The 115,343-nt window shown below is 44.5% G+C and carries 99 protein-coding genes and 2 pseudogenes (2 of these 101 running past the window's edge); 29 read left to right on the top strand and 72 right to left on the bottom strand.

Annotated features, from left to right (window positions below):
• The 3 genes in view from ACM1ND_RS03430 to ACM1ND_RS03420 are tightly spaced (at most 24 nt apart) and all read left to right on the top strand, a layout consistent with a single transcriptional unit that may run on beyond the window.
• On the top strand, positions 1 to 840 hold the 3' portion of the coding sequence (locus ACM1ND_RS03430; RefSeq protein ID WP_418027069.1) for a spore germination protein. It extends 840 nt beyond the left edge of the window; 840 of the gene's 1,680 nt are visible here — the last part of the coding sequence; the start codon falls outside the window, past its left edge; the stop codon is at positions 838 to 840.
• A 24-nt stretch (positions 841 to 864) separates the two neighbouring features.
• Entirely contained in the window at positions 865 to 1,968 is a 1,104-nt protein-coding gene (locus ACM1ND_RS03425; RefSeq protein ID WP_068941337.1) for a GerAB/ArcD/ProY family transporter, read from the top strand.
• On the top strand, positions 1,961 to 3,154 hold the full coding sequence (locus ACM1ND_RS03420; RefSeq protein ID WP_023986889.1) for a Ger(x)C family spore germination protein: 1,194 nt from the start codon (positions 1,961 to 1,963) through the stop codon (positions 3,152 to 3,154). Before ACM1ND_RS03425 ends, ACM1ND_RS03420 begins: the two co-directional genes overlap by 8 nt.
• Positions 3,155 to 3,267: 113 nt before the next feature.
• On the opposite strand, the gene ACM1ND_RS03415 is transcribed toward ACM1ND_RS03420, so the two are convergent.
• The 7 genes from ACM1ND_RS03415 to ACM1ND_RS03385 all read right to left on the bottom strand — a co-directional run bounded on the left by ACM1ND_RS03415 (position 3,268) and on the right by ACM1ND_RS03385 (position 13,155).
• Positions 3,268 to 5,307 (bottom strand): serine hydrolase, encoded by a 2,040-nt coding sequence (locus ACM1ND_RS03415; RefSeq protein WP_316243273.1) that lies wholly within the window; start codon positions 5,305 to 5,307, stop codon positions 3,268 to 3,270.
• Positions 5,308 to 5,428: 121 nt separating this feature from the next.
• Positions 5,429 to 6,730 carry a sensor histidine kinase gene (locus ACM1ND_RS03410; RefSeq protein ID WP_071559340.1) on the bottom strand — a complete coding sequence of 434 codons (1,302 nt, stop codon included), beginning with the start codon at positions 6,728 to 6,730 and terminating at the stop codon, positions 5,429 to 5,431.
• 1 nt (position 6,731) lies between these two features.
• On the bottom strand, positions 6,732 to 7,472 hold the full coding sequence (locus ACM1ND_RS03405) for a LytR/AlgR family response regulator transcription factor (RefSeq protein ID WP_069079786.1): 741 nt from the start codon (positions 7,470 to 7,472) through the stop codon (positions 6,732 to 6,734).
• 201 nt (positions 7,473 to 7,673) lie between these two features.
• Positions 7,674 to 8,432, bottom strand: coding sequence for a trehalose operon repressor (gene treR, locus ACM1ND_RS03400; RefSeq protein ID WP_069079787.1), 759 nt, complete (start codon positions 8,430 to 8,432; stop codon positions 7,674 to 7,676).
• Between the two features lie 73 nt (positions 8,433 to 8,505).
• Positions 8,506 to 10,464 carry a PTS system trehalose-specific EIIBC component gene (gene treP, locus ACM1ND_RS03395; RefSeq protein WP_069079788.1) on the bottom strand — a complete coding sequence of 653 codons (1,959 nt, stop codon included), beginning with the start codon at positions 10,462 to 10,464 and terminating at the stop codon, positions 8,506 to 8,508.
• Between the two features lie 97 nt (positions 10,465 to 10,561).
• Positions 10,562 to 12,301: an alpha,alpha-phosphotrehalase gene (gene treC / locus ACM1ND_RS03390; RefSeq protein WP_076265241.1), complete on the bottom strand. Its 1,740-nt coding sequence runs from the start codon at positions 12,299 to 12,301 to the stop codon at positions 10,562 to 10,564.
• 272 nt (positions 12,302 to 12,573) lie between these two features.
• The gene (locus ACM1ND_RS03385) at positions 12,574 to 13,155 is read right to left on the bottom strand and encodes a LysE family transporter (protein ID WP_023986882.1); all 582 of its coding nucleotides are present in this window, start codon (positions 13,153 to 13,155) and stop codon (positions 12,574 to 12,576) included.
• 113 nt (positions 13,156 to 13,268) lie between these two features.
• Between ACM1ND_RS03385 and ACM1ND_RS03380 the strand changes: the two genes are divergently transcribed.
• Positions 13,269 to 13,820, top strand: a complete 552-nt coding sequence (locus ACM1ND_RS03380; RefSeq protein WP_023986881.1) for a helix-turn-helix domain-containing protein — start codon at positions 13,269 to 13,271, stop codon at positions 13,818 to 13,820.
• 61 nt (positions 13,821 to 13,881) lie between these two features.
• Here the strand turns inward: ACM1ND_RS03380 and ACM1ND_RS03375 are convergent, their stop codons facing one another.
• The 5 genes and pseudogenes from ACM1ND_RS03375 to ACM1ND_RS03355 all read right to left on the bottom strand — a co-directional run bounded on the left by ACM1ND_RS03375 (position 13,882) and on the right by ACM1ND_RS03355 (position 19,832).
• A complete protein-coding gene (locus tag ACM1ND_RS03375; protein WP_076160523.1) occupies positions 13,882 to 14,451 on the bottom strand; it encodes a sugar O-acetyltransferase in 570 nt (189 codons plus the stop codon).
• Positions 14,452 to 14,464: 13 nt separating this feature from the next.
• Positions 14,465 to 15,660 (bottom strand): annotated as a pseudogene (locus ACM1ND_RS03370) (MFS transporter).
• Positions 15,661 to 15,891: 231 nt separating this feature from the next.
• Positions 15,892 to 18,270 carry a glycoside hydrolase family 2 TIM barrel-domain containing protein gene (locus ACM1ND_RS03365; protein ID WP_418027980.1) on the bottom strand — a complete coding sequence of 793 codons (2,379 nt, stop codon included), beginning with the start codon at positions 18,268 to 18,270 and terminating at the stop codon, positions 15,892 to 15,894.
• A 79-nt stretch (positions 18,271 to 18,349) separates the two neighbouring features.
• Positions 18,350 to 19,144, bottom strand: a complete 795-nt coding sequence (locus ACM1ND_RS03360; protein ID WP_068941327.1) for a Nif3-like dinuclear metal center hexameric protein — start codon at positions 19,142 to 19,144, stop codon at positions 18,350 to 18,352.
• Between the two features lie 121 nt (positions 19,145 to 19,265).
• Positions 19,266 to 19,832, bottom strand: coding sequence for a 5' nucleotidase, NT5C type (locus tag ACM1ND_RS03355; protein ID WP_023986876.1), 567 nt, complete (start codon positions 19,830 to 19,832; stop codon positions 19,266 to 19,268).
• A gap of 474 nt (positions 19,833 to 20,306) precedes the next feature.
• On the opposite strand from ACM1ND_RS03355, the gene ACM1ND_RS03350 reads away from it, so the two are divergent.
• Entirely contained in the window at positions 20,307 to 21,290 is a 984-nt protein-coding gene (locus ACM1ND_RS03350) for a glycoside hydrolase family 5 protein (RefSeq protein ID WP_418027068.1), read from the top strand.
• A gap of 96 nt (positions 21,291 to 21,386) precedes the next feature.
• Here the strand turns inward: ACM1ND_RS03350 and ACM1ND_RS03345 are convergent, their stop codons facing one another.
• Genes ACM1ND_RS03345 through ACM1ND_RS03335 form a run of 3 tightly spaced genes read right to left on the bottom strand, consistent with a single transcriptional unit; the run spans position 21,387 to position 28,401 of the window.
• Positions 21,387 to 23,744 (bottom strand): beta-galactosidase, encoded by a 2,358-nt coding sequence (locus tag ACM1ND_RS03345; protein ID WP_418027067.1) that lies wholly within the window; start codon positions 23,742 to 23,744, stop codon positions 21,387 to 21,389.
• Between the two features lie 21 nt (positions 23,745 to 23,765).
• Positions 23,766 to 25,052 carry a cellulase-like family protein gene (locus ACM1ND_RS03340; RefSeq protein WP_418027066.1) on the bottom strand — a complete coding sequence of 429 codons (1,287 nt, stop codon included), beginning with the start codon at positions 25,050 to 25,052 and terminating at the stop codon, positions 23,766 to 23,768.
• Complete coding sequence (locus ACM1ND_RS03335) at positions 25,045 to 28,401, bottom strand: DUF5107 domain-containing protein (RefSeq protein WP_418027065.1); 3,357 nt, start codon at positions 28,399 to 28,401, stop codon at positions 25,045 to 25,047. The genes ACM1ND_RS03340 and ACM1ND_RS03335 overlap by 8 nt, the downstream gene beginning before the upstream one ends.
• 136 nt (positions 28,402 to 28,537) lie before the next feature.
• Between ACM1ND_RS03335 and ACM1ND_RS03330 the strand changes: the two genes are divergently transcribed.
• Both ACM1ND_RS03330 and ACM1ND_RS03325 read left to right on the top strand, forming a co-directional pair.
• A complete protein-coding gene (locus tag ACM1ND_RS03330) occupies positions 28,538 to 29,419 on the top strand; it encodes an AraC family transcriptional regulator (RefSeq protein WP_053324575.1) in 882 nt (293 codons plus the stop codon).
• 115 nt (positions 29,420 to 29,534) lie between these two features.
• Positions 29,535 to 30,509, top strand: a complete 975-nt coding sequence (locus ACM1ND_RS03325) for a bile acid:sodium symporter family protein (RefSeq protein WP_023986870.1) — start codon at positions 29,535 to 29,537, stop codon at positions 30,507 to 30,509.
• Between the two features lie 266 nt (positions 30,510 to 30,775).
• Here the strand turns inward: ACM1ND_RS03325 and ACM1ND_RS03320 are convergent, their stop codons facing one another.
• The 23 genes from ACM1ND_RS03320 to ACM1ND_RS03210 all read right to left on the bottom strand — a co-directional run bounded on the left by ACM1ND_RS03320 (position 30,776) and on the right by ACM1ND_RS03210 (position 57,458).
• A complete protein-coding gene (locus tag ACM1ND_RS03320; RefSeq protein WP_023986869.1) occupies positions 30,776 to 31,201 on the bottom strand; it encodes a MarR family winged helix-turn-helix transcriptional regulator in 426 nt (141 codons plus the stop codon).
• A 356-nt stretch (positions 31,202 to 31,557) separates the two neighbouring features.
• On the bottom strand, positions 31,558 to 32,391 hold the full coding sequence (locus ACM1ND_RS03315) for a hypothetical protein (protein WP_418027064.1): 834 nt from the start codon (positions 32,389 to 32,391) through the stop codon (positions 31,558 to 31,560).
• A 504-nt stretch (positions 32,392 to 32,895) separates the two neighbouring features.
• A complete protein-coding gene (locus ACM1ND_RS03310) occupies positions 32,896 to 33,024 on the bottom strand; it encodes a hypothetical protein (RefSeq protein WP_256703683.1) in 129 nt (42 codons plus the stop codon).
• Positions 33,025 to 33,560: 536 nt separating this feature from the next.
• Positions 33,561 to 33,890, bottom strand: a complete 330-nt coding sequence (locus tag ACM1ND_RS03305; RefSeq protein WP_418027063.1) for a hypothetical protein — start codon at positions 33,888 to 33,890, stop codon at positions 33,561 to 33,563.
• A 2-nt stretch (positions 33,891 to 33,892) separates the two neighbouring features.
• Entirely contained in the window at positions 33,893 to 36,991 is a 3,099-nt protein-coding gene (locus tag ACM1ND_RS03300) for a phage baseplate assembly protein V (RefSeq protein WP_418027062.1), read from the bottom strand.
• A gap of 11 nt (positions 36,992 to 37,002) precedes the next feature.
• Complete coding sequence (locus ACM1ND_RS03295; RefSeq protein WP_068941311.1) at positions 37,003 to 37,437, bottom strand: DUF4280 domain-containing protein; 435 nt, start codon at positions 37,435 to 37,437, stop codon at positions 37,003 to 37,005.
• A 27-nt stretch (positions 37,438 to 37,464) separates the two neighbouring features.
• Positions 37,465 to 38,889: a phage baseplate assembly protein V gene (locus ACM1ND_RS03290; protein ID WP_071559354.1), complete on the bottom strand. Its 1,425-nt coding sequence runs from the start codon at positions 38,887 to 38,889 to the stop codon at positions 37,465 to 37,467.
• Positions 38,886 to 39,545, bottom strand: coding sequence for a hypothetical protein (locus ACM1ND_RS03285; RefSeq protein ID WP_071559355.1), 660 nt, complete (start codon positions 39,543 to 39,545; stop codon positions 38,886 to 38,888). The genes ACM1ND_RS03290 and ACM1ND_RS03285 overlap by 4 nt, the downstream gene beginning before the upstream one ends.
• A gap of 20 nt (positions 39,546 to 39,565) precedes the next feature.
• Positions 39,566 to 40,123, bottom strand: coding sequence for a hypothetical protein (locus tag ACM1ND_RS03280; protein ID WP_418027061.1), 558 nt, complete (start codon positions 40,121 to 40,123; stop codon positions 39,566 to 39,568).
• 6 nt (positions 40,124 to 40,129) lie between these two features.
• Positions 40,130 to 41,278, bottom strand: coding sequence for a pentapeptide repeat-containing protein (locus ACM1ND_RS03275; protein ID WP_418027060.1), 1,149 nt, complete (start codon positions 41,276 to 41,278; stop codon positions 40,130 to 40,132).
• A 462-nt stretch (positions 41,279 to 41,740) separates the two neighbouring features.
• Positions 41,741 to 43,075 (bottom strand): DUF418 domain-containing protein, encoded by a 1,335-nt coding sequence (locus ACM1ND_RS03270; protein WP_418027059.1) that lies wholly within the window; start codon positions 43,073 to 43,075, stop codon positions 41,741 to 41,743.
• A gap of 222 nt (positions 43,076 to 43,297) precedes the next feature.
• On the bottom strand, positions 43,298 to 46,111 hold the full coding sequence (locus ACM1ND_RS03265) for a M14 family metallopeptidase (RefSeq protein ID WP_418027058.1): 2,814 nt from the start codon (positions 46,109 to 46,111) through the stop codon (positions 43,298 to 43,300).
• A 129-nt stretch (positions 46,112 to 46,240) separates the two neighbouring features.
• The gene (locus tag ACM1ND_RS03260) at positions 46,241 to 47,233 is read right to left on the bottom strand and encodes an LCP family protein (RefSeq protein WP_028541103.1); all 993 of its coding nucleotides are present in this window, start codon (positions 47,231 to 47,233) and stop codon (positions 46,241 to 46,243) included.
• Positions 47,234 to 47,280: 47 nt separating this feature from the next.
• Positions 47,281 to 47,979, bottom strand: coding sequence for a hypothetical protein (locus ACM1ND_RS03255; RefSeq protein ID WP_028541104.1), 699 nt, complete (start codon positions 47,977 to 47,979; stop codon positions 47,281 to 47,283).
• Positions 47,980 to 48,006: 27 nt separating this feature from the next.
• Positions 48,007 to 49,809 (bottom strand): acyltransferase family protein, encoded by a 1,803-nt coding sequence (locus tag ACM1ND_RS03250; RefSeq protein ID WP_028541105.1) that lies wholly within the window; start codon positions 49,807 to 49,809, stop codon positions 48,007 to 48,009.
• Positions 49,810 to 49,993: 184 nt separating this feature from the next.
• Positions 49,994 to 51,139, bottom strand: a complete 1,146-nt coding sequence (locus ACM1ND_RS03245; RefSeq protein ID WP_076295401.1) for a hypothetical protein — start codon at positions 51,137 to 51,139, stop codon at positions 49,994 to 49,996.
• Positions 51,140 to 51,142: 3 nt separating this feature from the next.
• Positions 51,143 to 52,603 (bottom strand): HAMP domain-containing sensor histidine kinase, encoded by a 1,461-nt coding sequence (locus ACM1ND_RS03240; protein ID WP_341063500.1) that lies wholly within the window; start codon positions 52,601 to 52,603, stop codon positions 51,143 to 51,145.
• A 2-nt stretch (positions 52,604 to 52,605) separates the two neighbouring features.
• The gene (locus ACM1ND_RS03235; RefSeq protein WP_028541108.1) at positions 52,606 to 53,304 is read right to left on the bottom strand and encodes a response regulator transcription factor; all 699 of its coding nucleotides are present in this window, start codon (positions 53,302 to 53,304) and stop codon (positions 52,606 to 52,608) included.
• A gap of 961 nt (positions 53,305 to 54,265) precedes the next feature.
• On the bottom strand, positions 54,266 to 55,003 hold the full coding sequence (locus ACM1ND_RS03230) for an ATP-grasp domain-containing protein (protein ID WP_418027978.1): 738 nt from the start codon (positions 55,001 to 55,003) through the stop codon (positions 54,266 to 54,268).
• 142 nt (positions 55,004 to 55,145) lie between these two features.
• Complete coding sequence (locus tag ACM1ND_RS03225; RefSeq protein WP_068941283.1) at positions 55,146 to 55,829, bottom strand: metal-dependent hydrolase; 684 nt, start codon at positions 55,827 to 55,829, stop codon at positions 55,146 to 55,148.
• 173 nt (positions 55,830 to 56,002) lie between these two features.
• Entirely contained in the window at positions 56,003 to 56,362 is a 360-nt protein-coding gene (locus ACM1ND_RS03220; protein ID WP_341063501.1) for a hypothetical protein, read from the bottom strand.
• A 27-nt stretch (positions 56,363 to 56,389) separates the two neighbouring features.
• Positions 56,390 to 57,025, bottom strand: a complete 636-nt coding sequence (locus ACM1ND_RS03215) for an FMN-dependent NADH-azoreductase (protein WP_023986849.1) — start codon at positions 57,023 to 57,025, stop codon at positions 56,390 to 56,392.
• A gap of 49 nt (positions 57,026 to 57,074) precedes the next feature.
• Positions 57,075 to 57,458 carry a tautomerase family protein gene (locus ACM1ND_RS03210; RefSeq protein WP_023986848.1) on the bottom strand — a complete coding sequence of 128 codons (384 nt, stop codon included), beginning with the start codon at positions 57,456 to 57,458 and terminating at the stop codon, positions 57,075 to 57,077.
• Between the two features lie 132 nt (positions 57,459 to 57,590).
• Between ACM1ND_RS03210 and ACM1ND_RS03205 the strand changes: the two genes are divergently transcribed.
• Positions 57,591 to 60,119 (top strand): helix-turn-helix domain-containing protein, encoded by a 2,529-nt coding sequence (locus ACM1ND_RS03205; protein ID WP_418027057.1) that lies wholly within the window; start codon positions 57,591 to 57,593, stop codon positions 60,117 to 60,119.
• Between the two features lie 1,290 nt (positions 60,120 to 61,409).
• Here ACM1ND_RS03205 and ACM1ND_RS03200 read toward each other — a convergent pair.
• Positions 61,410 to 62,339: a LysR family transcriptional regulator gene (locus tag ACM1ND_RS03200; protein WP_231517152.1), complete on the bottom strand. Its 930-nt coding sequence runs from the start codon at positions 62,337 to 62,339 to the stop codon at positions 61,410 to 61,412.
• A 188-nt stretch (positions 62,340 to 62,527) separates the two neighbouring features.
• Here ACM1ND_RS03200 and ACM1ND_RS03195 point away from each other — a divergent pair, with 188 nt between their 5' ends.
• Genes ACM1ND_RS03195 through ACM1ND_RS03185 form a run of 3 tightly spaced genes read left to right on the top strand, consistent with a single transcriptional unit; the run spans position 62,528 to position 65,245 of the window.
• Positions 62,528 to 63,379: an MBL fold metallo-hydrolase gene (locus ACM1ND_RS03195; RefSeq protein WP_028541113.1), complete on the top strand. Its 852-nt coding sequence runs from the start codon at positions 62,528 to 62,530 to the stop codon at positions 63,377 to 63,379.
• A gap of 55 nt (positions 63,380 to 63,434) precedes the next feature.
• Positions 63,435 to 63,914 carry a GNAT family N-acetyltransferase gene (locus tag ACM1ND_RS03190; RefSeq protein ID WP_028541114.1) on the top strand — a complete coding sequence of 160 codons (480 nt, stop codon included), beginning with the start codon at positions 63,435 to 63,437 and terminating at the stop codon, positions 63,912 to 63,914.
• 53 nt (positions 63,915 to 63,967) lie between these two features.
• Complete coding sequence (locus tag ACM1ND_RS03185; protein WP_028541115.1) at positions 63,968 to 65,245, top strand: MFS transporter; 1,278 nt, start codon at positions 63,968 to 63,970, stop codon at positions 65,243 to 65,245.
• Positions 65,246 to 65,505: 260 nt separating this feature from the next.
• Here ACM1ND_RS03185 and ACM1ND_RS03180 read toward each other — a convergent pair.
• The 6 genes and pseudogenes from ACM1ND_RS03180 to ACM1ND_RS03155 all read right to left on the bottom strand — a co-directional run.
• A pseudogene (locus ACM1ND_RS03180) lies at positions 65,506 to 65,969 on the bottom strand (recombinase family protein); the annotation flags it as partial.
• A 185-nt stretch (positions 65,970 to 66,154) separates the two neighbouring features.
• Positions 66,155 to 67,474 (bottom strand): ABC transporter permease, encoded by a 1,320-nt coding sequence (locus ACM1ND_RS03175; protein ID WP_264454227.1) that lies wholly within the window; start codon positions 67,472 to 67,474, stop codon positions 66,155 to 66,157.
• Entirely contained in the window at positions 67,467 to 68,369 is a 903-nt protein-coding gene (locus ACM1ND_RS03170; protein ID WP_023986841.1) for an ABC transporter ATP-binding protein, read from the bottom strand. The genes ACM1ND_RS03175 and ACM1ND_RS03170 overlap by 8 nt, the downstream gene beginning before the upstream one ends.
• Before the next feature lie 2 nt (positions 68,370 to 68,371).
• Positions 68,372 to 69,307 (bottom strand): ATP-binding cassette domain-containing protein, encoded by a 936-nt coding sequence (locus ACM1ND_RS03165; RefSeq protein WP_418027976.1) that lies wholly within the window; start codon positions 69,305 to 69,307, stop codon positions 68,372 to 68,374.
• Between the two features lie 41 nt (positions 69,308 to 69,348).
• A complete protein-coding gene (locus ACM1ND_RS03160) occupies positions 69,349 to 69,750 on the bottom strand; it encodes a GntR family transcriptional regulator (RefSeq protein WP_068941270.1) in 402 nt (133 codons plus the stop codon).
• 41 nt (positions 69,751 to 69,791) lie between these two features.
• Complete coding sequence (locus tag ACM1ND_RS03155) at positions 69,792 to 70,511, bottom strand: hypothetical protein (RefSeq protein WP_053324551.1); 720 nt, start codon at positions 70,509 to 70,511, stop codon at positions 69,792 to 69,794.
• Positions 70,512 to 70,746: 235 nt separating this feature from the next.
• Here ACM1ND_RS03155 and ACM1ND_RS03150 point away from each other — a divergent pair, with 235 nt between their 5' ends.
• Together ACM1ND_RS03150 and ACM1ND_RS03145 are read left to right on the top strand one after the other, a co-directional pair.
• Complete coding sequence (locus ACM1ND_RS03150) at positions 70,747 to 70,974, top strand: DUF1858 domain-containing protein (RefSeq protein WP_025719881.1); 228 nt, start codon at positions 70,747 to 70,749, stop codon at positions 70,972 to 70,974.
• Positions 70,975 to 70,988: 14 nt separating this feature from the next.
• Complete coding sequence (locus tag ACM1ND_RS03145; RefSeq protein ID WP_028541119.1) at positions 70,989 to 72,248, top strand: DUF438 domain-containing protein; 1,260 nt, start codon at positions 70,989 to 70,991, stop codon at positions 72,246 to 72,248.
• Here ACM1ND_RS03145 and ACM1ND_RS03140 read toward each other — a convergent pair.
• Complete coding sequence (locus ACM1ND_RS03140) at positions 72,237 to 72,749, bottom strand: GNAT family N-acetyltransferase (protein ID WP_028541120.1); 513 nt, start codon at positions 72,747 to 72,749, stop codon at positions 72,237 to 72,239. The two genes, ACM1ND_RS03145 and ACM1ND_RS03140, sit on opposite strands and share 12 nt — an antisense overlap.
• A gap of 144 nt (positions 72,750 to 72,893) precedes the next feature.
• On the opposite strand from ACM1ND_RS03140, the gene ACM1ND_RS03135 reads away from it, so the two are divergent.
• A complete protein-coding gene (locus ACM1ND_RS03135) occupies positions 72,894 to 74,180 on the top strand; it encodes a hypothetical protein (protein ID WP_023986834.1) in 1,287 nt (428 codons plus the stop codon).
• A gap of 66 nt (positions 74,181 to 74,246) precedes the next feature.
• Here ACM1ND_RS03135 and map read toward each other — a convergent pair whose 3' ends face one another.
• Entirely contained in the window at positions 74,247 to 75,029 is a 783-nt protein-coding gene (map, locus tag ACM1ND_RS03130; RefSeq protein WP_080751590.1) for a type I methionyl aminopeptidase, read from the bottom strand.
• 105 nt (positions 75,030 to 75,134) lie between these two features.
• Entirely contained in the window at positions 75,135 to 75,323 is a 189-nt protein-coding gene (locus tag ACM1ND_RS03125) for a hypothetical protein (RefSeq protein ID WP_007428354.1), read from the bottom strand.
• A 366-nt stretch (positions 75,324 to 75,689) separates the two neighbouring features.
• Here ACM1ND_RS03125 and ACM1ND_RS03120 point away from each other — a divergent pair, with 366 nt between their 5' ends.
• From ACM1ND_RS03120 to ACM1ND_RS03105, 4 genes are all read left to right on the top strand, one after another.
• Complete coding sequence (locus ACM1ND_RS03120) at positions 75,690 to 76,727, top strand: serine hydrolase domain-containing protein (protein WP_069079838.1); 1,038 nt, start codon at positions 75,690 to 75,692, stop codon at positions 76,725 to 76,727.
• A gap of 43 nt (positions 76,728 to 76,770) precedes the next feature.
• On the top strand, positions 76,771 to 77,922 hold the full coding sequence (locus ACM1ND_RS03115) for an MGDG synthase family glycosyltransferase (protein WP_028541123.1): 1,152 nt from the start codon (positions 76,771 to 76,773) through the stop codon (positions 77,920 to 77,922).
• A gap of 31 nt (positions 77,923 to 77,953) precedes the next feature.
• Positions 77,954 to 78,235: a hypothetical protein gene (locus tag ACM1ND_RS03110; protein ID WP_023986830.1), complete on the top strand. Its 282-nt coding sequence runs from the start codon at positions 77,954 to 77,956 to the stop codon at positions 78,233 to 78,235.
• A 348-nt stretch (positions 78,236 to 78,583) separates the two neighbouring features.
• A complete protein-coding gene (locus ACM1ND_RS03105; RefSeq protein WP_023986829.1) occupies positions 78,584 to 78,922 on the top strand; it encodes a DUF4870 domain-containing protein in 339 nt (112 codons plus the stop codon).
• A 56-nt stretch (positions 78,923 to 78,978) separates the two neighbouring features.
• On the opposite strand, the gene ACM1ND_RS03100 is transcribed toward ACM1ND_RS03105, so the two are convergent.
• Entirely contained in the window at positions 78,979 to 79,938 is a 960-nt protein-coding gene (locus ACM1ND_RS03100) for a sigma-70 family RNA polymerase sigma factor (RefSeq protein ID WP_028541124.1), read from the bottom strand.
• Between the two features lie 19 nt (positions 79,939 to 79,957).
• On the bottom strand, positions 79,958 to 80,401 hold the full coding sequence (locus tag ACM1ND_RS03095; RefSeq protein WP_023986827.1) for a carboxymuconolactone decarboxylase family protein: 444 nt from the start codon (positions 80,399 to 80,401) through the stop codon (positions 79,958 to 79,960).
• Between the two features lie 151 nt (positions 80,402 to 80,552).
• On the opposite strand from ACM1ND_RS03095, the gene mscL reads away from it, so the two are divergent.
• A complete protein-coding gene (gene mscL, locus ACM1ND_RS03090; protein WP_023986826.1) occupies positions 80,553 to 81,047 on the top strand; it encodes a large conductance mechanosensitive channel protein MscL in 495 nt (164 codons plus the stop codon).
• 85 nt (positions 81,048 to 81,132) lie between these two features.
• Here the strand turns inward: mscL and ACM1ND_RS03085 are convergent, their stop codons facing one another.
• Entirely contained in the window at positions 81,133 to 81,834 is a 702-nt protein-coding gene (locus tag ACM1ND_RS03085) for a histidine phosphatase family protein (RefSeq protein ID WP_023986825.1), read from the bottom strand.
• 72 nt (positions 81,835 to 81,906) lie between these two features.
• Positions 81,907 to 82,200 carry a hypothetical protein gene (locus ACM1ND_RS03080; RefSeq protein ID WP_023986824.1) on the bottom strand — a complete coding sequence of 98 codons (294 nt, stop codon included), beginning with the start codon at positions 82,198 to 82,200 and terminating at the stop codon, positions 81,907 to 81,909.
• A gap of 172 nt (positions 82,201 to 82,372) precedes the next feature.
• Here ACM1ND_RS03080 and ACM1ND_RS03075 point away from each other — a divergent pair, with 172 nt between their 5' ends.
• Positions 82,373 to 83,005 carry an NUDIX hydrolase gene (locus ACM1ND_RS03075; RefSeq protein WP_053324547.1) on the top strand — a complete coding sequence of 211 codons (633 nt, stop codon included), beginning with the start codon at positions 82,373 to 82,375 and terminating at the stop codon, positions 83,003 to 83,005.
• Between the two features lie 7 nt (positions 83,006 to 83,012).
• On the opposite strand, the gene ACM1ND_RS03070 is transcribed toward ACM1ND_RS03075, so the two are convergent.
• The gene (locus ACM1ND_RS03070; protein WP_023986822.1) at positions 83,013 to 83,801 is read right to left on the bottom strand and encodes a TrmB family transcriptional regulator; all 789 of its coding nucleotides are present in this window, start codon (positions 83,799 to 83,801) and stop codon (positions 83,013 to 83,015) included.
• Positions 83,802 to 83,866: 65 nt separating this feature from the next.
• Entirely contained in the window at positions 83,867 to 84,718 is an 852-nt protein-coding gene (locus tag ACM1ND_RS03065) for a zinc ribbon domain-containing protein (protein ID WP_028541128.1), read from the bottom strand.
• A 311-nt stretch (positions 84,719 to 85,029) separates the two neighbouring features.
• Between ACM1ND_RS03065 and ACM1ND_RS03060 the strand changes: the two genes are divergently transcribed.
• Positions 85,030 to 87,456: a UvrD-helicase domain-containing protein gene (locus ACM1ND_RS03060; protein ID WP_075153690.1), complete on the top strand. Its 2,427-nt coding sequence runs from the start codon at positions 85,030 to 85,032 to the stop codon at positions 87,454 to 87,456.
• A 268-nt stretch (positions 87,457 to 87,724) separates the two neighbouring features.
• Here the strand turns inward: ACM1ND_RS03060 and csaA are convergent, their stop codons facing one another.
• The gene (gene csaA / locus ACM1ND_RS03055) at positions 87,725 to 88,057 is read right to left on the bottom strand and encodes a chaperone CsaA (protein WP_023986819.1); all 333 of its coding nucleotides are present in this window, start codon (positions 88,055 to 88,057) and stop codon (positions 87,725 to 87,727) included.
• Positions 88,058 to 88,113: 56 nt separating this feature from the next.
• Positions 88,114 to 89,019 (bottom strand): DMT family transporter, encoded by a 906-nt coding sequence (locus ACM1ND_RS03050; protein ID WP_034094968.1) that lies wholly within the window; start codon positions 89,017 to 89,019, stop codon positions 88,114 to 88,116.
• Positions 89,020 to 89,176: 157 nt separating this feature from the next.
• Here ACM1ND_RS03050 and ACM1ND_RS03045 point away from each other — a divergent pair, with 157 nt between their 5' ends.
• Complete coding sequence (locus ACM1ND_RS03045; protein ID WP_028541131.1) at positions 89,177 to 90,070, top strand: AraC family transcriptional regulator; 894 nt, start codon at positions 89,177 to 89,179, stop codon at positions 90,068 to 90,070.
• A 231-nt stretch (positions 90,071 to 90,301) separates the two neighbouring features.
• Here the strand turns inward: ACM1ND_RS03045 and ACM1ND_RS03040 are convergent, their stop codons facing one another.
• Positions 90,302 to 92,485, bottom strand: a complete 2,184-nt coding sequence (locus ACM1ND_RS03040) for an alpha-galactosidase (RefSeq protein WP_075153689.1) — start codon at positions 92,483 to 92,485, stop codon at positions 90,302 to 90,304.
• A gap of 239 nt (positions 92,486 to 92,724) precedes the next feature.
• On the opposite strand from ACM1ND_RS03040, the gene ACM1ND_RS03035 reads away from it, so the two are divergent.
• Positions 92,725 to 93,567 (top strand): AraC family transcriptional regulator, encoded by an 843-nt coding sequence (locus ACM1ND_RS03035; protein ID WP_023986815.1) that lies wholly within the window; start codon positions 92,725 to 92,727, stop codon positions 93,565 to 93,567.
• 55 nt (positions 93,568 to 93,622) lie between these two features.
• Here the strand turns inward: ACM1ND_RS03035 and ACM1ND_RS03030 are convergent, their stop codons facing one another.
• Genes ACM1ND_RS03030 through ACM1ND_RS03020 form a run of 3 tightly spaced genes read right to left on the bottom strand, consistent with a single transcriptional unit; the run spans position 93,623 to position 95,770 of the window.
• Complete coding sequence (locus tag ACM1ND_RS03030; protein WP_023986814.1) at positions 93,623 to 94,507, bottom strand: MetQ/NlpA family ABC transporter substrate-binding protein; 885 nt, start codon at positions 94,505 to 94,507, stop codon at positions 93,623 to 93,625.
• Between the two features lie 25 nt (positions 94,508 to 94,532).
• Positions 94,533 to 95,303, bottom strand: a complete 771-nt coding sequence (locus ACM1ND_RS03025) for an SDR family NAD(P)-dependent oxidoreductase (RefSeq protein WP_023986813.1) — start codon at positions 95,301 to 95,303, stop codon at positions 94,533 to 94,535.
• A gap of 5 nt (positions 95,304 to 95,308) precedes the next feature.
• Entirely contained in the window at positions 95,309 to 95,770 is a 462-nt protein-coding gene (locus ACM1ND_RS03020) for an S-ribosylhomocysteine lyase (protein ID WP_007428584.1), read from the bottom strand.
• Between the two features lie 278 nt (positions 95,771 to 96,048).
• Here ACM1ND_RS03020 and ACM1ND_RS03015 point away from each other — a divergent pair, with 278 nt between their 5' ends.
• Positions 96,049 to 96,849 (top strand): GTP pyrophosphokinase, encoded by an 801-nt coding sequence (locus ACM1ND_RS03015; protein WP_023986812.1) that lies wholly within the window; start codon positions 96,049 to 96,051, stop codon positions 96,847 to 96,849.
• Between the two features lie 159 nt (positions 96,850 to 97,008).
• Here the strand turns inward: ACM1ND_RS03015 and thrS are convergent, their stop codons facing one another.
• A complete protein-coding gene (thrS, locus tag ACM1ND_RS03010) occupies positions 97,009 to 98,922 on the bottom strand; it encodes a threonine--tRNA ligase (protein ID WP_023986811.1) in 1,914 nt (637 codons plus the stop codon).
• A gap of 549 nt (positions 98,923 to 99,471) precedes the next feature.
• On the opposite strand from thrS, the gene ACM1ND_RS03005 reads away from it, so the two are divergent.
• Both ACM1ND_RS03005 and ACM1ND_RS03000 read left to right on the top strand, forming a co-directional pair.
• On the top strand, positions 99,472 to 100,026 hold the full coding sequence (locus ACM1ND_RS03005) for a TetR/AcrR family transcriptional regulator (RefSeq protein WP_028541134.1): 555 nt from the start codon (positions 99,472 to 99,474) through the stop codon (positions 100,024 to 100,026).
• Positions 100,027 to 100,101: 75 nt separating this feature from the next.
• Positions 100,102 to 100,476 (top strand): DUF3995 domain-containing protein, encoded by a 375-nt coding sequence (locus ACM1ND_RS03000; RefSeq protein WP_418027056.1) that lies wholly within the window; start codon positions 100,102 to 100,104, stop codon positions 100,474 to 100,476.
• Between the two features lie 17 nt (positions 100,477 to 100,493).
• Here the strand turns inward: ACM1ND_RS03000 and ACM1ND_RS02995 are convergent, their stop codons facing one another.
• Entirely contained in the window at positions 100,494 to 101,717 is a 1,224-nt protein-coding gene (locus ACM1ND_RS02995; protein WP_023986807.1) for an MFS transporter, read from the bottom strand.
• Between the two features lie 188 nt (positions 101,718 to 101,905).
• Here ACM1ND_RS02995 and ACM1ND_RS02990 point away from each other — a divergent pair, with 188 nt between their 5' ends.
• Positions 101,906 to 102,484: a TetR/AcrR family transcriptional regulator gene (locus ACM1ND_RS02990; RefSeq protein WP_023986806.1), complete on the top strand. Its 579-nt coding sequence runs from the start codon at positions 101,906 to 101,908 to the stop codon at positions 102,482 to 102,484.
• Between the two features lie 94 nt (positions 102,485 to 102,578).
• On the opposite strand, the gene ACM1ND_RS02985 is transcribed toward ACM1ND_RS02990, so the two are convergent.
• Entirely contained in the window at positions 102,579 to 103,004 is a 426-nt protein-coding gene (locus ACM1ND_RS02985) for a MarR family winged helix-turn-helix transcriptional regulator (RefSeq protein ID WP_023986805.1), read from the bottom strand.
• A 164-nt stretch (positions 103,005 to 103,168) separates the two neighbouring features.
• On the opposite strand from ACM1ND_RS02985, the gene ACM1ND_RS02980 reads away from it, so the two are divergent.
• Complete coding sequence (locus ACM1ND_RS02980; RefSeq protein ID WP_023986804.1) at positions 103,169 to 104,638, top strand: MFS transporter; 1,470 nt, start codon at positions 103,169 to 103,171, stop codon at positions 104,636 to 104,638.
• 135 nt (positions 104,639 to 104,773) lie between these two features.
• On the top strand, positions 104,774 to 105,274 hold the full coding sequence (locus tag ACM1ND_RS02975; RefSeq protein WP_071559382.1) for an NAD(+) diphosphatase: 501 nt from the start codon (positions 104,774 to 104,776) through the stop codon (positions 105,272 to 105,274).
• Between the two features lie 158 nt (positions 105,275 to 105,432).
• Here the strand turns inward: ACM1ND_RS02975 and ACM1ND_RS02970 are convergent, their stop codons facing one another.
• The 9 genes from ACM1ND_RS02970 to ACM1ND_RS02930 form a co-directional block, all read right to left on the bottom strand.
• The gene (locus ACM1ND_RS02970) at positions 105,433 to 106,509 is read right to left on the bottom strand and encodes a Gfo/Idh/MocA family protein (RefSeq protein ID WP_053324535.1); all 1,077 of its coding nucleotides are present in this window, start codon (positions 106,507 to 106,509) and stop codon (positions 105,433 to 105,435) included.
• 227 nt (positions 106,510 to 106,736) lie between these two features.
• A complete protein-coding gene (locus ACM1ND_RS02965) occupies positions 106,737 to 107,150 on the bottom strand; it encodes a DUF350 domain-containing protein (protein WP_023986801.1) in 414 nt (137 codons plus the stop codon).
• 94 nt (positions 107,151 to 107,244) lie between these two features.
• Positions 107,245 to 108,678: a glutathionylspermidine synthase family protein gene (locus tag ACM1ND_RS02960; RefSeq protein ID WP_254348748.1), complete on the bottom strand. Its 1,434-nt coding sequence runs from the start codon at positions 108,676 to 108,678 to the stop codon at positions 107,245 to 107,247.
• Position 108,679: 1 nt separating this feature from the next.
• Complete coding sequence (locus ACM1ND_RS02955; protein WP_254348782.1) at positions 108,680 to 109,018, bottom strand: hypothetical protein; 339 nt, start codon at positions 109,016 to 109,018, stop codon at positions 108,680 to 108,682.
• On the bottom strand, positions 109,018 to 109,575 hold the full coding sequence (locus ACM1ND_RS02950) for a hypothetical protein (RefSeq protein ID WP_023986798.1): 558 nt from the start codon (positions 109,573 to 109,575) through the stop codon (positions 109,018 to 109,020). Before ACM1ND_RS02950 ends, ACM1ND_RS02955 begins: the two co-directional genes overlap by 1 nt.
• A 90-nt stretch (positions 109,576 to 109,665) precedes the next feature.
• Positions 109,666 to 110,571 (bottom strand): M15 family metallopeptidase, encoded by a 906-nt coding sequence (locus tag ACM1ND_RS02945; protein WP_071559386.1) that lies wholly within the window; start codon positions 110,569 to 110,571, stop codon positions 109,666 to 109,668.
• A gap of 151 nt (positions 110,572 to 110,722) precedes the next feature.
• Complete coding sequence (locus tag ACM1ND_RS02940; RefSeq protein WP_418027055.1) at positions 110,723 to 111,448, bottom strand: phosphoribosylglycinamide synthetase; 726 nt, start codon at positions 111,446 to 111,448, stop codon at positions 110,723 to 110,725.
• Positions 111,449 to 111,468: 20 nt separating this feature from the next.
• Positions 111,469 to 114,594: a DEAD/DEAH box helicase gene (locus tag ACM1ND_RS02935; protein ID WP_069079827.1), complete on the bottom strand. Its 3,126-nt coding sequence runs from the start codon at positions 114,592 to 114,594 to the stop codon at positions 111,469 to 111,471.
• 157 nt (positions 114,595 to 114,751) lie between these two features.
• Positions 114,752 to 115,343, bottom strand: the 3' portion of a protein-coding gene (locus tag ACM1ND_RS02930; protein WP_069079826.1) for a helix-turn-helix transcriptional regulator. Its footprint extends 362 nt past the window's final position; 592 of the gene's 954 nt are visible here — the last part of the coding sequence; its start codon lies off the right edge, out of view; its stop codon occupies positions 114,752 to 114,754.

Genomic DNA, 115,343 nt, shown 5'->3' with positions numbered 1-115,343 from the left:
TTAGCTGAATCCGGTTATGTGGAGCAACTTATTGAAGACAATTATTTAAGTCCGTTCCAGCAGGCCCACAACACTGAGCGCCCCGACCGTGTCATGAGTGCCTTGTTGGAAGGAAGAGTAGCGATTCTGCTGGATGGTACTCCCTTTGCACTTATTGTTCCGGTGACCTTCAGTATGCTACTCCAATCTCCCGAGGACTATTATGAGCGCTGGATTCCAGGGACACTTTTACGCGTGTTACGATTTTGCGGAGCTTTTATAGCGCTTATGGGTCCTGCTTTATATATCTCTTTCATATCGTTTCATCCCGGTTTGATTCCAACCAAGCTGATTATTAGCATCATCGAGACCCGTCAAGGCGTTCCTTTTCCATCTGTCATAGAAGTTATGATTCTGGAAATCTCTATCGAAATCCTGCGGGAAGCCGGCATACGATTGCCCAAACCTATCGGTCCTGCCATGGGCATTGTGGGAGGCTTAGTCATCGGCGATGCTGCTGTCAATGCGGGCATTGTTAGCCCGTTCCTGGTGATTGTGGTTTCGGTTACTGCCATCTCTTCGTTTTCGATACCGACATATAGTGCGGGCATTACCTTGCGTCTTTTGCGTTTCGTTGGCATGCTATTTGCAGCAATCCTGGGCATGTTTGGAACCGTATTGTTCTTTCTGTTAATTTGTATCCATCTGACGAAATTAAAAAGCTTTGGCGTACCGTATGTGACTCCCTTCTCCCCTATGCGTCCAAGCGACTGGAAGGATGTGTACATTCGAGCCCCTATATCTCTGATGAAACGAAGACCCGTTATGATGAAAACTCAGCAAAGCAAGCGCAAATCATAGCACCCGGAGGAAGGAGGAAGGATTGTGTTTAGACGTTCTGATGATAAGATTACATCCAAACAGGCGGCAGTATTCCTGACCAATACGGTATTGGGCGCAGGGATTTTGACACTGCCAAGAGGTGTAACTGAAACGGTAAAGACTCCGGATGCATGGCTCTCTGTCCTGCTTGGCGGATGTATTGTCATATTAGTGGTGTTGCTCATGGTAAAATTAAGCCAACAATTTCCCGGAAACACTGTGTATCAATACTCCAGGAGAATCGTCGGTATCATTCCAGGAGGATTTTTAAGTCTATTATTAATCATATACTTTATCATCATCGCTGGCTTTGAGATTCGTGTTTTAGCTGAAGTGACGATTTATTTTTTGCTTGAAGGGACACCCATATGGGCGATTGTGATTCCATTCATCTGGGTGGGAAGTTATCTGGTTTTTGGAGGTATTAATCCCATTGCGCGGTTATACCAGATTGTACTCCCGATCAGTCTCTTCTTTTTACTCATCTGTTTTGTCCTTAGCCTAAGGATCTTTGAAATTGACCATCTTCGTCCTGTATTGAGTAGCGGTATTCTTCCAGTAGTTAAGGGGCTAAAGTCGACTGTCCTTGTTTTCACTGGATGTGAAGTCATCATGACACTGGTCGCTTTCTTACAGTACCCTGAAAAAGCCATAAAGGCCATGGTAGTGGGAATCAGCATCCCTTGGGTATTATACTTTTTGACAGTAGTTATGGTAGTCGGCGGGTTATCGGTGGACTCTACTATGACAAGTACCTGGCCCACCATTAATTTAATGCGCAGCTTTGAAATCTCCGGATTTCTTTTTGAACGTCTTGAGTTTCCGTTGCTGGTAATCTGGATGATGCAAATGTTTTGTAATTTCTGCAGTTTTTTCTTCAATGCATCCTTAGGTGTCTCACAGGTATTTGGCCTTAAATATCGTTATGCGATTTTTGGCTTAATCCCAATTATCTTTATCTCCACAATGACTCCTGTTCGTATGATGGAAGTGTTTAGCCTAGGCGATGCGATCGGATACATGGGAATCATTTTATTTTTTCTGGTTCCGGTACTTCTCTCCATCGTTTTCATGATCAGGAAGAAGGGAATGAAGCAAAATGTATAGGCAACAAATCCTATCTTTGCTGCTTGCCTTCATTCTCCTGGTAACTCAAGCCGGTTGCTGGAGCAGCAGAGAAATAGAAGAACTAAGCATGTATACAGGACTGGCTCTGGATAAGGGTGAGCCCAGCACAGTGGAAAAGGACCTGGAAAAGGAAGGCAGCCGTTACTTCAAGAAAAATAAAATTACTGCCACTGTGCAAATCGTCCCCAAAAAGACTTTTGGAAACACGGCAAAACAAGGTGGTGGACAAGGGCCAAACTATATTAATATAGCTGCCACCGGGGATTCTTTACTTGAAATCTTCCGGCAATTATCCCTTCGTCTGGATCGCCCGATTATTGGTCACCATCTAAAGGTCATGGTGGTTTCCACCAAATTGGCAGAACAACAGACGATGCAGCAATTGATGGATTTTGTGCTTCGTGATAATGATATTCGTCCGAGTTGTTTTGTTTTCTTAAGTAAGGAACGTGCAGCTGATACCTTAGTTACCAAATATAAGGACGAGGTCCCATCCATTCATATTCTATATATGCTTCGTAATCATTTCAGAACCAGCAAGGTGATGAGGGGAGTCAATTTGTCTGAATTGGATGGGTTGATGCACTCCAAAAAAAGCTATATATTGCAAAACATTTCTGAATCCGATGGGGAATTAGAATTTTCGGGTGCTGGTGTTATTAAAGGAGACACCGGTCACTGGATCGGTAGTTTGGGACAACAAGACGTAGAGAGCATTGCATGGATTAAAGGTGATGTTGAGGGCGGAGCTGTCAAAACGTATGACAAGCGGAATGAAGCTATAACTTATGAGATCAAATCGGTAAAAAGCAAAATAACAGCGAAGGTGACCGAGGGTAACGATATCTCGTTTCACGTAAAAATTGAATCCAAAGGACGTTTAATCGAAAACTGGGATGAGAAAGTGAACCCGACAGAGACACGAAACATGAAAGAGGCTGAGAAAGAATTTGAAAAAGAAGTGACTAGAAGGATTAAGTCTCTTATGCACAAATTACAATCAGAATATAAAGTCGATGTCGCCAGTTTTGGCGAACGTTTAAATATTGAGCAGCCTCAAGTGTGGAAAAAAGTAAAGGATGATTGGGATTACAAATTCAGCAAAATACCCGTAACCTTCGATATAAAATTATCTATTACGGATTTAGGCTCATCTGCCGAATGAAAGAGTCGAATTGGCCTTATATAAAAGCCAATTCGACTTAAGATTCGCGGTTGTCTTCATAACCATCCAACACTGCAACGGTCGCTCCTGAATTTCCAGAAGCGGCTACACGCTTAATTCAAATTGATTTTAAATACATCCCCTGCATGGCCACCTAAAACGATCAAGCCACCTTTGGGCAGTACAACCGAGTTATTGCTAGCAGTTGAAAATTGTACAACCGCACCGTTTTCATCATAGACAGCGAAGCCTCCGCTTTTTGGAAAATCAACGGTCATCGTTTTATTGGCTGAGTTTTTATCTATTTTATACCATGTGGCTTGGCCATTAGATGGTATGGTGTACACTGATTTTCCTCCCAAGATAGGTTTAACAGCATCTTCACTGATATAGGATTGTCCATCTATGGTTAAATACTCCGAACCATCCTTGGTATAAAAATTCAGATCAAATGCATCTCTTCCACTCATAACAGGAATCTCAACGGCATTTACTGCTTTATTCTCATCCACAATTTTAGTACCACTTGCGTATCCATCATGATCAACGGATATTTTTTTTGTTATAAATGAGGGGGCCAGATAAAATATGGAAGATATCTTTTCATCCAAAGCATAATAATTTTTCCCGTTTCTATTTTCCCATGCCTTTTTAACTGTAGTATTTAGAGGATTGGCATCAAGCTTTTGATATTCATAAATCACCATAACCATTTGGCCTAATCCCGGAAAGTTTAAATAAATGTTAGCCTTAATATACGTTTTCCCGTTTTTTTGTTTGTCAAAGCTTACGGCTACACTGCCATCACTGCTTTTGAATTGTCCATCACCTGTATACACATATTTTTGCGCCGGGACGAATCCATCCAAAAAAGCAGGTAAATCAAACTCACCGTTTTTAATCTCTACATTGATGGTTGTACCCACAGAACCGTATAATCCCGAATAAGAAAGTAAATCAGATGGCATTTCCACTTTTACAGGAGCCTCAAATGTTTTATCTGGTATGATGTCTTTAATGATGCCCTTATCTTTTAAAACTTCCAATAAAACGTTAGAAGCAAAAATACTATCTAAGATGGAAGACCCTCCAGATGAAAGCACAGCCATAGAAATTTGATGCTCTGGTATGGTGATCAAAGTAGAGTGATACAAAACAGTATCCCCACCCTTGGATAGCGCAGTTATTCCGTAATCACTAAACGGTGCCAACTGAACCGCATCCCAGCCAAGCCCATAATTAAAGCTGTTTGTCTCTTCAGGTACCCATATTCCTTTTCGATATTCATGACTTTGCATGGACTTCGCCGATTGTGCAGATAAAATATCGGGTCTGTTCCCCATTAATACTTCTGAAAACATAGCCACCTCTTCTGCGGTAGAGTATAAGCCCCCTGTCCCGATGACATTGGCATTTTCAACGGGTAAGGCCCCCTCAATCGCAGGAAAATAAGTTTTGGACAGCTTTTGTCTGTCAAACTGATCGAGTGGTGTTTTCGTAGAGTTCAAACCCAAAGGGGCACTAATATGCTTTGCCAGAAATTCGGTATAACTTAGACCACTCACCCGTTCAACCAATATTTCAAGCAATTGAAAACTATCATTACTATATACAGAATATTCGCCGGGGTTGGATTTTAAAGTTTCTGATCGTAATCTCAGCAATAGCTCATCATGATTTTCTGTATCATTGTCATTAAATAACATACTATTTTTATAGTGGGCACCGTAAAGACCCGACGAATGATTTAACAGCATACGCGGTGTAATTTGTTTGTATCTTTCATCAGCCATTGTAAAGTCCTTAATGTATGTTGTTAGCGGCTGATCAATATCTACCTTATGGGCATCCACCAGCATCATCGTTGCAGCAGATACATACATTTTGCTTGTAGAGCCTATACCGAACATCGTATCCTTGGTGATTGGCTCGTTGGTTGCTTTATTCTTTACACCCACGCTATCCGATAATACGATGTTTCCATGGTCCCTAATGGCATACTGCACACCGCTAGCACCGTATTTGGATACCAGCTCCGAGGCCAGATTGCGAGCCTTTTCCTTAATGGGTTCAGGATTGTCTTGAGCAAAAGCATTCGTCATCGGCAGTACAAAAAGCATAGCCGAAATGAACACAGCTATTATTTTCTTCATTCCATATTTCCTCCTCTTATGGGTTCCCAGATTATTACTGGACTGATCATACTATGAACGAGGATTCTATATAAAAAAGTCACCCTGAAACGAAAAAAACAATCCCTAAACAGCAAGATGTCTAAGAATTGTCCTTATAAAATGGCAATAAAGCCATATTATCGAATACTTTATTTTTTGTTTCAATGGTCATATTCCCACCGTATTTGTCACATATTCTGGATATATTGGTCAAGCCAATGCCATGTACATCCGGGTTTGATTTTTGACTATGCAAATGAGCCACTTCATTCTCCACATGATTCAGGATGTGAATGAAAAGCGCGGACTCATTGGAATGTATTTTAATAAGAATGTACCTATCATCCGCAATCTTGACCTTTTTAGATGCTTCTATGGCATTATCCAGCATATTGCCCAGAGCGACACACAAGTCATAACGTTCAATATTTACTTTTTGTGAATACAAGTTAAGCTGAGTATCTACCTTGATGCCATTGGCCTGAGCAATATTAAGACTATTTGTGACAAGAGCATCTATAACCAGATTACCGGTATTAACCCTTTGATAGGCTCCTTCGATTTTATTTAATGTAACCTTAATATGTTCACTCGCCTCAGCCAATTCATTTCTCTTGATACATTCTTCAATATACAAAAACTGTTGGTGTGTATCATGAATGATTCTTTTCATATTTTTGAAGCTGTAAACCGTTTTTTCGTAGTTAGCATCTTGGTAGTCCATCTGATGTTGTAATTGAGCATTTTCATGCATTAATTGAAATTTTTCAATGATATTATCGAAAATATATATGATAAAAACATTTAAAAAAATAAAGCTAATAATAGAACCAAAATAATACATATTCTTTTCACTATAAACAGATAAAACATTGACCTGGTATAAACTTATGATGGGAACGATTAAAAATAAAATATAGTAACGATGCTGCAAAGGGAAGGTTCTGCGTTTGGCAAATAGCCGTATAATCTGAATGACAGCAAACATGATAATGCAGCTGAGTAACATAACCTTAGAGGATATCAAGTGATCTTGCCCACCCAAATGGCTAAAGTTGCTAATTTTAACGGAGCCTACAGCATATAAAATATAAAGAGATATAAAATTAACGATGGTTATCAATACAGCATAAAGGATAGAAAAAATGATCTTTGTCTTTATTTCCACTGTATAAGATTGCGCTAAACTAAATATGACAAGTAATGCCAAAATCGAGGATAGCGTAGGAGACAGATAAACACTTAAATATAAGATGTTCAGCAACCCGAAAATAATGAAATATATGAATCTATTTGGCTTTCGATTGGACTTATCAAAAACCGAGTTAAAGTAAAAATTCACTTGAAAGCACATCACCAGTACAACACATAGGTTAAGAAGCAGGTAGCTATATTCCATCATATTAATGCATCTTCATGATCATAAATTTGGTATATAGATCTTTAACTTCTTTTATTTTAGAACGCCCAATAGGTAACTTCACATCATTTGACATCAAAACATCACCGCCAGCAAATTTTTTCACATGAATTAAGTTTATAATAATCGAACGATGAATTTGTAGAAAATTATGTTCTTTTAATGCTGAAGCATAGTCCGAAAGAATCCCTTTGCTATCATAGGTTTGAGTAGAGGTTACAAAATGCAGTTTGTTTTTTATGGTTAAGCTTTTGGCCACTTCAATACTAATGATATCATCATATTTTAAAAGCACTTCCTCATAAGCTGACTTGATGATAACGAATTTTTTATCGAGAGATTGAAAATATTGACACAGCTTTATCATTTTTTCCTCAAAGATATGGGGAGCAATCGGTTTTATTAAATACTGAAATGTGACTACGTCAAAACTTTCCACCATATATTCAGGGTAGCTCGTTAAAAAAACAATCTGTTCATCCAGGTGATTTAAATTCCTTATTTTTTGGGCGGTTTGAATTCCGTTTATGCCATTCATTTCAACATCCAATATTAAGATATGGAATGGAGATTCATGGTTTTGATAATGAGATACCAGCTGTTCTCCTGAGTCGAATAATTCAACTTTAAATTCTATATTGGTCTTTATCGACAAAGTGATCAGCATATTTTTAACAAGTTCTCTGTGCTTGTGCTCATCATCGCAGATAGCCACTCTATACATAAATAACATACACCTCATTCCCATTGCATTGATCATGGAATTGTATTCTAAACAGTATATAACCTTTTAATATTCTATAAACAGCTTTTGGATAAAACGCAAATTCAAATCCCTCAAATGCCAGTATACAAGCTGCTCAGCAGTTGCATCCAAGGCAAAAAAGAAACCCTCGTCTTCAAAAGACGGGGTTTCTTAACTGTTTTATTGATCGTTATTAAAAAAATCAGTTCTTTTCTCTTCACCGTGGGAACGTCTGGCAAAGTCGACAAATTGGAATTTGTCCAGCCGATGCCTTGACTCGGTATACTGGAACAAGGTGGTGTCCTCCAGATAAACATAGTTACGTACTACGACCACATGAGTGTAGTTCTGAAGGTCCATCAGCTTATGATCTTCTTCGTCTGCATTTTCTACGGAAACCACTTTTTTGGCATAACTGATTTGAAGATGGAGTTCTCCCTCCAAATATTCGTAGATGGACCCACGACTAATTTCCTCGGTAAGCACAGGTACAATGTCTGATCGAAAGTAATCTTTATCCAGTATGACGCATTCACCCTCAATCTCACGCGCACGAATAACTTTCCAGACCAAATACTTGTCTTTGTTAATCTCAAGATGATTGGCTATGTCATCTGGAACTGGAATTAAATGATTTTCATGTACAATTGTTCGTGATGTACGCCCAATCCGTTCAGACATTTCCTTGAAACTGACCAAGCCTCCTATAGGGAAATCCATCCGTCCAATATCCAGAACAAAAGATCCTTTAGCTTTTATTTTATGGATATACCCATTTTGTGCAAGCAAGTGAAGTGCCTTACGTACGGTTTCGCGAGAAGTGTTATACTCTCGGGCCAGTTCATTTTCAGATGGCATTTTCGTGCCTGGAGCCAATTCGCCTGTCTGGATTCGTCCCGAGTACTCCTGATAAATTTGCAAAAATATATTCTTTGTCAATTTTCATCACCACGTTCATTGTAGCATCCTTTCACTTCCTGTTCACTAAAATAGGCTGTACGATGAATCTGACTTAATTCGTATTGTCTGATGAAGAATTCAAATGAATTCTCATTAAGGTATACTGCAAATCTTCTGCCTCACCTGGCAGTTCCTCAACCGATTCAATCATGCTCTGACCATCCGGGACAATGACTGGTGTAATAATGGGGTATCCCGATTTCTGAATCAGCTCACGGTCAAATTCCATCAATAGTTGTCCTTGCTTTACGGTTTGACCTGTCTCCACATGCATGGTGAATCCTTCCCCCTTCAGGGACACCGTGTTAATTCCCACATGTACCAGAATCTGTACACCTGTCGGATGCTCTAAGATCAAGGCATGCTTGCTTTTCACCATGATGTGAATGACTTGCCCACTGAAAGGGGCAAGAATTTTGCCATCCTTCGGTTCCACTGCTATACCTTGACCCATCTGCCGTTCGGCAAAAGCCGGGTCAGGAACTTGTTCTAACGGTACAACACGTCCTCGTACGGGAGTCCTCACTTCAAGCACATCTAGTGCGGTATTTTGCGGAAGCGAGTCTTTCCTTACGGAATCATTGGCTGGTGCAGCCTGACGGCGCTTAGTTAACAACTTGCCATACATTAAAGTTAAAGCAAACGGCACAATTAACACGATCGCCATCCCGATGAAGAATACACCCCAGTTGTTTGGGAAAATAGACAAGAAGCCTGGAATCCCGCCCACACCAATGGAAGAAGCCATCACATGATTTACGGTGAGCAATATACCTGCAATACCGGAACCGATCATTGCGAATACAAACGGATATTTATATCGGATATTCACTCCGAATATGGCAGGCTCGGTTACACCCAGAAATGCAGACACTGAAGAGGTAAGAGCCAATCCTTTTCCCTTTTGCTCCTTCAATACCAGCATCATTGCCAGTGCTCCGGCACCCTGAGCGATATTGGACAGCGCCAGCATCGGCCAAAGGAATGTCCCACCTTGCGTACCAATTAATTGCACGTCCACCGCCAGGAAAGTATGGTGCATTCCCGTAATCACGAGCAAGGAGTACAAGCCTCCATAAATCAGGCCTCCCAGCGCAGGAGCCAAATCGAAAACGTATACAAGACCAGACGTAATGGCATTACCAATCATAAAAGTAACCGGACCGATCACTGTAAAAGCCAGAAATCCCGTTATTAATAATGTAATCGGTGCTACGAGTAACAGCTTAAATGAATCCGCTATCTTCTTATTTAGGAATTTCTCAATGTGGGCGAGCACGTAAGCGGATACTAAAACGGGTAAAACCTGTCCTTGATAACCAATCTTGTTCACTTCCCACCCAAACAAATTCCAAACCGGAACGGTGCCCTTTGTAACCGCATCCGCATAACCGTATGCACTTAGCAGATCCGGATGAACCAGAATCAGACCCAGTACGATCCCGAGTAAAGGACTGCCGCCAAACCTGACAACGGCCGACCATCCAATTAAGGCAGGTAGAAATGTAAATGCGGTGCTGGCAATGGTGTTAATGATAGCAGCAAAGTCGGTCCATTGAGGATAGACCTGAACCAAAGCCATTCCTTCGAAGAAGATTCCCTTACCAGTCAAAATATTATTTATTCCAAGCAATAAGCCTGCAGTCACGATTGCGGGCAAGATGGGGATAAAAATATCTGCCAGCGTCTTGATGGCACGCTGAATTGGATTTTGTTTTTTGCTTGCCGCATTTTTGACATCGTCTTTAGAAGCCCGACTACCTCCTGTAATGGAGATCATTTCGTCATATACCTTATCCACCAGACCTGGGCCAATCACGACCTGATACTGTCCTTGTGAAGAGAATTGGCCTTTGACCAGATCATTTTGTTCGAGTGCATCTTTGTCTACCAGCTTATCATCATAAAGGGCAAATCGCAGACGAGTTACGCAATGCGTAGAGGCCTCTATGTTGTCTTTGCCACCAACGGCTTTTATAATGTCTTCTACCTGTGATCTTTCAATCGCCATTTAGCCCACTCCCTTAACGTTCGCTCATTTTAAAGCAGCAACCCCGGTTATCAAAGATAACGTGCCCGTGCCCGGGGTGCTACTAGATGTCTCCATACTATTCACTAAGTCTACAAACAATCCACATATATGAAGCATATGGGGTCAAAGAGATCACTTGTTTTAGCTCCGGGGCGTGCTGAGTATTACCAATTAAGAACTCAGCCGCATCCAACGCTTGATTTTCTAAACATGAATAAAATGAATCCGGTATACGGAATTGCGTATCCTGTCCGCTAAAATTGGAGATGACGATCAAAGTCTCCTCTTCATTGCTGCGTTGATAGGCATAGACCTGAGGATGAGCTTCGTCCAGGCGTAGATAATTCCCATCGGTAATGACTTGCACCGTCTTACGCAGATGAATTAGCTTACGGTAATGGTGATAGATAGAGTTCGGGTCCTCTAACTGAGCCTGAACATTAATCTGTGGATATCGTTCATCTACCTTAATCCAGGGAGTACCTGAAGTGAAGCCCGCATTGCGAGTGCCATCCCACTGCATCGGTGTTCTCGAATTATCACGAGACCGCTCTCGAATGATATTCAATGCTTCTTCTGCACTTTTGCCTTGCTCCTGTAAGATACGATACATATTCAGAGATTCAACATCCCGAAACTCTTCAATGTCTGCCCACTGCGGGTTGGCCATCCCAATCTCTTCACCCTGAAATATATAAGGCGTTCCTTGAAGACCATGTAGCGTGGTTGCCAGCAGCTTAGCGCTTTCCGCTTGGTATTCGCCATCATCCAAAAAGCGAGAGATTGCCCTTGGCTGATCATGATTATTAAAAAACAATGCACTCCAGCCGCCACCCTGTTGCATGCCCGTTTGCCAATCCGAAAATAGCTTTTTCAGCATTTCAAAATCATATGGCATCAATTCCCACTTTTGTCCATTTGGGTAATCCACCTTCAAATGATGAAAATTAAAGGTCATGGACAATTCTTTTCTCTCTGGATTGGAATAACGGATGCAGTGATCCAGTGAGGTGGAGGACATCTCACCCACAGTGACGCTATTCTGTTTGGCAAATACTTTCTCATGTAACTCATGGATGTATTCATGCACATGTGGACCGTCCGTATAATACTTACGTCCGTCGCCAGGAGCCGTGCTTCTATCATCGTCCGAGAATTGCTGATCCTTGGAAATCAAATTAATGACATCCAGTCGGAAACCACTAACTCCCTTCTCAGCCCAAAATTCCAGCAGATTGACAACTTCTTGACGGACTTTGGGATTTTCCCAGTTTAGATCCGCCTGAGTCTTATCAAACAGTGTCAGGAAATATTGGCCTGTTGCCTCGTCATATTGCCAAGCTGGTCCACCAAATTTGGAAACCCAATTGTTTGGAGGTCCACCATCGGGTGCTGGATCACGCCAGATATAGTAGTCCCTATACTCACTATCCTTAGAAAGCCGTGCCTCCTGGAACCAGGCATGTTCTGTGGAAGAATGGTTAACCACGATGTCGATCATTAGGTACATCCCACGCGCCCGGATTCCCTCGCTCAATTCTTCAAAATCCTGCATTGTTCCATAATCGGGATTAATCTGGCAATAATCGGCTACATCATACCCGTTATCACGTTGTGGTGAGACATATACAGGCTGCAACCAGACAATATCCACACCCAGTTTTTTTAAATAATCCAGCTTTTGCGTCAGTCCTCTTATATCACCGGTTCCTTTGCCCGTTGTATCGTTAAAACTTTTGGGATAAACCTGATAGACCACTGATTTGCGCCACCAGTCCTTATCTTGAGGAATTAAAGTCTTGTTCATTGCTTCCATTCATGCTCATTCCTTTCTTGCGAAATGAAGTAGCGTAAAAAATAATATAACGCTTTCAACATCTTGTATATACAAGATTAAGTCATGTATATACAAGTTGTCAACAGCTTTATCTATTAAGGTAATACCCGTTTTGCAGCTAAATGATCAGGAGACTCATCCATTCTGTCCGATTGTATGTTATGACTCGTAGAATAAGCTCAATTCACACGAAAAAAGGCTCCTGCCTATAGTCAGGAACCTTTCTTTTCTATGATGAATAAGGTACTCATTTACATCCATATCGATAGTGCACTATAAAGGAGCAATAAGGACATTATGATATTGAAGGAACGCTCATGCTTATTCAAGAAACGTTGAAACACTGCGCCAAAAATCGCCCAGCTCACTACAGCTACAAAACCAATACAAGTCAGGAGTAATGAAATCGTAATAAGCTCTATATACGATACATCATAAGGCATTACAAACGTTGAAATGACCGTAATACCATACAAAATGATTTTTAAATTGATAAATTGTAGCAACAGTCCTGATTTGAAGGAATATCCCTCATTGTGATCATTATCCTCCGTAGAGGATTTGCTCTTTGCAATTTTCACCGCCAGATAAAGCATATACAGACTGCCGAGAACATTCATCCAGATCTTAACCCGTGGCAAAAAATGATACAAAGCAAGATTAAAATAGCAGGCTAACAGCATAATGGCGAAACAACCTGCTGTTACTCCCAGCAAGAATGGGAATGCTTTTTTCAAACCCAACCGCCTGGCACTGTCTAAAGACATAATATTGTTGGGACCTGGCGTAAAGCTGCTAACAAGTGCATAAGAAAGGAACGGAATAAACGGCATGCAACAATCAACTCCCGTATGTTATAATTGAATGAAATGTACGTTGAGACGTACATTTGTACTTTATGATTGTACAATATGTTCTTTATAAAGCACAATAGGAGCGAAGAATTATGGAGAATATTAATCTGATTTTAAGTAAAAATTTGAAACATCTAAGAAATGAAAGAAAATTAAGTTTAGATAAATTAGCTGATCTGACGGGGATCAGTAAAACGATGCTCGGTCAGATTGAGCGCGGAGAATCTAATCCCTCGATTACAACCGTATGGAAAATTGCGAACGGCTTGAAAATCTCTTTCACTGCTCTGATTAATGAACCACCTTCAGATGCAGTAGTCGTTCCTAAAAGCAAAGTACAAGTGCTTGAAGAAAATAATCAATATCGGTTGTATCCATTTTTCCCCTATGAAGGAAGTAGAAATTTTGAGGTTTACACCGTAGAGATTGAAGCAGGAGGAGAACTGAGTTCAGCGCCGCACCGTGAAGGTACAGAAGAATTTATTACGGTATTTGAGGGTGAGATGGTGGTAAAAGTCAGTGAGGAAATATACACGGTTAAAGCTGGAGATTCGATCCGCTTTAAAGCAGACCGCCCACACATTTACTATAATCTAGGAGAAACCCTGGTTCGGGTGAATATGATTATTTATTACTCTGTATAGTTCAATCTTGAAGACCATAAGTATACAAGTCTTTAAATTAAATGATTTGCCTGTATGCTGTTTAGGAGATTTTAATTTGCTTTATCACTCGTGCTGGATTTCCAGCTACAACCACATGATCTGGAACATCCTTGGTTACTACTGCTCCTGATGCCACTACGACATTATTACCTATCGTAACACCGGGATTAATAACTGCTCTACCGCCAATCCATACATTGTTGCCAATCGTTACAGGTTTCCCATACTCTGGGCCAGCGATTCGTTCAAACGGATCTATGGAATGAGTTGCTGTGTAAATATGGACTCCTGGAGCCATGAAACAATTATCTCCAATGCGCACTTCGCAAACATCCAAAATGGTACAGTCAAAGTTGGCGTAGAAATTTTCCCCAACATGGATATTGTATCCGTAGTCACAGCGTATGTTGGGTTCCATACCTATATTTTCACCAGTTGACCCGAAAAGCTCCTTAAGTAACTTTTCACGGTACTCACGATCCGTCTCTGCCGTCTGATTAAAGAGACGTACACATCTTCTCGCATACTCTCTTTCATTTGTTAATTGAGGATCAGCAGCTACATAAAGTTCTCCATTCATCATCTTTTGTTTTTCCGTTTTCATAGTCATGGGACAATCCCCTTTATATTTTAATCTGATTTTTTTCTTTCATCCCAATAGGTTGGGCTGCGCCCGATATCAAGCCAGCAACAATAACGCCAGCAAGCACTACAATCAAGGCATGCAGAAGTCCAACATGTTCACCTAAAAACCCTAATCCTGGGGGGCCTACTAAAAAGGCAATGTAACCGATCGTGGCTACGGCTCCAACCCGGATAGCTGCACCACGAGGATCGTCTCCGGCAGCAGATAAGCCCACAGGAAAACCAAGTGAGGCTCCAAACCCCATAATACGACGCCCAGTCCGGCCATGAGGTAATGCTGTCCCCAGATCACTAGAATGATACCGATAGCAGCCAGGACAGCACTCCCTTTCAACACAGGGACACGGCCGTATTTATCCAGTATGAATCCGCCAGTAAAACGTCCAATGGTCATCGCTGCCACAAATAGTCCATACATATAGGAACCTGTTAAAGAATCCACGCCATAACCATCTACCATCGTTAGCGGCAGCCAGTCATTCGCAGACCCTTCTGCAAACGCCATACCTAACACGATGATACCGATCAATAAAATCCGTCTTTCTTTCCATACAGCAAGCTGCGCCTTGAGATTAGATCCGACCTTTTGAGTAGGAACTTCTTTCTCTATACCTGTATTGCGGGGCAGAAAACGATAAAAATAGAAAGTTACCGCTGCAATCATGACAGCCATTGCTCCAAAATGGACCACAACAGGTATGTGTAGTGCCGCTGCTCCAGAGCCAATAACCGCACCTACAAGTGTCCCCATACTAAATGAACCGTGAAAAGCAGGCAAAAGCGTTTTTTGCAATTGATTTTCTACCGCAGAACCTTCGACATTAAGAGCTACTTCCGCTGTCCCATAGCCACCTCCAAAGATGACCAAACCAGCAAATACGATGCTCGTGAGCGAAAATGCAGTTCCCAACCCTACAATGACAAAACCGATCACAATCAATATCGCACTTACCAAAATGACCGCCCGTCCACCTATACGAGAAATCATATTGCCTGCACTAAGTAGTCCCACTAAAGAACCTGCGGCTAATCCAAAAATAATGATTCCCATTTCGGCAGTCGAGACATGTAAAATATCCCGGATAATAGGCGTTCGAGACACCCAGGAAGCAAAAGCTACACCCGGTAAAGCGAATAACAAAAATAAAATGTTACGAATTACCCTGGGATTCATGGAGGGTTCTACTGGCATTTACTTATCTCCTTATCACCACTTTTTATTAATCTTTTAATAAGTTATATTATAATTAGTCATTCTATTCGTATCCAAACTATTTGTCAAAAAGAGAATTATAGTCATAGATGGCTATTGACTGTCAGTTGTAAACATATTAAAAAGGGCCTGAGCAGGTAGAGCATGAGCACTCGTCACCTATTCAGACCTTTTAATTAAACTATACAAGCTCTATACTGAATCAGCCTTGAATTGTCTTTTGGATTCTTCTTCTATTTTCAGTCTGGTTTCTCCCAGCAACCCTCCATCTGCTGACGCCTGAAGCAACAACTCACCAGCCACATAACCGGATTGTATAACAACGAGACACCTTCCCCTGTGTGTTCGTCTCTCATTCCCCTTGAAGGATTCATCGCTGGTGAGATTACCATTGTCTATTCCAAGGATACGACCATCTCCCTGCAGTTTAAAGATTACATCAAAATCCTGGTTAGGTACGATGATCCCGTTTGGGTCTATGACCGTTACTTCCACATGAGATATCTCATGCCCATCAGCAGGTAGAACCGTCCGATCGGCCTCCAACTTTAGAGCATAAGGAGCCCCGGCAGTGGTCAGTTCATGCTCACAAACCTTCTCGTTTCCATTGCGACCCACAGCCCGGATTTTGCCCGGTGTATAGGGAAGCTCCCATAGGATTAAATGATTAGGGTAATCCACTAGCTTCCTCTTACCATATGATTCATCATTCACGATCAATTCCACGCTCTCACAATTGGTGAAGGTAACCAACCGTATCAATTTTCCACCGTATTCAGGAAATGTCCAGTGATCTTCCATGGTCGGAGATTTCCAGTGCATCGTCCATGTCGGATTAAATTCCGATTTCATGTGTTCGTTAAATGCGGCTATGTGCACAATAGGCTGATCAGACCATAAACTTTGTTGGAGATAAGATACTGGTTTGCGGAATCCGCAAGTATCAATCAGGCCCGAGGACCACCCTTTGGAGGGATAACTCGTTTCTCCCAAATAGTCAATTCCACTCCAAACAAATTGACCGATCACATAATCATGATTAGCGACATCAAACCAGGGATTCATAGGCAAATAACCTTTAACCCGGTTATCCTTACCCCGATAGTATGGGAATGTTTCTGTTCCAAGGATAAGCGTATCCGGCATGGCCGCTCTATAGTGCTCATACCACTGCTCCTGATAGTTTACCCCCAGAACATCCACTCGTTGTGCCAGCTGTTTGGTATGCTCCACTTTGGCCTCAATCGAACCCTCACGCAAGCTGATTGGTGTATTATGCGGCTCAAGTGCACATGTAACTGGTCGAGTCGGGTCTTTTTCATGGCAGAAACCCACAAGTTGCTCCAACATTTTGAGCATGGATGGCTGACCTTGGTTTTCCACTTCATTCCCAACGCTCCACATGAAAACACTGGGATGGTTCCTGTCCCTGAGCAACATTGCTTCCAGATCTTTTTCCCACCACTCATCATACAAATGCTCATAGAAAAGAGACTTCCATTTGTCAAAAGCTTCATCAACCACCAAGAACCCCATCTGATCACATAAATCTAATAATTCGGGCGCCATCGGGTTATGAGCAAAACGAATCGAGTTACAGCCCATTTCTTTCAGCCTCTGCAGCCTTCTCTTCATGGCTGTATCATGGTAAGCAGCCCCCAGACAGCCTAAATCATGGTGAATGCACACTCCCTTTAGCTTTAAGCTGTCCCCATTCAGCAATAAACCTTTTTGTGTATCCAGCTTCACTTCTCTTATGCCAAAAGGAGTACAATAACGATCCACCTCTGTATTGTCGCAATAGATCGTCGTCTGGGCTTCGTAGAGCACTGGGTTGTCTGGTGACCATAGTTCTGGCTCTATAACTCGCGTTTTTTGCTCTATTTCCCCCGTTTCACAGCCCGAAAGGGTTACTCGGTTTTCCACTTTTCCTTTGGTCTGTCCCTGTGGGTTCAGCATTTCAGTCATAATCGTACACTCTACGGCATGAGCGTGATGATTAGTGACCTGGATTCTGGCAGTCACCTTGGCTTCATCTGGCGAAATTTCAGGTGTGGTAATGTAAGTCCCCCATTCGGTTATATGAATATAATCTGTACAAATCAGCCAGACATTACGATAAATACCGGCCCCCGAATACCATCTATCAGGTGAAAGAATCGTATTGTCCACTTTGACGGCAAGCACATTCTCCTCATCCCACCGAATATATGGAGTCAAATCATATTGAAAGCTAACATATCCATAGGGTCGCTCGCCCACAAAATGCCCATTGATCCAAACCTCACTGTTACTGTGAATGCCATCAAATTGTATGTATACGCGCTGTTTTGGAGAGGAGGGCTTCACATTAAAATGCTTTCTGTACCATCCCACAGACCATCTCGGCAAATAAGCTTGATTGCCACCATACAGCATATGTGGATCAAAGGACTTTTCAATGCTCCAATCATGAGGGACTTGAAGGAGCCGCCAATGCTCATCGTTATAGTCCATTTTCTCAGCACCTGCATAATTACCTTCTATAAATTTCCAATTTATTTTGAATGGCATAATCACTCTGCTTCCCATCATCTTGCCTCCATTTCATAAAGTGGATGAACGGATATAACAACAGTGCGGGATGACCATCACAAAAGACGTGTTCTCATTACAATATTTGATACACCGGGCGATCTTCTATAAAGTGTACGGGGAGCATTGGAAATTGGGCGGAAAGTACATCTGCGAGATACTTCATCCCAGGTGCTTCACTTTCAGCATGTCCCAGCATGATAAGTGCTTTACTTTGCCCTTGATAGACAGCATCTTTAACATATTCTGGTGTTTCCCATTCTGGGCCCTCACCGGCAATGACTAAATCCACATTTTCATTTAGAAATAATGGAATGGCTAGTTCACCACCTCCCCTGTATCCTACTGAGATTCCCACTCGTTCACATGGCATGGAAACCTCGCCAGCCACCCGTACATAACGAATATGTAGTTTGGCTTTGATATATTCAGCGATCTCCTTAACTTCCATAGCCGGAATAGTCAAAATGGCGGCCGTCGGCTGCTGTTTCACAATGTAGTTGTGCCAGCTAAGCGCCTGAAGAAGCCCAACTATCACTCCATCCGGTTGATAACGATGTATGGCGTCATGAAACCGATAAATGCCTATACCTGCATCGGCAATGAGGCGAGATTTTTGCAAGAAAACAGGATCATGTAGTAAACATTCATGCATTCTCTGATGACTATAAAAGATGCCTTCATGCGTAATGATAAAATTTGCACCTAGAGAAATAGCTTGTTCTATCACATACTGCGAAGCGGAGAAAGCGGTTACAATTCCTTGCACCTCAGTATCTATATATCCTGGGTCCAGTAGATCTACGGTGGTGTTGGGTATGCTTATTCCCTTGGTCAGATGATTCACAATCTGACCCATAGTCATGGTCATACACGTTCCCTCCTCATGGATAATGCATATCAATTGTACCATTTTATTTCAATCATAAGTGCTATTCTTTCTAGCAAAATAGCCAGTTCCAAAGGAGCCAGCTGTTTTACGAATGGTTCTATTATTTATACAGAACTCCTAAAATGGAGTCGATTCGTTCTTTTGCTCCTTGCCAGGATGTCATGACGGGGAACTCATATTGCTCTCTTACTCTCAGATTCCATGGATGAGGAATGCAAAGCACCTTTTTCCCCTCCTCTAGCGCAGGCACTAAATTATGAGGACCATCATCAATCAGGAGATCATAGTTAATCAGGTTCTTTCGTTTACATGGGAAAAAGTTCTCAATCGGAATGAATGGCATATGTCTTTGAAGCCAGTTCCATTTCTCTACGACGGTCTTGGGTTCTGCCGCTGTCACAATAATGACATCAAAAGCATTGCAAAGCTTCTCCATCTCTTCTACAACATACTCGTCATACAGTTCAAGTTCCTCAAACAAACCCGGTCGCCCATAAAATACATCATGCGTGCTCTTGGGATGACGTAGATGATCAGTGTTCCAATCTAACATTTCTTCATACCGAAGCGTATGAGTGGGAAATTCACTATTGTTATGGTATATGGCTCGTTTGACGAGATGACAGATGGTATCGTCCATATCAACTGCAATGATTGGTTTTCTCATCAGCTTGCCCCTATTCACTCTGGTAAAATTTTTCACAAGAATATCATACTATAATTTAATATCGCGGTGAAGCTTAGGTATTGCTGTCCGATTAGATCTCGCCTTTGTTCAAGATAATTAGCCAAGTACAACGTTAGGTTTATCTACATAAATCAGATATATTAAAGCAAAAAAGTTAGGTTAGTTTTATTTAAATAAACTAAATTTCAAACAAATATAAGCAATAAATACAATGATACCATAGAAAATCTCACTTAAATAATAAATCTATGTGTTTATGATTAGAAAACACAAAAAATAACTAAAAAAAATTAATTGAATAACAAAAATTCAAATGATAGAATAACAAAAATAACTTTTCTCCAAATTGAAAACGATTAATTTGTGTTTAGCTTACTGCTATTTACACACTTACATACCTACCTCATCTCTGTATAGCAGGAAGTTGAATAATATATTTAGGGAGGAATAAAAATGAAGGTATTGTTAAGAAAAGCATTATTGTCTGGACTGGTCGGCTTGCTCATCATGATTGGTTTAGGAGGAGTTTTCTCAAAGGTAGAAGCTGCTTCAGGATTTTATGTAAGCGGTGCCAAATTGTATGATTCTACAGGCAAGCCATTTGTTATGAGAGGCGTCAATCATGCTCACACATGGTACAAAAATGATCTTTATACAGCTATCCCGGCAATTGCCCAGACAGGTGCTAATACCGTCCGAATTGTCCTTTCTAACGGAAACCAGTACACCAAGGATGACATTAATTCCGTGAAAAATATTATCTCTCTAGTCACGAGTTACAAAATGATTGCTGTGCTTGAAGTTCATGACGCTACAGGCAAAGACGACTATGCGTCTTTGGATGCAGCTGTGAACTACTGGATTAGCATAAAGGATGCTCTGATCGGCAAGGAAGACCGGGTTATCGTAAACATTGCGAACGAATGGTATGGTTCTTGGAATGGAAGTGGTTGGGCTGATGGATACAAGCAAGCGATTCCCAAGTTGAGAAACGCAGGTATCAAAAATACGCTCATCGTCGATTGTGCCGGATGGGGACAATATCCTCAGTCTATCAATGACTTTGGTAAATCTGTATTTGCAGCTGACTCTTTGAAGAATACGGTATTCTCCATCCATATGTATGAGTTCGCGGGTAAAGATGTTCAAACTGTTCGAACCAATATTGATAACGTTCTGAATCAAGGACTTCCTCTGATTATTGGTGAATTTGGCGGTTACCACCAGGGAGCAGACGTCGACGAGACAGAAATCATGAGATATGGCCAATCCAAAGGAGTAGGCTGGTTAGCCTGGTCCTGGTATGGTAATAGTTCCAACCTTTCCTACCTTGATCTTGTAACAGGACCTAATGGCAATCTGACGGATTGGGGAAAAACTGTAGTTAACGGAAGCAACGGGATCAAACAAACATCGAAAAAAGCCGGTATCTACTAAAAACACATTAAGAAAATAAAAAATACTCATGTATTCACTGGCCCCTTACTTTATGTGAAATTAGTCTGGAAAGGAATCACCATGTAACCTTCTGGGTTATATGGTGATTTTGATTTCATATACAGGCACAAGGCTAACCGAACCGATATCTACAATACTTTCCTTTGTCGTCTCTTTCCAGCCAGCCATGGTCGTATTGCTATTGAGAACCTTACCTTTTCGAATGGAAGAAACATATACGTACAACCCTTGCTCGATGAGCCGATGCTCAAATGCTTTCAAACCTATTTCCCAGGTCGTATGGTTGCAGAAATTATCGTTGATCAGTTCGCCATCAATAAAAGCATAACCGATATCTCCAGTATAATGGATACGCAGCAGAGCTTCCTTGATTCCGTGAAAGGCATCTAATTCGAAATCAAGGGTAAATTTATCGTTATTTATCCTTTTCAAATTGAAATGAATTTCTTTCTTAGGAGCCTTTAAACGATATGTTTTGAATACATTGTTTTCTGTTATTTCAAGCAGTTCTCCACCGGAAATCGATGTGAATGAGGCGTCAAAATCCGGGAATACACTCAGGGTTACCATTTCTTGGTCCGTTGATTCCAGCCTTAGATTGCCCTCAGATACAAGTAGATTGGCATTTGTCAAAATGACTCTGTCCCGGCCTTGCATGTTTACCTTCCAAAATGTAAGACTTTGCTCATCAGTCATCGTGTAGATGGCAACTTTTTGACCACTTTCAGATACCAGATGGATGAGACTATCCTCCTCTTCAGCAACCTTAATGTTCGTGTTCCCATCTAATTGCTCTATCGAACCTTTGTCGATTGTGGCACTGATTATATCTTTTGACTCCATTACATACGTTCCTTTCATACCCTCTGGTACAAAGAAAAAATAATATGCTTCTCCATCCTCTTCTATCCTTGTTATCAGCTGTGCCGTAGCATATTTGAGCTTCATTCCATCTAAATTGAAGTTAAATGGCAATATGGCAAAACTATCACGTGCTAACGTCAGTTCACCTTGACTAGGGATTACAATCGTTTCCTCGGGTAGCTCAATACTCACATTAAAATCGCACAGGTCGTAATTTTCGGCATGGTCTTGGAAATTATTTAGAAACAGGTAACCCGATCCGGCACTGGATCGCACTGCATATCGCAACGTATCCACATCATAAGGGTCCATCTGGGACGTATCCCCTGGCAGAATAGTCTTTGTTAGTGAGAATTGCTTTTGGAACGTTGAAAAAAAGTAATGCTGCAGCTTTGTTCTTTGGTATGATTCCCTTACTTGACCGAATTCGCCGATCATGGCGTTGAAATCATAGGTTATTTTAGGGGTAGCTAGATCATTTGTGAACGGGTTAACCTTACCTCGAGGATTGGAACCCCCATGATACATGTAGTATCCGATCAGGTTACAGCCTTCTGCAACCTTCATGACAGTCATCGCTGGAACACTGCGGTAGGGAAATGCGAATCGATATTTATAAAACTGAACCATGCCGCCACCCATTTCACAGCAAGCGTACGGATAGTCTTCAGGCGCGTATTGAGGCTCAAAATTGTAGCTCTTTGGAATCTTGTTATTATGCTTGTCTCGGAAAATGTATTCCGGTGTCGCAGGATGCTCGTTCATCCCCTCCAACCGTCCCTCTTCGTAGTATATCCATGGCCAATAGGCATACCCGCCCCATAATGGCAGCATATCAGGTACAGGAGTTGTCGCTCCTCCCCATCCTGTGCACGTATAGATCGGAGTATCAATCCCTGCTTCCAGAGCTATTTCTTTAAGTTTTAACATATGCGAGTTACCGTCACTTCCACTGTTTAACCACATATCATTAATTCCTACAGTCAAGGCCCACTGGGCAGATGAATGATTATGCTCGTTTTCGATTTGGGTGCCGATAATTGGCCCCCCCTCCTTATATAACAACCCTTTAACCTGGGTACCGATTTCGTTATACATTCTTCTTGTATAGAACAGATACCCCTCATCATTAGAACGAACCTCAAATGGTCGACCAAATAACCAATCTGGCATACCGCCGTTTCGAATTTCCCCATGATCAAAGGGGCCGATCCGAATCATGGAGTATACCTGATGCTTGCCGCACAACTCGATGAAACGACGAAGATTTTTGTTCCCACTCCAATCAAAAATACCTTCAACTTCTTCATGTAGGTTCCAAAAAATATAAGTGGCAATGATGTTTACGCCGCCCATTTTTATTTTAATAATTTCGTCTTCCCAATAGCGTTCATCATAACGGGCATAATGGAATTCACCACAAATACCGAAAAAGGGCTCTCCGTCCTTCTCCATAAAATAGTTGGTGAATCCGATTTCCTCTCCTTTGGGATTGGTGCCGCCAAGTTTGATATGTCCTTTAACAATATGCTTTTGATCGTCTTTGACTGTAACCCGATAGTTTCTCATGGAGTTCACTCCCCTCACTCGTTAATCTGAATTCAAGATAAATTGATTCCATTTGCGCTGCCAAGCGATATCATTCCAGAATGGATGATGGGGAGCACAGTTAGAGCAGAGGGTCATTCCCCAGAACCCAAGTGCCATTCCTTTTCGCAACACATATTCAGCGATAAATTTGCCGACTGGGCCTTCTTCAAATTGGGCATACAGCGGCGTGTAGCCTACATAACCTTCTCCTATGACAATTGGAATACCGGAATGACGAGTCCATTCATGAATTTCTTCTAAACGGGTGTCGGCCTTCTGCAACATGGCAATTTTATGGTCTCCATACCGATCGTACAAAAATAAATCCCATTGGTCGGGATCTACCCAGTCGTGTAAATAAATAAGCCTCATGCCGACTGGATTGCCTTCCATCCGCCAATTCTGCTCCGGAGGCAGGGTCCACTTTGCAAATGGAGGAGCATCTTCTCTTAATAGGGATTGTACGAATGGATTGGGGAACGGCGCCAACTCATCATAAAGACCTGCCGCTTCCATAAGCTCATTGAGCACTCCTTTAATATAAAGATGAAAATGGGCAACCTGCATATTGCGCGCGACGTAAGCTTTAGGGTAGGCTTCATTTAACGTATAGCTTGCCGTCATCATAATATCGGGATGACATTGGCGAAGATATTCAATCGCTTCTTCTACGTAGGGCTGCATGGCTTCAATAAGCGCTGGTACATTCGTTTCGGCTATGCCTTCAGACGTCCCAACAGCGTTTAACTGCCCAAATTCCACTTCGTTATGCAACTCTGTATAGATGATCTGGTTCCTATAGCCTTCTGCTGTGACGAAACGGATCAACTGATCCATTGATTTTGCAATGGCCATGAATCTCTCCTTAGGAGGTATTGCATCTAATTCATCTCTAAGCTCAGCATGAGCCAGAAAGCTGGGACTCTGCTGATATTCCCAAGAGGATAACATAATGTAACAGTTATGAGCCTTTGCTTGTCTAAACAGTTCAAGTAAATGAGCATGCCCGTCCAGCACTGCGCCGCCACGACAGTTATACCAACGCGTACGCTGGCCTACTTCCCCAAGGTTAGCAAACTCCAAGGGTCCAGGACGTTTGCCATCCGCTGTAAACAACATGAATGGCATAGCACATATTCGGATCGTATTGTAGCCTCTTTCGACCGCTTCTTTAAAACGGGCTTCAAGATCGCTGTAGGGCTCACCTTCCTGCGTCATTGTATACCAAGAAAAGTCCCACATGGTGATCGTCAATTTGCGCGGTACATTTCTCATGAGATTACTCATTTGATTTCCCCTCCCAGCTCCAGTCCATATGGTTCAATGCTCCTTGATGATTAGCTTCCAGCTTAAGCACCGATTCAAAATGCAAGATAGCTTCGTCCTGTCGACCTAATCCAAGCAAACCAAGTGCTTTCATATAAGTACAATGAACCTGATTACGATTATTCAGGTCATCTTCAAAGATGAGAAAGTCGGGTAACGAAACCGCAAAATAATCCATTTTCACGGGTTCGAACAAGTGCCTTTCGGCGTAATCAATGAGCTTGTTGAATCGACGATTGCCTTCCTTCGCATAACCAAGTTTCTGCCAGGCCAATCCTTGGTAAAATATCATATCCGGCTGTTGATCGTTATAATACATGGCGTTAATGGGTTCTCCCAGTCCTTGAGAGGCCGTGGAAAAAGCCTGCCTTGCCTCATCTGTTAATTTCAATAGCTCATACGCGCAGCCCAAATAATAGTAGATATCGTTATCTCGGGAACCCTCTAGCTTACCTTCGCCAAGATTCTCTGGATACACTAAAGCCTCCTGCAGCCCTTTTACAGCCTGTTCAATCTGCCCAGACCTCAGGTCGGACTTCGCGAGCTCTACCTTGGCAAGCCTATACTGTCCAGTTACCTTCCCCTCTCCGCCTTCCCATGGATGAAATATTCTCCCTGTCAGCAAGGACAACGCTATTTTATGCTGCTTCATCGTATTGTGAACGGTTATATATTCCAAAAACAGATCATCGCGAAGCTTTATGATTCCCAGATAACTCTCCATTAGGTTCAATCTGTCGTTGGGCTTGATGTTCAGCTTCTTATACAACTGGTCAAGCTCATAAAGAACACGTGCGTCTGAAGTATTGCACGCAAAGGCCTGCTCTAACGAATGGCGAGCCTTCTTTACTTGGCCTTGTTTGTTAAAATATCCAAGAGCAAGATTACGGTGAACAACGGGGTAAGTATCGTCAATGGAACGAGACGTTTCCCAGCTGGAAATGGCATCCCAATGCCGTTTCTTGTCATAGAGTAAATTACCTAAGTAATAATGCGCCTTTCCATCCCCCGGTCTCGTTCGAATTGCAAATTGTAACACATCCAACTCCAACAGACTGTTAGGAAAGCAGTAGTCGGGAACTGCAACTGCGGCCTGCGCGAGAGCATTATTCGCCTGCTCATACTTGCCGATTTTAGCATAGCAGAAGGCCTGAACGTAATACAGCATAGGGTATGTTTTCGCCTGCTCTGGAGCTTCTTCCAACACACATACTGCATCCTCATAGAGTCCCGCCGCTGCATAGTCCGATGCTACTGCTATATAATTATGCACATCTCCACGCATCCATTTTTCCAGCTCTTCGAAGACCGTTTTAGCATCATCTCGTAACCCGAGAGCCTCTAATGATAATGCTTGCTCACGGTAAGCTCCAAAATCGGCGATATCGAGCTTAATTGTTTCCTTGGAATAGGCTATTGCCGCTTCGTAGCTGCCAAGCTTACGAAGAATAGCCGACTTCAGGTTGCGTGCTTTGTAGTTGCGAGCATTTCGGATTATCGAACGCTCCACCAGCTCCAACGCTTCTTCATAGTTCCCTTTTTCTGTCGCAATCTGTGCCAGTGAGAAATACCCGCTGTCTTGCCATGCTGCACTCCATACTGATTTATAAAATGCAGCGAACGCCTCATCCATCCGCTCTTGGTATTTTAGCGACAAGCCAAGCTGGTAGTAGGCCTCACCGTCATAGGGATTAGAGTTACGCCAGGTTACCCGCGAGATAGCTTTACGAAAGCACTCTTCACTTTCTGAATACAACCCTCTACGAAGAAGCAACGTACCATATGCCACATTTATGCGGCTGTCATTTTTATCTCTTTTCAGGCCCTCAAGATAATACGCCTCGGGTTCAAAGGTAGCATGACGGTATTGCTCCAAGTGTTGTCCTGCTAAATATAATTCTTCGTTCGTTCTTAATTCCTCCGGTTCTGGCAGGGGGGCGGCAGCAGCCGGCATCTGTTCAACTTCCTTTTTCTTCGGCTGATAGCTAATCAACTCCCTTCCGGTCGCGTCTTTGACGGTTAAGCATAGTTCATAATCCTCATCCTCAGCCAAAATAACTGTCTTCTGCATAAAGGCCTTATTAGGTGTCAGATCTAAGGTTTCTTGGATATAAACTTTCCGCTGACTACTTAATTCCACAACAGCGTCACGAAATGACGAAGTTACATAGACTCCAATCTGTGCTGTCCCTTCGCTGCGATTTAATTCCAAATTAACGGCTGCGTCAATTGAAGCGTTTTTGACAATACCAATATGTTTGTAAGGCATAAAATACTGCGAGAACGATTTTTCTTCATACGGCTGAAGCCAAGTGAAATCTGGTTGGTTATCGGTATATACCCCCGTCATCAACTCGATGTAGGGGCCGTCTTCGTCTGTTAGATTCCGGTCCCATGCTTGGCCGAATTCGCCATTTCCCCATGTCCATTGCTTTTTTCCGGGAGAGATGTGATGGTTAGCCACATGCAAAAGCCCGGCTTGTTTCATATGGTCGTAACCACCTATGAAATTGTAATCCGATTTATAGGCCATATATGAAGTGGGGATAGGAATATTTTTGTATCGGGAGATATCTACGCCTTCAGAATAATCCATTTTATAATAAGTGCCTGTAGCGATCGGGAAACGGGATACATCTCGCTTTCCATGGTCGAACACGGCTGATACGTCTGGAGGAAAAACAGATTGTGTGTGCTCATGTACCGCTACGGCTGGATTGGCCCACCATAGAAACGTTTGAGGCTCGGCAGTCCGGTTGTATAGCTGGGCCCCAACTTTAAGGTATGCTTTATCCGGTTGGAGTGTAAATCCAGCTGTTACTTTCGTGCCGAACATACGATCAATTTCGCTCACCCATACCGTTGCGCTTCCGTCCTCATGTTCTTCCAACTTGTATTCAACGGGTCCGTAAGTGTTGGGACGGTGATGCTGAGGCCAGTTGAACTCAATGCCTCCAGATATCCACGGCCCCAATAAGCCCACAAGCGCTGGTTTGATGACCCTGTTATAATAAACAAAATCGTAACCGTTGGTCTTGTCGACCGCACGATAAATGCGGCCTCCCAGCTCTGGCATGATCTCAATGCGCAAGTATTTATTTTCCAGAAAAACAATTTGGTAATTTTCAAGTTTCTTCTCATCCTCAATTTTATCAATTACCGGATGCGGGTACACTCGACCGGAACTTCCCTGGTAGACACGTTTCTCCAGAAACATTGGATTTTTGTCGGGTTTGCCAATTCCATACGTGGGGATCTGCACGGTTTCCTCCCACACGCGTGCCTTAGCGTCGAAGATGCTCAATTCCATCACTCCCTCATAGTCGCTCTTATATTCAGAGCTTACAAGTAAGTGACAGTACAGACAATTGACAATCCACTGTTTATGATGGACTATATACGTGTTTCATCATTAGAGCCGCCTAAGGCTAGGAGATGGATAGATTATGAATAAGAAAGCTGATGGATTTGAGGGTGAAAAGTTATATGTCCTTCCACCCTATATGCTGGATAAATTAAATATGAATCCGCTTACAAAAAATCTATATATTACGGACATAGGCTGCTTCAGCCATGCCCGCCATCATTTTCGTGAAAGAATGCACGGATGTGACTCTCATATATTCATCTACTGTGCCAGCGGAAAAGGTTGGATACGAACAAAGGATGGCCTAACGATTGACATGACGGAGCGAAGCTTTGCGTACATTCCCAGGGACATGCCACATGCTTATGGGGCTGACGATGGAGATCCTTGGACGATTTACTGGTTTCATCTTAAAGGGGACCAAGCTGATGATTTTATGGCATTATTTGAGCCTTTTAAAACGTATATTTCAATGGCCGCCAGTGATGAAGTCAAACTACTGGAGCTATTTCATCAGTGTTACGACCTTTTACTGAACAAATCATACTCCATCATACATTTAGTTCAAGTATCGCAAACGGTCCGTTATCTGCTGAGTTTTGTTGTATCGGTTGCATTTCGCAAGGAAGACAGTACGTACCAGAGTCATGTGGATAAGGCAACACGCTATATGAGTGAACAATTGGAATCCACCCTTTCGCTTGAGGAGCTTAGTCGGCATGTTCAGGTATCCAAGCAGCATCTGAACTTGATATTCAAACAATCCACCGGCTACTCTCCTGTCGATTACTATTTAAGAATGAAGATACAGAGGGCCAGTCAGCTTTTGGATTTGACGAATGCTTCTATTAAAGAAATTAGCATACAACTCGGTTTTAGGGACCCTTACTACTTCTCCAGGCTATTCAAAAAAATAATGGGTTGCTCTCCTTTGGAGTATCGAAATAATTTGAAGGGTTGATCTATGTTCATCAGGAGCGTTCAAATTTGCTTCTATCGGGCTACCGCAAGGTCACAGATCATTTACGAATCAGGGGTGCAAGGTCTATACTTAAGGTTAAAAAAGGAAGTTTTGTATGCTCCTCACGTTGAATCGAAGACTAAATGCAGCTATGCCGCTAATTACACCAATCAGCATTCTAATTGGCGTCCTGATCGGTACGCCGTTGTCACAATATACCGAACTCTCTCCCTGGCTGTTTGCATTCATGACCTTCGCGGGCAGCATCAGTATGGGGTTTAAGGATTTTGTCCATGTGATAAAGCATCCTGGTCCGCTCATCGCCTGTCTGTTTATTCTTCACCTGGCCATGCCGCTTCTCGCCATGATGCTGGGGCATCTGGCCTTCAGTAATGATCCTTATACGATCACTGGACTTATTCTTGGTGCAGCTATCCCTACAGGTATTTCCAGCTTCGTGTGGGTCAACATCTATAAAGGCAACACGGCGCTGACATTGGCGATCATTCTAATTGATACGATTTTGGCCCCATTCGCCGTGCCGGGCATCATGTCCCTGCTGATCGGAGCGGATGTGCATCTCGATACCTGGGCGATGATGCAGAGTCTGTTCTGGATGATTGTCGTTCCTTCGCTAATCGGCATGGTATTGAACGAATGGACTAAAGGGAAGATCAAGCAGGTATGGGGACCTCGGCTAGGCCCGTTCTCCAAGCTGGCTATGGCTCTTGTCGTCATGATTAACGGATCTGTCATCGCGCCTTATCTGGTCGATTTTAATCTCAAGCTTGTTGGAGTATGCCTATCCATAGTCGTCCTTGCTTCCACTGGATATGCGATCGGTTATCTGATATCAGGGCTGATGCGGTGGAATAATGCAGACCGTACGGCGCTTGTCTTTAACGGCGGCATGCGTAATATTAGCGCGGGAGCTGTGCTGGCCATCACCTATTTCCCGGCCCCGGTAGCACTGCCTGTTGTACTCGGGATGATTTTCCAGCAATCCACGGCATCTCTGGTCGGATTTCTGCTAAGTCGTCGCGACCGCGGAAACGCCAAGGAAAAGCGCAATACGGCCTCAGTTTCTTAAGCAAAGGGGGCTGGCGGCGGTTCCAGACGATAAAACTCCTCCTTATGAGGAGGAGTTTCGGAAGGGCGTTTCTATGCGCACATGGTTGGGAGCTTAATTAAAACATGCATGCACAATCATGTAAATGTTCACTTTCCAATCATAACATTTCTATTGAATCGTCTAGGGTAATAAACTAAGCCCCTGTAAAGAGCCTTTCGTGGCACAACGTTCAAGCCACATATTACCCTAAGGAAACTAAGAACGATATACACAGGTTGCAAAGTCTAAAATAGCTTTTGCGTAAGATTTTGAAATTGTGACTTCACTCCATCTTTCTGAAGTTCTGATTGTAACACCTGATTAAAGGTTTGAAGTGCACGCTGGAATTTATTTTCACCTAATTCCGTAATCCGAGTATACACACCTCGTCGATCATCCTCGCATGTATATCTTTGTAAAGCCCCGCAGTTTTTGGCTTCCATTCTCACTACGAGTCTCGATGTCGCACTTTGACTTAATCCCACCAATTCTTGAAGTTGCTGCAGTCGTAATTTTTTTTCCTCGGAATTGGATATAAAACCCAAAACATAAAACTCCTTCAAGGATAAATCATAATTTTGTAGTAGAGCTTGTTCTAACTTATCATTTAAAGTGGAATGGATGTGAGACAAAGACAACCATACATCCAAGAGTTCGTTTTCATGTTGCAAGTTTAGACCACACCATTCTATGTTAAAGTATCTCCACTAAGTTTATCCTATTGTATCAAGCTTAAATGGAATGGTCAAAACTCCTACAATATTTTAAATATTACAACCCGTCATCACCGAACCAGTATGCAAATGCAGCATAATGATTCTCGTTTCAGAGTGTCCATTCTATTGACAGTAGCCCATCCTAACTATCGTCCACGGATATTACATAAGTGTTATTGGTCGTATGGTTGGGTTCATTCGAAATTAGTATTTACCACAAAACCAGCATCTTCTAAATAAGGTGGGCTAAATCCGCTTAACCACAGGAACATATCATCAAGTGGTTAGGTGAAATCATTTTACCTAATTTTCTACATCGGCAAAGTAAAGATTACTTCAAGTGGATCTTTACCTTCGAAAGAATCTTCATATAATTTTCTGACTTCCATCGAATCTAATTCTTCTTGCATGTTGATTAACCTATCCAACTGTTCTAAAATACTTACTTCCTTTGATGACAACACCTTTGACTTAATAAGCGTGTCTTTCATATTAGGAAGTAACCCTCTTGGCCAGCAATCCTCATACACACCTCTGTATGAATCATACAAGAAAGTGATCTGACTTATTCCCGCATATTTCCGAACATATGGATGCACTAATAATAAAAATTGAGCGACGATTCCAGAACGCTGGCTTATATAATAGGCTTCTTGTACTTCCTTCATTAAGTAAGATTTGTCTTCTACAGAATCAGCAAGATAATTGATGTACATTCTTGAAAGAACACTTATTAAGTGTTCTTTCTCTAAATTCTCCTCCAACTTCTTAATTATTTCTTTTTCACTAATTCCCGCTTGTATAAACCCTATTAAACAAGCTGACATCCCTTTCACATTAACAGCTTTTTCAGCTATACATAACATATATTTATCAAAAGTTTCCTTGAGGTAGTTTTCACCAAATGTGTAAATATCCAAACATTCAATGATCGTTTCTATTAGTGAAGCTTGATCATACTTATCTTCTATATGCGGGAGAAGGTCTATCATATGTTCAACAAATTCTTTTCCATAATACTCTAGCAAGCTAGGATTATATTTTATATTTTTTAATAGAGCAAAAAACGTTTGATATTCTTTTGTATCATTATTTTGTGTTAGATATTTGAACAGCTCATTAATATATTTAACTTTCTCGTCCACCAGACTTTCTCCCCTTTTATTGTTACTTAATTCAACTTTTTACACGACTTTAGATTACTGGCAATAAAAAAGCAATTCTACAATAGAAAAGCTAGTGCCATTGTACTACATGCCACTCAATTCCTTTGGGAGTTTGCTTATAAATAATTCGCATTAAACCATTGTTTCCATATTCATCTCGTATATATACAGAATTCCATCCTGCGTAATTCTGCCCATTGCGCCTATTATCAAGAACATGATCGTTTTAATGTCTCTAAACGCGCTCTAGCACTTCCGTCACCCCGAGCTTGCGCTGAAATATCATTTGCCAACTCGCATCGATTGAAATAAGCCTCTTAAGAATGCACGCATAGTACATCAAGCAGCATGCATAACTTCACCAAAAAATCAGGATGGGTTTCGATTTAAAATGTGTACCTTCTTGATTTTTTTTGCCGCCACGGTTGATAACACAAGTACAGGTGAGCCTCGTCATCCCTAATTCCAGTGGTAAACATACTCTTAATGGCGAATAACGACCTTAATATCAAACCAATCCCGAAAGGACAGGGCTAGTTGATTGTAGAAGTTCACTGCCACTCCACGATATTCAATAGCAAATTTGTCTAATGAAATTTGTACGTCATTCATGCGTTCCCCCACAGGCAAAACTTTTGATGGATTTTCCGCTCGTTTATAGAAAGGTGGGAGTTAGCGGCTAGCCTTACCACATGACCTACTCTTTATGTAAACTGGTCGTCACCATATTTCCTTCTTCGGAGTAACAATTGCAATAATTGTACCGTTCTGTTGCTGACAAAATCAAAAATATATTCGTTTTAGCCGCCCCCACTATTCATTGTCGGTCGATTTATCCTAGATGATACCTTCTCATCTGCCATATCGGGGGAACGTATTGTACGGTTGCGATGGATTTTGGTAAAACCGCAAGAAAACGAAGATAACAAAAAACAGGTCAATAATGGTGGTATCTGACCATAATCAACCTGTTTAATGTGACGGAATAGCGTTATTTAGGTTATAAAATTAAAGCATTAATATACGTACAATGAAATGACGAAATCTTTATATAGGTATTACAGGGGGTATATGTGTTATCGGTTGAATAATGGGTTTATTCGACACTGAGTAGGGTCTTTTAGAGCAACCGCCCTGTAAAATTCTAATCAACCAATAAAAACCACAGAATCTTCTCGTTGAAATGCAGTAGGAAGCTTAGTTTCAAGAAGGTCAATTCTTAATAATATTTGTTCTTGAACATTATCCTGTAAGTTTCTTTGTGCCCAATCTTTAAGAAAGCCTAGTTCACGTATCAAGTGAATAGAATCTTCTTTTGTGACATCAATCCCGTATCTAATACCCACAAGCCACTCTGTATTAATTGATTCTATTGCGGGTATCCAATATTTTTCAAAAAAATTATGTGTAGCTACTGGAATACTAAAATGTTGTTCAAACTCGTTCTGTGGTTCGAGAATTATTGCTGAAACAGCCACAATCAACTTCCTCCTTTACCAAATTCAGCAGTAAAATTATAATCTGGGAATTCTTCTTTGAGTTTTTCAATAGTTTTCTGAACAGCGGCTCTTAATTCTGGTGTATCTGCATTCATTCTAAAGTTAAAGCTTCTGACATCTTTAATCTCATCCAGTGTAGGTATCTCACTGCTTCCATTCTTTGTCGGTCTAGTATGATCTACCTTTTGAAGATTTAGTATTCTTTCCTTTGTTTTTGCATAAAGTTGTTTGTTTGCCCATTTCTCTGCAGTTTGGAACGGTTTACCTGTTTTAGGGTTTATAACAGATAACCCCTCAGCACTTTTATCTTCATGAAATACTTTATTCACTAAATCTATTTCATCAAACTCTCCTAAAGGGTTTCCCGCTTTATCAGCAATTTCAACTTCTTTAGAATGTGGAATTCTTGGATTATCTTTACCCGTCCCCTCAGAAGAATGATCATCCTTCTTATGCGATCCTCCTGGTGAAGCACCGTCATCTTTAGAATGCTTCTTTCCTTTCATTCCAACAATAAAAGCAAATGCTGTATCTACTAACAAATGGGCATTTTCTTGTTTGGATCTGTTTATCGTTTTTTCATAAGCAGCATCTGGATCCGTTATGACATTAACGATGTTATCTGCTACGTCTTGCTTTGCTTGGAAGTTATCGGCCACCATTTGACGGATATCTAGATTAGGAAAATTACGTATTCGTTCCCATGTCGCTTCTACACTCTCATAAGCAGAGTTTTTGATTTCATTGAGCACAATCCGCTCAGTCTCATCCAGGTCTTTCATAAAAGGACTTTCCCTATACGGCCCATACTCTTTTCTATAATCGTCAATTGAATTCAGAAAATCAATTAGATATTTCTTCTGTTCCGTCGTATATCCTTTCATATCATCCCGATACTTGGAGCTCATCAAAGCTCTGTCACTATATCGAAAATGGTTGTCCGTCTGCCGCTGATGTTCCATTAATGCGACTATATCTGTGGAGAGATCTTGATTATTATAATAAGCATCCAGCGCATTTTCAAACTGTTGATCCATATTTCTTTGATACCATCGTTCCCGTATATCAGAAGGAATATCGCTATAGGCTTGTACTGAAGCTTGATTGACTCCCTTTACATAGTTGATGAAGTCATGTATGGATTGTACTTCTCCATACCCTCTGGCACTCGTCCATACCTTGCCGAGAAAATCCATCGTCGCATGCCGTTCACGGGCCCTCTGTTCCTCCGCGTGTGCATGTAAGGTTTGAGCAGCAACCTTGGCCGTCTTCCCCAACACCACTCCCCAAACATGGGAAGGGACGCTGGCAATCATGGACAATCCTGCTGCCGCATATTTAACTATGGATGACGGTCCAGAGGAAGCCACTTCGGAACGAATCGAAGCTATTTTTTGACTTGCTGCTTTCGGTATGGCACCCAATACAGGAATAGACGCAGCCACATCACATACTTTCTGGGCTAATCCCAATACGCCATCGAGTAGACTAGCCTTCGGTGAATTTGGAGTGTTTACGGCTGACTTAACGGCTCCCCCATCTTTCGATGTAACGCTTGAATTGGAGCTTCCCCCTGTACTGCTGTTTGCTGCACTTTTTGCCGCCTGCGCCTCCGCATAAGCTTTCATAGACATTAGTGGTGGTTCCCAAATCGGTGCTAAATCAGCAACAAAAACCGATCTTTTAACCGTGCCTTCAAGCTGTACTTTAGCGGACCGTATATCCGTTTCCCCATCCAACACCAAGCTACTGCTACCCGCTTTGAAATAAATAGCCTCGGCAGCTTGAATATTCAACTCCCCGTCCGCATGCAAGGAGAGCGTCTTGCCTGCCGACAATGACAATTCATGTTCACTGACGACCTGGATTCCTGAACCATTCATTGAAATGTGAACCTGTTCCGATTTAGCCGTCACCTTCAATTCACTGGTACTCAGCTTGATGTCCTTGCCATGAGGAGTCCCCCAATACTTGGTGGCTGGATCAGTGAGCTTGGAGGACGAGCTTCGCCCTTGTCGTATGGAACTTGCCGCATATCCATCCGCCTCCTGCTCTGTAGGGAAGCGGACAGATACTGTATCTCCTCGTTCCGGCATGACGTACCAACCGCTATGTCCTTCGGCGGTATAACTACTGGCATACGGAAACCACCACGCCTTATCCCGATCTTGTTTTTCATCCACTGTAAGATGAACACGGATTCGGCCTGATTTGGCTTCTATTACACGTCCTTCGAATGAAGCTCCTGTGAGGTGAGGGCACAAAATCTCTGTTTGCTGAATTCCCTGTTCGTGAACCAGTTCATATTCGTGTAATAGCAACCCTTTCCGCAATTCAGAAGTGACTTCTGCCACCATCCATTGCTCACCATTCCAATTCGTGAGGTCTCCGGGCCTGGCAAACGTTTCACTCTCCATCATGTAGCTGAATTCCGCTGTCCTTTTCGGATCAAAACTATGTCGAGTACGGTAAACCGGATGCCTCATCTCAACGTACTGCCCCTCAGGCATACCAAACCAGAATTTAGGTCCATTCAATGAGATCTCTGGGATCAACACCGTTCCAAACCGGGAAGCCATCCGTTTGAGAAAGGCCCAATCCGTCTCTCGATATTGTAAAGTAAATTCATGTAAGATAGTACTATCTGTTATGTTATCAATAACATCGGCCTGATTGTGCTTCTGAATGATTTGCTTGATCAAATTTCCGTAGGGCATTAAGGTATCCTGATAAGACCGCGTTACAGGTGTGATATCCAACTGAATCGTATGAGAAACGGCTTCAAGCTCCACATAATAGATGCCACGCACCATCCGTGTTTCTGCATGGACCAGTAAACCATGGAACAAAATGCGTTCAGGCTGACCATTCTCTGTTTTGGTACGGATAATGACCGGTTCGTTATCCTGATCCTGTTCTATGTAATGATCTCTCTGCTCTTCATCTAACCATCCACTGATCTTTAACCGGGCATGGTCATTTAATTTTCGTTCAATACGCAGTTCGCTTATTGTTTGAAGAGGATATGGACCTGTACATTCCAACTCCGTATACGTTAACATCGTTTGTGTGTGATTCAACTTGTACCTCCTTACTCCAGCGTCTGGCCATCGTCTGTAATCCGAATCATTCCCCCGTATAGGCACGCATTCGAGCATTGATCCAGCAAGGCTGGTTCTCCCTCCACAAGCACATCACTTTTGCCGCCGATCCAGGGTCCGGTGATGACCGGAACACAGTTCGCTTTTTTCACCCCGTAGATATCCACCATGTCACTGCTTTTGACCGCTGGATTAGCTGGACAGGAGCAACGACCGAAATTGCTGATATTGGTTCCTGGCAAGTAATCTGTAACGTTCATTTGCGCTTTATCTTTTACATATACTCCGTGACTGAACGGACGTTTGAGACGTGTCGGTTGCGTACCAAAGCTGCAGCTTAAGATCGCCCCAGCAACAACATATCCTTGTTTACTTCCCCGTCCAGCTTGAATAGGTTCCTTATCGGAATGAGACTTATTTGCCATTCTTCTATTCCCCCTTTCATTCCTTTCCTAGTTCGTCTTCACTTCACTGCCAAGAACATTTGTCATTCCGCCCAGCGATACGGTGCTGCCTTTGCTAGTCATTTGAATTTCATTCCCTGCCGTGATTTTCACTTTACTGCCGGAATGAATGGAGATATTTCCTCCTGCGGAGAAATGAATCTGTTTGTCGCTTACAATATGAATACCATCTTTCTCATTTAACTGAATATACACAGCCCCCTCCTTACTGGTGATTACAATTTCATCGGGAGTTAATTTGATTTCCTTGCCGTGGGCGGTCCGAAACAATTTGATGTCGGGATTAGCAAGAGCATGCTGCTCTACACTCTGATTCTTTTGGCGCAAAGATGTACTTGCCATGCCTTCTTCTTCCCGATGGGCGGGGAAATAGAGTAGCACGGTATCTCCCAACTCAGGCATCACGTACCATCCGCTATGTCCTTCCGCAGTATAAGGAGAAACATACGTGAACCAGTGGGCTTTCGTAGGATCTTGAACGGCATCTATATTCAAATGTAATTTGATACGATCTCGCTCTACCTGGATGACTTTACCTGGTAAAGACAGACCAATAAGCTGTTCGTTAAAAACTTCCTTATGCCTCAATCCCTTGTGAGAAGTTAAGGTATATACGTGCTGCATCACACCCTTTTGCATGTGAGTATCTACCTTGTACACGTACAAGCTTTTACCTTTAAAAGTAACGGTGCTGCCTAACTCCAAAACTTGCTCCGCCTCAACCAGATAATCAATAAAATCATGCTCGTTTACATGTGCTGTATCATTGCCGTTAAAATAACGATAATCAGCGACTCGTTTACTGATGGTGTAATGATAATTCGTTAAATCAAGTCCTGACTGGGTCTCCTCAACACCAAAATAACACTTCGGCACATCAAACACCGAGGCAGGCGTGAGTGAAGTATGATAACGCGAAGCGATCCGCTTGAGGAACTCCCAATCTGTTTCACGATATTGGACCGCTATGCGACCTAAAGCTGCTCCCCCTGTAGCCGAATCAATAATGTCAAAACCGGGATAATCCCTACCTACAGCCCGCAGCAATTCCTCTACCTTCATATTTTTATCCTGAAAGGACCTGTCTTTTTTGCGAATATCCAGTTTATACGTGTGTGATATAGCCTCGACCTCCAAGTAATACACATCTCGGACAGCTTTGACTTCCATATGAAGTATCGTTCCGTTAAATAGCGGTGTTGGTGTTCCTGCCTCATCCAATTGTGATACACAAACCGGGGAATCGGCTTCGATCAATTGAACATAACTGTCCTGTAATTCTTCAGGTAAAATAGCTGTAAAAGAGAGCCGGGTATGCTCATTCAACCGCTTGGTCATACGCAATTCCTGAATACTCACCAATTCAAATGGTGTAATTTGCAGCCGATCATATGTAATGTTAGTTAATGTCATAAGGGTTTATTTTCCTTTCGAACAGACTCGATTTTCAACGTTAGCAGCATACTGCGGGCAACGGGCTTCCAGGTCACCATTTCTTCTTCCGTACAGTTAAACGCGCACATTAGCGCCCGTCCTTCCAATACTATGAAAAAGGATAAATTATACATACGTGCATTCCAGACAGGCGTCATGAATTCGCAGTATCCTATTCGAGTCTCTCCTATCTCCAACACTTCATGGCCAAACCATTCGGTCAACTTCTGGGTTTGTTTTACCACCAGAGCCATCTCATCCGTAAAGTCCTCCAACTCTTCTGTTTGCAACGGGCTTTCGGTATGCTTGAAGGTTAAGTTAATCGTGCCTGCCTCATTAGTGAAAATAAAATCTGGGCGATGATGAGAAGGATATTTTAATAGTTGCTCATCAATTGGCATATCCCGAAAGCTCTTTGGCATTGTTATACTGATACGTTCATCCACTAAATACCGCTGAGCAAAAACCAAACCTTCCCCTGCAAGCTGCATGAATGTTTGTAATGTTTGCCCAAACGGCTCCTTCTCGTGTGCGTGACTTAAAGCTTCATCCTCAGTTAAGGATGGATTATTTTCGGCATTTTCTGATCTTACCGTATGTAGCAAAGAAACAATTTTCTTATCCACATGTTCCACAAATATCTCCTCCCATTTCGTTACTGCATATCGACTTCCTGAAAGGAGATACCACTCGTTCCCCTCCGCAACAGACTTTCTGCTAATGCCAAATTTACTAATGTACAGGTTTCACGCAAACCTTGAACTTGCAATAAGGGCCTTCCCTCGGTGCGCTCTCGATCTACTACCAACTTCATCAATGTTCCTCCGGGATGAAATGTACTTAGCTCACCTACACAGTTCACTAAAGGGGGCTGAATCATCCAGTACAACTTTTGCTGAGAACGTTCCATATCCCGAAACAAAGCCATACGACTGAAGAGGCTCGGCGTATAGACCTGTAACAACTCATGTACAGAATCAAATACCATCATCCTCGAACCCATCAGAATATCAGGATAAACCGTATAATCGTGACCCTTGACCTTAAACTGTGCGGCATAAGAAGGGGGCCATTCCGTCCAATCATTTATACTTACCATCTCTGCATTGGCTTCTTCGTCCCATACGGGAACAGCAGAATACAACATCCGATCATCATGTTGACAAAGAAAATACTCCACTATGCCACGTCCCTTCCATTGCGTCTGTCCCACATGGTTTCATCCAAATGAAGTTAGATCCCGGGCAACTGGATGCATCCCTAAACTAAATCGGGTTCCATCCAGCACCGCCCCTTTGAAACAGGCCCCCTCTATAGCTGCACCAATGAAGTCGGCCCCCTGCAATATAGCCCCGGTGAAATCAGCATTCTGTAAGTAAGCGCCCTGAAATTTGGCTCCTGTAAGATCTGCTCCTGCAAAACTTACGGGTTGAAAACCAGGTCTTTCCCATCGTTCAGACTGGTATATTCCAGGTACAGCTACTGCATCTCGAAAAGACGTTCCTCTTAAGTTGGCTTTTTCAAAACGAGCTTCTTGAATCAAACAACCGCTAAAATCCGCTTCTTGTAAACAGGCTTTATTCCAACAGGAGCCGATCAAATTTCCTCCTGTAAAAATACTATTGTTAAAGGAACTTTCACTCAAATCGGCATATTGCAGACGTATTCCCTCATAATCTCCTTGAGACCCGTCAATCCCCCGAAAAACTTCATGTATGTAGTCATATGGTTTCTTTTCCTCAAGCCAATCTTTCATCACACTAGAATCTTTGATACGCACATCTCGTTTATAGACGACTTCACTTTGGTCTAAATACTCTCCGATTCTCAGTTCAAACACATCTTCCAACTGAATTTCATGGGCAAATTGAATTTCATCCAGCCATTCTTCCGTTATACTAAAACGTGCCAAGGCAATGATATATTGATGAATATATACTGCCCCTTGTAATTTCATCCTCTGAATATCATCTGGTCCGATTCTTCCACCATATTTCTTAGCGTGCTTACTTAATTCCATCTCCCACTCGTTCAAATAGCGAAATGCCCAATCTGCATTATAGGTATCTCGACAAGTATGGAGATCCATAAACCATCTTTTATCCATCGCCTCCACCAAATAGGTCGCCCTTCCGTTTGCTAATTCGGTACGAAGCATGGAATAAGATATATATCCCAAGGCGTGTTTATCACCTTCTTGCTGCATCAACTTGACTTTCTCAAATATCTGCTCCAGTGAATTGCAAAATGTCTTGGCTAAAGCATGCTTACGATTTTGAAAAGAGGCTTCCAACGCGAATAACATTCGATGTTTTAGGGGTTCATAGATCTCATTTTTAAAATGTCGAAAAACCTCTTCACGATTCACGCTCAATCTCCTTTCTAGTCGTCACATTTACATAGGCTGCACGCCTCAAGTAGTTGGTTATCTTAAACCGAAGTCTAATTTTAATGATATGTGAAATCATAATTTTCAAGGGTATATTTAACAGTAAATCATCCTTATGTATGTATCGGACAAATTAGTGATTTTGTTTACAGAAAGAACCATAACTGTACTCAATGAAAAAGGGGTGGGTTCACAATTGAACCCACCCCTTCCGAGAAATTAAATATTAATATTTTCTATTATTTTCATGATTAGTTTCTCTTTTTCAATTCTGTTCATTGATCATCTTATAGCTCAGTTTATTTAGGCACCATGATCAGAGCCGATGAATACCGAAAATCGGACTGTATTCTCTTTATCTGGTATCCTGTTTGATCAGTCCGTTTTAATTATAACCCGGCACTTTCTATGACTATAAATATAGAGTATCAAGAAGGCTATCTACTTTACTGTTTGTGAGACTGGTTGGGTAGGACTGAATACTCGGTCAAAACGGCGCATCAGTCCTTCAAGCGGGCCGACAGGAAGCCGCGCAATCAGCCAGCCCAGCAGTAGTGCCGCCACTGCGATAATCAGGTCGCCGAACGGAACGCCTTCGAGACTATGCCCGATTCCTATCAGATCAAGAATCCAGACCACCACAAACTGAATGGCATACATGGTCAGCGCCACGCGCCCGACTGCCGCAAAAGGCATTAATACAGCGGAAAATTTCTTCGCCACGAAGCATGCTAGTCCCAATACCAGAAACGAGATTCCCAGGCCTATAATCGTCTGGAATGACGAAGCGGTGTGCGGAGCCGACTGCAAAAGCATATGCCACATCGGTGGTTCCGTGTTAAGCGGCCAAATTGCGTATTCATCCGGCTGCATAGGAGCAATTCCCTGTGCGCTGATCAGCCATTGTTCAAAACGAAGGCTCCAACCTGGAAGCACAAAAGTGGCCAGCGTTTTGCCTATCACAAGCATAACAATACCGCTGCCTGCGAGTATGAGAGCTGTGCGTATCCTGGTGAGGTCAAAGCGGCCAATGGCCATGCCGGCAACAAATGCAGGAGTCAAGGCGAGAGCTGACATCGGACCTCCCGCGATATCACTAAGAAGATAAGCTTTCGAGAAAATGCTTGATCCAAGAATCATTAGTGGCGGGGCCGTCACGAGCAAAACTGCTGCTGTTGTAACAATTGTGCGGGTCGAACGGCGAAATAACATTAGTGCCAACACAAACATAGCTGCATAGGCAGGCAAAATGACACCATATGGAGTGTTCAGCATAATAAGCAAATACCCGATAATATCAACAAATACGGCGCGTGCCAGCATTCGCGCACGGAAAGCGGCCGTATCCGCTCCCCGATCCATCATGCGCTGTGCCATAATGGAATAAGATATACCCCCGCACAATACGAATAATAGTGTCGTGTTTCCGGAAACAATTGCAGAAACGTTTGGGTTCGATCCGAAGTGCTGCAAGTACATTCCCAGCACCGCCAGTCCTCGTACTGCATCAAGTGCTACAAGACGCCCGGTGCCCCGCCTTCTCCTCGACTCTTCTACAGAGCTTCGAGAAGGAATATCGCTTTGTGTACCGTCGTAGGATGTATTGGATATACCTGCTGTATCTACTGCTTTTTCATCCAATTTATTAGCAACCGTCTTTTCATCTACTTGATTTTCATTCAACTGGCTGTTTACGGAAGAAGCTCGTTTTTTAATATTTTCCTCTCCCTCATACTCTCTAACGAATCTGCTCATCAGCTTTATACTGCTTAGCAACTTGCATTCCTCCCTGAAAATACTGAATTCACATTTTTATCAACCTGGTTATGCAGAGGATTGATGTCACGCTATAGTCCAATATATCCTGCAGATGTCGCTAAAGTTTGATCAAGTTGTAAACAAAATGTCACAGTAGGCGAAACCGTTTTATCGCAAAAAACAACCTTATTCGCAGTTGATCACTGGAATAAGGTTGTTTGCAATATTATTAAAAGTCACTCAGTATTTTTCGGCGACGGCATTAAAAATTGAATTGGCCAGTAGTCGGAATTGCTGCTGTGAATGAGCGCCATTGGTTAGATCATTGGAGAAAACAGTAAGATTCTTTTTGTTTTCCTTATAGGTGAAGGCCATGATCTTTCCTCTTGCAGCATCGTGACCTGGCCACCAGCCCGCTTTGAAGAAGTTTTCTTTATTACTTATGGTCGCAAGAACTTTTGCTGCTTTAGGTAGTTTTGTAATGTAAGAACCTGTAACGGTATAGAAGTATTCTTCGTTAGCGTAAGGGGCTGTAATCACATGATCCTGTTTGACATTCGCTAGGAACACCCCTTCGTATCTTTCCCATGTCGGTCCAGCAAATGCAAATTGAGGAATTGAGTTTTTCACGTTATCCATTCCCATATTTCCATAAGCAATGTAAGGCTTTCCTTTCTCGACAAGTTTATCGGAATCGAATGTATTCACCAGCACATCGGCATGTTGCTGATCATCGGTCACTTTAAAACCGAGATTTTTGAGCACATAAGCTGGTTCACCGAGAGCGGCTACCGTAGAAGGTTTAAGAACTTTGCCAACAGGTCTATTATTGCCGAATGCCGTTACATCAAGATAATACTTCGAGGCCAGCGGGTGCAGATCATCATAAGCCACTGCAAAGTCGCCCGCTTCATATCCTGTTCCGCTTTTGGATAGCATTGTAACCACTTTGCCGGATTTAAGCAATTCATTAACCGTTTTGATGACATCGTTATTGGTGTTTCGGATTAAAACATAGGCAGAATGATTCGGCATTTGTGTTGCCGGAATCGATACGGAAGTCACCGGAGAAGTTTTGCCCGCAAACACTCCGGCTTCTCTAATCGCATCACATTCAAATCCTCGTAGGACTGGAAAGTCCTGTACAATCTCGCCAGCTACGGAAGCATAATCTGAGACATCAATACCATCATATAAAACCATGTTTGCAATGCCGTGTGTGGCCTGATGCATATTTATGATAAATGAACCTGCAGGGTAGGTCTTGCCAGCAGCACTTACAGCTTTTGTCGAGCGTTCAACCTTTACTCCATTGCGGATAAAATATTCAATCATCCGGTAGGCTTCCAGCGGATTTTTTTGAAGACTTTTATCAGTCGGCAAAACGTAATATTCAGGGAAAAAATTCTTATTACCGTGACGCGGGCGGCCAATGACTTGATTTTTTGCATTGACTAGATACCGATCTACGGCATGATCATCCATATTATTAATTCCACGTTCATATATTTTCAGCTGGTTCAAAAATAACTTTTCTTTCTTTTCCATAACATAATCGGTTGCTGCAGCGACACTATAGTACAATGCTTTGGTCGACTCCTCATTCGATTCAGGTGTTTCCAGCGTATGTCCCATTGCACCATGGTGCATGGCGAAGACAGCTGTATAGGCTGGAGATGCATCGTCCCATCCCGAAGCAGTTCCTTTGGAAACATATTTAGGATTTTCGGCCGTTTTACGATGTTCTTCATAAGGAATATGGTAGTAATCATACTTCGTGTTTGCAATACCTGCTTCACCCATCACTTTTGCCTGTTCTACCATGTTATCCATAAGCAAATCGTATTCAATATTCGGATTGTGAGGCGGTGTGGTAGGCTCAATCAGAAAATTCTTATCAAACCCATGCAGATCTAGGAAAGAAATCGGCGACCATCTGGCGATTTGCTCTGTTATACTGCGTGTTTCAGGCTGAGTTTGATATGAATTATCCCGGTTCAAGTCAAAATATTCAGCATTAGAACGTTCGGTATGAACCCTTCCATCCGGATTCTCCGTATACAGGAACAGGAAAAATACATGATCAAGCGCATCATCCAAATTCAGAGTTACCGTACTCGATTTTCCATTGGACGGGGTGGTCTTGTACGTAACATTTTTATCGAGGGCCATTGTCTTAAAATAATTGATAATCGCATCAAAGCCCGGCGCTTCATTTGGATGAATATTGTTGATCCAGATGGGCACTTGATAATCTCCGAATGCACCGGATTTAATATCGTTCTCCAGCTTTGCAGGATGATTCAGCATGTCAGGATGAGTTACATTCTGATATTTGTCAATCGTTGCTTTATCTTTGGCAAGCACAGTCATATAAATATCGCGGCCTTCCACGGATTTGCCGATCGACATCGTTTTAATGTATCTGTTGTTTTTTTGAGCTGCCTGTGCCGTAATCGCATCAATCTCCGGCTTCAGTTCGTCATACGTACGGAAGCTGTCGTACGGGACCAGTTTCATGGGAGCACGGGCAACAGTTTTTCCGTTGACTACTGCAGCCAGTTCATAGGTCCCCATCAGGGAAGCGTATAGCGGACGCTGCAGACTCGGTTCGGCAAGATTCTCCGTACCGTAAGCAAGACCGAAATTGATATTTGCAGTGACTTCTCCGTTTTCTGCTTTTATCTGAGTAACTGTGATAAAGGGGGCGCCATTATAATCGCCATTCTTGTACGATTTCCATTCCGATAATGGCTTTCCACCATATGTCCAGCGTATTTTCTTTATATTGGTCCCCTTCGGAAGTTTAAATCTAGCTTTAATTGTTCTTTTCTTCGTCATGGATGCTACATTGTTATCCAATTTCAGTGTCCGGGTATTTTCACCTTGCGTTGAAATTGTTTTTGTTGGTTGACTCTGTTTATCGTTCAATAACGTGCTTTTTGCACGCTGTGCAGCATCAGCCATAGCCATGTGCGGAGCAGTGATCTCCAGAAGCATGGCGGCGGATATGGTTAACGCCAAGCAGAACCTTACTATCGGTTTTGTACCCATTCTTTTTCCCCCTATTTATAACCGAAAGACCATGTTGTACTCTTCTTTATTCACAAAGAGCATTTAACAGACTATTGTCCGGCAAATGATGATTTTATATATTGTCCAATCCTATTCAAAATCTGTTTTCTACTTTTGTTCGGAAGGATTGTCTGTAATCGAGTTAGAAGCGTCGGAGTTTATGATACTTTGCACAAATTGCTTCAAATCCGTTCGACTTTTTACGTCCAGAACAGCCGCTCTGCCAACATAGGTTTCTTTTAACAGCTTCATTGGCGGTATTTGTTCATTTCCCTGTAATGTACTTTGATACCCTACCGAAGCCAAATTCCACATATCAGAGACTGACAAATTGGTATCGATATACGGACTGATTTCCTCTAGAATGGAAGGAAACTTCATAATGGAAGTCGTTGTTTTTACCTTCTCGGCTAATGCCGTAATCAATTGCCGCTGTCTTTTTGTTCTGGAATAATCGGACATGGCATCATGACGAAAACGGACATATTGAAGCGCCGTTTTGCCGTCGAAATGCTGCTGTCCCTGCTTTAAATTAATATCATACTCATGCTGATCGGCTTTGCTCTCATAGTACATATCCTTTTCGACATAAAAATCGAGTCCGCCTACAGCATCCACGAGTTTAATAAACCCCTGGAAATCCGTATATACATAAAAATGAACAGGCACCCCCAGCAATTCGCTGACTGCTTTCATCGCCGTATCTGGCCCATGCGTAACAGCGGTATTAATTCGATTTTTGCCGTACCCGGGAATATCCGTATAAGTGTCTCGAAGAATCGAAAATACATGAATATGCTTATTGGCAGGATTCAATGAAACGACCAACATGCTGTCGGATCTGGGTACCTCGCCCTTGTCACTTCCACGGGCATCCACACCCATCAGCAGAATGTTGACAGGCTCGGTTCCCTCCCACTCCGGAGCTTCCAGAGCTTCGGCATTATCGGTGCTTACTTTAATGAACGAGGAGTTTGCCGGTGTTTTGTTAAGTCCTTCTAATCCTTTGTAAATGGACAAGAAATAGTAAAAGACAAAGATTACAGCAGCGACCACAAGTAACAATGTTACAGTCAATATCCTCTTTTTCCTCTGTGTCATGTCATTCTTCCTTTCTGGATGATGAACGCCCCTGCCCCTTTCTGTATTTAAGATTTTTGCAAGGCTGCTACGAGAAGTGAAGTGTAGTATCGGCTACCATCTGGTTTTAAATGGACGCCATCTCTATAAAAATATTCATCTTTGCCTACACTAGCCGAATACCAGTCCACCACGCTGACGTTACTGTATTCACCAGCGACCTGTGCAATCGTGTCATTCGCCGTGTCTTGCCAGCCTTTCGGCACCCGGGTGGTAACCAAGATTACCTGTCTGGCTCCAGAAAGGGATTGCAGTACGTCGCGCAGTTGGTCTTTGCTAAACGGACCGTTGGTGCCGAGTTCGATAATGACCTGGTCTCCCAGTTTGCCTTGGGCGGACAATTCATTAATGACTTTTATAGCTTGAGACATCTGCCGGCCAACCTTGCCGTCAACCGTCATATTCGGAAGCTGCTCTTTTAAATAAGGCTCAATTCCGACCGTAACCGAATCTCCAATCATCGTGACGCCCTCGCCGTTTAAGGAAGCGGATGGTTGAGCTTGTTCTCCGCTGGTGCTGGAAGCCGCACGCTTTTGTGCAGCGGGCTGCATCGCATCAAGATTGTATAGAGAAGAATCCTTGCTGCGTGATTCGTTATCATCCGAATTTTGCTTTGCGTGCATATGGAGGCCGATGGCTCCTAAAGCGATAAGGATAACCATAAAACCCCCTAATGTTTTTACCATCCATCCATTTTTTTTGTTCATACCTAGTTCATCCTTCCCTTTAACATGCTAGTAGGTTTTATCTTGTTTGATAGCATCAATCAAAAACGAGGCATAATACTGAGCGCCTTCTGGTTTCAGATGAACACCATCGTCATAAAACAGATCGTTGCGGTTTTCGCTGGCCGAATACCAGTCGATAAGCCGGACATTTTGAAATTCACCAGCAATTTCACGTAGATTGTCATTTACGGTATTCTGCCACCCTCTCGGTACTCTGGTCGTTATCAGATAAATGTGCCGGGAATCCTGCAGTGAAGCCAGCAAGGACTTCAGTTGACTCTGGTTAAAAACGCCGTTGGTGCCGAGTTCAATAATAATTTTATGGCCAAGTTTGCCCTGTGCCCGCAGGCCATCAAGCACATCCTCGGCCTGTGACATTTGCCGTCCCACCTTGCCATCTATGATGATACCGGGAAGCTGTTTTTCCAGAAACGGGGCGGCATCCAGAATGACAGAATCTCCAATCGCCGTGACCCCCTCTCCTTCTGCGGAATGGCCTGTATTTTCAGCGGAATGATTTTCAGCGGAACAGCCGGATTGCAGCGTTTCTGTCTGGACGGATTCCCGGCTTACAGTTGCTGGCGCATCGGGTACAGGATCTGGTGAATCCGTCTTCCATGATGTCAGGACCAGAATGATGGCGATAACAATTACGACAAGACCTAGTTGGCTGCCAGCGCCTGATCTGCGGAGTGATTTTAGGCTGGTCCCAAAGGTCCCGCGGCGGATGGGCTCTTCGATGTATCTGTAGGAAAGACCCGCCATTATGAAACTGACCATTACCTGCAGAGCAATGCGCATATAGCTGGCATCTTCGGTACTTACCGCGGGACTTGATAAAATAATGACCGGATAATGCCATATATACAGACTGTAAGATCGCTTACCGATCCAGCTTAGAGGCCGGCAGCCGAGCAATCGTTCCAGTCGATTGGCCGGATGAACAAGTACAGCAATAACAACTGCAGTAATGAGTGATAAATAAAGAAAACCGCCGCGATACAGCGAATCATCAAACTGGTTGGTCTGACCGATCAGGATAAACAGCATTACAATGCCCAGCACGCCAGTCATATCCAGCATGGTCCGGGACGAAGAAGATACATTGTCGCTCAGTCTCCAGCTGGGCCAAATTACCGCCAGAGCCGCTCCGATTAAAATGGCAAACGCCCGCGTGTCCGTCCCGTAATACACCCTGCTTGGATCGGTTCCGGGTTCGTATATAACGGCCATTGCTATGGCGGATACGGCGGCGCAACCCAGAATGTATAACATCAGTCTGCCTCGTCGCGGTGCAAGGCACAGACCGATCAGTAGAACAAGCGGCCAGATTACGTAAAACTGTTCCTCAATGGAAAGCGACCAGAGGTGCCCGATTGGAGAAGGCGGGCCAAAGCTCTCAAAATAGGAAACATGATGAAAAATGAGATACCAGTTGTTTACGTAAAAAAGCGAGGATACAAAATTCCCTCTTAATTCCTGCAGTCTGGAGAAATCGGTAATTAAAAACCACAATGCCACTGCAGTCATCATAAAGATCATTGCTGGCAGTAGTCTGCGCATTCGTCTTATCCAGAATTGCACAATAGAAAAACCGCTGCGCGTCCTCCATTCAAAAAGGATCTGATCCGTAATTAGATATCCTGACAGGACGAAGAAAATCTCCACTCCCAGCAGCCCACCCTCTGCCCATCTGAAATGAAGATGATAAGCAATAACAGCAAGCACGGAGATGGCCCTTAGCCCATCCAGACCGGTCATATAACGTTTTATGGGTTGATTCAGGTGCAAATTCCGGTTTCCATTCACTATGGTCCATTCCTTGTCCTTATAGGCTAATGATCTTGCTTCATTTACTATAGAAAAAAGATGTCGCTAAAGTTTGATCAACATGTAAACAAATTGTCACAACGGTTGCAAAAAGAAAAACCTTATTCCGGCTGAACAACCGAAATAAGGTTTTTGACATATACAAATATGGCGATCCTAATCACTATTTCAATTCAATGATCAATGACTCCTTGCTAGGAGAATCTGTTGGCGCAGTCTGCGAGGAATCCAATTGCTTTTGTCCTTGAAGCAGTACACTTTTATTGTTCGGATTCCAGTACATATGCGTCGGCAAAATTCCGCGATACACCGGTTCGTTGTACATTATATTTCTTCCTTGCACCTTGCCTACGTAAGTGACATTTTGATCATACACGGTGTATGCGATATTTTTCCTGTCAGGCGAGAATTCAAAATCAAGCACTTTTTCCAGAATGACGGAGAGCTCTCCGTTTCGCTGATCATATTCGTACAATGAACTATCCGTTCCGAGAAACACAAACTGGTCGTTATTCATCCAGGCTACTGAATCTCCACCAAACTGACGCTCGTATTGAAACTCAATATTATTCCCGGAAACCTTCCCCATGGTTAACACCTTTTTCTGACCTTGTTTTGCACGAAATAACTGCAGCAGTACGCTGCGACCATCATTTGCAAGGTTAACACTCAAAAGCGTGTCTCCCTTTAGGATACCTTTTAACTGATATTTGCTGGAAGTTTGAGCCCCCATATCGTAGATGTACAGGCTATCAGCTCCATTATCAACCGGGTTTTCTACCAGGTAGCCGATATACGAACTGTTGGCAGACCAGGAAACATATTGTACATAAGAATCGTTTCTGGTACTGATCCTGTCTATTTCCTTTTCTTTGCCATCCTGCAAGGAAATAAGCTTTAAGGTTGTCTCCGAGGAAGAACGAGAAAATTCGCAAATATATTTACCATCGGGAGAAAGTATAGTATTGGAAGTTACATTGCCGATTCCGGGTATGGCCTTGCTCTGCTCATACGGATAAGTTAAACGTTCCAGCGTGCCTCGCTTCAGTATGGTCATGGCTCCGAACGAAGCGATGACAGCATCTGCAGACGACCAGCCCAGCAGCTGACCCGTATTCACAAAACGATCCGGAAGCCGATATATTCTTTGGACCTGAAACGGCCGAGAGCTTTGATCGGCACTGGAAACTTCATTGCTGTCGGCGATGACGACGGTCTCTGTTTTTGGTTCTGAACCGCATCCTGACAGCAGTAATACCACGACAGATACGACCAGCAGCATTACAAAATATTTATATTTATTGCCCATTATTCATTCTCCGTTCCCCGCGGTTTCCAGAGCTTTAAATTCCACCGTTACGATTGTTTCATTATGCTCGTTTGTAATCATGATGGAACCTGCCAATTCTTCAACGATGGATTTCACAATACTGAGCCCCAAGCCTACACTGCCTTCTTCCGCACTGTCGGAATAAGCCGGATAAAATGGTTGTAACAAGCGTGACAGATGTTCTGCCTCAATCGGATCGCTTGGATTGCTGAAGATCAAGCGGATCTTTTCTTCTGACCGCACCGCTTTTACCGATACTGCCGAAAACGGCAAACTGTATTTTATCGCATTATCTATCAAATTAATGAACAGCTGTCTAATTCTGTCCCCATCGGCCAACGTGATCAATTCCTCACTAATCTCATATTCAATGGTCTTTTTATAGCGCTGTGCCCGGATCGTCATTGATTCACACACATCCCGCAGGATCAGCCCGATATCCACCCGCTCAAGCTCATTGATCATGATATTTTTGCGTGAAACTTCCAGCAGTTTTAGCACCATCGCATGCAGGCGCCTGCTCTCCTCGATAATATGATTCATTCCTTTATCAAAAAAAGCACGATCTTTCTCACCGTTCAGCCTGATCAGCTCTGCATATCCCAGAATGGAGGTTAACGGCGTTTTCAGTTCGTGAGTGATATTGTCAAAAAAGCGCTTTTCCTGCTGGTGAAGTTGCTTTAAATGGTCCCGGTCCTTCTCAATAATATGAATCTGTCTACTAATTTGATCAATCATATCGTTAAAATTTTCAGCCAGTCGGCCAATTTCATCTCTGCGTTTAAAATGAAGGCGGATATCCAGATTCCCGTTTTTCACCTCGGTGGATGCTTGCGTCAGTCTGGTCAGCGGGATGGTAATATGCCTGGAAAGAATATAGGAAAACAGAAAGGCTGCCGCAAAAATCGCCAAGGCAATATAGAGAGTAATCTGCCGAATCTGTCCGGTTTGTTCGTAGAGTGAGCTGAAATCTTTGTAAAAACGCAGTATGCCCACCTTTGAACCGTCTATAACAACCGGATAGGAGAAAAGGACAGTCGTCTTATTACGATCATAAGTAATGCTGTACGCTGTATTGCCATCAATCGCCTGCTGTAGATCGCTTTGCATTTGCTGCTGAAATAAGGAGCTGTCCGGGGCATAAAGCAATTTGCCTTTCACCGTATATACGCCAACACTGCTGTCCGTGGTATGGTTCAGATCAGTTGCTATCTCCCTGGCAATCTCTCCAAAATACAGCTCATTGCTGCTGAAATGGTTAATCAGGAAAGCCTGGCGCACATACACATTGCTATTGTTTTTCAGTCCGACCAATTCGGAGGTAACCAAATTCTGATTGCTTGTCCGGATAAATTCCTTGACTGTCTGATTAAGCACGACAAAAGAAAACGAAAAAATCAGAAAAAAACCGATCAGAAATTTGATGCTGATTTTACGTATCATGCTTATCCACCCATTTTTTTAAATTTGTACCCGATTCCGAAGACGGTAGTAATGCATCCAGTGGCATCCAGCTTTTTGCGGAGTCTTTGGATATGCGTATCAACCGTACGGGTATCTCCGGCAAAATGATAACCCCATACCAGATCAAGCAGTTCGGAACGTGTAAAGTTTCTGCCCGGATGTTTAACCAGCATCATAAGCAGGTCAAATTCCTTGGGGGTCAATTCAACGGGACGGCCCTCTTTTTGGACAAGCCGTTCTTCTTCGATCACTTCAATATTTTCAAACCTAATGACGGCTTTCGCGGCTTCTTCCCTGTCCGGGCTGCTCGCCTGCTCCACTCTGCGCAAAATGGTTCGAATGCGTGCAACAACTTCGCGCAGATCAAAAGGCTTGGTAATATAATCATCGGCACCGAATTCAAGGCCGAGAATCTTATCGGTAATATCCGATTTGGCCGTAATCATGCAAATCGGTATGTTATAGTCCATAGTCACCTTTTTGCAAATATCTAGACCGCTCTGGTCAGGCAGCATCCAATCCAGCAGCAGCAAATCGGGCTGAAACGACTGCAACTCATGCATTCCCGCTGCTCCGCTGGCCGCTGTGCGTGTCTGGAACCCCTCCATAGAAAGCCCGTACGAAAGCAAGTCGGCAATCGGGGCATCATCTTCAATAATAAGAATCTTTGCTTTATTCATAGCAATCCTCATCTCTATTTTTAATACGGCAGGTTTATGACATTGTCCATTATATTAATCATTCAGGGGAAAACAATCAAATGTATATTGTAAATGTTTTTACGTAAAAAACCACGCGCAAATGACTGCGCATGGTTTTGATTACAGCATAGAGAGCTATGAAATATTCGGAAACAAAAGGAGGCTGCTTTAGCGATCCAATAAATTCAAGGAAATATAATCACATGTTTCCAACAAGTATGACATCTTACAAACTAGTAATTATTAAACAAACTATTTCTCCCGTTTAGACTCGGTGCATACTACAATTAATCTTAATTATAATTGCAGATAATTTTTATTCAGTAATTCCTCTTCTAATAATTACTCACATGTGTGGTGTCATAATTAATGAGAAAACAACAGCAGAATACATGCATTATTTGAGGATCATTTTCATAATTAATGAGAACTCATTGACTCGAAGTTATTAGATCTGCCCTAATTTTCATATTTCATGAGAATATCCACAACTCTAAAAATGAGTATTTATACAATCAATAATTTGTATAACTTCTTCTTTGTCAATTATGATGATTTTTCTCGTATAATCTGAAAATTTTTTCATTAAATATGACACCTCTCTTCGGACGATAAAGTTGTGTACCAGTACCCCTTGGCGTATCAACGTTTTTAGCTTATTATGTGGTTCTATATATACGATAAAGTTGTGTACTAGCGAGTCAACTAAAATTTGTGCGATAAACAATAAAATTGAGTACCAAAATCCAATATCTTTGATAAGGAATTCTCTATCTTTTTTATATATTTTTATTAATTGGTTCAGAACAAAGGACCTTTGGACCATATTTTCACAAAAAAAACCAAGCTAACGATTATAAGATGGACTTTTTCTTGTACAAAAAAAGAGTCTGCCCTTGGGCAGACCCGATACAAATGAACAGTCTCGTGCAAGTTGTGCTCAGATAGATTGAACCTGCTGGATGGAGGCTGTTTCAATTCGGATTAATGAAAGCGCATGCTCTACCGATGCCGCTGCTTCTTCGGGGGGACTCCCCCCTCCCAAAAAATATCCTATATAGTTTTTGTTGCTAGTCGCCGGGACGAGCTCCGAGTGTTCTCCTACATCTAAACTGATTCGATGGATTCCATCCATATGCTCCGCCTCGTTTACTCCATTGACGCTCATAATGACGACCTTTCCTTCCACTTGTGGCAGCAACAATTTTATGCAGCAGAACGGATATTTCACCTTCTCTTTCACATAAGGAATGTCGAGCAAATGACACACGGTAGCACGCTGCATGTTGACGCCTGTGGTTAGCCGAACCATATCCCAAATTTGATTGCCACCGTATCGTGTGTGAGACTCGATAATGTACGGTATGCCTCGCCGTAGCTTGATTTCTGTATGTGAGGGGCCTTCAAGATGTCCAATGGAAGTGAGTAAACTGCATACCGTTTCTTGAATAGCCTCTCGATCTTCCATTTTCAAAGGTGCGGGTAACAGGTGACCAGCCTCTATGAAATAAGGCATTACCACCTCTTTGGTTGTGATTGCAAGCACTTCGTGCCTTCCATTAGTCGTCAGCACCTCAACGCTGTATTCTTCCCCGTCGTCTATATACTCCTCAATCACCAGCGTACCATCCAATATATATTCATCCTGCTGTGTGCTATGACGCAACGCGTCTTCAATCTGTTCGAAAGAGCGGATAATTGAAATCCCCCCCTACCTTACTGGGCTATTCAAAAATATCTCTTGATAATCGTATAAGATGGACTTCTTTGTTTTCTTGTTTTCGGCCGATTATTTCGTGATAAAGTCAAAATGATCAGCGTTAAAGTTCAATTCCCTCACCAGCTTCAAGAACTACCCCTACCCCGGTCGGCAGTAACGAAACAAAGAAATGGGGGTCTTGCTTAATGAACGGAAACGTGTTGAAATGGATCGGTACAACCTGTTTGGCCTGAAGCCATTCTGTAGCCACTGCGGCGTCTTCTGGACCCATAGTGTGATTGTCCCCGATGGGTAGAAAAGCCAGGTCAATTGCATTGCGTTCTCCAATCACCTTCATATCGTAAAACAGGCCTGTGTCCCCGGCATGAAACAGCGTTTTACCTTCGGCGGAAAACAGTATTCCCGTGGGCATCCCCGTATAGATAATTGTTTTTGTTTCTTTGTATACATGACTTGAACTATGAAAAGCTTGTGTCAATTTTACTTTCCCAAAGTCAAATGTATACGCTCCGCCGATGCTCATTGCATGTGTACGTACGCCTTCCCATCCGAGAAGGTCCGCCAGTTCTGCCGAAGCAATAACCAGCGCGTTGTTACGTTTGGCAATCTCTACGGTATCTCCCACATGATCGCCGTGCCCATGGGTTAACAGAATCACATCCGTCTTTACCGTGGATGCATCCAGGTCCGTATTGGCGTTCCCTGTAATAAACGGATCGATCAGAATGATTTTCCCGAGGGTCTCAATTTTTACAACAGAATGTCCATGATAGGTCACCTTCATTATGCTTCCTCCTTGAATTCATTGATTGTTGCCGGGTTTTCTGCGGGTGAAGATCATATAACACGCAACTGCAACCATGTTAGATAACACAATAATTAGGCCCATGGGTATGGCCAATTTACCCCCACCGAGGCCGGTCAAAGGTGCCGCCAGTCCGCCCAGTACGAATGAGATCAGACCAGCAGTGCTGATGCGCTGCCGGCCGCTTGTCCATAGTTTTGCATCGCAAGGGAGGAACCGGTTGTGGTTACGATACCGACGCTGGAAACGGTGAAAAATAGAGGGGTGCAAACGGCATACAGTCTCCCACCACTGATCAGCACAATGAATAAGATTAAACCACTCACAGTTGCCAGCGTAATTTCGCTTATAAACAGAGTTTGCCCGCTAATGCTCACTGACAGTCGCCCTGTAATCTGACCTGGAATGATTAGTCCCAGTCCGTTCAGGGCAAACAGTATGCTGAATAGCTGCGGAGACGTACCGAACAGATTTTGAATGACAAACGTGGAGCCGGAGATGTATGCAAACATGTTTTACGATACATGCTTCATCATTGCTTAGAAGTTTTGCGCTGCTGTACGTGCTTGTCCAATGGCTTCGGCTTTGATCTGAGGCGCACGCTCTCCTGCTGAAGATATACCCTCGATGTATAGATGATCCACGTCAGTAATTCCCACAAAATTCAGTACGGTTTTCAGGTGACGGCTGCCGTTCTCCCGATCAGCGACAGGACCTGCGGAGTACACGCCGCCACTAGCTTGGATGTGGAACGCTTTTTTGTTTTTGAGCAGGCCGACCGGGCCGTTTTCGGTGTATTTGAATGTTTTAGCTCTGACACAGAAGGAATCAATGTATGCTTTCATCACCGGAGGATATGAGAAATTCCACATCGGTGTCACGAACACATATTTGTCTGCGGTCACGAACTCCTCCAGAAGTTCATTTAACTGAGTTACTTTTTGCTGCTGTTCCACTGTCAGTTGATTGAACGTACCGCCCGTTTGCAGCTTGCCCCACGCTTCCAATACGTCAGCATCAATGTACGGAATGTTGCGTCGATACAGATCCACATGAATAACCTCATCCTGTGGGTGGCTTTCGCGATAAGCTTGTACAAATTGTTCGCCGGCAGCAAGGCTGTAGGATGCTTCCGGGTTACCAGGGTGAGCAGTAATATATAATAATGTTGACATGGTTATGACTTCCTTTCTTATATAAACGAAATTTATGATGGGTAATGAGTTAGGCGAGGAATGGACCAAGACCATTGCCATACGACCAGTTTTCTTTCGTAACCTCAATAAGATTGATGAATACATCCTCTTTACGAATACCAATCTTCTGATGCAACTGCTCGGCAAGTGCCGCGTAAAAATCTTTTTTCACTTCATCAGAACGACCGATGTTCAAAGTAATTTGAATGATAAGAAATCCATCACTTCTTTCAATGTCGAGACACGTTGGATCAAAACTCAAATTTTCGCGATCCAGTTCTTCAATAATCAAAAACCGATCGTTTGCAGGTACATGCAGTTTATCCACGACAGTTTGCAAGACAACTTCCCCGATCTGCGTTTTCTCTTTACTCGGACGACCCTTCAGTGTAACAATGCGAGTTAAAGGCATCAGTGTTACCTCCTTGTTTTGTTTATGTTGATATGGATTATTTTATCTGCTACAATCCAGAGCACGAATGTACATAAGTTCGTGTTTGTTCGTGTGTTCAAGTTGCTCAAACTATGAAATTCAGGTGATTGAATGGATGACAGTAAATACGCAAAAGATTGGCCCCATGAATGGATCAAAAAAATTCGTACGAGACCTTCCAGACAAGAGACGTCAAAAAAGATGCGGCAAGTGGATCTGGCGAAGCGGGTTGGTGTTGATCCAAGGACGGTACAGCAATGGGAAAGTGGAGATCGTCTACCCAGCATCGGAAACCTCAAGCAGATTATTCAGGTTTTTTGGGAAGAAGGGTTGTTTCTGAAGGGAGATCCTCGCCAGGAAGCTGAACAGCTTTGGATGGCTGTAAAGCGTTTATCGGAAGCGCGTTCAGCCACGAGACGCGAGTTTGAGGATTTTGATAAAGCCTGGTTTGATACGCTGATGACAACCAAAGCTATACAGCCGGAGACAGGCAAAGAAAAGCGAGGTACCGCGGTCACGGCACCAGCCCGATTACGGAAGATGCCATCCACCTTTGTTGGACGACATCAATCCAGAGATGCCTTGGCGGAGCAGTTAACTCACCACGCGCTAGTTTCCATCATTGGATCTGGTGGAATCGGCAAAACGTCCCTTGCTGTCGAACTGGCTTCGACGCTTACGGAACGTTTTCCGCAAGGCATCTGGATGTTTGAATTTGGTGCAATCAGTGAAGCGCATGACGTGGGTCCGTTTCTTTTATCCACGCTGGGGCTGTCAAACCAAGGGAGCCAGCCCGATGTACAAGTTGTACTGGAAACGGCAATCAACCGTAATATGCTATTTATTTTCGATAATTGTGAGCATCTCATTGATGTCATCGCCACGGTGGCCGAGTCTCTTCTGGCAGAGGCACCAGAGTTATCCATTTTGGCGACCAGTCGAGAGCCACTTAACATTGCAGAAGAGTATGTTTACCGAATCCCTCCGCTTTCTTTTCCCGTGGATGAAGTCACACTGGATGAACTTTCCGAAACGGAATTGATAAACTATGAATCCGTACAACTGTTCCTGGAACGAGCCAGCATTCAGGCTCCCCATTTTGCGGTCTCCCTTCCCCATCTGAAACGGATTGCTTCGATATGCAAGAAAATTGGGGGCATCCCGTTAGCGATTGAGCTTGCTGTGGCACGAATGAATATGCTGACCCTGGAACAGATTGAAGAACGTCTGACGAATCAGCTGACCCTGCTGACCGTAGGCAAACGAACAGCCACGCCCCGGCACCAAACGTTACGTTCAACAATTGACTGGAGCTATAATCTACTTACGGGCAGGGAACGTCTTTTATTAAGACGGCTTAGTGTATTCGAAGGAGGTTTCACACTGGAGGCGGTGGAAGGAATCTGCATCTGTGAACCAGACATACCCGATCGGAAAGACCGCATAACTGTGGTAGACGTGGTTGATCTCTTGTCGAGCCTAGTTAACAAGTCTCTAGTCTCCACACAAATCAGCTCGCACTATGGCTCCATTCGCTATTTTCTGCTGGAGGCCATCAAGGAATATGCGAGTGACAAGTTCCGTGAAGAATCCGATGATCGCAAGCGAGATGCTCTCTATGAGCGTCATGTGAGGTATTACATGAAGTACCTTCTACAGGCTGAATCCCAATTTCGGAGCATTGAACGTGAGTCCTGCATCGAGGCGGTAAGACGGGAATATGCCAATCTGCGTTCTGCACTTCAATGGTCTTATTCAAGTGTTCAGGTCCGTCCTAGTGGTCTTCATATGGCGGCGCATCTGTATTGGTTCTGGCTTCACGAAGGCAGGTTGAAAGATGGGTTGTTTTGGTTGGAGAGATTTCTGTACACGGAAGAAGAAAACCATGCCTTTCGTACGGATTCAGCCAAAGCGTGGCATGGATTGAGTATTATTCAATTTATACAGGGCCATACAAAAACAGCTATGGAAGCAGCGACACGAAGTGTGGAAATTGCCCGTGAACAACAAGAGATTTCCCTGTTAGCCTCATCCCTGCGTTTGCTCGCTTTTCTCCACATTAAGCAGAATTGTATCGAGGAAGCGGAAACGGTTGTACAGCAGAGTGCAGACTTGGCGAGAAGCGCTCATGACTCATGGAATCTTGCCTCTTCTCTGCATGCATACGGCAAAATACGGCTGGAACAGCACCGATACAATGATGCTTCCGTATTGCTGAGAGAAAGTGTACATCTCTTTGAAACGGTACAGGATCAGTGGGAAGTGTCCGGTCCCTATGAATGTCTTGGGTATACCGCTTTGAAACTCGGGAAGCTGGATCAATCAATCGAATATTTCAAGAAATGCATTGCCGCAAGCCAAATATATCGAGGGTCCTGGGTTCTCTCCCGAGGAATTGAGGGGTTAGGGATTACCTTATGCGCTCAGGGAGCGCTGACCGATGCAGCGATCCTTCTTGGAGCAGCCGAGAAAGGTCGTCAAGCCTATGATGAGGGTAGCATACCCAATTTTCCTGACGAACATCGTAAGAGTGTAAGCGCCATTCAGCAGGGTTTGCAGGAACAGGAATGGTATAGATGGTGGAACAAAGGGAAAGAGATGACCCAAGCTCAAGCGCTTGCCTACGCTTTGGAGATATAGAGGGTTGCCAATCGAATGAATAGATAAACTAGACGAACCATACGCTGTCCCCCTTGAACTACAAAGTGATGAAATTCATTTGCTTGTGGCCAAAGGGATTTTTTGATAACAACAAAAGTCGCCATAACACAACATTAAGCAAAACGAGCATACCTATGTTGTGTTGAAAAAGATTCTGTTTCCGCAAGTCAGGTAACCAGAACTGATCCAGGTCGGAATCACTGAAGGTGCACCCTCGCTAACAGTTTTTTCAGAAGTACAGACGGGTCATTACCTCGCACTAAAATTGTTAATAATCCTGATTCACTGGAAAATAAAGCATTAAAGATATAAACTTCGAATAATCTTTTTTCTTGAGCCCTCTCATATGATGAAAGTAATTCAATTTGCGCCTTGGAAACCACGTTGAACCAGAATAACGAGTGCACAGCAGAACTATGGTTACGATACCAACAAAAACCGGACTTTTCACTGGTTTACTTTACGGGCTGTGACAGCTTCGCTGGTACTACCCCGACCTACAATATACGCCTCCTCAGCCAGAGAGCAAGAAGCAGCTTGTCGCCAAGCTGGAGGAAGCAAGGCGCCACATGCATGAGATTGGGGCGTCGCTGCAGAACATAGACCCAGGGCGGCTGGACGCTCTCTTACAAACTGCAGTGTTATTTGGCTAACGGGACACGATGTTGAATGTTGACCACAACAGCGGCCAGTCTAGGATTTTATTTTCGCTTCCTTATCTGCCGCTGTTGCATTTGTCGGATCAGTCGAAAAACATATTTCTCAAAAGCTGACGACCTTTGAAATGGACAATCGCGTAAAATCAGCAACTCCAGTCTACAACTTTATTTTCTTCGAACATCAATTATGATAATTTTCTCGTTTAATCTAAAAATTTTCTTATTTAATATGACACCACTTTCTTCGAACAATAAAGTTGTGTACTAGCGAGTCAACTACAATTATTTCCCCCTGTGCGGTATACAATAAAGTTGTGTGCCCGTCTTTACCTTTTCTAATATTTCTTTACGGGGTAACGTCAGGAAAATGCGGAATTACAACGTTAAGGAAATCCTCATATTAAAAGCCTGATTTTTCAATAAATGCTGGGAAATAAGACTTTTTTCGTTACTCCATTACAGCGCCCGTTTCAAGAAAAACCGTTTATGGTTTAGCTATAGGTATTAAGATTTCAAAATGAGGGTCGCTTGAGTCTGAATCATTTGCCTATTTTTCATGCTTTAAGCTGCTATTATGGAGGAGAAAATGTAACTAAGGCCTCCGGTTGCCTTAACAAATAATTTCCTCTCGTGACCAGTCTCTTGTGTGTTTCAATGTAATATCGATAAACTTTGATAGAGCGGGGGAAATCCACTTGTTTTTATGATAAACAACTTGGGCTGAGATCTGTTTAAGATCACCTTTGCAAGGAATAACCTTTAACCTTCCATCCTTGATTTCATTATTTACAGTTATTAATGGTAAACAAGCAATACCCAGCCCACTCATTACGCAACGTTTTATCGCCTCAATACTCCAAAGTTCCATCGTGTTGGAAAGTAAGATTCCTCTTTCTCGAAGATATTCTTCAAACATGGTTCGATAACTGCATTCTTTCTCATTCGTGATCAAACACTCGTTTAACTTTTGGTTTTCATAGCTTTGATCTAAAACATTCAGCGGGTTGTCATGACTTCCAACAAGGACAATAGGCTCGTCCAATAAAGAATGTACGATTAAATCTGAATCCTGAAACGTTGGCATCATAAGAAATGCAATATCTGCACTACCATTAAGTATTGCTCTCTTGTTATCTCCGCAAGTAGCGTTACTTAGAATGATGCTTACATGGGGAAACTTATTTCTATATTCTCTTAATATAGGTTCAAGTCGATAAACCGTTAAAGATTCAGGAGCAGCAATCCTTAACTCGCCTCTTATTTCATCACCATCATTTACAATGCTTTCGATTTTCCCGTAAGTATCCAAAATTTCTTGAGTATAGTGCAATAATTTCTTGCCTATATCAGTCAATCTTACCTTTCGACCCATCCGATCAAATAGAGGTGCACCCAAATGTTCTTCAAGTGCTTGAATATGAGAAGTGACCGTGGATTGAGTGTAACCTAAATGTTCTGCTGCTTGTGTAAAGCTACCAAATTGAATAACTTTTTTAAATGTAATAAAATGACGTATTTCCATCAGTTCACCAACTTTCAATTTAATCTCACTTCTATAGTATCAAAAAAATCAATGGATAACTTCTCGAATTTCAATTTTACTAACAATTAGTTCCGGGTTAATCTTAAGGAAATTTGAAAACAGAAGGATATTATGTGAAAACCATTCTGGACGTACCTTTTAATTAAGGTATTTACAACGCTAAATAGTCAGGGAGGAGAAATGACATGACGGAAGTTAAAATCAAAAAAAATCCCCTAAACTGGGATGTGTTAGTGTCAAAGCGTCAAGGTCTCAGTAGAGATTTACCAGAAGGACAAGAATTGCTGAAGTGGGTGGCAAATACGGTCACGCTTATCTATGGTGAACAAGACGCAGTCCTCATTGATACATTTCTTACTATTAAAGAAAATCAAGCATTGGTAGATTGGGTTGTCAAAAGTGGTAAAAACTTAACCACAATCTATATCACTCATGGTCATGGTGATCATTTCTTTGGTATAAAGATGCTTTTAGATCGTTTCCCTGATGCAAGAGCGATAGCAACTCCAGGTGCTGTCAAAGCCATGCAAGAACAAATATCTCTTGAATCTTTCTGGCATAAACTCTTTCCTGGTGAGATACCTGAGGATCTAGTCGTCGCTCAGGAACTTGAAGGAAGTGAGTTCGAGCTAGAAGGACAAAAACTTATCGTGGTGAATACTGGGTTTACTGATACTGGAGATACAACGTCTCTACACGTCCCATCAATTGATTTAATCGTTTCAGGGGATGCAACTTATAACGACATTCATCTTTACTTGGCTGAAACCACTAACGAAACTCGAATTGAGTGGATAGCTGTGCTCGACAAACTTGAGGTACTAAAACCACGTGCAGTGGTTGCTGGACATAAGAAACCCGAAAATGAAGATAATCCCAAAATTATCGCCGAGACACAAAATTACATCCGAGATTTTAACCGATTGAATGAAATAACGGAAACAGCACAGGAGCTCTACCATAAGATGTTAGAACTCTATCCAAATAGAGCTAATCCAGGTGCACTTTGGGGAGCAGCAAAAGCAGCGAAATCTTAATAAAAGGTATATATAATAGCATTCTTTTAATAAACACGGTTGGAGGAGTTAATAAATGATTACGGTTTACGATGATAGTTATAAAGAAGAAGTCATTAAATTAATATTGCATGTACAGAATGTCGAATATGAAGTGGGTATTAGTCTTAAAGAACAACCGGACATTCTGGACATTCATTCAAATTATATAAATGATGGCGGTAATTTTTGGATAGCGTTAAATGATAACGGAGAGGTCGTAGGTTCAATTGGTTTGCAAAAGAAAAATAAGGAGGTTGCTGTATTAAAGAAATTTTTTGTTTATAAAGACTACCGTGGTAAAGAATTTGGGACAGGAAAAAAGCTTTATGAAGCACTGCTTGATTTTGCTAAGAAACAAGGTTTTTCTAAGATAATTTTAGATACCCCATCTAAAGCCACTAGGTCACACGGTTTCTATAAAAAGGCTGGATTTAAAGAGATTGATAAAGAAGATTTGCCAATTAAATATGATTATCCTGACCGCAATTCAATTATATTTCTATTAGAACTATAACAAAAGGAAAGAAGGTCTTATTTTTATGGAATAGTTAAACGGAGGGTTTGTCTTTGAAGAATAAGATTATATTGTTTTGTTTACTAAGTACTGTATTACTCGGAGTAATGAATAGTTTCTTTTTTAATTTAGCTCTCGTACCAATTGCTAAAGACTTAAATATTTCTATATCTTTTAGCAGTTGGTTTATCTTAGGGTATTCAATTATGGTTACAGTAGGTTCAATAATATACAGTAAGCTTGCTGAAAGCATTCAATTAAAAAAACTATATCTATTTGCTTTAGTTATCTTTGTTCTTTTCTCTATCTTGGGCTTTTTTATGGATCATTTTTATTTACTTGTATTATCTAGAATGGCACAAGGAGTCGGAGGGGCAGCCTTTATTTCACTGACAATGGTTGCAATTATAGATGTACTTGATCGAGCATTATTACCGATAGGTCTTGCTTTTATAAGCTTTGCTATGGCTTTAGGATCAGGTTTAGGACCTTTACTGAGTGGTATTATTCTATCCATAACGGATTGGCACATGTTATTTTTATTTATGAGTTGTGCAATAATTTTTATACCAATTTTATATTTTACTTTTCCAGAAAATAAGGTAGAAAATAAGACTCCATTTGATTGGTTAGGGACGTTTTATTTATTATTATGTATTCTCTTTTTATTATGTGCCTTGAACATTAATTTTCTTTTTATTGTTTTTTGTAGTTTATTTTCCCTAGTATTCATTCGCCATATCAATACCGTTTCTTACCCAATTATTGATAAAAAAATATTTAATAATACAATTTTTGTTAGAATAACTAGTCTTAGTTTTTTGTTATTTTTTTTGCTAGGAGCAAATGTTTTTCTTCTCTCTTATATTTTTTCTTATACTTTTAATCCCATACAGTCTGGAATCCTATTTTTTATAAGTGCTTTAATAGGAGGGTTTGCAAGTATAGGGATTGGGAAGAATATGACTAATAAAAATGTGAAAAAATTCTATAGAATAGGATTATATATTTTTTTCATAGGTTATTTAATTAGTATTTTTAACTCAAAAATAGGCATAGTATACATTTTAACAAGTGTTTGTTGCTTCATTGCCTTTTCTGTTGTACAAGTTGCTTTAAATAATTTATTAGATTTGGAACTGAAAGAATCCAAGAAAATAAGTATTGGTGTTTATAATTTATGCAATTTTATCGGTATGAGTATTGGTGTAGCATTATTTAGTAAATTAGTTATTATATTTAATATAAATATTTGTTTTATTTTTTTATTAGCGACTGTGATTACAAAAGGATTCATGTCAAACAATATTAATACAGCAAAAGGAAACTAGTACTGAGTGAAACTGAAGGGATTTTTCAGAAAGATCGGTCATTGGCTGGTTAGTTAATCAGCTTTCCAACATACCCATTTATATTATTCCTTTGGATAGTAAAATAATATTTAACAATGGTAAGGAGATAACTGGATATGAAATATATTCGTTCAATACCTGTAGTTAGTTCCTAAGAGGGGTACGGAAACGATTCGGGGATTGAGAGGCCACATATAAAATAATCCCCAGTTATTATACCCCTTTTTCCTCTATTTCCTTTAAAACGCTGCCTGACTAACCCCTGTAATAGTACAAATTTCCTTTACAGTTTTATCTGTTGTTTTTCGTAATTCAATTGCATGGTTCATTCCTGGGTGTTTATCTGTATTTTTTTTACCCTTCCTCGATATTTTCCCTTTTGCTTAGCCAATTTTATCCCCGAACGTTGCTTTTCTTTAATCATTTCTCGATCTAGCTCACTGAATACTGCCATAACAGTTAAAAAGAATTTACCAGTAGGTGTTCTTGTATCAATTCCTAAGTTTTAGATAATAAAATGTATGTTTCTTTCACGAAGTTGTTCAACCAGCTGCAACAACTGTCAGTATTTCGATCAAGACCTTCCATTCTAGTCACAACTAAGGTATCATCGGCAGCTATCTTGGAAAGAAGTTCACCCAATTGATGCTTCTGTTTAGAAACACCACTAATTTTCTCCTTTTACAATTTCGTTCACTCCAAATTATTAATCATCACCATTTAAAGTAGAAATGCCTTGATCCATCGGTACTTCTGATGAGTCAAGGCCCCCACTCTGTCCAAAACATATATTAAATAAAATTTCATTTATTAATTACATTTCTCACTAATTATGAAAAAAATTCTCATTAATTATGACACCACACATCACACATCGACAACAGCTTCTTAAATCTTGTAAGCCTTCATAGCTTTTCTTAACTCTTTGAATGAAGGACGTTTACCATACATTAAGACACCCGTACGGTAGATCTTGGCAGCCAGCCAACCGAACAACAAAATGGAGGCGACCAGAATACCAAGGGACAGCCAGATTTCCAGCAGGCTCGCCCGCTCCAGACCAATCCGCAGCAGCATGACAGTCGGCGAGAAAAATGGGATGTACCCGGCCACCTTAACGAAAATCGTATCAGGTGCGGCGATATTGAAGATACCGATATAAAAGGCTGCTAGTGACAGCACGGTAATCGGCATGATCGCCTGTCCCAACTCCTCGGTACGGCTAACGATGGAGCCCACCGCAGCGAACAATACTGCGTACAGAAAGTAGCCGAGGATGTAGAATACCAGACCATAACCCAACACCGCGATATTCAGTTGCGACAGATCCAGCCCGGCTGAGCTAAGAATGACATTATTATGCGGCAGCATAAGGTTGGCACATACAACGGCTGCAAAAACAGCAATTTGCAGTAGACCGACCAGGAAGATGCCGATAATTTTTCCGAACATCTGGGTCAACGGCGATACGCTTGTGATGAGAATCTCCATGATACGTGAGCTTTTTTCCGATGTCACCTCTGCAGCAATCATATTCCCCGTCATCATGGAGGAGGTGAAGAATAAAATCATCAGTACATAGACCAAACCATAGTTAATCATAGAGGTCTCTTTTTCCTCTGTCCCCACAGCTCCTCCTGCCTCAGATGGACCGTCTACTTCCCTGCTATCCACCATTACAGGTGTGCTAATTTCACGAATTTGATCGCTGGTCAATGCATTGCCGCCCATAATGGCTTTGACCTTAGCTTCCTGAAGTCCCGTCTGCAACAATGTAATTACAGCAGGAGATGGCTCTTTTTCTACAGAGACGTACTCCACTTTAGGAAACGTGTCCCCCTTAGTGGCAGGCTCCGTGAACTGCACGTAACCTTGCAGCTCCCCGTTTTTCAAGGCTTGCTGCATGGCCAGCGTTTGTACGTTGTCATAACGCACCCAGATGGCTGCCGGGTTGGATTGCTTCTTTGTAAATTGCTCCAGCTGATTCGCCACTTCTATCCGGCTCCCAGCAATCAGTCCCAAGCGATGATGCTCGGCTGCCGTTGTGCCCGAACCTCCTGCCCCATCTCCTTTAAACAAAGAAATCATATACGGCAGATTCATACCAATTGTAATGAGCAAGGCCAGTACCAGCGTTGTAATGATAAAAGATTTGGTTCTCGCCTTCTGACGAAACGTAAAACCGATCACCGTACCCAGTCTATTCATGGGAATCACCCACCTCTCTTATGAAAATCTCGTTCAGCGTAGGTTCCTTGATCTCAAAATGCTCCACATCCGTTTGCTCCAACGCCGTTTGTAAAATCAACTTCGCCGCATCCGGCTGCTCAATATGCAGCATCCAGCCGCGATCCATAGGCTCTGCACGGCGCACGCCGGGCAGCTGCTCCAGTCCGTTCACTTCACCTGTAGTAATGAGACGAACTTTTTCACGTGGGTAACGGCCCTTAATCTCCTGCACACTTCCCTGCACAACTGTATTTGAGCGATGCAAAATCGTAATATGGCGGCATAGTTCCTCCACATGCTCCATGCGGTGGGTCGAGAATAAAATCGCAGCCCCATCATCCCGCAGCTCTTTCACCGTATCCTTAAGCAATTCAACGTTCACCGGATCAAGCCCACTGAAGGCCTCATCCAAAATAAGCAGCGTCGGGCGATGCACTACAGCAGCAATAAAACCCATTTTCTGCTGATTCCCCTTGGATAGCTCCTCAATCCGCTTGTCGTAATATTCCGGCACCCCAAAGCGCTCCAGCCAGTAGCGTAGACTTTTGTCCGCCTCCTTGGCCGACATGCCGCGCAGCCTGCCCAAATAGTTAATTTGCTCGCTCACCTTCACCTTGGGGTACAACCCTCGCTCCTCAGGCAAATAACCCATCGTCCGTTGGAGCTCCTTGCTGTAGGGCTTGCCCTCATATTGAATGTTTCCTCCATCAGGGTAAATCAGGCCGAGCACCATGCGCATCGTTGTCGTTTTGCCTGCTCCATTGCCTCCCAGTAGTCCGTAAATCTCCCCGCCGTTCACATTCAGCGAAATTCCGTTCACCGCCGTGTGGTTCCCATATTGCTTCACGACCTCTTTCAATTGCAGCATGCTCATGATTACTCCGCTCCTTTTTTCTGCGTATATATCTCCACATCTTCTGATAGTTGTCCCGCAGACCAATGTACTAAAATATCATCCAGTTCCAAACGCCGCACACGGATGGGGCGAATGCCCGCTTGTTCCAATATGGCGCTGGTCTCTTCGGCTGCCAACGTTACAATTCGTTGCAATCCGCCTTCGCTCTCCGTCTCTACCACTCCCGGAAGCTCCGATGCCTCCTCTGGCGTGCCTTCAAACCACATTTCCTTGCTATTTTCGAGCAAATGGTCTTTTTCCAGCTTGCCGAGCAGCCTGCCATCATGCATCAGAACAATATAATCCGCCAAACGCTTAATCTCGTCTATAATATGAGTAGCAATAATGACCGTCGTTTTGCCGTTCTCCATACAATCCCGCAGTTCTTCCAGCATGATTTTCCAGGCAAAAGGGTCTAAACCCGACGAAGGCTCATCCAGCAGCAACAAACGGGGGTGAGGCGCCAAGGCTGCAGCCAGCTCAAACTTACGGCGCTCTCCCTTGGACATACGCGATAATTTCGTATGCTGAGGAACCTGAAATCGTTCCATCAGACGCTGAAAACGTGTTTCATCCCAGCCGGGATACCACAAGGCTCGAAAAGCCGCTGCTGCTTCTGCTGTGAGTCGATCTTCCTCACGGGTTGGCTGCTCTGACACATACCCAACCCATTGTCGTGTATCTGCCGGCATGCCGTCTGGATACGCTTGACCGAACCAACGGATTTCACCGGAATCCGGGTGGATAAGCTGAGTCAGCAGGTGAATCAATGTACTTTTGCCCGATCCGTTATGTCCAGCCAAAGCGACTACATATCCCGGTTCAATGGTTAGATTAATCGGTCCAATTTCCCGGTTACCCCGGGTTTTATAGACCTCGCTCATCTCAATAATGGGTGTTTTTATCTGTATCCCCATAGGAACTTCCACATGATGATTTACATCGTTCTTCACGGGCCTCACTCCTTCACTTGGACTTCATACCTTCTCTTCACCATTTCTGCGAAAAGCTCCCACAATTCCTGTTCTGTCATCTGCACAGCGATGCCTGTGTCAATCGCCGTTTCCAACGCCTCAGTCACTGCTTTAAGGCGGTAACCTGAGCGCTTATCGTCCTCGACCATAGCTACGAAGGTGCCCGTCCCCTGCCGGGTACGAAGCAAGCCCTCGTTCTCCAAATCCTGATAGACCCGCCGGACGGTGATGACGCTGCAGCGGAGCGTCCCTGCAAACTCCCGAATGGAGGGAAGCAGCGTTCCCGCTGCAATCTGTCCGGTTACGATGAGTGAACGAAGTTGCTTTTCAATCTGCGCATACAGCGGTTCCGCGCTATTCTCATCAATTTGCACTGGTATATTCACCTGCTTCTCCCCCCTTTTTATCTATCTTTGTACACATACCGCTAAGTTAAGTCCCGTTTCATAAGCCTACGCTGTGTCACCCTATAGGACACGCACATACCCAGAACTCCTGCCAGCAGCGCTCCCCACATTACCGGAGACAACAGCTGCCATTCCTTGCTATAAAATGCCGTTATCGATACCAGATTGGCCCCACATACTCGAACTATAATCGTAACTATCCCACAAATAAGCATGATGACAATGGATATCCAAAAGTAGGATTTTCCTTTTTTAAGAAATTCTAAATGAATATAAATGGCTTGAATCAGCATTCCGTAGCCTATCCAGGTAAGTGCAAACGATACAAAGAAACCTGTACTGGCATATACCCGAAACGTAGCTGACAACGTAAAAAAGAGAGTGAAAAATATTACACTATTCATAACAAACGCCAAAAGCGCCTGTTGAATTCGACTCATAATCACCGCATTCATCGGTATAGGCAAGGTGCGGAAAAAGGCTAGCATATGCGTATAGGAATCTTCCTGAAGATATTTAAATGCACGACGGTTATAAATGAATCCGAGAAACGGAATCAGCACCAGCATGATAAAATCGGCTACTGGACTCAAGTTTCCACGCTCATCCCAATGCACACTTACAGCAAAACTCATGGTAAATCCCAAATACGCAATAAACAGCAATGTCCACAGCATGACATATGGATTGTTGCGAAAATCGTGCCGGGTAATCTTCCATGCCTGCTTGATGATTGTCATTTTCTTATCCTGATCCCTTCTGCACTGCCTGTAATGACGACCTCATTCTCTCTTCATACGAAGTTGTTATTACAGTAATCAGTGTTATTACTGTATATATCCTTATACACAGTATATAAACCATGAATTACAACTGTCAACACCTGAATGCAAATTGTGCGTACAATCACAAAAGCTCGTCATGACCTATGCTACTCTGTAAATGATAAACGTTCTCAATCAAGGGGATGAATAAATGGATAAGATACTGCACTGGGATGAGCCGATATTTAACCTTGTTAACCGTCACCCCGAAGTGAAGGACATTATGGTAGAGCTGGGTTTTCACGATATCGCCAAGCCTGGCATGTTACAAACCGCAGGTCGTTTTATGACACTGTCCAAAGGTATTGCATTAAAAAAAGTAGCTATGGAAACCGTGGAACGCACGTTTTTGCAACATGGTTTTACCATTCAAAAATAAAGGAGCTAACGATCATGAGCGAGCTAATTAACAACCGTGAACATACAGCACAGGAATTAACGGAACGCCAACAAACGCTAAAGGAAATTATAAAAGAATTACATGCCGGGAAAAGCGTGGAGGAAGTCAAAGCGCGTTTCGCAGAGGCTGTTGGCGGAGTAAGCGTAGCCGAAATTTCGGCTATGGAGCATGCATTGATGACTGAGGAAGGAATTCCCGTATCGGAAGTGCAGCGTCTTTGTTCCGTGCATACATCGATATTCAAGGGTTCCATTGAGGATATCCACCGTCCTTCAGGACCAGAAGAACAACCGGGACATCCCGTTCATACCTTCAAGCTGGAAAATCGGGAGATCGAACAATTGGTCAACTTCAAGTTGTCATTGCACGCAGACCAATTTCAAAAGGACGACAGCCCCAAAATCATCTACAAGCTACTGGAAGATTTAAGTCTGCTGCTCGATCTCGACAAGCACTATAGCCGCAAAGAAAATCTGGTCTTTCCTTATCTAGAACGCTATGGGATTTTTGGTCCAACTAAAGTTATGTGGGGTGTGGACGACAGCATTCGTGCTGCGATTAAGGAGGCAAAGAGTCTGCTCACCGAATATAACGGAGATCGTGAACAGATTGGGAAGGCACTTGCCCATATCATGAGCGAAGTGAATGAAATGATATTCAAGGAAGAGAATATTTTGCTGCCGATGGCACTCAGTAAGCTGACAGAGGATGAGTGGCTGAAAATAGCCCGGGAAAGCGAGGAAATCGGGTTCTGCCTGACCGCTCCCGAACGTGAATGGATACCCGAACGGGCAGAGGAACCTGCAGAAGCCCTTGAGCAAACGGAAGGCACATCCGGAACACCGCAAGGCTTCGTGAGATTCGAGACGGGGATTATATCCGTACAACAATTGGAATTGCTGTTGAATCATCTACCCGTTGACCTGACTTTTATCGATGAAAATGATGTTGTTCGCTATTTTTCCCATGGTAAGGAACGAATCTTCGCGCGCACGAAAGCCGTCATTGGTCGTACCGTACAGAATTGCCATCCGCCCCAAAGCGTGCATGTCGTTGAGAAGCTACTGGAAGATTTTAAAGCAGGCCGCAAGGATGTTGAAGATTTTTGGATTCCAATCAAGGACAAATTTGTCTACATCCGTTATTTTGCCATCCGTGATGCTGAGGGCCACTATCTGGGAACGTTGGAATTTACGCAAAATATTGCACCAATTCGTGCCTTGGAAGGACAAAAGCGTATTCTATCCGAATAGTATCCAACCGTAAGCCACCATGTTCAGGTTTTTGCCACCCAAACTTATAATATGTTGTTCTACTATAAGTTTGGCCCCCAGCTTTTCATAAAAAGTACATGCTGGATTATCTGCTAGCACCCATACGATTACAGAGTGAATATCCATACTATTAAAATGTTGAAGCAGACGTAAAAATAGTCTCTTTCCCAAGCCTAAACTATGGTATTCACTCAAAACGTAAATAGCCGTTATTTCTCCCCCATACGGGGGATATTCACCTGACTTTTCCGGACCCCCACTCACAAATCCGATGATTTCCCCCTTCTCATTTTCAGCAACGTATACCCGATGGCCGTCTTCACTGGATAGATTCGCATTCCACAGTTCTGTTCTTTGCTCATAGGAAAGCTGTTCCAGAACCTGGGCAGGCATTATATCTTTGTACGTCGTCCTCCAGCAATCTACGTGCACCTTGGCGATGCCCTCGGCATCTGATATCGTTGCTTCCCTGATGTTCATGTGAGTTCCACTCCTAGTTTCCAATATTATGCACTCTATTATATCGACGATCCAAATCTTGATCTATAATAGGAATATTCATTGTTTAGTGAAGTTGGATAGGATAACCGTTCACTACACTACTCGTTTACTGGGGGATTCGACTTGAATAAAATTGTTTCATTTTATGTGCCGCTTGGCATTTCGTCATTAATTGCTGCACTAACGCATGTCATCGTCAATGCCGTGCTTGCTCGTTCGGAACATCCTTCGTTTACATTAAGCAGCTATGCGGTCGCCGTCAGCCTGTGCCTACTGTTGGAAACTCCGTTAACCGCTGTACGGCAAATGACCACGAAATTCGGTTATGATCGCAAGTCCGTTCATTCTATCGGTATTTTATGTACGTTCGTCGCTGTGGCTGTATTGATCATAGGCTGGAGCATCGGGTTGACGCCCGTAGGCAATCTGGTCTTTCAATATGTATTTGGTGTGTCCCCAGTATTGATCGAACCCACCAAGAACGTATTTCAGGTTCTTACTTTACTATACATATTGGTAGCTGTCCGTAACATATATCAGGGACTTATTATTAACAAGCACCGAACGGCATGGATGACATTCAGCTCGTCCATACGTATTATCGTGATGCTAATTGCTTCCTGGTTTTTGATCCGTGCTGGCTGGACGAATGACGGACGAGTCGGTGCCGCCATTTTTATTGCAGGTATTCTCATAGAGCTGGTCGTTACTTTTTTAGAAGGCCGGGTTCTCAAAAGAAAGCTGCCTCCTGACAACGCGGAGCAAACCATCCATCATGCGAAGCATCTCCTACCTTTTTATCTTCCTTTGCTATATTCGGCGCTGGTGCTGGTTATCCTGAATCCTTCCATCCAAGCTGCGCTGAACAATACAACTGATCCACTTTTGGCCGTGGCATCCTTTTCTGTAGCACTGCAAATCCTAAATCTATTGGTCTGGTTTTGCAGCTCTTTGCATCAAATTGTGATTCAATTTTATACGTCCAAGCGCAGGGAAGTGCTGATATTTTTGAGCTTTTTGTCTATCCTGTCGCCGCTGCTACTACTGTTACTTTCCTTCGGATTTGCTGGCGATCCTGTGTTACGGAATGTATTGGGATTGGAAGGAAAATTGTTGCTAGAAACCAGAGGATTGCTTCGCATACTGGCTGTCTATGTCGCATTTTATCCTTGGGTGGAATATTTTATTGGGCGTTCGATATTGATCGGCAATACCAAACCTATCTTTATCGGCAGGCTGTTTTCTGTAAGCTTTGCGATTCTCGCGCTTATTCTGTGTATCTGCTTTTTTTCAGGACTGGACGGCAAAGTGGCGGGAATTGTGATGGCTGTTTCCTCCCCTGTCGAGCTGGGTATTTATCTGTTGCTTTACCGAAAAATCTCTACAACCACGATGAATGTGTCATCCTGAAAAAACTTACCTAGAGAGCCTTATGCAAACGCCCCGCACATTGACTCCCTATGGCACAACTCTCTTTTATGAGGTCAAAATATAAGGGCCGTTCTTTGTAATCGCAATCGTGTGCTCGTATTGAGCCCCCCAACTGCCATCTGCTGTGCTGATGGTCCAGCCATCGTCCCCCCAGAGCACGGCCCCCTCGGTTCCGAGGGTAAATACCGGCTCAATGGTAATCACCATCCCTTCGCGCAGTGGTAATCCCGTTTTGGGACGACCGTAGTGCAGAACCTCTGGCGGCTCATGCATTTGGCGGCCAATGCCATGCCCGATCAGAGGCTTGACGTTGCCGAACCGCCGCCAGCCTGCTGTTTTTTCCACAGCATGCCCGATATCCCCCAACGTCCTCCCCGGGCGGGCAACCTCGATACCCCGTACCAATGCCTTATGGGTCTGCCGCAACAGTCGTGCTACCGGGCGGCTAATGTTACCTACCGCATAAGTCCATCCTCGGTCAGCCAGCCAACCATCTTTGTTAACCACAATGTCGATGGTCACAATATCCCCATCATGAAGCACCCGCTCCGAGGGAAAACCGTGACATACCACCTCGTTGACCGAAGCACAGGTGGCATAAGGGAAACCTTTATAGCCCTTTTGTTCAGGCGTGGCTCCACGCTTGCTTAAAAACTGCTCCACCCAAGCATCGATTTCAAGCGTTGTAATTCCCGGAAGAATACGACTTTCCAGCGCACGATGGCAATCTGCCAAAATACGTCCGGCCTCCCTCATGTAGCCGATTTCCTCCGGTGTTCGTATCGCTATCTCTATTGGAATCCGCCTCCTTTGAGCATACAAATTCACTAAACCTATCCCATTGTATGCACGGCGGACACAAAAAAACCGTCTCCTCTGTGGATAGACGGTTTATAAAAGTCGTATTTCTAGTTTTTCGGGTAATCGAACCCTTTAAGATACTGAAGAATTTATGCGACCGAGTTCGTTTTCCACCACCATGGTCAACTCTTCCTCATACCCTCCTGTAATCCGGTATTTTCGCACATATTCCTTTACAAATTTTTTGGGATCCTTAGGCCGGAAAATTCGAGTCATTTCCCGCAGACTTTCCTTAACTTCATTGTGACCTTTCGTTGCCATGTAACTCCCTCCCAAAACGTTGAAAATAAGTGCTCCGTTGAAGAGAATGCCGAAAAGTATTGATGTCCTTATGCAGTGAAGTAGTATGTCTAATTGCAGCTTAGGTCGGGAACACCTTATACAAGGCATGTACCTGACACTATTATTAACCGATTTTCTTTTGGCTGAATCACTACCCCATTATAACATATTCAGATACAGCTTTCAGCTTTCCAGTAAATTTACATTGATTTTACCTATCTTTTACGCATCATGTCATTTGGGGTACTCAATCAGCTGTTGCACAGGAGGGTATACCTTATTTATCGGTTTTTGGAGTGTATGTGTTTGGGGTAAAATAAATAAACATAACAAGGAGGGAAAAGGATGAGCCGCTATGCTCCGCTGTTCACTGCACCTGTTGCCCGTATGTCTGCCCTGAACATAGGAACTTGTGAAGAGGAGGGCATCAGCGTCTCCCTTCTTGATCAGGCAGACCGTGAAATCCAAGCCAAGTTTCCTAAAATGCACAGTTTCCTGCTGCTGCGCCACGGCAAACTGATCTGGGAACGCTATTATAACGGGCATGAAGTAAGCTCTCTGAACGATTTGCGATCCGCGACCAAAAGCTTCACTTCCACGCTCATCGGCATAGCTATGGCTCGCGGTGATATGCCCGGGCCAGAGACGGCTGTGCATAAGCTGTTGTCTGAGTATTTACCTAGGCGGAAGGAAACACTGCTAGAGCAGATTACGATTCGCCATCTGTTGACCATGACATCCGGCTTGTATTGGCAGACGGGCAAAAAGCTCGGAGAAGCTTTTATCCACCGTTTTCATCGCAGCAAAAGCTGGCCGTCCTTTGCCCTACGTTTACCTGTGCAGGAGGATCAACTCGGTGTATTCCAATATCGTAGTGTTGATTCGCACCTGTTGTCCGTGCTGCTGACCCAATGCTGTGGGATTGACGCCTATACGTACGCTCTCCAGCATCTGTTCGAACCCTTAGGTTTTGGAAGAAGTGGTTGGGCACAAGATCCAGAGGGCTACACCATGGGACACATCGGGCTATATCTGACATCGCGTGACATGGCTAAATTCGGCGATTGCTGCCTTCATCAAGGCAGCTGGAACGGAAAAGAATTGATTCCGGCCGATTGGCTGCATCAGGCGACACAGCGACAGGTTGAAGGCTATCCAGAATTCGGAGATTACGGATTCCAATGGTGGACAGGACGACTCCACGGCATCAACTACGCGTGTGCGCACGGACATGGAGGACAGCAAATTTATCTTGTGCCAGAAGCGAACGCAGTCGTGGTATTTACAGCAGACAGCAAGGTGAGCCGTTGGAAAAATCCGCGAACACTGCTGGAGCGCTACGTTTTGCCAGCCGTATCCTCGCGCAACTTAGAACGTTCCTGATATGAGCTTCATGTGCTTATTGAATATAGGGGGCTAAACAATCATGGAAGTCTCAGCACCAAAAATTCTAATATTATACGCCAGTTACGGGGAAGGCCATGTGCAGGCCGCTCGGGCAATTATGGACAGTTTGCGAAGACTCGGACGCTGCGAGGTACAACTTCTCGACCTGATGGCTGAATCTCATCCCTGGTTGAACGGTCTGACCAAATTTGTATATATGCAAAGCTTCAAAACCATTCCTCAGCTTTACGGCTGGGTCTATAACATCACGCGCGGTATGCAGGCTAAATCGGCCTTCGGCCATGTGTTGCATTCATTCGGAATGCGTCAACTTACGCTCACTCTGAAAAAGGAGTTGCCGGATCTCGTGATACATACGTTCCCGCAGCTCGCGCTCCCGGCGTTACGCCGCAAAATGGGAATGAGTCTGCCTATTGTCAACGTGGTTACAGATTTCGATCTGCATGGGCGCTGGCTGCATCCCGATATTGACCGCTACTATGTAGCCACTGAGGATATCCAGCAGGAAGCCGCCCAGCGGGGAATACCTATTGAACGCATTATCGCTACGGGTATTCCGATTCACGCTTCTTTTTATAACATGTCTGCCGACGAAATTCCTGTTCAGGAACAGGTAATTCCATCACTACAGTCTGAGACTACTACGCTACTCATTATGGCTGGCGCCTATGGTGTGCTATCCGGCATACTGGATATCTGTCGGCAATTAAGCCAGCTTCCTCAGTTGCGGCTACTGATCGTCTGCGGACGTAACCAGCAACTGAAAGCAGAAGTGGATGCGCTGTATGCAGACCACCCAAACATTTACACCTATGGATTCGTGGACTTTGTCCCAGCACTTATGCGTGCGAGCAATCTGGTGATTACGAAGCCCGGCGGCATCACACTCTCGGAAAGCATTGCATCCGGTTTACCTATTCTTGTGTTCAAGCCCGTACCCGGTCAGGAGCTAAATAATGCTCTGTATTTGCAGCAAAAAGGAGCTGCCCGTATTGCTCGCACTACGGAGGAGCTGATTCAGCATTGTCTCGACCTGATTTCCACCCCCTCTCTTGCCGAAGAGATGATGCAGGCGATTGAGCTGCTTCGTAAACCTCATCCCGCAGACCAGATTGCCGAGGATATTTTGCATCAGCTTGTGGATAAAAGACCTTCCGTCCGGACAAATTAACGAAGAATAAAGTCAGACGGAGGGGATACCTATGGAACACAAAGGGAAGGATTTGCTCCCACTAACAGGAGAAAAGGTAGAAGTGGATGGTGTTTATATTGATGAGGATGGACATGAGCAGCATTTGCACAGAGGTCAGCATTTTCCCGCTGATGTTGTTCTGGGTACTTCCGAGTGGAAAATGACCGAATACGCCTTTGATAATCATCATGAAGGACGTACTGATGAACGACTTATCCCCAAAGAGGACGATGAGGATAAAAAGGGTAAAATCACACATCCACGCCGTCGTTTACAACGCGGAGATCGCTAAATAAGACAACTTATCCACGGTTAATACCAATCTGTTGATATTTTGTGGACAATCTGTGTGCAAAATGAGCTTAATCGCTATATTGTCTACAGTTTGTGCACAATTTGTGCATAACCAATGCTTATTTTGTGGACAAGTAGTGGCGTATAGTGGATAAAATGCGTACAACATGTGCAAAACCTGTGTATAACCCTGTGAATGACTGAGCGAATCCTTTTCGTTCAGTCTTTTTCGTGTTTTTATACACATTCCCTGATTGAACTTTTTCTGGCGTTTCGGGCATATCTTTAATTCCTGTCCTCATAGCTTGTATAGTACGGATAACTTATAAAGGGGGATTTGCCTGACATGTCAGTCTATAAGTCTTCCACGGGATTGGATGAAAATATAGCAGCTGTCCTGTGCTATCTGTTCGCATTTATTGGCGCACTGGCCTTTGTCATGCTGGAAAAGAAAAGTCGATTTGTATTATTTCACGCGCTGCAATCCATATTTCTGTTTGTCACCCTCATGATCGGGCATGTGCTTGTTGGATTCATTCCGCTGCTCGGTCCTCTGCTCGCTTCCCTGCTAACGCTGGCAGGCCTTGTATTGTGGGTCATCCTGTTAATTCGCGCGGGACAAGGCAAGTGGCTCAAGCTTCCCTGGGTAGGTGATCTGGCTCTTCATCAAGCCCGGCAGTTGTGAAGACAACAAAAAACCTTGATCCTTAGCAGGATTCAAGGTTTTTGCTGTTTCGATGATTACTTTTTATCGCATGTTCGCTTCTTCTGTCCTATATGAATGTATCCCAACTTATCTGGGTTAACCATTAAATAAAAACTCTGAATATGCTCCCCGTCCGGTGTCAGTCTGAGACATAAGGTTTCTCTCACTTTTCCATCTTCCAGAAATGCCAGCTGGACCTCGCCATTGATGACGGTGTGGAACACATCTCTTTCTCGTAAAACGGTTAATACCCGACGAGAAGTCAACAGGGCAAGAACGCCTTTGCGCACAACCATCGGTCTCATCACCGTATGCACATTACCTCCGCCATCTGACACGAATACAGGTTGTTCAGCCAGTAGTTCCAGCATAGCAGTCACATCGTAGGCAAGAAAGGCGGTTGTAAAACGTTCTAGTAGTTTTATTCGGGATGAGTTATTCATATTACGACTGGACTGAGCCTCAAGAGCAGATTCTCCTGAAGATAGAATACGACGGGAGCGACTGAACAACTGACGACAGTTGCTCTCAGTCTTCCCCAGCAATTCCGCAATATCTTTGTAATCATATTGAAAAGCTTCCCTCAGCACAAAAACAGCCCGCTCTATCGGCTTTAGCTGCTCCAGCAAAACCAGAAAAGCGTAAGATATCATGTCTTTACGCTCTAACCAATCCGCAGGGAGATCTGCGCTTTCACCCAACGGCTCCGGCAGCCACTGTCCTACATATGTCTCTCTTTGCTTGCGCGCAGAGTTCAACAGATTCAGACACCGATTCATCGTCATTTTGGCTACATAGGCTTTGGGATTGTGTATATCATCCAGGGGCTTATTCTTCAGCTCGACAAAGCAGTCTTGAACTACATCCTCGGCATCCGTAACCGTTCCAAGCATGCGATAAGCAATGGCAAAAGAATATTTGCGATATCTCTGATACAGCTCCTCCAGATTTAAATCCACCGATTCTTGTTCAATTCTGTGTTCTTTGCCAGACAAAGCATAGCCCCCTGTTCATTTAAAGAATGCCCGGATACATTCCCGTTGCAATCGCAATCCGGTTCCAACTGTTAATCACGTTAACCGCGGTAATCAAATCTACGTATTCTTCCTCTGTAAAATGTTCTCTGACCCTATTGTACAAATCCGTAGGTACCCCTTGTTCAGAGATACGGGTGACCGCTTCAGCTAATTCAAGCATAACACGTTCTTTTTCCGTGAACAAAGGAACCTCCCGCCATAAGGCTAGCTGCAAAATGTGGTCAGCATAATCCCCCAGCTTGAGCAAATCCTTCGCATGCATATCCAGACAATAGGAACATCCATTGATTTGGGATACTCTAATTTTCAGTAGTTCGTACAATACTTTGTCTGTAAAACGACCGGAAATGTATTTTTCCATCTCCATCATTACCTTGAATGTGCTAGGACTCACTGCTCTGTGATTGAATCTCAAACTCACGATACATCGCCTCCATTATTGGTTTACATATAGAAGACAAATGAACATGTGATTTTGTGACAAAGTGCAATACATCAATTGGGAATTGCCCTCCATTGACATAGCATGTATTATAGATAAATGATTTTATGTAAAGAAGGTGAGCACTCATATGAGCGGAAAAGGTATTATAAAAGAGTTTAAAGAATTCGCTGTACGAGGTAACGTGATTGACCTCGCGGTCGGTGTTATCATCGGTGGAGCGTTTGGCAAGATTGTCACTTCTGTGGTAAACGATATTATCATGCCTCCGATTGGTAAACTTCTGGGCGGCATGAATTTTCCAGACTTGTATGTAGCTTTACGAGCTGCCGATCCTTTAAATGCTGACGGTACACGCATGACTTTGGCACAGGCCAAGGAAGCAGGGATTGCAGTCCTCGCCTATGGTCAGTTCATTAACGTCCTGCTGGACTTCCTGATCGTAGCCTTCTGTGTGTTCATGCTGGTCAAAGGGATTAACATGCTGAAACGCAAAGAGGAAGAAAAACCTCCTCAGGAAAAAACGATCAAGGAATGTCCACATTGCCTATCCGAAATTCCTGTAGCCGCTACCCGTTGCGCACATTGCACTTCCAAGCTGGAGGGGTACGTCGAAGCACGCTGACTCAACCCACACCTATATGACTACAACAAACGGCTTAAGACGATGTACCGTCTTAAGCCGTTTTGGTATGGTGTGAGAGATCTGATTAGTTGAAATTGGTGATAATGCCACGGGGTCTGACGGGCAAGCCCTCAGCGTACAGATGGGAAACATCACCGAAGCCGATGCAACGGGGAACTGCCCATTCCTGAGAGCGCTCATCAAACAAGATCGTGGTTACGGAGCTAGGCGGCATCCAAAAGCCGGACCAGACCAAGGCCAATGGCAGCTCCAACAGATGAGCAAGCCAGGTCAGCCCGAAGCCGCCATGACAAAATACGGCCACCTGATCTTCGGTATGCTTCAGAATCCGGTACCTGCCCTCCACCCGCTCAAAGCCTTGCCGTTTCAGGAATTCATCGGAATGAAGCTTCAGCCGCTCGAAGGTTTCGGGACTCTGCGTTCCCTGATAATAGGAAATCTCCTGCCAAGAGTCATGAGTCGGCAGGGGCATTTCGGAACGGATCACTTCACCTGGCAAATCCCAATGGGAAAGACGGCCGTATGGAGTTTCCTCCAGCTTTAGAGCCAGCTCCTGTGTCCAGTGTTCCACTTCATGAGTCATACCCAGAGAGTCGGCGGTGTAGCGCATTGTATCCAAAGCCCGCCCCAAAGGAGAGGCATAAATTCGATCCAGTCCGTGACTGGAAAGCCGTTTGGCCAGTGCCTGGGCTTCCAAATGCCCCTCCGGCGTGATGGTGTTATTGGGGTAATCGGGGTCTGCGTGTCGGATAATATACAATCTCATTATTGGTTCTCCGTTCCTATGAATGGCGACAGGATCACTTTATCTCATTCCATCGATTAGTTCTCCTGATCTTTAACGTTTATTCAGCAAATTTTCCAAAATCGCGCGCAAATCCCTGTCTTCCTGGTAGACTTCCTCACCTGTATCCAGTTCAATAACCCGGATATATGTATAATTAGCTCTGACATCGACTGGTTTAAAAATCAATTCCTCCGGATTGTCTGGGCGGACATCATAGCCCATATTTTTGAACATATCCGTGATTTGATCAATCCCCGGCTTGCCTCCGCTTTCCAGCATAATCAACCCGCGCAGTTCCTTGGGTTCCTCCGGATGCATGACTCGAAAATGTACTATACATTCCATGTAAAATCGCTCCTTTCAATCGTAAATCTGTGTGATGTTGCAAATCCTCATGTTCCCAGCATACCCCAAATGCCACTCCACATTCCACACTCGCCTTCATATCGTCAGGACAGAAAACACGTTATACTGTAAAGTAGACCTTTGATTTCTGCTTACTATAGGAGGAACCACGATGACTAGCGAGCTTCTGGATATCTACGATGATGAAGACAACCCTCTTGGCACAGCCTCGCGACAAGACGCACATGCCAAGGGATACTGGCACCATACCTTTCACTGCTGGCTAGCACGAGACACTTCGACAGGCCGTCGCTTGCTGTTCCAACAGCGTCAGGATACGAAGGACACCTTCCCCGGATGCTACGATATTACAGCAGCCGGTCACTTGACGGCAGGCGAAGATATGTCTCAGGCGGCTCGTGAGCTGGAGGAAGAACTGGGCATTCATGTTCCCTTTACCTCATTAACACCGCTGATGACCGTTCGGTATGAAAGCAAAGGTACCGCACAGGGCACCTCTTTTTGGGATCGGGAGGTTAGCTCGGTGTTTGGACTGCTATCGAACCAGCCATTGGAAGCTTATCACCTCCAGCAAGAAGAAGTAGCCGGACTGTACGAAGCAGATCTTGACCAAGCACTGGCCCTTTTTGAAGGCCATATTCCCTTTATCGAAGCCCATGGCATTACGTCGGGGCCAAATCCAGAAAAAAACCGCCGCCTGATTACATCGGATCAATTCGTGCCTCATAAGGCGGGCTATATTACATCTATATGCCGGGCACTGATGGAACTTCCTACCCGGTAATCTTTAGCTATTCTCCAGCTGACATATATTTGCCGATAATGCCTTCATACCGCCAGCCATACCGGGTCGACAGTTCTCTGCCCATATCATGCTCCAGCTCATACAGAATAAGATCCTGAGCAAAATGATTAAGCAGCAGGCCTGTCATTACCGGATGCTCGGTAATAAGCGCCTGTGTCGGGCAATTCTCTCCCCGCATACCCAGCATGCACCAACGCCGATCAATAACAAAAGAAAACTTCCGCCCTGCTGGTTCCTGTCCGTCTGTACCAGACCCAGACGGTAACCACGGTCCCATCATGCTTTCTCCGTTATCGCAGGACCAGAGCAGACGCACACCTCGACTCTCAGCTTTCTCCAACTCTGTCCGCAGCAGCTCAGCTTCCTCGCGCCACAAATCCAACACAATCTCATGCTCTGCCCGTTCCAATTCACGTGTCAGACTTTCCAGCACCTTCCGATCGCCTTCCGCATTATAAAAGGTCGGCTTGGTTGGTTCTGTTCGTGGCATTTCTTTCTCCACTGCGCGTAGGGACTCCTGCATTTGTCCTTCGATCATCCGGGTCAGTTCACCCGGTGGCAGCATGCTGTAACGTACAGGCTCTCCAGCACTGGTTCTGAGGTATCCCTGCCCGGCCAAACGCTGTAAAGCCGCGTACACGTTGGAGCGCGATGCACCCAGACGCTTAGCCACTTCATAGCCGGAAGCCGCATTTTGCCTCGAAAGCTCGACCATAACCTTGGCTTCCATTTCCGTAAAACCCAGATTCCGCAGATGATGCAGCAAACGCTCCATATATTCTGTTCCCCCTATGCTGCCCGGCGTTATGTCTGTGTCCTGCAGCAGCCTGTTCGGCTGCGTCAAATCTGTTCAGCTCCGCAACGCGGGCACCATTTGGACCCTTTAGGTAGTTCTGCAGTACAGATTTGGCATTTTACATTTTCACGTACTTGTGCAGACGGCGTTGCCGGCTTCTCGGCCCCGGAGTTGTTGGCCTTCCAATATCGGATTCGCTCGTCCAGCTCCTCCTGGCGCTCACGCTCGCGTTCCAGTTCTTCAAGACGACGGTGTTCTTTTTCCAGTTCTTCCTGACGACGGCGCTCCCACTCAGCGTCGAATGCCGCTTTTTCTTCCGGTGTAAAATCAGATACTGTGTAATCGCGGTCTAGTCCCGCTGGTTCGTGTGTTTCATACCGCTCATCCTGTTCCTGTTCATGCCGATCGACTACTTCCTGTTCTGCATACTCCGTGTAAGCAGGCGCAGCATCCTTCACTACCTCTGGCTTGCGCAGATCAAAAGAATAGACGTCCGTTGGCACCTCTTCACGCACAGCAGCTACTTGTTTGGAAGCAGCCTGTCCTTCATTGAGCTTGCGTCCGCATTTGGGGCAAAAGTTCGCATCCAGAGGCACAACCGCTCCACAGGTGCATAAATGAGCGTTTTTCAATTCTGCAATTCTACTGCGCAGCTCGTCAATTTCATCCTGAAGCTCATCACATGCAGTGGATAGCTGTGTCATCTCGGTTTCTGCCACCGACATGTCGGATGCACGGTAACCTTCGTAAAAGATCTGACCCATTCGTAAGAAATGAACATCCATTTCCTGCTGAATCGTTGTAATTTGTGAATTGATCTTACTAATCTCGACAGCATGCTGCGCCTTTTCTGTTGCGCGATTAGCGCCTTCCTTTATACGTTGAATCAGCTTCATCGTTATTTCCTCCCCATTATCCAGCCGGATTTCACTATACCGTCCGTATATCCCAAAGTTTTTTTCTGTTGGCAAACCTCGAACTCCTGTATAATGGAATGCGGTCATATTGCCTGTTTGAAGGCTATTGGCATTAGCGTCAACGTATTGACGTTCTGTCGCTCCGGCAAGATCCGCATGAATTTCAGCATTATTTTAGTCCATCGCCTTGTTCTTATCGTCAGCTAAAGCTGACTAGAACTCTATCATACCAAAAACTACCCCCATTTGTGAAAATGGAAGATTTTAAGAACGAAAGGGGTTTCAGGATTATGGACCCAAATCCTTCTTTTTACCCCCGACCCATCGGGGTTCCTTATTCAACGTCGAGCCCTCAGGCACGTCGTGCTTCCATGGATACCAGTATGACGCTGGTGCCCGACACCGACCAAGACTCGGCCTATTTTCGTGCTTTAGAGAACGCCGGCATTCACCTGAACCGCCCGCAGATCCAGGCCGTCCGCCACGGCAAAGGCCCCCTTCTGACCCTTGCAGGGGCTGGCTGCGGCAAAACCACAGTGCTGGCTGCCCGCGCAGGCTACCTGATGGCGATGCGGGATGTCCCTGCATCGTCCATTCTGCTGGTGACCTTCACCAGCAAGGCAGCTGCCGAAATGAAACTGCGCATCGCGGGATTACCCGGTGTGCGCCCTGCCGCTGCACGTGCAGTTCAGGCTCGCACGTTTCACTCATTCGCTTTGGCGATGCTGCGTCATCGCGGCGTGCAAGATGAAGTGTTCGGTGAAACGCAGGCCCAGCATACCGTCATGAAAATGATGCTGCGGCAGCTTGGACTCAGCGAGGCTTTCCAGCCGGAAAGCCTGCTGTCTGCTCTCTCCGCTTGGAAAGCGGAAGGCCGCAGCGCGGACCAGCTACCGGAAACCGTGCGCGAGGAATCGGATGCCAAGCGTGCCATGCTCGCCTATGAAGCGTGGAAACAGGAGCGCAATAAAATGGATTTTGACGATATTCTGTTGCGTGCCTCCGCACTGCTGCGTGACCCGGATGTGCTTAAGCCGCTTCAGCAGCGTTTTTCACATATCATGGTCGATGAATTTCAGGATACGAATGCCCTGCAATATGAGATGGTGCAGCGATTGGCTGCCCGACATCGCAATCTGATGGTCGTGGGGGATGATGACCAGACGATCTATACCTTTAATGGGGCACGCCAGGAATCCATTCTAGAGTTTGACAAAGTCTATAAGGATGCAAAGGTCATTACCCTGGATATTAATTATCGCAGCGATGCGCGGATTTTGGGGCTGGGCTCTAACATTGTCGCCAAAAATGTTCATCGACGCTCCAAACGTCTTTCAGCTGCCGGGCGTGAAGGCTTGCCGCCGCAGTTTGCCACCCCATCCGGACCCGAGGAGGAAGCGGGGCATATTGTTACCCATCTACTCGGACAGGTAGAGGAAGGTCGGCTGCGCTACCGGGATATCGCTATTTTGCACCGGACAGCCAGCGGAAGCCGATCTATTTTTGAGCAATTAATTATGCGAGATGTCCCATTTATTCAGTACGGAGCAGGAGCTGTATTTTATGATCAGTCCCTGATTCGTCCCTTAATGGATCACCTGCGCTTGTCGCTGAATCCCCGGCGTATGGAATCCATTCCGAGCACTCTTGGGCCGCTGTACGTCTCCCGTGAGGCGGGTATGGAATGGATTATGCGCGAGGAGAAACAGCAGGCTAAAAAATACCCGTTGATTCATCTCAGCCGCTGGGATCGACTACGTGATTTTCAGCGTGAGCAGGTGAAAGAGCGTATTCGTCTGATTCGCAGTCTCACTACAATGAAACCCGCCTATGCCATTCAAGAAATGCGGCGCATCTTTTATGACAAATATTTGGAAAGCGGAGATACGGGCGCGTGGACTCATTATAAGGAAACGATGCAAGAAAGTCTGGAGGAGCTCGAAACGGCAGCCAAGCGGTTTGACACCGTGGAGGCGTTCGTCAGCTTTGCAGACGAGCTTTCCGAGCGTCACCGCCAAATGGAATCGCTGCGCAGAGAAGAAGACAGCGATGCTGTTCGGCTCATGACGATCCACCGCGCCAAGGGGCTGGAATTCCCTTGCGTATATTGGATCGGAGCCAGCGAAGGCATTCTGCCGCACAGCTCGGCGCTGCACAGCGAGCTGCCGGAGGATCGGCGGGCAGGCGCCGCCCCAACTACCGCTGTGGATAACGATGCAGCGCTTGAAGAAGAGCGCCGCCTCGCTTACGTGGCCGTCACCCGGGCGAAGGAGTTGCTGTACATCACCTCTCCCGCCTCTAATCATGGCAAGCCTGCCGCCGTGTCACGCTTCCTGCTGGAAGCTTATGGGGTCATCCCTGAGGCTTCCAAGCCAGAAGCACGCCGCAGCAGCTTCGGCCAACCGAAGGGTGCTTCCGGGTATAGCAGCCGTGCTGGCGCTGGATCGCCAGCGTCTGGCACAGCGACCCGCGTGAGCAGCAGGCCGGGACCAAGCAGCGCTACGGCACGGACGACCTCGTCGGTGGCAGGGTCTTCGGCAGAGCCACGTATCAACGTGCCCGTGTGGAAATGCACCGACGGCGCCTGCAAGGCGTGGATGCGGCGCGACACAACAAGCGGACGCCGTACAAGCGCGGCTAGCACAGGCACGCCGCCGGTATGCCCGCTCTGCGCCTCCCCGATGACAGAGGGGACACGCAGCATCCCAGCCAGATAGGTATAAGGCGTATAGCTGGTATTGGAGAACTGTGCTTTTACTGGACTGGTGACACTCGTGATTTCCAGCCTAAACTGTTGCAGATTTTAATGAATCAAATAAGCTTTAGACAGACCAATAAAAGAAAAAGCGGCAGACTAGGACGTGAAAATAAAGTCCTAGTCTGCCGCTATCTGTTTCAATTTGCTATTGAACGTTCGTATCCCGTTAGGTTCAATGTCCTGCCTGTTGTGAAGTTATATATTTTACGGATTAAACAGCCGATCAATCATCCAATAGGTGTTCCATCAGGTAGTTTGATATCTGGTTTCAATAGAACCACATCCCCCTTTTCGGGAATTCCTCCAAGGACTAATACCTCTGAATTAAAGCCTGCTATCCGTCGAGGTGGAAAGTTGACTACACCTATGATTTGTTCCCCTATAATATCTTCAGCCACATATCTTTTTGTGATTTGTGCACTCGAAGCTTTTATACCGATATCTTGTCCAAAATCAATTTCAAGTTTAATAGCAGGTACTTTTGCTTCTGCAAAAAACTCAGCTTTAATTATGGTTCCAACTCGAATATCTAGTTTCAAAAAATCATCAATCGTTGCCATCTAAACATTCTCCTCATCGATTGTTTTCTTCAATTTCGTGATAATCAGTTTCAAATTTAATATTTTGCAACTGTAGTATACTTTAAAGATTTTGCCCAAAAATACATCCCCATACCGAATAAAGTCATGATTCCACCTATGAATTGAAATGCAGAGATTATTTCTCCCAAGAATAAGTAGGCGAGAATTATGGCAAGAACAGGCTCTCCAATAATACCAACTGAGACCGTAGTTGCACCCATTGATTTCAACAACAAATTAAATATATATTGTCCGAAAATAGTTGGGATTACTGCAAGTAACAAGAAATACATCCAATCCGACGAGTCATATTCGATCAAGGAATAATGATTCAACAAATTGTAGACCAGCATGACGCTGCCACCAATAAAAAAAACAATAACACTATATAAATTTGCATTTATTTTGTGGCTTACTTTCTGTCCTGCCAACATATATGCTGAAACCAAGATTGTTCCTACTAAAGATAATCCATCTCCGATTAATGCCTCTCTCGAAATCCCTATGTCTCCCCAAGCTATAACGATTGAACCGACAAGAGCGGCGATCAAACAAAGAATGGTCAATATATTTGCTCGTTCTCTGAACATAAAGTATGAACCCATCATTACAAATAAAGGCTGTAAGGATAAGATGACCATGGAACTCGCAACTGAGGTATATACTAAAGATTCCATCCAGAATAAGAAATATAACCCGAGAAAAAGACCAGCTATGAAAACAGTACTCCAATCTTTTTTGTTCATTTCTAAGGAACGAAACATTTTCCAAGGTACAAAGGGAAGCATTATGAGTACTGACATATACAATCTGTACATCCCAGCCACAGAGGTTGGAGTATCTGAGGATTTTATCATGATAGATGAGATAGAAACAGACAGTATGCTGATTAAAAGCAAAATATACGGATGAAATGGTAACGACGATTGATTTATTTTCACATATACGCCTCCAAGATGTCTTATCCAATCGCCTGTGCACAGGATTGTAATGATAAGCCGAAGATCTGGTATAATAATATCACCACTTTTATTTTATTTGTGTAACTATATCTTTAATTTATATAGAAATATCGTCATCAGAAAGGACCTCGCTAAAATGGAAAAACAATTGCATGAGACCATTCTATATCCCGATGTTTCATTTCCATACATCATGTACACCCATACTATTCATGCAAGTAGTCCTGAGGGTAGAGGATTCAACGATTTACATTGGCATGAGGAACTACAAATCACTTTGGTTACCAAAGGAAAGCTAGTGATACAAGTTAACGGCATTGATCATGAATTAGAAACAGGTCAGGCCATTTTAATTAATAAAGGTGTTCTTCACGTTACTACACACCTTACACATAACGGTCAATATGTCAGTTTTAATTTCCCTGAAAAGCTGCTGGCCTTTTATGCAGATAGTGCGATGGAAAAAAACTATGTACTGCCTTATACAAACTCTCTCTTATTGTCATTAGTAATCAAAGGAGATGCTGAATGGCAAATTCAAATACTGCAAATGCTTTGGGATATGAAACAGAAATTTGATATGAAAAAAAAATGGGGCTGGGAATACGAGGTTTCCATCAAAACGGCACAATTATGGTTAGTCTTAATATCTAATATTTCGCTGTCTTCTGAGGAAGCACCTAAATACATGAAATTGCAACAGGAGCGACTTCAATTGATGCTCAGTTTTATCCATCAAAACTACTCAGACAATATAACATTGCAAGAAATTGCTGCTATAGCACATTTAAGTATTTCGGAATGCACTCGTAGTTTTAAGAGAACCATTCATATGACACCTTACGACTACTTAATTAAGTACCGTATCAAGAAAAGCAGCGAGTTATTAATTTCAACAGATTCTACAATAACTGAAATAGCTCACAGAGTGGGGTTCAATCATGTAAATCACTTCATTCAGTCTTTTAAGAAACATCATAAAAAAACACCTAAAGAATTCCGTAAATTTAGAAATGAATTCATTAATTAAAGAATGAAGCAGCCGTCAGCGTAACGACTTACTCTGTTGATGATCCTGTTTTCAATCAACATTCAAATGTAACTCCTACATCTTCCTCAGTTTCATGTCATTCATCATTCGTATAAAAAAATGGCTTCCCCCTCCTCGATCAGTACAGCTGCTGTACGCAAAATGCCCCTTTTCATATAAAAAGGGGCATAACTCTATTCTCTTTCGGCAATTATACTGTTGTACTGATCCTTAAGCCTTACCAGGCTTTATTGCCCGAAGCCTGAACCATCCACTTTCATAGTCTTTCTGTCTGTAGAGAAGAGGGAGGCCCAACTTCATAAGCCGATCCCCCCCATGGATAGACTTTTGCCCGCTATTTCCTGACTTAACTTCATATTCGAGCTCTGGATTTAGTCCGTCAAGGCGCAGGGCTCGCCAAGGCGCGTTCGGGACAGCCATCACTTGGAAATAGTAGACGATGGCATCCTCTTGGTCTTCAGAAACAAACATCCAAGCCGATTCGTTATCTTCAAACGGGTTCTTTAAGCGATACAAGTCACCTTTCTGTACTAAGCCACGTATCTGCTTGTATACTGCGATTTGGCGTTTGACCGTCTCTTTTTCCTCATCGGTGAATTTCGTGAGATCAAGCTCATATCCAAAATTTCCGGACATGGCGACATCACCTCGAAAATCAAGGGGCGTTATGCGTCCAACTTGATGGTTCGGAACTGCCGAGACATGCGCCCCGGTTGCGCTTACAGGATAGACAAGGCTAGTTCCATATTGGATTTTCAGGCGTTCCACCGCATCGGTATTATCACTAGTCCAGACTTGGGGCATGTAGTAAAGCATTCCTGGATCAAAGCGCCCTCCGCCACTTGAACAGCTCTCGAAAAGAATATGCGGAAATTCGGTGGTGATGCGCTCCAACAGCTCATACAATCCAAGAACATAGCGATGGGCAGTCTCGGATTGGCGTTCCGGCGGCAGAGCAGCGGAACCGATTTCCGTCAGGCAGCGGTTCATATCCCATTTCACATAAGAGACTGGCACGCTGGAGAAAATGGCAACAAGCGAATCGTAGATGAAATCGCGCACTTCCTTGCGAGTATAGTCCAGCACTAGCTGCCATCTGGCTTCGCTGCGCCTGCGTCCCGGAACGTGGAGGCACCAGTCCGGATGCTCCCGGTACAACTCACTGTCCGGAGAGATCATCTCTGGCTCGAACCAGAGCCCGAATTTAAGACCCAGCCGATTGATACGGTTCGCGACATCCGCGAGTCCGTCTGGCAGCTTCCGACGATCCTCGTACCAATCGCCGAGAGACGAATTGTCGGAATCCCGTTTTCCGAACCAACCGTCATCTAAGACAAATAGTTCGATGCCTAGCTCAGCCCCCTCTTTCGCTATCGATACCAACTTATCTGCATTGAAGTCAAAATAGGTAGCTTCCCAGTTATTGACCAGAATAGGGCGTTCTTCGTCCCGATATTTCCCTCGGCAAAGTCGAGTCCGATACAAGCGATGATACGTCCGCGACATATCTCCCAGTCCTTGACCGGAGTAAACCATAACGGCTTCTGGCGTTTGGAAACTCTCCCTTGGGCTCAGTAACCACGAAAAGTCAAAGGAGTTCACGCCGATGTTAAACCGTGTAGAGCCAAATGAATCTATTTCCGCTCCCGCCTCAAAGCCCCCGCTGTACACGAGGCTAAAGCCGAATACCTCACCATAGCTTTCCGTTGTTCCCCGAGTGACCAATGCAGCAAAAGGGTTGAGTTGATGGCTGCTCATGCCCCTTTTACTATCAATTCGGGTTTCACCTTGAAGAATCGGTTTGCGGGTAATATTCCCCTCCCGAGCCCATGCTCCCGAAAGATACATGAACTCTAAATCGCTTTTACCTGAAAAATCGACACTGGCACTTAGAGCACGGAGAAGTCGAAGATTCTTGGCTCCCGTATTACTCAAACGAGCCGAACGAGCGATTACGTTTCGATCCGCGAAGACGGTGTAAAGAAGAACAACTTTAAGACCTGAAAAGTCATCTTTTAACTCCAGTTCCAACGTATCCGCTTCGTCTTCATTCTCGGTATATACGGCCGGAAGCCCGGTTAATGATGGCTTTCCCTTGATGATCCGGTAACCGTCGTACTTTAACTCCGTGATACGAGTTCCATCTTCAAGTTCTACTTGATACGCAGGGTTACGGAAGTCCCCACTCCCATACTGCGGGTACTCTTGCGGTAGCCGATCCAATCCAGCCGTCGCAGAAGTGTGAAGCAATAGATCGGTCATTGATTCGCGGTGCTTCAGCCTATCTCCCCAATATACATGCACAGGAAATCCATCCACAATCTGAATAATATAACTCATGCCCGACGACTGTAGATGAAACAGCCCCGTTTGCTCTTGAACAATGATACCCATTGGAAAAACAACCCCTCCCTCTAGATCATACCCCTCGGAAATCCGCACCTAAAAAAGGACATAGAAGAACCTTTTTGTAACACCACCAACTAAGTTCACATGGTGTAAAGCTTGATAAGCTCCTCGTTAGTCGCAATAGGTTCTACAGAAATGATATATTAATTTTAGATATGAAGTACATGGCATGGTGCTCACTATTTATGTTATAATGCTTGATAATTTACATAAGGAGATTTAGCGTGATAGAATATTTGCCGCGTAGTAAGCAGCATTCTGAATTGTATCTAACTCAGTTTGGCATAGAGGAATGCATACCGAGTCACTTTTTTGGACCTGCGATAAGAGATCACTATCTGCTTCATTATATTTTGGACGGAGAAGGTACCTTCGAGGTCGGTGGGTTCAGTTATCGCTTACGGAAAGGACAGTGGTTTCTAATCTGCCCCCAGGTCATTACTTATTATCAAGCCGATGTAGTGAATCCTTGGTCTTATTGCTGGTTTGGATTTGACGGGGCACTGGCAGAAACACTCCTCAAGCAAGCAGGTCTAACGATGACGCGTCCAATCCTCAACTTTGAAGGAGACCATTTGATTTATCAATATTTGCAGCTCATGAATGAATCAAGTGGATGCCATAAAGCTCGGGAAACCAGACTAACCGGTCTGCTATGCTTAATGTTATCGGAGCTTATAGAGTTCGGCCCGGTAACGCCCCCCGAACAAAAGGAAAGCCGGGCGGAAATTTACGTGGAAAAAGTGAAGGATTTTATTGAAATGAATTATGCTCAGAAAATTACCATTGAGCACATTGCAAATTTTATCGGACTCAATCGAAGCTATTTATGTTCGTTATTCAAACAACAAGTAAACACAAGCATTCAGGATTATTTGGTTCGCTATAGGATCAACAAAGCATGTGAAATGATGGGAAACGCTGAACTTTCGATAGGTGATATTTCCCGTTCAGTCGGCTATAACGACTCTTTACTCTTCTCGAAAATTTTTAAAAAGGTAAAGGGATTCTCCCCCAAACATTATCGAACTGAAACCCATGCTCAAAGTCAAGCCGACTACTGGTAAGAGGCCTCTTACGAACAAAAAAGATCAGCCAGAAAAACTGGCTGATCTCATAAGTTTATTTTGTTGTAGTTTGTCCTTCCAAATAAGAAACCGGCTCTTTAACCTCTACTTTGGTACCGCCAAATTCATCTTTAATGTATTTTTGAGTATCCTCGTTATGATAGAGATCCGCTAACTTTTGCAGCCCTTTGTCATTCGCCTTATCAGATGAAGTCACCAGGACGTTAATATTATTTTTGGTTGCCTGACTGATCTCCTCATGGAACAAGGAATCTTTCAGTACATTCAGACCCCCTTCTAAAGCAATTGTATTCCCAATCAGCACCAAGCCTACATCTTGAATCACTCGTGGTCCTGTTTTGTCATCAATTAGTTCAAATTTCAGGTTTTTAGGATTGCTAGTAATATCATTGACAGTACCCAAGGCATCATTAAAGTCAGCCTTAAGCTTAATCAAACCGGAGGCTTCCAATAACTTTAAACCTCTTGCTGTATTGGCCGGGTTATCTGCCAAAGCTACCAGAGCCCCGTCGGTCACTTCATCGATGCTTTTGAATTTTTGCGAATAAATCCCCATAGGCTCCAGGTAGGTTGTGGCTATAGCCTTCAAATCGGCTTTGCTCTCTTTGTTATAGCTAACCAGGTACGCCCACGATTGGAATGCATTCACATCTACTTCGCCTTCTTTGGTCGCATTGTTCGTTTCGATTCCGCCGTTAATTTCTTTCACTTCAATGTCCAGCTTGGCATCCTTGGCGGCCTGGGACTGGGCAATATGCTTCCATATCTGGGCGTCAGAGCCCATGGAGCCGATGACTACTTTTTGCGTTTCCGAACCGGAAGCGGCGCTGGAGCCATTGCTGTCTGAACTTTTATTACCGCATCCTGCGGCAACCAATAATAAACTAATCCCTAATAGTAAAACGAACGATTTCTTCATGTTGTTTTCCCCCAGATCATGTATGCTAGTGCATCGTCATTCCACCTGTAACATTAATCGCTTGTCCTGTCATATATGCAGAGAGTGGACTTGCCAGAAATAGCACCACATTGGCGACATCCTCCACCTCGGCCGTTCTCCCCAAAGGTACCTGTGAACAATCTTCTTCGTATATTTCTTGAGCGGTCATTCCGCGAATGACGCCCCCTTCAATCCGTTCACGATGCTTCATCGGCGTTTCTACAATGCCGGGGCAGACCGCATTTACCAAAATATTTTGCCGGGCAAGCTCAATGGCCATTACCTTGGTCAAGCCGAGAACCGCATGTTTGGAAGCACAATATCCGCCCATGGCCCGATATCCATTTTTTCCAGCCTGCGAAGCAATTTGAATAATTCGTCCTGATTTACGAGCGGCCACCATTTCTTTGGCAAAACGTTTGGACGTTACATATAATCCAGTTGAATTGATCGAAAATACTTTCTCCCAATCAGCCAACTCACTATCAATGACATAATCCATCGTAGAAGTACCAGCGCAGTTCACCAATATATCAGGAACTCCCGCTTCGCTGATTAGTAGATCGCACCATCTTTCGATATCATCCGGTTTGGATATGTCCAATTGCGTTTCAACCAACTGTGGATTAACCACTCTATACGGCTCTTCATAAGAAATATCAGCAGAAATCACTTTAGCTCCGCTTTTAATGAAAAGCTCTACAATTCCCTTGCCTATGCCTGACTTGCCGCCTGTCACTACCGCTGTCTGATGAGATAGGTCAATCGAAATCATAGATTTTAAAATACTCTTTCGAAAGGATCGCGGCTAATACCCGCCTCTAATACAATCTTCACATATTCCTGCGCTGAAAAAAGAGAGTGGTCCTTGTAGTTCCCGCATTCCAAAGCAGTAACAGCCGGAACCTCTGTCGTTTCCAGAATTCTTTTCAAGGTTTTTTCCAAAGCGAGTGCAATTTCCTCTGGCTCATGTTCATTCCACAAAATCAAGTAGAACCCCGTTCTGCATCCCATAGGAGAGATATCAATAATTCCTTTGATTTCATCTCTCAGGTACGTCGCTAATAAGTGCTCCAGCGTATGTACAGCTGCTGTCGGAAGTGCGTCTTCATTAGGTTGTAAAAATCTCAAGTCATACTTTTGTACTGTGCTTCCTTTTTCGTCATGCTCTACTCCCGCTGCTCTTACATAAGGAGCCTTTACAATCGTGTGATCTAATTGAAAACTTTCTACTTTTGCCATTTTTCTTTTCCTCTTTTCTGTAATTTATATTTTTAATCTAATGATGGATACTCTACATTTGTGATTTTTTTAATAAAGAATTAAATGCTCCAATTCAGCATTTTTGTAATTATACATCGGATTACTCGGTTTTACCACCATAATTCTTGTCGCATTTCTTTTTTCTTTGACCGTCTCTCCTTTGCCTGTAGGTTTTGACATAGTGTACAATGTATACGATAATGCATTTTTACGAAAAAGATCGAGGACATCATAAGCCTCATTTAGGAGAATGCTCTGTGAATGAACCGGATTGGAAGCACCTGAATGCTGTCCCATTACCCTTGCAGGAATTTCAGCTACAGCTGGATCAAAACAGTGTTAACGCCAAGCAACTAGAGGAGTGGAGAAAGATTCCCGTCCTTTATCAGCTGGCTCTGGAGGAATTAAAGAATAAAATTAAGCTGATTCAGACGGAATGGAAGCTGTTAGACGGTTTTAGCCCGATTGAGCATATTAAAACCCGGATCAAAGAGCCCCACAGCATCGTGGAAAAGGTTCGGCGCAAAGGGCATGAAGTCACCTTGGACAATATATTGCGTGAAATTCATGATATCGCGGGAATGCGCGTGGTATGCGCTTTTGTGAAAGATATTTATCGTCTGATGGATCATCTTCACACACGGGAAGACATTCGTATTCTGGAGGTCAAGGACTATATAGCCCATCCTAAGCCCAACGGCTATCAGAGCCTGCATGTCATTGTGGAAATTCCGCTGATCCTGTTTGAGGGCACACGCTGGATCAAGGTTGAAATTCAATTGCGCACATTGGCTATGGATTTCTGGGCCAGTATGGAGCATATTTTGTACTATAAGTTCGATAAGAAAGTGCCTGAACATGTCGTTAATGGATTGACCGAAGCCGCACGTGCAACCTACGAGCTGGATCAGAAAATGCTGAAGTTGCGCGGCGAAATTTTATCGCTTAGCGAGGAACAGGATGCGGAAGAATCCCCGGCGAAACAATCCGAAGAGTCGTCCTTGAAGACACTCTCCCTCCCTGCAGATCACGCCACTTCACGGCCACAAACCTGCTAAGTTTTTGTGCACAAGATAACTTAAGAATTCAGTCGAGGCTGCAACAACTATGGTTCATTCTTACGCTGGATTCTTATGTATTAGGTATAAATAAAGAGCCATCAAAACCACGTTCATCATGGTTTTGATGGCTCTTTTACACATTTTTTCGATCAAATATTACTGCTTCTCGCGAATCTCTGTGCTGATTTTCTCTACGATGTCCGCAATGCTGAGTGATCCCAGATCGCCTTCGCCGCGTTTACGAACCGCTACAGTACCGGTTGTTTTTTCATTTTCCCCGATAACGAACATATATGGAACCTTCTCCAATTGCGCCTCGCGGATTTTATAACCAAGCTTCTCATTGCGAGTATCCACTTCGACGCGCAGACCTGCTTTCAGCAACGCATCCTGTATCTCATTAGCAGTCTCGATATAGTTCTCGGATACTGGCAGCAGCTTCGCATGAACAGGAGCCAACCACAATGGGAATGCACCTGTAAAATGCTCAGTCAGGATGCCCATGAAGCGGTCAATCGAACCGTAGATGGCACGGTGAATAACGACTGGACGGTGCTTCTGGTTGTCCTCGCCCACATAAGTGAGGTCGAATTTTTCAGGCATTTGGAAGTCCAATTGGATCGTTCCGCACTGCCAGCTGCGTCTGAGCGCATCGAGAATGTGGAAGTCAATTTTTGGACCGTAAAATGCTCCATCTCCCGCATTAATACGGTAGTTGATGCCCAGGTGATCCAGCACGTTTTGCAAAGCTTGTTCCGCTTGATCCCACAGCACTGGCTCGCCCATAAAGTCATCTGGACGTGTGGACAATTCCACTGTGAAGTCAAAGCCAAACACACTATACATTTCGTTAATCAGCTTAATTACGTCTGTAATTTCTTGTTCAATCTGACCTGGTGTGACGAAAATATGCGCATCATCCTGACAGAATGTACGAACACGCATCATACCGTTCAACGCGCCGGACAGCTCATGGCGATGCACTTGTCCAAATTCGGCTATACGAATTGGCAGATCGCGGTAGGAGTGAAGCTCATTTTTAAACACAAGCATATGCCCTGGACAGTTCATCGGTTTCAGAGCAAATGTAGTTTCATCCACTTCGGAGAAGTACATGTTTTCCTTGTAATGCTCATAGTGTCCCGATTGTTCCCACAGACGATTGTTCATCATCAGCGGTGTACGTACTTCCTCATAGCCATGCAGACGTTGAATGTCACGGGAGTAATCTTCCAATGCAGTGCGGACAACCATACCTTTAGGCAGGTAGAACGGCATGCCCGGTGCTTCTTCGGAGAACATGAACAGTTCCAGCTCTTTACCCAGCTTGCGATGGTCGCGTTTTTTCGCTTCTTCCAGCAAATGCAGGTGCTCATCCAGTTGTGCTTTTTTCGGGAATGCTGTTCCGTAGATACGTTGCAGCATCTTGTTGTTGGAATCACCTCTCCAGTATGCGCCCGCTACACTCAACAGTTTAAAAGCTTTGATGCGGCCAGTAGATGGCAAATGCGGGCCACGACACAGGTCAAAAAATTCGCCTTGATCATAGATTGTAATTTCCGCTTCTTCCGGCAAATCACGAATCAGTTCCAGCTTCAGTGGATCTTCCAACTCTCCAAAAATGCGAGTGGCTTCCTCACGGCTGACCACACGACGTGTAATCGGCAGATTTTCCTGTGCGATCTTCGTCATTTCCTTCTCGATCTTGGCCAAGTCGTCAACGGACAATGGGTTTTCGATATCAATGTCATAGTAGAAGCCGCTGTCGATGACCGGGCCGATACCCAGCTTCACGTTTTTCTCACCGTAAATGCGTTTGAGCGCCTGAGCGAGCAAATGCGCTGTACTGTGGCGATAAATTTCCAGACCGTCTGCACCGTCCAGCGTAATAATTTCAAGGTCAACGTTCTGATCCAAAACGGTGTTCAGATCTACAGCCTTCCCGTTCACTTTACCTGCTACTGCGTTCTTTTTCAGCCCGGAGCTGATCGAACCCGCCACGTCGGCGATCGTTACGCCCTGCTCGTACTCGCGTACGGCTCCATCCGGCAATTTCACTTGAATACTCACGATTAAAGCCTCCATTTCAAATTGTGTGCTATATCAAAATTGAACGCAAAAAAACGCCTCTCTCCCTCAAGGGACGAGTGCGTTCAGCTCGTGGTTCCACCCTAGTTCGGCCCGCTCCTGTGCGTACATTTATGTTCATCAGAACATGCTTCATGCACGACATGCGTGACCCTCCATTGGTATCCGTTAACGGGGATAAAGCGGTAGGCGCTTACTAATGTTACTGCCAGATTGCACAGCTACATGTTCAACGTCACGGCTACAAAGGGGTAACTTCACATGCGGTTGCCGGAAAAGCTCTCAGCCTCGTCTTTTCTCTCTGAACGGCCCTTCAAGGAAATCATGTCTTTGGTCAATGCCTTGAATATCACTATATGCTACAGCATTATAGATCAAATTCGCAGGTATTTCAAGTGGGCGATTATGTAATTTCATGCCTCCTATGCATCAGCTAGCTAAGGGAGCTCATGTGCCCATATTTACACAGCTCTAAAAACACTATAATATATACTTATCTAGACGATACCGTACAGAAAGGGAGAGGGAGAGATGCCTAAAATTATTGTCACAGAAGAACAATGGATTCAGAAAGGAATCGAACGTTTTGAACAGGGTGGGATTGATCAACTCGTAGTTGAGAAAATGGCCGTTGCTTTAGGGTGCAGTAAGAGTAGTTTTTATTGGTATTTTAACAATCGCAGCAGCTACATTAGACAGATTGTGGAGACATGGAAGGAACAGACGACACAACAGATTATTGCAGCGTCCATCATCCATGCTGCCGCAGATGAGCGGATCAGAGAGTTGTTAACCCAGATGTTCGGGAAGACGAAACGAGGAGATTTTCTGTTTTATCTGCGAAAACTGTCATTGAAGGATGATAGTTACCATTCCCTGCTCAATGAAGTCGAACAGATGAGAATGGAGTTTATGAAGCAGCTTTTAATACAGAAGGGAATGCAACCAGAGAAAGCCTTTCAGAGATCATGGATGTTGTACCATTACTACTTAGGCTGGTATGAGCGTCACAAGCAAGAGACATTAAGTGACGAAGCCATTCAACGGCATATTCACATGATTTGGACAGAGTGGATTTCGAATTAATTCAATTAAGGAGGGTGCCACATGTTGGAGTTACTTACATGGGCAGTTGGCGGAATTCTATGAGTACTGAGCGGCATGCATCTATATTGGGTATTCGGCGGACAAAAAGGTGCAAAGGCAGCGATCCCAAGCACAGGAACAGCTTTGCTCTTTGAGCCCTCCAAGATAGGGACATCAATTGTAGCTATTCTACTAGCTTTAGCCGCTTGGTTCGTACTAGAACTAGGTGGAGTTACACAATTCCTGTTTTTCAGTTCCTTTCATTCCTACGGTGCAGGCTTGTTATCGTGCATATTTATTTTACGTTCTATAGGAGATTTCAAATGGGTAGGGCTTTTCAAGAGAAAAAAAGGAACTGTTTTTGCAAAGTGGGACACTGTGCTCTACTCGCCCCTTTGTTTTCTCTTGGGAACAGCCATTTTAATCATTATGTTTTTGCGTACGGCATAGCTTAAAGCTGACCTCTATCAGGTGGTTTGTTTCTTTCGCACGTCTCCACTCGTTTCTTTCTCAGTGAAAAAGTACAGCAAAGCCAGCACAGGCAGGACGACTCCAATCAGAGAACTGAAATTCCAACCTCCTAACGCATACGACCAACCCCCTAATGATGATCCAATCGCTCCGCCTATGAAAAAAATAGACATGAATAATCCGTTCAAACGCCCTCTCGCTTCACTTCCCAAGGAGTAAATCACACGTTGTCCAAGTACAAGGTTTCCCGATACAGCCATATCCAGTGTAATCGCTGAAATAAAGAGAAGTACGAGCGCAACGGTCGAATGACTTTGAAAAAGATAGATGAGCAAAAAAGACAAGGCTGCAATGATCATAGCTAACCCGGTTAAACCTTTGCTCCAGCCTTTATCAGCCAATCTCCCGGCAATCGGAGCAGCTACTGCACCGCCTACGCCTACCAAAGCAAACAATGCAATCCCTTGTTGAGACATTCCGAAATCATCCGCCAATCGTAAAGGAACAACAGTCCAAAATAGGCTGAAGGCCCCAAATAGGCAGGCTTGATAGAGGGCACGGCGACGCAATGCAGGCGTTTGTTTTAAAAGAGTGCCTAACGAGAAAATCAATTTACTGTAAGATACCGTAGGCACAGGCTTGCGCTCTGGAAGAGCTCGCGAGAGCAGAATCGTCAACAGCGTCAAGACAATGGCTGACAAAATAAATACGGCTTGCCATCCCCAGATGCTGGTGATAAAGCTTGCTACTGGCCGTGCGAACATAATGCCTAGCAAGAGTCCGCTCATGACATTCCCAACAACGCGGCCGCGCTGCTCTTCGGATGCTAAATAGGTGGCGTACGGCACCAGTATTTGGGCTACCACAGATCCAATTCCAATGAATAAGGATGCGGTCAGGAACAACGGGGCATTGGTGGCAAAAGCGGCAACAACCAATGCACAGACTGTGATGATTAGCGATATGACCATGAGCCGTCGATTTTCAATAATGTCGCTGAGCGGTACGATAAATAGCAATCCCACCACATAACCGATTTGAGTCAAGGTGACAATGAAGCCCGCTGCTGTAGAAGAAAGACCCATAGCAATGTGAATAGGTCCTACAAGGGTTTGAGCATAGTACAGGTTGGCAACAATAAGGCCGCATGCGGCTGCCAACAAAAACATCATCCAATTTGAGATACGGTTACTTTCTAAGGCTTGTTGTTCTCTTTGCATGATAATCCTCCTCATTAATTTAAATACTAAACGTATAGTTCATTAATTCGATAATCAAATAATATACTGAACGTTTCGTTTTGTAAATAGGCGAAATCAACTTTTTTATTTCACATAATATTTGATATACTGAACGTATAGTTTATTTTTCGCGTTTACTTATATCCGTTAAGAAGGTGAGCATTCCAGTGCAGAGCAAAAGAGGACGTCCACGTAATGTCGAGACGCAAAAATCTATCCTTAACGCTTCCTATGATCTACTGTTGGAGCAAGGCTTTGGGGCGGTTACGGTAGAAAAAATTGCTGAGCGAGCGAAAGTTAGCAAAGCCACCATTTATAAATGGTGGCCTAACAAAGCTGCAGTAGTGATGGATGGCTTCCTGTCAGCCACCATAGCAAGATTGCCCGTGCCCGACACGGGTTGTGTATTAGATGACATTCTCATTCATGCCACGAATTTAGTGCGGTTCTTAATAAGCCGAGAGGGTAAAATCATTACAGAGTTAATAGGCGAAGGGCAACTTGATTCAGGATTGTCAGAGGCATACCGGACCCGATATTTCCACCCTCGGCGACTTGAGGCTAGGCTTCTTATTGAGCGCGGAATAGAGCGCGGAGAATTGAAGGAAAATCTCGATATTGAATTATGTATCGATCTCATTTATGGGCCGGTTTTTTATCGATTGTTGGTAACCGGTTATCCATTAGACGATTCCTATGTGCGACAATTAGTCATACATGCGTTCAAAGGAATTGGCTTGGACTGAATGACGTGGCATTAAGCAGTTCTCACAGAGTATCCTCTGTGAGGGCTGCTTTTTCTTTTACCTGCCACGATCCTCTGGCTAACTCCTGATTTGTTTATTCGTCAGGGTCTATACTAATTTTTTGCAGTAAATCGATAAGAAGCTCCTCTTCCTCTTCGGATAGATTGTAGACAAGGCTGACATTGGACTCGTCCAATATTCCTTGTAGGACAGGGGAAAATTCTAGCGCCTTGGCCGTAGGAGACAAAAGATGGGAACGGCGGTCATTTGGGTCTGTTTTCCGTTCAATGTAGCCTGATTCCTCCAATTGTTTCACAGAGCGTGCCGTGGTTGCCTTGTCAAATTTAAGTTCATTCGTCAACTGCTCTTGTGTAATGCCCGGCCGCTGCAAAATGAGCTTTAAAAAGCTGTGTTGTCCTCCACTGCCGATTCCGTAAGGAGTCAGTTTTTTGGACAATATTTTTTGATTACGACGGTACAGGTGGGAAATTAGCTTTCCAATCGGTTGTTTTTTTCTCATCAAATACACCTCATTGGCTTAAAAATGACACATCCCCCGTTGGGACCAAAGCAAAGTTTACAATAATATTGTTGCACACGCAACTAATTTGCTGTACACTAGAACCGTTCATTTAGTTGCGCGTGCAACTAAATAGAAATTGTTAACGATAACGAGGTGTAATGATGAGTTCAACTGCTATAACGGCTACAACCTATCAAGAGAATATCGACGTCCAGAAGAAACGTTGGCTGATTTTAATTGTTTTGAATCTGTTTACATTTATGTCCACATTGGATGGAAGCATCGTCAATATCGCTCTTCCTGTGTTGTCTCGCACGTTACATTTACCCGTGGCACAGATTGAATGGGTGACAACCGCCTATTTAATGGCGATATGTACCGCTATCTTATTTTTTGGCAAGCTTGGAGATATCGTTGGTAAAATCAAAATATTCAAAATCGGCACAATCGTATTCATTCTTGGCTCCCTATTGTGCGGTCTTAGCTCTTCGCTCTCTATGCTGCTGATTTCCCGTATTATTCAGGCGTTTGGAGCGTCCATGACCATGGCGAACAGCCAGGGGATCGTGACAGATATCTTCCCGTCCAATGAACGGGGCAAAGCACTTGGCCTCATTGGAACCTTCGTTTCTCTGGGCAGTATCGCCGGGCCAAGCTTGGGCGGTATTATTGTCTCGTCGCTGGGCTGGCAGTATATTTTCTGGGTCAATGTACCGGTAGGGCTGGTAGCTGTCTTTCTTGGCTGGAAGCTTTTGCCGAAGGATTTGATCAAGGTGAAAGATAAAATTGACGTTCCCGGTAGCTTGGTGTTTGCTATTTTTATTCTCACTTTGTTCGTCGGATTGTTGCTGGGACAGCAGGTCGGGTATGGAGACAAACGTATCGTTGCTTCGCTGGTGGTGGCTGTAATTGCTTTTGCCATGTTCATTAGGTTGGAACTTCGTCGTTCTGGGCCGCTGTTACAGCTCGCGCTATTCAAAAATCCGTTATTTTCGCTCAGTATTTTGTGTGCTTTTCTGGTGTTCGTCGCTAACTTTTGCTTTAACATCATTTCGCCTTTCTATGCGCAGAATATGCTGAACTTGTCGCCTTTTCATGCCGGCTTCCTGCTGATGCTGCTCCCCATCTCGATGGTTATTGTGGCCCCTCTCAGCGGTGCGCTTTCCGATAAAATCGGATCTGAACTGCTTACATTCGCCGGGCTGGTCGTTATGGTCATTGCCCAGATTGGATTGGCCCAACTGCATGCAGGCAGCTCCATCCCGCTCGTGGGTCTGTGGATTGCCATGCTGGGCATTGGCAGTGGTTTATTCCAATCGCCGAACAACTCGCTGATTATGTCCACGGTACCCCGCACACAGCTCGGCTCAGCCGGGAGTGTCAATTCGCTGGTTCGCAACGTCGGTATGGTTGTGGGGATCACTTTGGCTACTTCCATCCTCTTTTATATTATGAGTAAAGAGGCTGGTTATCGGGTCACCGGCTTGGTCCCGGGTCATCCAGAAATTTTTCTGGCAGGCATGCATGTAGTCTTTATGACGTCCGCGTCCATCTGTCTTGTGGCGGCATTGTTAACAGGCTGGCGGCTGATTGGGGCTAGACGGGCAAAAACGCAGCAAGAAAAGGGATAAAGACCAAGAGAAGAAATAAAGCGTCCGTAGACAGAACAATAATCGTAGGATTAAGATGATGAGTATTGCAGTACAAACACGGCATTAAAAACAACATTTACAATTTTAAAAATGTGATACAAGGGTGGCGCTTACATGAAATATTGCTATGAATGCGGAACAAAATTGATGGTGAAGGAGTGTGAAGGTGAGGGCCCTATCCCCTTTTGTCATACATGCCAGGTCTTTCGTTTCCCGATATTCAGCACTGCGATCAGTACCGCTGTATTGAATAGTCAGAGAGATAAGGTGCTGCTCATACAGCAGTACAATATTCAGGGCTTCATTTTATTGGCAGGTTATGTGAGCAAGGGTGAATCCGCCGAGCAGACATTGGTGCGTGAAGTTAAGGAAGAAGTAGGATTACAAGTCGATGAGTATCAATATATGCGCAGTGAGTATTTTGAACGAAGCAATACACTGATGCTGAATTTTGTATCCATTGTGAATGACGATCAGTTGGATGTTCTTAGTACGGAGGTAGATCAAGCACGTTGGTTTACACTGGAGGAAGCCAAGCAAGCTATTTTGAAAAACAGCTTAGCGGAATCCTTCTTGCTGACCATTATTGAAAAGATTGAGGCAGGATTCATTTGAAGTGATATAAGCGTGGCGATGCCAAAATGATGAATTTACAGAATATATTGAATTGCTAAACCGCAAGATGGCTGCTCTTCAAAGGAACCCTCTTGCGGGTCACAGCATGTTTATACTCTTTGTCATTGCTGGAATTTCAGCTATTCCCCTCACATCCCCTACATTTCTACTAAACGTCCATTCTCTTTCCAGGATTGCAGTATTTTTTCAAGTACCCACTGATTTTTGTAGCCGTCCTCGAATATGGGAGCACGATCCACAGATTTTCCCCTTGCCAGCTCAACAAAATCTTCATAAGCCGTATGATTATAGATTACAGGGACAGCCCAAGTCTCGTATTCGGTACCTGGGTGTTCCAAGTCACGCAGCACAATGCGGATACTTTCCGGGTTATTGAGGCTGGCGTGCAGCGTACCAAGTTCTCCATAGATATCGACTTCGATATCGTGCCGTATGCCGATGGCATTTTTATGAGTGATAAAGGTTCCCACGGTATTGTCGCCTACGATGCCATGAAAGGCAGCAAGATCTTCCACATCCACTTTTACAGGCAGACCCGTGATCGGATCGAACCGCTCGGGTGTAATGGTATGTAACAGCGCTGCGACACTTTTAAATTCACCCACCAAAAAACGGGCCAGATCAATGATATGTGAGGCTGTATCCCCCACTACTCCAGAACCAGCCTTGGCTAAATTGTGACGCCATGTATACGGATGCTGACGATATGGCGCAAATGCATCCATTAGATAACGAAATTGAATGTTATAGATTTTACCCAGCTTTTGCTCATCCAGCAGTTGCTTGGTATATTGGAAGGCCGCCCCGTAGCGATGCTTATAGTGAACCAGCAAAGGCACCGGATTCGCTGTATATAGCTTTTTCAACTGATCCGCTTCTTCCCATGTGAGAGTCAATGGTTTTTCTGCCAGTACAGCTTTGTGTTCTTCCAGCGCAATACGAATAATGTCAAAATGCACATCATTGGGTGTCAGCGACAGAATCGCATCTACCTCTGGGTCACGGATTAATGCTTCATAATGGGCGTACCGCTTGGAAGCAGGTAGTTGCAATTGTTCTCCGATGGCTTGAAGGCGATTGGGATTCACATCACTAACGGCCACAATAGATACCCCCGAGATGGTGTGCAGTGATCTCATGTGATATTCAGCGATCAGACCCAGGCCAATGATACCCATCCGAACTTGTTTGGTTGGGGAGGTGGAGGTACTCATATGTTCAGAATTCCCTTCTCTTCAATTTGGTTTGAACTCTGTAGCAAATTCCTTTTTGCTATGCAGTATCACCCGTTGCTTTATAGAATAGTCCCCACAGGAAGTGATCGTCACAACCTTCAATTCAACAGTCTGATGCCGGGCTGTGAATACACTGTCCATAAAAAAAGGATCTGCAGCTCCGTTGTCCGGTGTTGCAGATCCTTGGTATTCCTTCTCTATATCGACTACATCAAAAATGTACCTACCACAAAAGACACCCCGACGATGACCGAGCGCAGCAGCTGTGCCAGAGCCACATTGCCGTTGGCAATTTCCTCACACACTTTGGTACGCGGCGTCACCAGATCAAAAATCACATAGACCAGACACAGCACTACAATGCCCACAGCCGACCAGGTCAGCATATCTAGCCATGAATGACTGCTGTACGACACCATTCCCACGATGATACACAGACCTAGCAGCTTTGCACCCATATAGATGCCTGCCGCCTCATTGCCACGTGCGATTTCTTGATTATCGTTATAACGTGTCAGCAAGCTGAACACAAAATAACCTACGATTAAGATGGCAAACAGGATAAGCAGGCCGATACCTACATTGCCCAATGCGTTGCCCAAACTGATATGAGAGTCCAATTTTCTTCCTCCTTATGATACTTCAGGATTTTGCAAAATCCTCACTTGTGAAAATAACAGATATGTTCGAATATTGTACATTGTTTAATTCAGCTTATATAATGGGCGGATTAGGAGGTACGGTGGCAACGGCGGCGGCGCAATAGTAGGCCATATCACCTGTTACCTTTTCACCGATTCGCGGCAGGACACCCGCAAAACGCCCCCCGATCACAAATATACCTGTCAGCACATAGCCGTGGAATAGCCCTTCCTCGGTCTGTACCTCTGCACTCTGCATCGGCCACAGCCGCTGATAAATCTTAGGCTGTCCCTCGTAATAAGCGGCAATATGTGCGGCTTCCTCCTGCTCAGGCGTTCGTGGACCATCAGCTTGGTGAAGCAGATCAGGGTTGTCAGTCTGCGCAGGTTCAACCTCTCCCAAGGCGCCTTTCAGCATCTCCTCGGATTGAGGATGTTCAATCAAGTGCGTCCCTTTACCCTCCCGCCCCCATATACCTTTGGCCACATAAGGCTCTTTATTTTGCATAAACACCGAGGGTTCAAAATACGTAGGTAGCAGGTAGGTTCGTATCACCTCCAGCTCGCGATCGTCAAACAAACGAAAACCACAGAACTCTGGTGTCTGCTCATTGCGCTCATATAGCGACCACACGGTTGCGGTGAACCCTTTGCTCTGGGTAATGATATGCTGCGGCGGGTTGATTAATCCTATTTTCCCGTCTGCCACCATATCCATTAGCGCCTGCCCCACCTCAAGCCCCGTATCCTCCTCCCGGTCATCAATTAGATATTCCAGCGGATACAGGCGATAGAGAATGTGGATCTGCTCTCCCCGGTGATACAATCCTTCATTCGGGATAATCTCCAGTTCTTCCAAAGGCGCATAAACCACTTCAAACCCGGCTTGTTCACATAAATGCATAATATACTTGGTGTTCGTCTGATCCTCGATGTGCCAGTCATAGCAAGTGAAATACACCTTTGTTCCTAATCCCTTATTGCTATAAAAATGAATGAACTCCGTCAAGGCAGACTGAATCGCCTCGTCCATTCCAGATGAGGGTCCATGTAGTGCATTGTCATCTTCCGACATTACTCCCTTACTCAGCACCTCCAGCAGCTTTCCTTCGAGATAAGCCACCTCGGGAATCCCGGTTGGGGTATCGGTGTTATTCTCTATGCACTTGATACCCGCTTCCCCCACAATCCAGTCCTGGCGGGTTATCCCATCCGGCTCGGCCTCCATTCGTGCAGCACGCAACAAGCCCGGATGAATCCCCAACTGTTCCACCAGGTATTCATCCGGCATATAGCGCTGGACGAATTGCTGAACCTTGCGATAAATACGATGTACCGCCTCAGAAGCAGTCTGAAGCTCTACCAGCTCGCTTTCCCGATATACCGTTAAGGCCGGCACGCAATAGGATTTACCATACATGCGATGATACGGAATTCTACGGCTGATTTCACCCTTAAAAAGCTCATTATGTTCATAAGGCAATTGCCGAATCGTGCGCATGCTCATCTTAACCCCCAGAGAAAAAGCCGCTGCGTGAGCCGCTGCTGCCAAAACCGCTGTGTGAGCTGGAGGATGAGGATGGACTTTTTCGGTAAGAACTGGAAGATGAACGACTACTATGGTATGAGGAGCCTCCACTATAATATGTCGATCCACCATAGTAATACCCGCTGCTGCCTGAATCCCGACACGCCGTTTGTTCCGATACAGGAAGCTCATCGCAGTCATAATACTCGTCGTCACCGCAACCCGTCAGAGCGGCCGGGACAGCCAACATCAGGGCAAAGGCCGCCATCCGTGTACGAGAGCCGGGCTTGGATTTCATTTTTTCCCAAGAATGCTCCATCACAGATCGACCTCCTTCACAAACATATGTACCTTTTTCAGCTGAGGGTCCAGTACCGAATATATAAATTCATATGTTTTGCCACCCAGTACTGTATAGTGATCTAATAGTCGTTGGGCCAACTCCAAAGTAAATACTGAACCTTCCCGCTGATCCATACTACGGAATGCAGGTTCATGCCATATCCAGTACATTGCACTGAATGTGGAAGTGTAACCTCCCTCACTGGCAAGCACGAGGTCTGTGATGGAGGCACCGTAAGGCTTTGCACGTTCCCCTGTAAATTCAGTCACATAGACGGAATGATCCGTATGTTCCTCACTTTCATTCGATATATGCGACCATAGTTTGTCATGGAGACGCGTAGCGTCTACAAGCTTGCGTAGAAACAGCTCATCTCCCGATACGGATTCCCGTGTCAGGCTGCGCAGTTCCTTTTGAGTGTCTTCCGACCATTCGCGATACGTTAATGAATAATAAATGATGATTCCCTTCCCTTCCTGTACGCTTCTGTCATGAGGTTTGCAACAAATCAAAGCGCTTCTGTCGTCGTTCACTATACGAGATTCTACCTTGAAAAGGTTCAATTTGGAAGAAAAACACGACAAAAAGCCGCAATCCCTAGGATTACGGCTTGATTTTCACTGCTACAGCTTGATATTGTTCTCGTCGAAATATTCCTCCAGCGTCATCCCCTGCTTGGCTACATCCTCCGCAATGTCTATTCCCACATAACGGATATGCCAAGGCTCGTACACATAGCCGGTTACATCTTCCTTCCCCTTCATATAACGAATAATAAATCCGTATTCCGGTGCATGTTTTTCCAGCCATTCGCCTTCCTTGGAAGCTCCGAAGGATTGCTCCAGCACATTACCTACGCTTGGGCTGGATACATCAATGGACAAACCTGTCTGATGCTCACTCGTACCCGGTACAGCGCTAACTTTAGAGGCATATTCCTGCCCCTTTGTCTTTACATTGTTGTTGAAAATAGATACCTGACGCTTATAGGAACGGTATCCCGATACCGCACGCAGCTCAATGCCGTCTTTTTCCGCCCCGTCGAACAGCTTCTCCAGTGCCTCTGCCGCTTCCTTACGCAAATGCCGCTTTTCATGCGGTCCCTCGAAGGAAAATGGTACCTGCGGCTCCACCAGATCATCGGGGACATAGCCTACAGGCAAGCTGCGCTTTTTGTTCACAACGACTGTATCAGAAGTCGCATTGGTGACGATCGCGGTTCCATCCTCTTCCTTAACCGTGGCTTGCAGCGCACTCTGGCTCCGCAACGCCATCACAGGGTCGGCTTGTCCGCCTTCTGTACCCGCAGAGGCTTGTCCAGCGCTAGTGCTGCCATTGTCCGCATCCGGCTGGGTGGAAGGCTGCACATTCTCCTGTACCGCTGTAGATGACTTCAACGGCTCGCTTTCCTGTCCACCTGATCCTCCCTGCTGGCAGGCTGCCAGTAATAGCCCTGGCAGGATCAGCCCTGGAATGAGTGCTTTGGTCCAGCGCTTAGATGCTCGCGTCTGTTGTATATGTCGTTTCATGCTGGTATCTCCTCCAATATTGCAATTGATGCATGACTTGCCGTCACTTTTCCGTTTCCCCATTGTAACTGAACTTTTGGCACTCTTCGAAGCCGTTATCCTGTTCGATGAAGGCGAATAGACTCGAAAAAGGAAGTATATACCCGAATTGTTACGGAGTATGACGTTTTTGCGGGATTGCAGCTCGGGCCCGCTCAGCTACCCGTTCACGTATGAGTTTCAATGCCTCTTCCGCACGGGGTAAACCCGGCAGCAAAGCCGTAATATCCGCTTCCTTCTTAGGAGCAAGCTTCTGCGGCAGACGAATCTCAATCGCGTGAAAGCTCGCACCGGGACGATGCAATGCTCCTTCTGCCGCAGACTCTGCAATCCATTCGCTAATCGCTGCCGATCCGCTACGTCCGCCCTCTGGCCGTGAGGTAGACTCAAGCGCGGGGGATGTCCCCTGCACATGGGATAACTCTCCGGCCCAAGCACTAAATACGTACTCCAGCAGCTCTTCCCGCGACATTCCGATCAGTTCCAGACAGGTCTGCGGCTCGCTTTCCAGACCGGCTTGAAGAGCTTTCTTCACATCGTCGACTACACCCACGCCATCCTCCATGCTAGAAGTGGCTGTCTCAGCTGCTAGCTGAACGATCTCATCCAGCGATAGACAGGTTTCCCCTTGCAAAAAATGGTAGATATCCAAAGGATCTGCTTTTAGCTGCTCCAGCCATGCCTTCCGCTGTTCGGGGTTTAGTACAGGCGCTGGGCCAGTCCATTGGACAGCATGTGTGGAAGGTACACCCGTTGATTCGCCTTCCAACCCCAATCCGTCTAATTCCGCTATCCATTGACCGTCAGTTACTTTTAGCTTCACTCGCGGCCTCGTCATCGCCTTCATCCTTTCTCTGCTCACTCAATCCATACATCATTTTGCAGCGCAATCAGACCGCGCAATTCATCATCAGACATTTCGGTGAGCCAATGTTCACCGGAGCCGACAACCTGCTCGGAAAGTGCCTTTTTGCTCTCGATCAGCTCGTCGATCCGCTCCTCCAGTGTACCTTGGCAAATCAGCTTGTGCACTTGTACATTGCGGCTTTGACCAATACGGAATACGCGGTCCGTCGCCTGGTTTTCCACTGCAGGATTCCACCAGCGGTCATAGTGAATGACATGGCTGGCGCGTGTCAGGTTCAGGCCCACGCCACCTGCACGCAGGGAAAGTACGAATATATTCGGTCCTTCTCCCTGCTGGAAGTTGTGAACAATTTCATCACGTCTGGTTTTCGCCAGTCCTCCATGCAGAAAATACGGCTCTTCCCCGAAGATTTTGGCCAAACGAGAGACCAGCAATTCTCCCATCGACACATATTGGGTGAATATCAGCGCCGATTCGCCGTTCTCGCGAATCGTCTCTACCAATTCCAGCAGTCGCTCCATTTTGCCCGAGTTTTCAGTTTTACCACTATCAGCGCGACCCGGAATGATCAAACCCGGATGATCACAAATCTGCTTCAACTTGGTCAGCGAAGACAGAACAAGCCCTTTGCGAGCCATACCGATCTGCCCATCCAGTGTTCCCAATAATTGATCCACCACGCCCCGATACAATCCGGCCTGCTCTGGTGTCAGTACACAGTAGGATTTCAACTCCAGCTTCTCTGGCAAATCCTTGCGTATATCTGGGTCGCTTTTGAGACGACGCAGCATGAACGGGGAGACGAGCCGATGAAGCTCACGCAACGCGGACCCCCGCTCCTCTCCCGCCAGACTGTACCGTTGGCGAAATGAAGAAGCCGTACCAAGGTAACCTGGATTCAGGAATTGAAAAATAGACCACAGCTCGCTCAGCCGATTTTCTACCGGAGTACCTGTCATGGCAATCCGGTGTGGTGCAGACAGCTTCATGACGCTTTGTGCTTGCTTTGTTCGTGCATTTTTTATATATTGCGCCTCATCCAACACGATGGACGACCAGTATACCGCAGATAAATCGCTGCCGTCCCGGCCCGCCAAATGATAGGTAGTGAGGACGATATCATACTCACGTACACTTTCCTGAAACAGCTCGCCGTGGAGTCGCTGGTTGCCATGGTGAATATACAGTGACAAATCCGGTGAAAAGCGCTTCAACTCGCGCTGCCAGTTGCCAAGCAAGGACGTCGGACAGATGATCAACGCCGGACGTTGATCATCTGCGCCTATGCCACCGTCGAGCAGGCAGGTGATGACCTGAATCGTTTTACCAAGTCCCATGTCGTCCGCAAGGCAGACGCCAAAGCCCAATCCACGCATCGCAGCCAGCCATTGAAAGCCGCGCTCTTGATAGGGCCGTAATGCGCCATGCAGCGTCTCCGGCACAGGCCGTGGCTCTACCGAACGGAGTACGCCGCCCTCAGCCAAGGACGCAAGCAATCCGGCGGATTCCGCGCCAAAGATGGACAAGCCCTTCCATGAGGCCTCGCCTGCACTTTCATTTTCTGCAGCTAGATGCATCCATTCGGACAAGCTCATCTCACCGTTTTCCCCGCGCTTGATAAAGCGCAGCACCTGACGGATTTCCTTGGGATCGACCTCGATCCATTCCCCTCCGAGACGTACATACGGCAAATTGGCCGCGACGATGCTTTCCAGTTCCTCCATCGTCAAAGTCGTATCACCCAGCACAGCCTCGGCATCAAACGAAATCATGCGGTTAATGCCGACAGACGATGTATCGGCAATCACACCATCTGGCTTGGCACCCTGTTCTGTCGAACGCATTTTGAGCCGCAAGCCTGCACGTCTTCGGCCCTCCCGGCTCCAGCGTGAAGGCATTTGCACGGTGATACCGTTCCTTTGTAATGCGGGAACGGCTTCCGTCAGGAAGCGGAAGAACAACTCTGGCTCCAGTGTCAGCCCCTCGGGGTAAGGACGATTCAATGCTTCTTGCAATATAGGTGCCGCTTCAGCCGCCTGTCCGAGCCTCATTAACAGTTGCGCCTGCACTTGACGATATACAATTCCGCCTCGAACCAGATCACGTTCAGGATGCGCCCACAGTGCCAGAGCAGGCAGTCGCAACCCCGGCTCAGCATCGCTTTCTGCCCAAAAGGTAATGCGCCATTCCTTCACACTCTCTTCCAGCGAAGGCTCCAAACGAAGGCACAACCGCAGTTGCCCTTCTATAGGCTCTTTGTCTTCCCGTTCCGTGACAGGCATTGCGCTTCCCTCAAGAGAGGACGCTTGAAGCACCAGCTCCTCCATCTCCGCGGGCGTTCCCTGAATCGCCACCGGGCGGGAACCTGTCAGCAGACTGTTCCACCACAGCTCTGCCAGCGGCGATCCTCCGCGCCGATACTCTGCGCGATATCGGCCCAGCTCACGGTCTGATGCTGCCAGCACCGCGGTCGTTTCCGCATGGATGACCGCACACAAGAAGGAGTACAGCACGATTCCGGCTGCATCCTCACGTGTTTCAGGCTCCTTGCCCGCAAAAACAGCCGGAGCCGCCATACAAACAGCCGGCATTGCAGCAGCCAGCTCATAAAAGCGGCGTATGTCCTCCTCTTGACACAGTCGAGGAATCCACACCCCGACAGCCGCTTCCGGACCACGACGGCGCGGTCCCGATGGACGCGCCTCTGTAAGCGATGGCGCAATTTCGCCCCGCTGCATCAGCTCTAGCGCGAAATAAGCAGCTTTTTGCCAATATTGCATTTCCTCGCCCAGCGTAATGCCCGATGCCGCACAGCCCTTCTCGTCCATGCGGGTCAACAGTGCCATCGTCTCGCGCGGTTCCAGCGCCAAACCCTCCAATGTACGCCCCAGCATGGAACGTCTTTTGCCACCTCTGCCCGCGGTTTCCACACGAGCAGTGTTCGGTATCCGTACCTCAGCAAGACGCAACGCAGCCTGCCGAAACGGCCGAAGGTCTCCCTTTAGCGTCAGCCTGCGGATTACACTGCTCCACGCATCGATACGTGGTTCCGACGTCTCACCAGAAAAGCAAAAAAACACATCTCCGAGCCATATTCCATAAAGCGGTTGATTCATATCTGTCTCCCGTCCAGCCTTTTGAATTATTACTCTTCATCATATACGAAAACGGGCTCTTTTCAAAACTTTATCACAAAAATAAATGGAAAGTCATAAGTTAATAACCTTAAATATTCATGTGGTTAACTATAAATAAGAGAATCAATTTACAGGATTAATTGTCTTTTTCTTCATCATCTGCTTTTGCATCCTTCAGATAAGGGTTCAGGCTGTCTTGCAGCAATTCCTTCACCCTCATCCGCAGTTCTTTCGGATATATGACCTCGGCCTCTGGCCCGTATTTTAGCAAAAGTCGGGACACATATCTAAACTCTTCGACCGGAATATATCCCTGCCATTCCTGACCCTGCCCTTCTTGATGGGAGACACTTTGGAAGAGAGCATCTGATCCGGCCAGCCTGGCACCCAATGCGGTAAAATTTATTTTGGTTGGAATTCCTATACGGGAATCCTCCGAAGCCAACCATTCCTGAAGTGTGGGAAGGCTGTCCAAGGTTTCCTCCAGCATCGTTATTGTGATCACCCGATCTGAACGGTACAGAATGATGCGATCTCTGCTATGCGCTGGCATATACCAATATCCGTGATCAAAATACAGTCCAATCGGATATACTTCGGTCCACTTTTCACCGGAAACCGAGCGGTAATGCATGTTCACCCGGCGCTTATTCAGCGCAGCCTCCAAAATGATTGAGGTGTAGGGTGACTCTGCGTGAGTGGGTAGCATACGAAAAGAAATGTACTCC

Origin of the sequence: Paenibacillus sp. JJ1722 (assembly GCF_048282685.1) — a bacterium.
In the GTDB taxonomy this organism is placed as follows: domain Bacteria; phylum Bacillota; class Bacilli; order Paenibacillales; family Paenibacillaceae; genus Paenibacillus; species Paenibacillus polymyxa_B.
Note: the sequence above shows the minus strand (reverse complement) of the source record. Positions and strands in the feature narration are given on the sequence as shown.

What these genes read in the sequence shown, in the direction of transcription:
- ACM1ND_RS03420 (WP_023986889.1), top strand. Translation starts at nt 1,961, where the DNA reads ATGTATAGGCAACAAATCCTATCTTTGCTGCTTGCCTTCATTCTCCTG.
- ACM1ND_RS03415 (WP_316243273.1), bottom strand. Translation starts at nt 5,307, where the DNA reads ATGAAGAAAATAATAGCTGTGTTCATTTCGGCTATGCTTTTTGTACTG.
- ACM1ND_RS03410 (WP_071559340.1), bottom strand. Translation starts at nt 6,730, where the DNA reads ATGATGGAATATAGCTACCTGCTTCTTAACCTATGTGTTGTACTGGTG.
- ACM1ND_RS03405 (WP_069079786.1), bottom strand. Translation starts at nt 7,472, where the DNA reads ATGTATAGAGTGGCTATCTGCGATGATGAGCACAAGCACAGAGAACTT.
- treP (WP_069079788.1), bottom strand. Translation starts at nt 10,464, where the DNA reads ATGGCGATTGAAAGATCACAGGTAGAAGACATTATAAAAGCCGTTGGT.
- treC (WP_076265241.1), bottom strand. Translation starts at nt 12,301, where the DNA reads ATGGAAGCAATGAACAAGACTTTAATTCCTCAAGATAAGGACTGGTGG.
- ACM1ND_RS03385 (WP_023986882.1), bottom strand. Translation starts at nt 13,155, where the DNA reads ATGCCGTTTATTCCGTTCCTTTCTTATGCACTTGTTAGCAGCTTTACG.
- ACM1ND_RS03380 (WP_023986881.1), top strand. Translation starts at nt 13,269, where the DNA reads ATGGAGAATATTAATCTGATTTTAAGTAAAAATTTGAAACATCTAAGA.
- ACM1ND_RS03375 (WP_076160523.1), bottom strand. Translation starts at nt 14,451, where the DNA reads ATGACTATGAAAACGGAAAAACAAAAGATGATGAATGGAGAACTTTAT.
- ACM1ND_RS03365 (WP_418027980.1), bottom strand. Translation starts at nt 18,270, where the DNA reads ATGGGAAGCAGAGTGATTATGCCATTCAAAATAAATTGGAAATTTATA.
- ACM1ND_RS03360 (WP_068941327.1), bottom strand. Translation starts at nt 19,144, where the DNA reads ATGACCATGACTATGGGTCAGATTGTGAATCATCTGACCAAGGGAATA.
- ACM1ND_RS03355 (WP_023986876.1), bottom strand. Translation starts at nt 19,832, where the DNA reads ATGAGAAAACCAATCATTGCAGTTGATATGGACGATACCATCTGTCAT.
- ACM1ND_RS03350 (WP_418027068.1), top strand. Translation starts at nt 20,307, where the DNA reads ATGAAGGTATTGTTAAGAAAAGCATTATTGTCTGGACTGGTCGGCTTG.
- ACM1ND_RS03345 (WP_418027067.1), bottom strand. Translation starts at nt 23,744, where the DNA reads ATGAGAAACTATCGGGTTACAGTCAAAGACGATCAAAAGCATATTGTT.
- ACM1ND_RS03340 (WP_418027066.1), bottom strand. Translation starts at nt 25,052, where the DNA reads ATGAGTAATCTCATGAGAAATGTACCGCGCAAATTGACGATCACCATG.
- ACM1ND_RS03335 (WP_418027065.1), bottom strand. Translation starts at nt 28,401, where the DNA reads ATGGAATTGAGCATCTTCGACGCTAAGGCACGCGTGTGGGAGGAAACC.
- ACM1ND_RS03330 (WP_053324575.1), top strand. Translation starts at nt 28,538, where the DNA reads ATGAATAAGAAAGCTGATGGATTTGAGGGTGAAAAGTTATATGTCCTT.
- ACM1ND_RS03325 (WP_023986870.1), top strand. Translation starts at nt 29,535, where the DNA reads ATGCTCCTCACGTTGAATCGAAGACTAAATGCAGCTATGCCGCTAATT.
- ACM1ND_RS03310 (WP_256703683.1), bottom strand. Translation starts at nt 33,024, where the DNA reads ATGAATGACGTACAAATTTCATTAGACAAATTTGCTATTGAATATCGT.
- ACM1ND_RS03295 (WP_068941311.1), bottom strand. Translation starts at nt 37,437, where the DNA reads ATGGCAAATAAGTCTCATTCCGATAAGGAACCTATTCAAGCTGGACGG.
- ACM1ND_RS03290 (WP_071559354.1), bottom strand. Translation starts at nt 38,889, where the DNA reads ATGACATTAACTAACATTACATATGATCGGCTGCAAATTACACCATTT.
- ACM1ND_RS03265 (WP_418027058.1), bottom strand. Translation starts at nt 46,111, where the DNA reads ATGGGTACAAAACCGATAGTAAGGTTCTGCTTGGCGTTAACCATATCC.
- ACM1ND_RS03260 (WP_028541103.1), bottom strand. Translation starts at nt 47,233, where the DNA reads ATGACACAGAGGAAAAAGAGGATATTGACTGTAACATTGTTACTTGTG.
- ACM1ND_RS03255 (WP_028541104.1), bottom strand. Translation starts at nt 47,979, where the DNA reads ATGAACAAAAAAAATGGATGGATGGTAAAAACATTAGGGGGTTTTATG.
- ACM1ND_RS03245 (WP_076295401.1), bottom strand. Translation starts at nt 51,139, where the DNA reads ATGGGCAATAAATATAAATATTTTGTAATGCTGCTGGTCGTATCTGTC.
- ACM1ND_RS03240 (WP_341063500.1), bottom strand. Translation starts at nt 52,603, where the DNA reads ATGATACGTAAAATCAGCATCAAATTTCTGATCGGTTTTTTTCTGATT.
- ACM1ND_RS03235 (WP_028541108.1), bottom strand. Translation starts at nt 53,304, where the DNA reads ATGAATAAAGCAAAGATTCTTATTATTGAAGATGATGCCCCGATTGCC.
- ACM1ND_RS03225 (WP_068941283.1), bottom strand. Translation starts at nt 55,829, where the DNA reads ATGAAGGTGACCTATCATGGACATTCTGTTGTAAAAATTGAGACCCTC.
- ACM1ND_RS03220 (WP_341063501.1), bottom strand. Translation starts at nt 56,362, where the DNA reads ATGTTTGCATACATCTCCGGCTCCACGTTTGTCATTCAAAATCTGTTC.
- ACM1ND_RS03215 (WP_023986849.1), bottom strand. Translation starts at nt 57,025, where the DNA reads ATGTCAACATTATTATATATTACTGCTCACCCTGGTAACCCGGAAGCA.
- ACM1ND_RS03210 (WP_023986848.1), bottom strand. Translation starts at nt 57,458, where the DNA reads ATGCCTTTAACTCGCATTGTTACACTGAAGGGTCGTCCGAGTAAAGAG.
- ACM1ND_RS03205 (WP_418027057.1), top strand. Translation starts at nt 57,591, where the DNA reads ATGGATGACAGTAAATACGCAAAAGATTGGCCCCATGAATGGATCAAA.
- ACM1ND_RS03195 (WP_028541113.1), top strand. Translation starts at nt 62,528, where the DNA reads ATGACGGAAGTTAAAATCAAAAAAAATCCCCTAAACTGGGATGTGTTA.
- ACM1ND_RS03190 (WP_028541114.1), top strand. Translation starts at nt 63,435, where the DNA reads ATGATTACGGTTTACGATGATAGTTATAAAGAAGAAGTCATTAAATTA.
- ACM1ND_RS03175 (WP_264454227.1), bottom strand. Translation starts at nt 67,474, where the DNA reads ATGAATAGACTGGGTACGGTGATCGGTTTTACGTTTCGTCAGAAGGCG.
- ACM1ND_RS03170 (WP_023986841.1), bottom strand. Translation starts at nt 68,369, where the DNA reads ATGAGCATGCTGCAATTGAAAGAGGTCGTGAAGCAATATGGGAACCAC.
- ACM1ND_RS03165 (WP_418027976.1), bottom strand. Translation starts at nt 69,307, where the DNA reads ATGGGGATACAGATAAAAACACCCATTATTGAGATGAGCGAGGTCTAT.
- ACM1ND_RS03155 (WP_053324551.1), bottom strand. Translation starts at nt 70,511, where the DNA reads ATGACAATCATCAAGCAGGCATGGAAGATTACCCGGCACGATTTTCGC.
- ACM1ND_RS03150 (WP_025719881.1), top strand. Translation starts at nt 70,747, where the DNA reads ATGGATAAGATACTGCACTGGGATGAGCCGATATTTAACCTTGTTAAC.
- ACM1ND_RS03145 (WP_028541119.1), top strand. Translation starts at nt 70,989, where the DNA reads ATGAGCGAGCTAATTAACAACCGTGAACATACAGCACAGGAATTAACG.
- ACM1ND_RS03140 (WP_028541120.1), bottom strand. Translation starts at nt 72,749, where the DNA reads ATGAACATCAGGGAAGCAACGATATCAGATGCCGAGGGCATCGCCAAG.
- ACM1ND_RS03125 (WP_007428354.1), bottom strand. Translation starts at nt 75,323, where the DNA reads ATGGCAACGAAAGGTCACAATGAAGTTAAGGAAAGTCTGCGGGAAATG.
- ACM1ND_RS03120 (WP_069079838.1), top strand. Translation starts at nt 75,690, where the DNA reads ATGAGCCGCTATGCTCCGCTGTTCACTGCACCTGTTGCCCGTATGTCT.
- ACM1ND_RS03115 (WP_028541123.1), top strand. Translation starts at nt 76,771, where the DNA reads ATGGAAGTCTCAGCACCAAAAATTCTAATATTATACGCCAGTTACGGG.
- ACM1ND_RS03110 (WP_023986830.1), top strand. Translation starts at nt 77,954, where the DNA reads ATGGAACACAAAGGGAAGGATTTGCTCCCACTAACAGGAGAAAAGGTA.
- ACM1ND_RS03105 (WP_023986829.1), top strand. Translation starts at nt 78,584, where the DNA reads ATGTCAGTCTATAAGTCTTCCACGGGATTGGATGAAAATATAGCAGCT.
- mscL (WP_023986826.1), top strand. Translation starts at nt 80,553, where the DNA reads ATGAGCGGAAAAGGTATTATAAAAGAGTTTAAAGAATTCGCTGTACGA.
- ACM1ND_RS03085 (WP_023986825.1), bottom strand. Translation starts at nt 81,834, where the DNA reads ATGAGATTGTATATTATCCGACACGCAGACCCCGATTACCCCAATAAC.
- ACM1ND_RS03080 (WP_023986824.1), bottom strand. Translation starts at nt 82,200, where the DNA reads ATGGAATGTATAGTACATTTTCGAGTCATGCATCCGGAGGAACCCAAG.
- ACM1ND_RS03075 (WP_053324547.1), top strand. Translation starts at nt 82,373, where the DNA reads ATGACTAGCGAGCTTCTGGATATCTACGATGATGAAGACAACCCTCTT.
- ACM1ND_RS03070 (WP_023986822.1), bottom strand. Translation starts at nt 83,801, where the DNA reads ATGGAGCGTTTGCTGCATCATCTGCGGAATCTGGGTTTTACGGAAATG.
- ACM1ND_RS03065 (WP_028541128.1), bottom strand. Translation starts at nt 84,718, where the DNA reads ATGAAGCTGATTCAACGTATAAAGGAAGGCGCTAATCGCGCAACAGAA.
- ACM1ND_RS03060 (WP_075153690.1), top strand. Translation starts at nt 85,030, where the DNA reads ATGGACCCAAATCCTTCTTTTTACCCCCGACCCATCGGGGTTCCTTAT.
- csaA (WP_023986819.1), bottom strand. Translation starts at nt 88,057, where the DNA reads ATGGCAACGATTGATGATTTTTTGAAACTAGATATTCGAGTTGGAACC.
- ACM1ND_RS03045 (WP_028541131.1), top strand. Translation starts at nt 89,177, where the DNA reads ATGGAAAAACAATTGCATGAGACCATTCTATATCCCGATGTTTCATTT.
- ACM1ND_RS03040 (WP_075153689.1), bottom strand. Translation starts at nt 92,485, where the DNA reads ATGGGTATCATTGTTCAAGAGCAAACGGGGCTGTTTCATCTACAGTCG.
- ACM1ND_RS03030 (WP_023986814.1), bottom strand. Translation starts at nt 94,507, where the DNA reads ATGAAGAAATCGTTCGTTTTACTATTAGGGATTAGTTTATTATTGGTT.
- ACM1ND_RS03025 (WP_023986813.1), bottom strand. Translation starts at nt 95,303, where the DNA reads ATGATTTCGATTGACCTATCTCATCAGACAGCGGTAGTGACAGGCGGC.
- ACM1ND_RS03020 (WP_007428584.1), bottom strand. Translation starts at nt 95,770, where the DNA reads ATGGCAAAAGTAGAAAGTTTTCAATTAGATCACACGATTGTAAAGGCT.
- ACM1ND_RS03005 (WP_028541134.1), top strand. Translation starts at nt 99,472, where the DNA reads ATGCCTAAAATTATTGTCACAGAAGAACAATGGATTCAGAAAGGAATC.
- ACM1ND_RS03000 (WP_418027056.1), top strand. Translation starts at nt 100,102, where the DNA reads ATGCATCTATATTGGGTATTCGGCGGACAAAAAGGTGCAAAGGCAGCG.
- ACM1ND_RS02995 (WP_023986807.1), bottom strand. Translation starts at nt 101,717, where the DNA reads ATGCAAAGAGAACAACAAGCCTTAGAAAGTAACCGTATCTCAAATTGG.
- ACM1ND_RS02985 (WP_023986805.1), bottom strand. Translation starts at nt 103,004, where the DNA reads ATGAGAAAAAAACAACCGATTGGAAAGCTAATTTCCCACCTGTACCGT.
- ACM1ND_RS02980 (WP_023986804.1), top strand. Translation starts at nt 103,169, where the DNA reads ATGAGTTCAACTGCTATAACGGCTACAACCTATCAAGAGAATATCGAC.
- ACM1ND_RS02975 (WP_071559382.1), top strand. Translation starts at nt 104,774, where the DNA reads ATGAAATATTGCTATGAATGCGGAACAAAATTGATGGTGAAGGAGTGT.
- ACM1ND_RS02970 (WP_053324535.1), bottom strand. Translation starts at nt 106,509, where the DNA reads ATGAGTACCTCCACCTCCCCAACCAAACAAGTTCGGATGGGTATCATT.
- ACM1ND_RS02960 (WP_254348748.1), bottom strand. Translation starts at nt 108,678, where the DNA reads ATGAGCATGCGCACGATTCGGCAATTGCCTTATGAACATAATGAGCTT.
- ACM1ND_RS02955 (WP_254348782.1), bottom strand. Translation starts at nt 109,018, where the DNA reads ATGGAGCATTCTTGGGAAAAAATGAAATCCAAGCCCGGCTCTCGTACA.
- ACM1ND_RS02945 (WP_071559386.1), bottom strand. Translation starts at nt 110,571, where the DNA reads ATGAAACGACATATACAACAGACGCGAGCATCTAAGCGCTGGACCAAA.
- ACM1ND_RS02940 (WP_418027055.1), bottom strand. Translation starts at nt 111,448, where the DNA reads ATGACGAGGCCGCGAGTGAAGCTAAAAGTAACTGACGGTCAATGGATA.
- ACM1ND_RS02935 (WP_069079827.1), bottom strand. Translation starts at nt 114,594, where the DNA reads ATGAATCAACCGCTTTATGGAATATGGCTCGGAGATGTGTTTTTTTGC.